Source organism: Aeromonas sp. MdU4 (genome assembly GCF_041929505.1).
GTDB lineage: Bacteria > Pseudomonadota > Gammaproteobacteria > Enterobacterales > Aeromonadaceae > Aeromonas.
In genome coordinates, this window is record NZ_JBHFMW010000001.1 from 229,480 (window position 1) to 324,374 (window position 94,895).

A 94,895-nucleotide genomic window follows, 5' to 3' on the forward strand; every position below is an offset into this window, starting at 1 on the left:
CTCTGTCTGGCGGCGACCCTGCGCGCCCACGGCCACACCCGTCAGGCGATGTATGTGACCCTCATCGTCAACCTCATCACCTTCGTCGGCAACCTGCTGCTGCTCTACGGCTGGTTCGGCCTGCCCCAGCTGGGGGTGGCTGGCGTGGCCGTCAGCACCGTTATCGGTCGGCTGGTGGGCGTGGTGCTGCTGGTATGGCTGGTGGCCCGCAAGACCGGCATTCGCCTGGTGGTGCGCGATATTGTTCACCCCAGCCGGGAGATGCTGGGCAAGGTGCTCCATATCGGCCTGCCTGCGGCGGGGGAGAACCTATCCTGGATGCTGCAGTTCATGGTGGTGACAGCTTTTGTCGGATTGCTGGGTGACAAGGCGCTGGCGACGCAGTCCTACTTCTTCCAGATCTGTCTGTTTATTCTGCTGTTTGGCCTCTCCATCGGCCTTGGCAACGAGATCATCATCGGCCATCTGGCGGGCGCCAGACAGTTCGAGCGCGCCTATCAGCAACTGCTCAAGAGCCTCAAGCTGGGGCTGGCGGTCACCTGTGTCATCGCTCTGGCGGCCGCTCTCAGCGGTCGTACCATCATCAGCCTGTTCACCGATGATGCCGACATTATCACTCAGGTGTCGCAGCTGTTTCTCATCAGCCTCATCCTCGAACCCGGCCGCACCTTCAATCTGGTGGTGATCAACGCCCTGCGGGCCACTGGGGATGCCCGTTTCCCCCTCTACATGGCGTTGCTCTCCATGTGGGGAATTGCCGTGCCACTCTCCTATTTCCTCGGTATCATGCAGGGTTATGGACTGGTCGGTATCTGGCTGGCGCTGGCCTGCGACGAGTGGGTGCGCGGTCTGGCCATGTTCTGGCGCTGGCGCAGTCGTCGCTGGCAAAACAAAATTCTTGTTGAAACAAAAGCGGAATCACAATGAAGAAGATAGGACTCTTGCTGGCTGCCATCCTGCTCAGCCCCCTGGCCATGGCGCAAACTGCCCCTGCCGCTCCCAAGGCTCAAGCCACCCAGACCTGGTACGTGGCCCCCATTGCCATCGATGAGACCAGCGAAGCCCAGAAGGCGTTGACCAAGGACTTCATGGCCCAGATGATCAAGACCATCAAGATCAACGAGTACCAGACTGGCAAGGCGGTGGGCAACACCAAAAAGCCCAAGTGGCTGATCCGCACCAAGCTGATGCCAGCCAGCACCGAACCGCTGGTCGGCAAGAAGCATGCCCAGGGTCTCACCTACGGCAAGGGCACCCCGACTCAGGAGATCGTCGGCGAGTTGCTGATGAATGGCACCCTGGTGGCCCATATCGGCCAGGGCTGGCGTGAACCTATCGTCCCGGGCACCCCGGTCGCTGACAAGCTGACCATCGCCAACTACCGCTACGCCATCGGGGATCAGGCCAAATCGGCCGATCTGGAAGAGCTGGCCGCCCAGATTGGCTTTGAAGCGGGCAAAGTGATCCATCGCGACGGCAAGCCGCTGCCCGAGAAGAAAAAGAAAAAAGAGCAGGCGGAACAGCCAAAACAGTAAGTAAATTGGCAAGATCAACGAAGGGGCCTGATGGCCCCTTTTGCATATTTTCCCTTCCCACCCCGGTATCAGCACTGTGACCTGTGGCACAGTTTGGCTCACCATTCAGATTGATAAATCACTTATCTTGTTTTTATTCAATTAGTTAAAAATATCCTCCCGAATACTCCAAATGATTGCCCCTAAATTCGATCAGGATCACATTCATCACCAGCGCGAAGGGGTAGCTTTGGTTTTACAGGCACAATCAAACGAAACCAAGGAGGCTCCATTACATGTTCCCAGAGTACAGAGAACTCATCTCGAAACTGAAGAGCAGTGATGTCCATTTCCAGAAGAAGTTTGACTTGCACAACGACCTGGATGAGGAGATTAGAAAGTTGGAAAAGCATCACGCCAGCGACTATAGCTCCGAGGTGAAGGATCTGAAAAAACAGAAACTTAAACTGAAAGAGGAGATATACGACATCCTCAAACAACATCCACAACAATAGATGCCTCAAAGATTATCAGGATAAGCAATTTATCCTCCAGCCCGGCCCAAGCGTCGGGCTTTTTGTTTTTTCAGTCAATTAGTTGTGCCTCCAGGCTATCGGCCGTAGCGGTTGTTTGTTACATTTTCCCTTGAGATTCAAGGAACAAGAGTGGTAATGACATGAGCAACAAGGGCACTTTGTATCATCTACTACTGCTCTGCCTGCTCTCTTTCAGCAAACCTCTGCAGGCGCAAGAACCGGAACTGGAGTTATGGCACTCCCAACAGGCCGGTTATGTGATCGACGACGTGATCGCCCGCTTCAATCAGGCGGGCAACCACAGGGTGCGCGTCACCCAGATTGAACCGGGCAAGATCAAGGCAGATATCCTGCTCGCCGCTCAAGCCAGGGGGTTACCCGACCTGATGCTGATCCCCTCGGATTTCGTCGGTCTCTACCACCAGATGTCCCTCGCCCCCCTTCCGCCAGAGTGGTTCTCCCCCGCACTGATGAGCAGTGCATTGCGCTACGTCACCCTCGACCACCAGCGCTGGGGCATGCCCATGATGCAGGGCAATCATCTGATGCTGTTTTACAACAAAGCGCTGGTATCGGCTCCGATAACCCGGTGGCAACAACTGGCCGCCTTCACCCCGGCCCTCAAGGCCAAAGGGGTCTACCCCGTCAGCTGGCCCTATCACGACATGTACTATTTCGCCGCCTTTCTGCACACCTTTGGCGGTGCGCCGGTGACGGAGGGGCGCATCACCCTCGACACCCCGGCCATGGCACAGGCACTGGAGGCTTACCGAACCGTCGCCAGCCAGCAGTTGATCGATCCCGACTGCGACTATGACACCGCCCTCGCCCGCTTTCATGATGGCAAGAGCGCCTATCTCATCAACGGAGATTGGGCCTTCAATGATCTGGTAAAAAACATGGGCGATCAGTTGGGGGTCGCCATGCTGCCCCAGTGGGAAACCCGGCCAATGCGCTCCATGAGCGGCGCCTATGTGATAAGTACTTCTCGCCAGGCGATGGCAGATGAGGACCGACGTGCCGTCATCCAGGCACTGATGACCTTCATCCAGCGGGATGATATCCAGCAGTTCATCTATCGCAAGGGGGCTCTGCTGCCGGTCAACCAGCAGGCCTTTACCGCTATCAGCCAGCGCCCTGCACCGCAGGCCAAAGTGTTGCTGGCACAGTTCACCCTCAGTACCCCCATGCCATCGGATAGCGCCATGTCGATTGCCTGGCAAGCGATGGATAAAGGGTTCGATCGTTTCCAGGAGGGGAGCAGTGCCACCGCTGCCGCCCGTTACATGCAACAACTGGCGGATCAGCAATATCGGCAGGTGAAGTCAAAATGAACCACCGCTCCGTTCGGCTGGGCCCGACGCTTATTATCATTCTGTTCACCATGACCCTGCTGCCCGCATTGCTGACCAGTAGCGTGCTGCTGATCCGGCAGCACCAGATCATCGCCCAGAGCGAGCAGTCACAACTGGAGCGAGCCCTCACCAGCATGACCCGCGAGGCCCGTTTTCATGGCGAGCTGCTCGGCACCGAGATCAATCAGCTCAGCAACGACAGAGTGCTCAACCAGGCACTCGACAACTTCCTCTTCTCCAGCCATGCCCGGCTGGCACTGGCCAGTTTCATCAAGGGCAGCAGCCTGCTGACATCCGCCTACCTGATCGATGACAAGGGCCAGGTGGTGGAGTACGTCAATGGCCGGGCCGCTTACCTCGAGTCGAGCCCGCTGATCCCACAGCTGATGGCATGGAGCAGAACCCGCGAGGCCAGCCAGGGTAAACACTTGCTGCTCCCCGTCGATGACCCGGTACTGATCGGTGACATGCAGAATAACCATAGTGGTGGCCTGGCGCTGGTGGCCCCCATCTATCGCAATCGCCAGCGAGCCGGGGTGATGCAGCCCCCCGCAGGCTTCGTGATGACGATCCTCCCATGGCGGCAAATTGCCCAGTTGCTGGAGCCCTATCTCAAGGGAAGCGAATATCTGGTGATTTCTCAGGGGGATAGTCGCCTCTATGAGAGTACTCACGATGCCAGCAACGTCGGCGGGGAGCACACACCGAGCAAGATGGCCCAACCTTTGATCATCGGCTGGCCACAGCTGGAAGAGGCCATCTCCCCCACGCTCACCCTCTACAGCTACAACGATGATCGCGTCAGTGAGCTCAACAAATCCCAGCGGCTGCTCACCGGCAGCATTATCGGCATGTTACTGCTGGTTGCGGTTGCCTGTATCTTGCTTACTCGCTGGCTGACCCGCCCTCTGGGTTCACTGGCGGCGCTGGTGCGCAGCTATGGCAAGGGGAATTATCAGCAACGGCAGCCACCGCTGCGCTTTGTCGAATATGACGAAGTGCGCCAACTGTTGGAGGAGATGGCACACACCATCTCGACCCAGGTGCGGGAGCTCTATCAGCAAAACGAACAGCTGCAACAGGCAAATAGCGAAAAAGAGGCGTTCAACCAGCGGCTGCTCGGCTTCAATGACGAACTGGAGCAGGAGGTAGCCGCACAGACCACCGCCCTGCGCTCGGCCCTGAGTCGGGAAGAGCGCAGCCGCCATGTGCTGCAATCCTGGCTGCAGTTCGGTCTGCACCAACAGCTGGATATGGATATCGCCGAGCTGGCCAGCTCGGCCCTGCTGCAACTCTCCCAGCTCTATCCCGGCCACCGCTGGGGGCTGGTGATCCGCCGTGACGGACAAGAACCCTATACCCTGTTGCAGGGGGTTGATGCCCCCTTGCGGGCCTCCCTGCAGGAGAAGCTGACCCAGCTGATGGATGAGGAGGTCAAACACTCCGAATGCCAGTGGCAAGATACCCTGTGGAAGATCATGACCCTGCCCGGCAGCCAGAGTGGCGTCCTGTTCGGCTATCTGATGGTCAGCGCCGAAGGGCTGGAGTCGGAAGACAGGGCCATTTTGCGGCTCTTTGCCAAGCAGCTGGCGGTGGGCATCGAAGGCCGCCTCTTTACCGACGAGTTGGCGCGGGTCGCCCGTACCGATAGTCTCACCGGATTGCCCAACCGGCAGGCGTTCGAAGAGACACTGCATCACTATCAGGCGGTGCTGGCGCGTCATCCAGAGCGTCACCTCGCTCTCTTCATGCTCGATCTAAACGGCCTCAAGCGCACCAATGACCAGTATGGTCACGAAGCAGGTGACGCCCTGCTGATCCAGATGGCTCGCCAGCTGCGCACCCTCTGCCGTCAGGATGAGAAGATCTTCCGGATCGGCGGCGATGAGTTCGTGTTGCTGGCAGAGGCCGATCACCTCGCTTGTCAGCGGTTGGCAGCCAGACTGGAGGCGAGCCAGCAGCATGCTATGGTGCAGCATCAGGAACAGAGCTTCCCGCTGCGTTTTGCCATCGGCTGGAGCTGCAGCGAAACGACCCCGCTGGCCGAACTCAGCCGGGTGGCAGATGACGCCATGTACGTCGACAAGGCACGCTTTTATCAACGTCAGCAATGATCCAGATTTGCGCAAGGCTTGGCGATGCTTTCACCAACTCCCTGATTGGCTCGCAAAAATGGCGCGCAAAGCTAGACGCCACGCGGGTCATGACTAAGATAGGGGCTCTTGATATCTCGACTTTGAAGGGAGTAGGAAATGGAGTTAGTACTTGGCCCGCTGGAAGCCCGCGTCATCGGCTGCCTGATTGAAAAAGAGATCTGCACCCCGGATCAATACCCCCTCTCCCTCAACGCCCTGGTCAACGCCTGCAACCAGAAGAGCAACCGCGAGCCGGTGCTGGATCTCTCCGAACTGGATATTCGCGCCGTGGTGGACGAGCTCATCCGCAAGCGACTGGTGGTCAATACCGCCGGTTTCAACGCCCGGGTGCCCCGCTACCAGCACAGATTCTGCAATACCGAGTTTGGCGAGCTGAAATTCAGCGCCCAGGAGCTCGGCATCGTCTGCGAGTTGCTGCTGCGCGGCCCACAGACCCCGGGCGAACTGCGTTCCCGCACCAATCGCCTCTGCAGCTTTGATGATGTCACCGAAGTGGATGCTGTGCTGACCAACCTCATCGAGCGCGGCCCCTACGTGGTCAAGCTGCCGCGTGAGCCGGGCAAACGCGAATCCCGTTACGCCCACCTGTTCAGCGGTGAAGTGGATATTCAGGCGATGATGGAGTCTGCTCCGGCAGCAGCCTACGCCTCCCCTGCCGCGGATCGCCTGAGCGAACTGGAGCAGGAGGTGAGCGAGCTCAAGAGCCGCCTCTCCGCCATGGAAGCACGCTTGACTGCACTGGATGGTCAGGGCTGATCTCTTTTACTATCGCCAATATCCAGCAGGGAGCCGGGGCTGATGTCCCCGGCTCCCTGCGTTTTTTCATCGTGAGGAGGTGCCCGTGATCACCCTGATTAAAGAGTCTGACCACCAGAAGATGCCCTGGAAAAACCAGCAGGGGTCCACCAGCCAGATCCTCATCTCCCCCAAGGGGACAAGTCTGGCCAAACTCGACTTTGACTACCGGTTAAGCTCGGCCCCCATCAAGAGTGCGGGCCCCTTCTCCCCCTTCCCAGGTTACCAGCGCATTTTGCTGCCGGTGAGCGGGGCAGGCTTTGTGCTCAACGGTCACCCCTACGCCACCTTCGAGGCGGCGCACTTTAGCGGCGATGAGGAGACCCACTGCGAGTTGCTGAAAAAAGAGGTGACCGATCTGGGCCTTATCTACCATCCTGATCGCATCAGCGCCAACGTGCGGGTATTGAACCTCCCCTTCCCCCTGACCCTCACCCTCGAGCCCGAGAAAACCTACCTCTGCCACCTGCTAAGCGGCCAGCTGACCGTGCAGGACAAAGAGGTGGCCATCAACGAGACGCTGGTAGTAAGCGGTGAAGAGAGCATTCACTTCGACTGTCAGAAGAAGAGCACCATCGCCTTCTTTACCCTGCAGGCCAAATAGCGCGGAGGTCGGCGGCGTACAGCCACGCCACAGACCTGAAAAAGCCGGGCAATCCCGGCTTTTGCTATTCAGGCAGCCGACTCGCTGCCGGCAACAGACGTAACACACTTAGTTGACCTTGAAAGTGCCCTTCATCATGGCAAAGTGACCGGGGAAGGAGCAGAAGAAAGTGAGATCCTTGCCCGCCAGACCGTCGGTCTTGAAGGTGACGCTGGTACTCTCGCCGCCGCCAATCAGTTTGGTATGAGCCAGCACCCGGGGATCATCCTTGGGCAAGTAGTTGTTTTCGGCACCGGCGCTCATCCCGGCAGTTGCTACGGTCTGATAGTCAGCGGTGCTGGCCAGCACCCAGTTATGCCCCATGCCGGTGACAGGCAGTTTGCCGGTATGATTCAGGGTGACGGTCACCTCTTTGCAAGTCGCAGGTACGCTCATCTCCTTGAGGTTGTACTGCATGGCATCATTGCCCTCGATGACCAGTGCGCACTCATCGGCCAGAACCGGGGCAGCCAGGGTGCTCAGAAACAGCAGGGTAATCGCTTTTTTCATCATCTTCTCCTTGGATTGGCAATGGTTCGAACAGCTTCACGGCTCAAATCATAGTCCCGTCCGCAAAGATGCCGTCATAATCAACTTTCATTTTACCTAATTGTCTTCAATCGGCGATGGTTTTACGACAAAGCTGCGAGTCAGGTCACCTGCAGACCCCCTCAGTCCACTCTCACCGACATCATCAATACGCAGCGCAACCGGAAACCACCTGCCCTGTTTAATTTTTCCCGCTATTTTCCCCCGAGAGAAGCTCGCTCACCACAGACCCCTTGGCTAAGCTAGCGCTCCGATAGCATATCCCTTGAGTGATACAGAGATCCTGATGATGTCGATTGCCTCCATATCGGCCCTGCGCGGCCTGCTGCTGACCCTGCTGCTGGTTCTGACTGGCTGCCAACCGGCTCCACCCGCCCAAACCCGCATTCAGGGCAAGACCATGGGCACCTACTATGTGGTGACCCTGAGCGATAGCTACCCGGGTGGGGAATCCGCCCTCAAAAGCGACGTAGAACGCCTGCTGGCCAGGATGAACAAAGAGATCTCCACCTACGATCCCGACTCCCTCATATCCCGTTTCAATCAGGGGCCAGATCACACCCCATTTGTCATTCCCCCTGCCATGGCCATCATCGTTCAGCAGGGCATTGATGCTGGCAAGCTGACCGACGGAAAACTGGATGTCACCGTTGGGCCGCTGGTCAATCTGTGGGGCTTTGGCCCGGACAAGCGTCCGGTCAAACGGCCGGATGACGCAGCTATCGCCGCCGCCCGCCAGAAAGTCGGTATCGACAAGCTGACCCTGACCCCGCAAGGGGATCACTTCCTGCTCGAGAAAGCGATCCCGGCGCTCTACCTCGATCTCTCCACCCTGGGGGAAGGTGCCGCTGCGGACGAAATCGCCGCCCTGCTCAAGCACAAGGGGATCAACAACTACCTCGTCGAAGTGGCCGGTGCGGTACGCAGCAAGGGCAACAACAGCAAGGGTTCACCATGGAGAGTGGCTATCGTCGAGCCCTCCGACCAGCCGGGGGCATTCTCCGATATTGTGATACCCAACGGCATGGCGCTCAGCACCGCGGGCAGTTATCGCAACTACTACGAACTCGATGGCCAGCGTTACTCCCATATCATCGATCCCGCCACTGGCCAGCCCATCACTCACAAGCTGGTCTCGGCCAGTATTATCACCCCCACCGCCCTGGAGGCTGATGCCCTCGATACCGCCCTAATGGTCATGGGCCCCGCACAGGCCATGGCGTTTGCGACCAGACATCAGCTGGCGGCTTACCTCATCATCAAAACGGATCAGGGCTTCAAGGCCGAATTCACCCCCCAATTTGCCCCCTATCTGGCAAAGAAAAAATCGTGAGTTCAAGGCCCTGGCAACAGGGCCTTCCGCTGTCACACCGCCCAGGCAAGCGGAGCGCAAGCTAAAACGGTTCGCAATCGACAACTTGGCCAATTGCCTCATCGTGGACTTTGGTGGCACACTTTCCCCATCAGCCCGTAGCGCCTTGGCCCAGACAGATGCAGACACCGGAAAAAGAGCCCGAAAAGAGAACCCCTGCCAAAGCCCAACGCATTCTGATGGTCAACGAGCAACGCTCGTTTCAGGTGATGATGAAGGCGATGCTGATCAATCTGGGCATCAGCAACATCACCTATTCCAACACCGCCGAGGATGCCCGCCGCCGTTGCCAGAAGGGCAGTTTTGACATCTATCTTATCGATTACGATCTGGGGATCGGCGAAAACGGGCGCCAGCTGCTGGAGAGTCTGCGCGACCAAAATCTGATCCCGCCCCAGAGCGTGGTGATCATGGTGAGCGGCGACAGCTCCCGCGCCATGGTGCTGAGCGCCTTGGAGGCCGAGCCCGACGAATACCTGATGAAGCCCTTCTCGCAGGAGCAGTTCTCGTTTCGCCTCAAACGCGCGCTGGCAAGGCACAACGCCCTCACTCCCGTGTTTACCGCACTGGCCGAAAACAATCTGGCCGCCCTTATCACCGCCTGCGCCGAGCGGGCCGATGCCGTGCCCCGCTATGCCAACTACTGCCGCTGCCTGCAGGCTGATACTCACCTCAAACTGGGTCAGGCGCAGGAGGCCCGCACCCTGATGCGCCAGCTGCTGGCCGGTCAGGAGAATAGCTGGGCCCGCCTGACGCTGGGCAAGGCATGCAATACCCTGGGACTCCATGAAGAGGCGGTCAGCCACCTGCAGGCGACCCTCAAGAATACTCCGCTAATGGTGGAGGCCCACCGCTGGCTGGCCGAGTCCCAGCTTGCCCTTGGTAATGATGAGCAGGCCCAGCAGGAGCTCAAACGCGCAGTGGATATCTCGCCACAGTCGGTCCAGCTATCGCGCCGACTGGCCGAGGTGTGCCTGCTGCGCCACGACTACGCCCAGGCCAAGGATGTGCTGCTCTCCCTCATCGATCTGTCGCGCAACTCGATTCACCGTACCCCTCACTATCTGGGGGCCTATATCCAGACCCTGACCCTCTACGCCCTCAACAGCAACGACAGCTACCACATCGCCAACCTGCAAAAACAGGTCAACTCGGCCCTGTCGCGCATCCGCGACTCGCTGATGATGTCGGAGTTCAACTACCCGGTGTTCGAACAGATCTGCCAGGCGCGAGTGCAGATTGCGCTGGGTGAGCTGCTCAAGGGCAAAAAGATGCTCTATCGCGCCAACCAGAACTGGCTCGACGAACCGGCCACCATGCCACCCACGCTGCTCGGTGAAACCATTCTCGCTCTCTACCAGCTCGGCGAATTCGAGTATGCCGAGAGCCTGCAGAGCCTGCTGGCCGAGGATGAAGACCGGCTGCTCACCACCTGTATTCAGGCCACCCGCGATGACAAGACCGTGCTCGAACGGCGTCAGCGCTACCAGCAACTCAACGAACTGGGCATCAAGGCTTACCAGTCGGGCGAGCTGGAGCAGGCGCTCGGCCACTTTCGCGAGGCACTGCGCCGTGCCCCCGCCAATACCGGTGCCGCCCTCAACAAGATCCAGGTGTTGCTGCAACTGATGCAAAAAAACCGCAAGAGCCCGGAGTTTGGTACCGAGTGCAAGGACACCCTGGACGTGCTCGACGGCATCCCCCTCAATCCGGCCCAGCAGGAGCGTTTTCGCAAGCTGCGTCAGGAGTTCAACCAGTTCAGCTGAGCGCCGCCACGCCTCCGGTTCCCCGCCTATGCTGAAACAGAACGGGTGACGGGAGGTGTAGAGCATGGCGATGTGTCGTTATCTGGTGGCCGATGGCCGCCACTGCAGTGAAGAGGCGGGTGAGCACGACCTCTGCCACTGGCATGACCCCCACAGACCCCATCAGGAAGCCCACACCGCCGAGGCGCTCGAGCAGTACGTTCGCGCTGGCGGCCTCTGCCACGGTCTGCAGTTGGCCCGCGCCAATCTGGCTGGCCTCAATCTGGTCAACAAGGAGTCCGATCAGGGATTTTTGCTAGAGCAGTGCAACCTCTATCGCGCCAACCTGCGGGGTGGCCACCTCTACGGCCTGCGCATGAAGGGCGGCAGCCTGATGAAGGCCGATCTGAGCGATGCCAACCTCCAGTGCGCCACCCTTGATGATGTCAACCTGCTCGGCATCCGCTGGCACAATACCCGGCTCGACAACATGCATACCGGCAAACGGGTGATGCAGGATCGCAAGGGACGGCGCGAGCGGGATCCCAAGCAGGCGAAGGTCTGGTTCAAGGAGGCGGAAGAGACCTACCGGGATCTGCGCAAAGCCTCCGAGGCGCAGGGGATCTTCACCATGTCCGGCAACTACATTCAGCAGGAGCTCACCATGCGCCGGCTGCAACTGCCGTTCTGGTCGAGCCAGCGCTTCACCTCCTGGGTGGTCGATCTCTTCTGCGGCTACGGCGAAGCACCGATGCGGGTGGTGCTCTTCTCCCTGCTGCTCATCTTCATCTGTAGCATCTTCTACTTCTTCTTTGGCCTGAGCTTCAACGGCAACCACCTCGCCTACCACCCGGGCGCCCCCTTCGAACAGAACGCCATCTTTCTGCTCGAGTGCCTCTACTACAGCGTGGTCACTTTCACCACCCTGGGTTATGGCGACTTCACCCCCATTGGCCTCTCGCGTCTCTTTGCCGCCTTCGAGGCCTTCACCGGCAGCTTCACGCTGGCGCTGTTTGTGGTGGTATTCGTCAAAAAGATGACCCGCTGACGCCTCTCCCTGCCAAGCGGGTCGGCCACTGGTGCTGACCCGCGCCCCGAACTTGCATCCACCGCCGATTCCTAGTCCAATAGCCACTTATAAAAATGACATGAGCATCCCGGACATGAAGATCATCTCTTTCAATATCAACGGCCTGCGCGCCCGTCTGCACCAGCTGCAAGCCATCATCGACAAGCACCAGCCCGATGTGATCGGCCTGCAGGAGATCAAGGTGCACGATGAAGCCTTCCCGCTGGCCGATGTGGAGGCCATGGGCTATCACGTAGCGTTTCACGGCCAGAAGGCCCACTACGGGGTCGCCATCATGAGCAAGCAGAAGCCGGTCAAGGTGGAGAAAGGCTTCCCCACCGATGACGAAGAGGCCCAGCGCCGGATGATCATGGCCACCTTCGAGCGCGAAGACGGCTCTCTCATCAAGGTGATGAACGGCTACTTCCCGCAGGGTGAAAGCCAGGATCACGAGACCAAGTTCCCGGCCAAGCAGAAGTTCTACGAAGATCTGCAGCACTATCTCGAAACCAACCACACCCCGGACGACCAGCTGGTGCTGATCGGGGATATGAATATCTCCCCCACCGATCTCGACATCGGCATTGGCGAAGCGAACCGCAAGCGTTGGCTGCGGGACGGCAAGTGCTCCTTCCTGCCCATCGAACGGGAGTGGATGGAACGCCTGAAAGGGTTCGGCCTGACCGACACCTTCCGCGCCGCCAACCCCACCGAGTGCGAGCGTTTCTCCTGGTTTGACTACCGCTCCAGGGGCTTTGACGAGAACCGCGGCCTGCGCATCGACCTCATCATGGCCTCTGACGCCCTCAAGGACAGCGTGACCGAGACCGGCATCGACTATGAGCTGCGCGGCATCGACAAGCCCTCCGATCACGCTCCCATCTGGGCCTGCTTTGCCTGATGATGGAACCCATCTTGTGATTGTGTGAACCGGCTCGCGGTTGCCCATATGAAAAAGGGGTAAACAGCAGCTTCAGTAAAGGTGCCTTGCGGCACCTTCTTTTTTTGCAATCAAGGAGTCCCCAACAGATGAATGGCCACCTTCCTCTCTCACCGGCTCGTTTTCTGGCGCTGCGTCTGTTGCCGGGGGAGGATCTGATTACCGGATTGCGTGCCCAGATGGCGCAGCACGGTCTGCAGGCTGCCTGGATTGCCGGGGCAGTCGGCAGCCTGACCCACGCCAACCTGCGCTATGCCGCCCAACCCGATGGCACTCTGCTGGAGGGGGCCTTCGAAGTGATCGCCCTCGGCGGCACCCTGGACCCGGAGTGCGAACACCTGCACCTCTCCATCTCCGATGAACAAGGGCAGATGCGCGGTGGTCATGTGCTGCCTGGTTGCCGGGTTCGCACCACCCTCGAGCTTGTGATAGGGGAGCTGCAAGAGTACCGTTTCACCCGCGCCCCTTGTTCCCGTTCGGGTTATGAAGAGCTACTTGTTACCCCCAGAACCTTGTGAGAAAAAATATGTTTGTTAATAAACTCTCCAGTTACAACCTGGCTTTTATGGTCATCTGCATCGCCATCAACATGGTCGCGGGACAAGCGGTCTCCATGCTCAAGCTGCCCATCTTCCTCGACTCCATCGGAACTGTGCTCTGCGCCGTGCTGGCGGGCCCCTGGATGGCGGTCGCCACCGGCTTGCTTACCAACCTGGTGTGGGGCCTGCTCACCGGCCCCATCGCCGCTGCATTTGCACCGGTCGCCATGATGATCGGCCTGAGCGCCGGACTGATGGCCCGCGCGGGCTGGTTCAACACGCTGCCCAAGGTGGCCATCAGCAGCGTAGTTATCACCCTGGCACTGACTCTGGTCGCCGTTCCCGTCCGCTCCTACCTGTTTGGCGGGGCGACCGGCAGCGGGGCTGATTTTGTCGTCGCCTACCTGCACGCCATGGGCAGCGACCTGCAAGAGTCGGTCGCCGTCACCGTGCTGGGTACCAACCTGCTGGACAAGCTGCTGACCGTGCTGATCGTCTGGGGACTGGTACGTCGTCTGCCGCAGCGCACCCTGCGCAACTTCCCGCAGATGGCTGCCGTGCGTTGATGCACCCGTTTACCTCCCTGACACTCTGGCTGTGGTTTTCGGTCACGGCCAGCGTGCTTCCGCCCCCCTGGCTCTGGGGCTGGAGTCTGTTACCACTGCTGGCCTTGATTGTGCTGCCTGGCGCACGAGCCGGGCTCAAGCTGGTGCTGGCAGTGATGCTGCCGCTGGGGTTGGGCCTCTATCTGGTACATGGCCCCTGGCTGCGGATCCTGCTCGGCAGTGCGGCACAACTCCCTGCCAGCGAGGCGTTTCCCATTCTGCCGCTCTGGTGTCGCCTGTTTGCCTGTCTGGCCAGTGCCCAGCTCTGGCTACGCACTGTCTCAACCGAGCGCTTTGTCCACGCGCTGTTTGCCAGCCGACTGCCCATCGCACTCGCCTATCTCTGCTGCGGCCCGCTGCTGCTCAAGGAGCAGCTCGGCCACCAGCTGCGCGCTATCAAGGAGGCCCAACTGGCACGCGGCGTGCCCTTTGACGGCAATCCGTTGGCCAGGCTGCGAGCCACCCTCCCCCTGCTCTCGCCGCTGGTCGGGCAGGCATTGAGCGAGCTGGCAACCCGCAGCATGGCGCTGGATCTGCGCGGCTTTCGCAGCCAGCCGACCCGCACCCGCGTGGTCGAGATCCCGCAGCGCCACTATGAACCACTGCTGCGCTATCTGCTGCTGTTGCTGGCGCTGCTGGAAATTGTCTGGAGATGGTGGCCATGATATCGCTCAATGGATTGACCATCGGCAATGCGGCCCACCCAGACCACTTTCAGCTGGGGCCCCTCAATATTGAAGTGGGCGCAGGCGAATGGCTGGCGATACTGGGTGGCAACGGCGCTGGAAAATCGCTACTGGCCCAACTGCTGGCGGGAGGCTGGTCACAATTACACCTCGATACCCTGGCGGGAAGAGGCACTATTCTCGACAGTCCCCACGACACCGGCCAGCTCAATGAACTGGCAGCCCAGCGCCAATGGGTACAGCAATCCCCCTATCTGCAATTTTCCGGCTGCTGCTTTTCGGTGACTGACGAGGTGGCATTTGGCCCGGCCAATATGGCACTGCCGCTGGCCGACCTAACCCGACGGGTCGCTGACGCTATCGCTATCTGCCACTGCGAAGCAGTTGCCATGCAACATCCCCTCTCCCTGTCAGGGGGAGAAGCGCAGCGGGTGGTGCTGGCCTGCGCCCTGGCGATGCAACCCAAGCTGCTGATCCTGGATCAAGCCTTCAGCCGTCTAACCCCGGCGGCGACTCATACCATGCTGCGCCAGATCCGCCGTTACAGCGAGCAGAGCGGCTGCAGTGTCATCTTGCTGGAGCAACGGCTTTTTCCGGCCGCTCACTATTGCGAGCAATTCCTGCTGCTCGACCATGGCCATCCGCTTGCAAGCGGTGATCTTGGCACTGTGTTGCCCCATCTGCCCGGGCGAGTGATCCTGCCAGACTCCCTGCGCGAGGCGTTGCAGATGCGCGACCCGCGCCATCACCCCTATCCTCTGGCCATTTTGCGGGAGTTTTATGCTGAGCTTTGACCACCTCTGCTTCTCATGGGCGCCGGACCATCCCTGCCTGAACGACATCTCGCTGCAGATTGCCAGCGGGGAACAGGTCGCCATCGTCGGGGATAACGGCGCAGGCAAATCGACCCTGCTGCGACTAGCGGCGGGTCTGCTGGCCCCCACCTCCGGCACGGTGAGCTGGCAACAGCAGGCGCTCAGTGCGCAGCAGGCACTGGCGCGCGCCAAGCAAATCGGCTTTCTGTTTCAGGAGTCTGAGCGCCAGCTCTTTCATAGCCGGGTCGACGAGGAAATCGCGTTTGGCCTGCGCCTGCAAAAGCGGCCGCGAGAGGAGATCCGGGCGCGGGTCGCGGCGGCTCTGGAACAGTGCGAGCTGACCCCGTGGGCGGCAACCCATCCTCTGGATCTCGACGCTGGTCAACGGCGGATGGTAGCGGTAGCCTGCCTCCATGCCATGCAACCAGTGCTGTTGCTGCTCGACGAGCCGAGCCGGGATTTCGATCCCCACTGGCTGGCCATCCTCGAACAGTGGCTGGCCAGCGAACGGCTAAAGGGCACCACCATTCTCGCCATCAGTCACGATGCCGAGTTTGTCAGACGCAACTTCACTACCCTGATCGAGCTGAAAGCGGGGCATCTGGTAGCCCATGGACCGACTGCCGAACACCTCTCCGCCCTCAATGGCTATCACCCGAAGAGCAGCACCATGTTGCTGAACACCCTCGCTCAAAGCGATCCCCCTCGCTGATCCACATCGACACCGTGGTTCAATTGGCCGTTTTTTTCGCCAACCGACAACGCCTTGCAACCTTGAGAAGGCTGGGTTCAAGGTTGCAGCCCTATCATGTCTCATTCCACTCATAAAAAAGTTGTTTTTTTAATCATGAAGTTAATGATGTGTATGGAAAAATGTGCTGAACGCAGCAACCGAAATCGATCCAACAGGAGTGTGATGATGAAGGTGCCCAATGCTGGAAGAGCGGTTTATCAACGCAGCTTGCTGACCCTGGCGCTACTTGGCGGACTGACAGCCTGTGGCGGTGAAAAGACCCAGACGGCGCAGGCTATCCCCCCCGTACCAGTGGTGGTCGCTGAAGCAACCCAAACCGATGTGCCGCTCACGACCGAGATGGTGGGTGAAACCGCCGGTTTTCGCGAGATCAACGTCCGTTCCCGGGTCAGTGGCATCCTGCTCAAGCGCACTTATGTCGAGGGTCAGCCAGTCAGCGCCGGTCAGGAGCTGTTTTTGATCGATCCCGAGCCCTATAAGGTGGCGCTGGAACAAGCCAAGGGCTCCCTGGCTCAGGAGCAGGCCCGCCTCAACAAGGCCCGCGCCGATCGGGATCGCATCATTCCGCTGTTCAAGCGTCAGGTAGTGAGCCGCAAGGACTATGACGACACCATCGCCAACTACGAAGCCGCCATCGCCAGTCATCAGGCGGCTCAGGCCAAGGTAAAAGAAGCGGAGCTCAACCTCAGCTACACCCAGGTCACCGCCCCCATCAGCGGCATGGCGAGCAAGAGCTCCCAGTCCGAGGGGAGCCTCATCTCCACCAGCGGCGACAACGGTCTGCTGACCACCATCACCCAGTTCGACCCCCTCTACGTCAACTTCTCCTACTCGGAGCAGGATCGTCTCAACTTCGAAAACTCGGTGAAAAAAGGGGTGATTCAGGCGCTGGATGCCACCACCTGGCGCACCCATATTCGTCTGGCCGATGGTTCTGTCTACCCTGAAGCGGGCAAGCTCAACTTCTCCGACAACCGGGTCGATCCCCAGACCGGCACCATCCGTGCCCGCGCTATTTTCGACAACAAGGATGGCGTACTGCTGCCCGGCCAGTTTGTCCGCATGACCATCGATCTGGGGCTGCGCAAAAACGCCATCGTGGTACCGCCCCGCGCCATCGTGCAATCACAGGCTGACCGCATGGTGATGGTGGTCGATGCCGACAACAAGGTGGTGCCCCGTCCGGTGACTCTGGGCGCGGTGGTCGACTCCGGCGTGCTGATCGAGAGCGGCCTGCAGGCAGGTGAGCGCTATATCGTCGAAGGCTTGATGAAGGCCCGTCCCGGCAGCGTCGTGAAACCTGTCTCTGCCGCCGAGATGAAGGCGATCACCGCCAAGATGGTCAGCCACGCTGCGGCCAAGTAAGGAGCTCGTATGTTTTCCAAGTTCTTCATAGAGCGCCCCATCTTTGCCAGCGTGATTTCGATCATTATCGTGCTGGGCGGATTGGCGGCGATGCGCGCGCTTCCCATCGAGCAATATCCCCAGATCACTCCGCCGGTGGTCTCGGTCACCGCTTTTTATCCGGGCGCCACTCCCGAGGTGATCTCCCAAACCGTGGCGGCACCGCTGGAGCAGCAGATCAACGGCGTGGAGCGGATGATCTACATGCAGTCGGGATCCGCCTCCAACGGCCAGATGAACCTTAACGTCTATTTCGAGATCGGCACCGATCCGGATCAGGCCACCATCAACGTCAACAACCGGGTCTCGGCCGCCATGGCCCAGCTGCCGGAAGAGGTGAAAAAACAGGGGGTCACGGTCAAGAAGAAATCGACGGCCATCCTGCAGGTGGTCACCCTGCAATCACCCAACGGCTCGTTTGATACGACTTACCTGTCGAACTACGCCCTGCTCAACATCATTGACGAGCTCAAGCGGATTCCCGGCATCGGCGATACCACCCTGTTTGGCGGTACCGACTATGCCATGCGGATCTGGCTGCGGCCGGATCGACTGGCCCAGCTTGAACTCACCCCGAGCGACGTGATTGGCGCCATTCGCGAGCAGAACACCCAGTTCGCGGCAGGCAAGATCGGTGCTCAGCCCACCACGGCCCCCATCGACTTCACCTATACGGTACAGACCAAGGGGCGTCTTGAGGATGTAAAAGAGTTCCAGAACATCATCGTCCGCTCCATGCCCGATGGCTCCAAGATCCGGGTCCGCGATGTCGCTCGGGTCGAACTCGGCGGCAAGGATTATGATCTGGTCGCCCGCGCCAACGGCAAACCGGCCATCGGTATCGCCACCTATCTGCAACCGGGCGCCAACGCCGTGGCGGTCGCCGATGCGGTGCACGCCACCATGGAGCGACTCAAGGAGCGCTTCCCGCAGGATATCGAGTACCAGATCCCCTACGACACCACCGAGTTCGTGAAGATCTCCATCGAAGAGGTGGTCCACACCCTGTTCGAGGCGATCGTGCTGGTGTTCGTGGTGGTCTACCTGTTCCTGCAGAACTTCCGCGCCACCCTGATCCCCTGTATCGCGGTGCCGGTATCCCTGATCGGTACCTTCGCCGGCATGCTGGTACTCGGTTTCTCCATCAACCTGCTGACCCTGTTCGGCATGGTGCTCGCCATCGGTATCGTGGTGGATGACGCCATCGTGGTACTGGAAAACGTCGAGCGGATCATGAGCGAGAAAAAGTGCTCGCCCAAAGAGGCGGCCATCCTCGCCATGCAGGAGGTCTCGGGCCCCGTCGTCGCCATTGTGCTGGTGCTCTGTGCCGTGTTCCTGCCGGTCGCCTTTATGGGCGGCATGACTGGGGTGATGTACAAGCAGTTTGCCATCACGGTCGCCATGTCGGTCGCCATCTCCGGTCTGGTGGCACTGACCCTGTCACCCGCGCTGTGCGCCGTGCTGCTCAAAGAGGGACACCACAAACCGGCCCGCTTCTTCGTCTGGTTCAACGACAAGTTTGACCAGCTGACCCGTGGCTATGTGCGCGGTGTCGCCTTCCTCAACCGCCGGGTAGGCGTCGCGTTCACCATCATCGCCTTCATCGTCGTCTCTATCTACGCACTGCTGATGAAGGTGCCGGGCGAACTGGTCCCCAACGAAGATCAGGGCTATCTCATCTCCGCCGTCATGCTGCCGGATGCAGCCGCCATGACCCGCACCCAGGCGGTCGCGAACAACTTCGACCAGATGGCGATGGCCAACCCCAATGTGAAAGATGTCATCACCTTCTCCGGCTTTGACATTCTCTCCAACGCCATCATCAGTAACAGCGGTCTCAGTTTCATTACCCTCAAGGATTGGAGTGAACGGCAAGGTACCGGACAGGACTCCTTCTCTTTGGCCAAGACGCTGCAAGGGATGAGCCTGATGGGGCTGGCAGATGGCTTTGTGGCCTCTTTCAACCCGCCGCCGATCCAGGGCATGTCAACCACCGGGGGGCTGGAGGGGTATCTGCAGAACCGTGGCTCCGGCAATGCCCAGGAGTTCTCGGGTGAGGTACAACGCTTCCTGGAGGCAGCCAAACAACGCCCCGAGTTTGCCAGCGTCTCCACCACCTTCCGCGCCAACGTGCCACAGGTCTACATGGATCTGGATCGCGAAAAGGCCAAGGCGCTGGGGCTGCCGATCAACGCAGTGTTTGACACCATGCAGGCCACCTTCGGTCAGGTCTATGTCAACGACTTCAATCAGTTCGGCCGCACCTACCGGGTACAGTTGCAGTCCGAGGCGGACTACCGCGCCAAGAAGAGCGACATTCGCAATGTCTACGTGCGCTCAAACAGTGGCGAGATGATCCCGCTCAGCAGTCTGGTGACGGTGCGTGATGCCACCGGTCCCGAGCTGGTGGAGCGTTTCAACATCTTCCAGGCGGCCAAGATCATGGCGCAGCCAGCCCCTGGCTACAGCTCGGGTCAAGCCATCGCTGCGCTGGAAGAGGTTGCCAATGAGGCGCTGGGCAACGATGCCAAACTGGAGTGGACCGGCTCCGCCTATCAGGAGAAAGCCTCTGCAGGCAGTGCTGGCATGGCATTCGGCTTCGGTATCGTGATGATCTTCCTCATTCTGGCAGCTCAATATGAACGCTGGAGCCTGCCGTTTGCGGTGATCACCGCCGTGCCGTTTGCCCTGTTCGGCGCACTGTTGGCCACCTGGCTGGTCGGGCTCACCAACAACGTCTACTTCCAGATTGGTCTGGTCACCCTAGTCGGTCTTGCCGCCAAGAACGCCATTCTGATCGTGGAGTTTGCGGTGATGAAACACGAGGAGGGGATGAACCTTATCGAATCGGCGCTGGAAGCGGCGCGCCTGCGTTTCCGTCCCATCGTGATGACCTCGCTCGCCTTCATCCTCGGCTGTGTGCCACTGGTGCTCTCCAGTGGTGCCGGTGCAGCCAGCCGTCATGCCCTCGGCTGGCCGGTCATCGGCGGCATGCTGGCGGCGACCTTTATCGCCATCTTCTTTATCCCGCTCTTCTTCCGGCTCATCATGCGCAGTTCGGAAAAACGGGTCTGACCTTTCTGCCCATCAAACCTGGCCCCTCCACACGGAGGGGCTTTTTTATGTCCGCCATTTACATGGCAAACAGATAGGCCTTCATCGCCTTGAGCCGCACGGTCGCCCCACCGATGATATCGATAAAGCCGAGCAGCGGATGGGGTTTGTTCGCAGAAATCCAGGCCGATCCGGTTGCGCCGATGGGCAGTACCACCTCTTCCGGCTCCAGCATGTCGAGCACCACGGTACGACCATGGCTGGACATGTTATTGCCCACATGCTGGCGCACATGCTGATCCCCCTGCATCGCATTCATCTGCGCCTCGCCGGTACCGGTACGGATCGAATGAACCCGCGCTCGAAACACCCGTCCCGGATAAGCATTCACATAAAACTCGGCAAACTGGCCCGGCGCTATGGTGCGAAAGCTTTGATCAGGAATGCGGAACTCCAGAAACTTGCGTGAAATATCGTAGAGGTGCATGTTGCCGGTACGGGAACCGTTGGCCAGATTGACCACCGACACCTGACCATCGAACGGCGCCCGGATCACCTTCTCCTCGTTACGCCGCGCCTGCAGAGCCAGCTCGGTCTCCAGATTCAGCACCTGGGATTCGATGGCCTTCACCTTGGCCTCACTGGCACTCAGTTGTGCCAGATCGCCATCAATCTGGGTCTGCAGCTGATCACGGCTCTGAATGCTGGAAAAACTGCCCAACTGGGTCAATCGCGCCAGCTCCTTGCGATTCAGGGTCAGTCGTGACTGGATCGCCCGTTGCTGGCTGAGTTCAGCGGTGATCTGGGCATGCTGGGCCGAGATCTGGTGCTCGAGTGCCTGCGCCTTGCCATCGCTCTCCCAGTTGGCGAGGGTATAGATAGGCTGACCACGCTGCACCAGCTGGTTATGCCCGACATGGATCATGTCGATCTGGTGAAACTGGCTGGTCCCCAATAGTGGGCTCAACACCGCATGAGGCGCCTTGACGGTGGCCGAATCGGTGAAATCCACCGGCGCCAGATGGCGCGAGGTGATCAGCAGCCCCAGCGCCAGCAAGGCTCCGATCGCGGTGCTCCAGAAACCGGTCTTGAGGTTCCATGGCAATACTTTCAGTTTGACCAGCAGCCAGACAATCAGGATATAGGGCAGCAGGATCTCTTTCATGATGGCTCCCCTTCATGACGGCCCCGACGAATGCCATGACCAATGATCTGGCTCATCCGTTCAGCCAGCACATCCCAGCGAGCAAAGGCAATGATCACCGCCAGCACCCACCAGGTCTTGTCGATAAACAGCCCGCACAGCGAGAGGGCAAACACCAGAGTGATATGAACCGATTCGGAGAGCTTGGCACGATGCACCGCGATCTCATGCAGTCGCCACAGCAGATAGACCAGATAGAGCACCACATAAAGGGTGACGACCGTGATCACGCCCATAAAGAGCTCTGAGTCGAGCAACGGCATGATGGCTGGCAACGGATGGCTGAACTGGGCCGCCTCCACGGGATAGATGTGGGCCCCTTGCGAGAAGATCAGCACTAACGCGACCGTCATCAGAATAAACGCCAGACGCCATAGCCAGCGAACCGGCGAGGATGTGAGTGGGGATGACATTATCGAATGCTCCTCGGGGATAGTTTTATCAAACAGACAGGCCTTGATGGCCCCCCATGTCATCGCCTGCAACGCTCTGCTGAAGAACGACATGGAGAAGCCCCCAACCTGTGGGGGCCTGCTTGAATTGAGACTCAGAACTGGTGCTGGACACCGATATTGAAGAAGTTGAGATAACTGTTGTTGTAGGTGCCAGACAAGTGAGGGCGCCCAATACCATCTTGATCCACCGACAAATCCCCCAGCCAGGCCAGGGTATAGCTGGCTTCCAGCTTGGTAGCCGGGCTCAGTTGATAGCTGGCTCCCAGCCCCCAACGCCAGCCGGAGCCGACAGGTAGCATCACGGTACGGTACTCGTCGCTCACTGCACTGCTGTCATAGCCGATACCACTGCTCAAACGCAGTGCAGGGGTGACATCAAACTGGGCCCCCAGACTGGCATGCCAGGTATCCTGGTAGTGCATATCAATGGTTCGGCTACCGAGGGCAGTCCCGACACCGATATCGCCGAAACGGGACCACTGCTGCCAGTTGGCACTGGCCAGCAAGGCCCACTGGTCGTTGAGCTGGTGATAACCACTCAGAGTGACGGTTTGCGGGATCATCATGTCGACGTCCAGGCCTGCACCACCGATACCGGGAAACAACTGATCTTCCAGCGCCCACTGCAACTCGGAGTAGTAGCTCAGACCGATACGGGAGTGCTGATCCAGCTCGTAGAGCACCCCGAAGGAGGCGCCATAGGCCCAGTCGCTATCGGAAAACTTGCGGCCATCTCCCATGCCAGGCGTCAGATCGAGTGAGGACTCCAGCGAACCATGCATGGCGATCAGGCCAAACCCGAGAGACCATTGGGGATCGATGCGATAAGCCAGGCTCGGCGCAAACGCGATGCCGGTCAGCTTGGCTGACTGCACATAGCCACGACCATCCCAACCATCACCATAATCCATGCCCAAACCATGGCTGCCGAACATACCGATACCGGCAACCCACTGCTCATTGAGCGCATGGGTCAGATAGACGCTACCCAGGGGGGCCGTCTGCAGGGCATTGCCGCCGTTGTTGCCGCCATTGTCCAGATCCAGTTCAAGATCGCCGTATACCACACCGCCATTGACCTGCAGCTGGGTACCTTCCAACCGGGTCATACCGGCCGGATTGCTGGCGATGGTATCTGCCCCCTGAGCACGGGCGGCAGCCCCTGCGTTGGCCAGCGCACTGTTGGCTGTACTGGTTTCATAAAGGGCAAGGCCGCCAGCCACTGCTGATGGACTCAGCAAAGCGGCAAGCATCAGCGACAGCAGTCGTTGCTGCATTTTGATACTCCTGAAAGTGGATAAAATTGACTCTCGACATGGGGTACACGTCAAACCCGCGACGTGACAATGTGGGGCGGTCAGTTGCCAGGAAGCCAACGGCTTTATGTTGCTCGTTTATGGCGTCACGCTATTGGTCATAGTCTGGCAAGCATGTCGTGCACGACCCATCTTCGCTGCAACCGGCATTCGGGAGCCAAATAACGGGGTGTCACTCAATAGTGGCAACTGACGGGTGCGGATCCTAAAGATATAAGAGGCCAGCTTCATTAGTGTTTGGCATACACAATAGTTAAGCACTGCTTAACTATTGTCGCTATCACCCTACGCGCTGGCGCCACCATTGACCTTCACCTCGTGGCAAGGTTTACAGTTTACCCATCTGCTCCCGAAGGATGTTCGGATTGTCACTCACCCAGCTTGCTGCAAGATTGCCCTCTGTTGCTCTGGCCCGGCTATTGCTGGCGCTGCTGCTCATCTGCAATCTGACCCTCTGCATCAGCTGGCATGGAGCAACCCCATCCCTCGACGAGTCATACCGGCAAACGGTCTCCCTCACCCACATCATGTCGATGAAAGGTGGTGAGATGATCAAACCGATAGCCATGGTGGAACACCAAAACAGTGCCGTCCCTCTCTCCTGCCATCAGGGAATGGGAGATGAGGCGACCATGAGCGGTGACTGTCAGATGCAGACGGGAGTCTCTGGCGCCGCCAGTGCCCTGCCGCTGTTTGGCATGCTGCTCTCTCTCTTGATCTTGCCGCTGTTGCTGCTCCCCTATCTGGGGGCCGCCAGCCATCGCCTCGATCACTGGCTACGGGATCCCTTCCTGCGCAGCCGTGGTTCTCACCCTCCCTCCTGGCCACGCCGGCATCTGATGCTGTCGGTGCTCCGTCACTAGAACGATCTTCTACTGCGTGCCTGCGGCAAGATTGACCTTGCCCGTGTCTGCACGCCTTGCCTGACCCTGTGATAACTGGCCCCGCCAGCAGCAGGGAGCCGTGCGTCTGCTGATTCGTCAGCAGCGCCCCGTTTGCCGCCAGTCCCTTGGGTGATGTCTTGCTCATCACCGCCCGGCGGCCTGTACAAGAGAAGACGTATCATGTCACCAGCCCACTTTTCACCGTCCAAGGTTGCTGCCTTCGCGGAAGCCTTATCCTCCTGCACGTTCTGCCTGCAGGGAGGCCAGTCATGAACAAAACCATCCTGATGTCAGCCCTGCTGCTGGCCCTCGGCGCCGGTGGCGGCTACTGGGCCGCCAAACAGACCAGTGCTGGCCCCACTGCCAAGGAGAAGACACCGCTCTACTGGGTCAACCCCATGGATCCGCGCGACAAGCGCGATGCCCCCGCCAAGGACAACATGGGGATGGACTTTATCCCCGTCTATGAGGAAAAACAGGGCGGCTCACCCGGCACCGTCACCATCAGCCCCGAGATCCAGCAGAACCTGGGGGTACGGCTCGCCAAGGTGGAAAAGCTACCCATCCACCAGCAGATCGAGACAGTGGGCTATGTCGGCTATGACGAAGACCGGCTGGAAGCGATCAACGCCCGCATGGCGGGCTGGATCCGCACCCTCGCCATCAAGAGCGAGGGGCAGCAGGTGAGCAGGGGGAGCCTGATTTACGAGCTCTACGCTCCGGATCTGGTCAATGCCCAGCACGAATACCTGCTCGCCCTCAACACCAGCAATCCGCTGCTGCTGCGCGCCGCCGAGGGCAAGCTCAAGTCGCTGCAGGTACCGGCAGATCAGATAGCGGCTCTCAAGCGCAGCCGTCAGGTGCAGGAGACGGTGCGCATCTATGCCCCGAGCAGCGGTTATGTCTCCGAGCTCAAGGTGCGCGAGGGCCAGTATGTGGAGCCCGCCGCGGCACTCTTTAACATCAGCACCCTCAAGCAGGTGTGGGTGAGCGCCGAAGTGTTTGAGCGCCAGGCGGCCCAGCTGAAGGTGGGCGATCCGGTCACCATGACCCTCGACTATGCCCCCGGCCGCAGTTGGCAAGGTAAGGTGGATTACCTCTACCCGACTCTGGATGCCGCCACCCGCACCCTCAAGGTGCGACTGCGCTTTGCCAACCCGGACGAGTTCCTGAAACCCAATATGTTCGCCAAGGTGACGATTCAGGCGGGCAAGGGAGAACCGCAATTGGTGGTGCCGAGCGAAGCGGTGATCCGCACCGGCAGTCAGGACCGGCTGGTGCTGGCGTTGGGGGATGGCAACTTCAAGTCGGTCGCCGTCACTCTCGGCCCCCAGTTTGGCGACAAGGTCGCCATCAAGGCAGGGGTAGAGGCTGGGGATAACATCGTCAGCTCGGCCCAGTTTCTGCTCGACTCGGAATCGGCCATCGATTCGGACTTCCAGCGCATGACGGCGGTGCGCCCCGCCCTAGTGTGGACCCAAGGCGAGGTTGAAAGCATCGATCTGGCCAACCGCACCCTGATGGTCTCCCACCAGCCCATCCCCGAGTGGCAGTGGCCTGCCATGGAGATGGAGTTCACCGTCGCCGACGGGGTCGATATCAGCCAACTGGCCGAGGGGCAGACCCTCCATCTGCAGGTAATGCAGGAGGGGGATGAGTACCGCATCACCACCATTCATCAGGAGCAAGCGCCAGCAACCGGCGACGCCGCCAAGCCTGCAACGGATGAGATGGAGAAGATGGAAGGCATGGACCATAGCCAGCACGATATGGGAGCCAAGTCATGATCCCGTCGAGCTCTTACCGTTTGACTAGCAACCATGTCCTGCCGTTCACGCCACGCCAAGAGGGAGGAGCCAGATCATGATCCCCTCCATCATTCGCTGGTCAGTGGGCAACCGCTTTCTGGTGCTGCTGCTGACTGTCATGCTCACCGCCTGGGGGCTCTGGTCGGTCAAACAGACCCCGGTGGACGCTCTGCCGGATCTCTCCGACGTGCAGGTGATCATCAAAACCTCCTATCCGGGCCAGGCGCCTCAGGTGGTGGAGGATCAGGTGACCTACCCGCTCACCACCGCCATGCTGGCGGTGCCGGGGGCCACCACGGTGCGCGGCTACTCCTTCTTCGGCGACTCCTTCGTCTATGTGCTGTTTGACGACAACACCGACCTCTACTGGGCCCGCGCCCGAGTGCTGGAGTATTTAAGTCAGGTGGCCCCCAATCTGCCTGCCTCTGCCCGCCCCCAGCTCGGCCCCGATGCCACCGGGGTGGGCTGGGTCTACCAGTACGCGCTGGTGGACAAAACCGGCAAGCATGATCTCAGCGAGCTCACCTCGCTGCAGAACTGGTTCCTCAAATACGAGCTGCAAACCGTCAATGGCGTCTCCGAGGTCGCCACCGTGGGCGGCATGGTGCGCCAGTATCAGGTACGGGTCGACCCGGACAAGCTGCGCGCCTACGGCATCCCGCTCTCCCTTATCGAAACCGCCATCAAGCAGGGCAATCAGGAGACCGGCGCCTCCGTCATCGAGATGGCGGAAGCGGAGTACATGGTGCGCTCCAACGGCTATCTGAAGAGCGTCAAAGACCTCAAGCAGATCCCGCTCGGCACCACTGTGCGCGGCGCCCCGCTGCTGCTGGGGGACGTGGCGGATGTGGTCACCGGACCCCAGATGCGGCGTGGCATTGCCGAGCTTAACGGTGAGGGGGAAGTGGTGGGCGGCATCATCGTGATGCGCTACGGCGAGAATGCCCAACACACCATCGACGGGGTCAAGGCGCGGCTCGCCCAGCTGAAAAGCAGCCTGCCGGAGGGGGTGGAGGTCGTCACCGTCTACGATCGCTCCGACCTTATCCAACGAGCCATCGACAACCTCTCCGGCAAGTTGCTGGAAGAGTTCGCGGTAGTGGTGCTGGTCTGTCTCGCCTTCCTGTTCCATCTGCGCTCGTCACTGGTGGTAGTCATCACCCTGCCCATCGCCATTCTGGTGGCCTTTATCGTCATGCACCTGCAGGGGATCAACGCCAACATCATGTCGCTGGGGGGCATCGCCATCGCCATCGGCGCCATGGTGGATGGCGCCATCGTGATGATCGAGAACGTCCACAAACACATGGAGCGGGAGGCGCTCACCGACAAGAACCGCTGGCGGATCATCACCGAGGCGAGCATAGAAGTGGGGCCCGCCATCTTCTTCTCCCTGCTGATCATTACCATCAGCTTCCTGCCGGTGTTCGCGCTGGAGGCGCAGGAGGGACGGATGTTCCACCCCCTCGCCTACACCAAGACCTACGCCATGGCCGCCGCGGCCGGGCTCGCCATCACGCTGGTGCCGGTGATCATGGGTTACTTCATCCGTGGCAAGGTGCTGGCGGAGCAGGCCAACCCGCTCAACCGCTGGCTGAGCCAGGGCTATGTGCCACTGCTCAAGGCCGTGCTGGCCCGTCCGAAAACCACCCTGGCCATCGCCGCCGTGGTGACGGTGGCGGGCTTCTGGCCGCTCAAGTACCTGGGCTCCGAGTTCATTCCGCCGCTCGATGAGGGGGACATCATGTACATGCCCACCACAGCGGCCAATATCTCGGTGGGCAAGGCGCGGGAGATTTTGCAGCAGACCGACAAGCTCATTCGTACCGTGCCCGAAGTGCAGAACGTGTTCGGCAAGGCGGGGCGCGCCGAATCGGCTACCGACCCCGCCGATCTGGTGATGATGGAGACCAGCATCCAGCTCAAGCCCCGGGATCAGTGGCGCCCCGGCATGACCCCGGAGAAGCTGAAAGAAGAACTCGACTCCCTCATCCGCTTCCCCGGCCTCACCAACGCCTGGGTCCCCCCCATCAAGACCCGCATCGACATGCTGGCCACCGGCATCAAGACCCCGGTCGGCATCAAGATTGCGGGGCCGGATCTCAAGGTGATCCAGCAGCTCGGCCAACAGCTTGAGCAGATTGTCGGCAAGGTGGAGGGCGCTTCATCGGTCTACGCCGAGCGGGTGGCGGGTGGCCGCTACGTCAAGGTGGATATCGACCGACTCAAGGCTGCCCGCTACGGCCTCAATATCGCCGACGTGCAAGCGGTGCTCGCCACCGCGGTGGGCGGCATGGAGGTGGGCCAGACCATCGAGGGGCGCGAGCGCTACCCCATCAACCTGCGCTACCCCCAGAGCTATCGCAACTCGGTAGCCAGTCTGGAGCTGCTGCCGCTGGTGGCCCCGAGCGGCGCGCGCATCGCGCTGGCGGACGTGGCGCGGGTCTATATCAGCGACGAGGCGCCCATGCTGCGCAGTGAAAACGCGCGCCTCAACGGCTGGGTCTACGTCGATATCCGCGGCCGCGACATCGGTTCCTTCGTCGATGAGGCCAAGGCCGAGGTGGATAAGCAGCTGGTGCTGCCAGCGGGCTACGCCCTCACCTGGTCCGGGCAATACGAATACATGGAGCGGGCCAAGGCGCGCCTCGCCTACGTGGTGCCATTGACCATCGCCATTATCGTACTGCTGCTCTATCTGGCGTTTCGCCGCTTCCAGGAGGTGCTGCTCATTCTCACCACCTTGCCGCTGGCAGTGGTGGGCGGGATCTGGACCCTCTGGCTGCTCGACTTCAACCTCTCGGTAGCGGTCGGGGTGGGCTTTATAGCTCTGGCCGGGGTGGCGGTGGAGACCGGCGTCTTGATGCTGGTCTACCTCAACCACGCCTGGGATGACCTCGTCGCCAGCGGCAAGCCGGACAAGGCGGGGCTGCACCGGGCGGTGATCCACGGCGCCGCCCTGCGCCTGCGCCCCAAGATGATGACGGTAGTGACCATCATCGCCGGCCTGTTGCCCATCATGTGGAGCCACGGTACCGGCTCCGAGGTGATGCAGCGCATCGCCGCCCCCATGATTGGCGGCATGGTGAGCGCGCTGGTACTGACCCTGCTGGTACTGCCCGCCGCCTACTACCTGTGGCGCAGTCGTTCCCTGCAACAGCTGACCACCGCGGATCAGCAGGAGTCATCACACTGATGAACAGACCATTTTCAACCAGACAAACAACAACCCCATAAGCCAAACAAGGAAACCAGGATGAACTACAAGACGCTGACACTGACCCTGCTGATGGGTCTCGCTACCCACACCAGCCTGCAGGCTGCCGAGATGATGAGCCATCAGGGCCACGACATGAGCCAGATGGGGCAAATGGAGGGCATGAACGAGATGGGCGACATGATGATGACCAAGGGGGTCATCACTCGCATCGACGCAGCCAACGGCAAGGTCGGCATCAAGCACGAGACGATCGACAACCTCAAGATGCCCGCCATGACCATGGTATTTCGAGTGGCTGATCCGGCCCTGCTCAAGGATCTGAAGGTGGGGGATGCGGTGCGTTTTCACGCCGAAAACCCGGGTGGCAAGCTCACCATCACCCAAATCGAACCGCAGTAAACACCCGGCTAGCATGGGGCCGTGCGGATAAGCAAAGAGGGAGGCATCAGCCTCCCTCTTCTCTTGGTTAACTTTTTGGTCAACCCCAGCTGTGCAATGGCAGCTCAGCTGCGGGTTGCCAGCAACTGCTCCACATCTGCAATTACCTGCAATGCCGCCTGCGGGCCGCCGCTCGAAGTCCAGAGCGACCCGTCTACAGCGCCAAAACGCTTGGCCTTGATCACCGGCAACTGCTGAAAAGCGGGGGTCTGCTCCGCCTGACGCATGGCATCCACCGCATCACCGGTGGCGCTCAGGGTACCGACCACCAGCCAGTCGGCATCCAGCAGGTTGAGGGACTCCAGACTGAGCGCTGGCGAGTGAGGAGCTCCGGTACCCTGTTGTTTGCCCGGTCGCACCAGCCCCATCGACTCTACCACGCTGCTGGCGAAAGTACCGGAGTACATAAAGCTCGGTCCCTTGGGGTTCCAGCGCACTATGCTGATGCTCTCCCCCTGATGGTTGGCCAGCTTGCTGCGCGCCTCTGCCAACCGCTCTTCATAACGCTTGAGGAAAGCCTCCCCCTCCTTGTCGCGGTTGAGGGTATAAGCGGTGCGGCGGAACATATCCTGCCACGGTTCACCCCACTTGCCGGTCACCACGGTCGGTGCAATCTCCCCCAGCAGCGTCAGCAGCCCTGTACGAGTCTGACCAGTCAGAATAAGGTCAGGCTCCAGCGCAATCAGCGACTCCAGATTGGGGCTGTCGAGATCGCCGATCACCTGAATGCCAACCCCAGCCTTGTTTAGCAAATAGCGGGGCAAGGTCGGCTGTCCACGGCCATTGACGGCACCGATGGGGGTCAACCCCAGGGTCAGGATGCTGTCGAGATCAGGCTCGCTCAGCACGACCACCCGCTGCGGTTTGACCGGCACCTGCACCTTTTGGCCAAACGCATCGGTCACTTCACGCATCTCCTGCGCCTGAACCAGCGGCGCGGCCAGCATCAGGATGGCTGCTGCCAGTGAGGCAAAACGCTTCATCATCTTACTCCTTCTCGTTGCGCGGCCCGGATAATCGGCCGCGTGGATCAATATGTGGACCTGTCGATCAGACCCGCTAACTCAGCTCGCTACACGCAGGGCGCGGCCATGCTCGTGACGGCGCGGAACGATAATGGGCGCCCCGTCACTGGGGGCATGAAGAATGTCGACACTGGTCTGGTAAAGCCGATCGATCAGAGACTTGGTCACCACCTCCCGGGCCGGGCCCATGGCGGCAATCTCGCCATTGCCGATGGCGATCAGCTCGTCGCAATAGCGGGCCGCCATCGCCAGATCATGGATCACCAGCAGCACGGTTTTGCCCTCGGCAGTGATGCGGTGGATAGCCTCCATCACCTCGGTCTGGTGACCGATATCGAGGGCACTGGTGGGCTCGTCGAGCAGCACCATGTCGCTGTCCTGCGCCAGGATCATCGCAAGCCATGCCCGCTGCGCCTGCCCACCGGAAAGGGACGCTGCGCTCTGCTGCCAGATGCTTTCAAGCTGCATCCGCTCGCAGGCACTGCGCACCATGCGGGCATCCTCCTCGCCCCACTGATTGAACCAGCCCTGATGGGGGTGGCGGCCGTACTGCACCAGTTGCTCCACCAGAATGCCGGCAGGCAGGGTGGGTCGCTGGGGCAGATAGGCGAGCTCCCGTGCCAGCCCCTTCATGGGGTAGCTGGCGAGCGACTTGCCCTTGAGCAGGATCTCGCCACGTTGGGCTTTCATCTGGCCGGAAAGCAGCTTGAGCAGGGTCGATTTGCCGCAGCCGTTGGGGCCGACGATCCCTACCAGCTTGCCCCTCGGCAAGCTGAAGGAGATGTCCCGCAGGATGGGGGTCTGCTGATAGGTGAAATGGAGGCGATTTACGGTGAGCGTCATCAGTCAGCCCTCTGGCGATCGTTAACAAGAAGAAACAGCAGCAACAGGCCGCCGAGAATGCGGGTCATGATGCCTGTCGCCACCTCGTGGGGGCTGGCCAGCACCCGGACCAGGGTATCGCTGGCAAGCAGGAGCAGGGCACCGCTAAGCGCCGCCAGCCAGAGCGGCACCACCCGGTCTTTCACCAACCAGGAGGCAAGAATGGGAGCAGCCATGGCGATAAAGACCACAGGGCCGCCGATGGCGGTGCCGAGCGCCGCCACCAGAATGGCCTGCGCCAAAATTCCCAGTTGTACCAAATCGCCGTTGACGCCAAGCCCTCTGGCCATCTCGGGGCCAAAGCGCAGCACCGCCAGCGAGCGGGAGAGATAGACAATCCAGGGGCAGATCAGCAGCAACAGGATGGCGATGGGGGTGATGGTGCTGTAACCCACGGCAATAAAGCTGCCCATGTTCCACAGATAGAGGGAACTCAGGTGCAGCAAGGCCTGGGTGGACATCACAAACTGGCCGAGCGCCTCGAACAGCTCGGAGAGGCCAATGCCGATCACCACGAACAGATAGCCCTGCTCACCCGGTTTGCGGCAGAGGGCATAGAGCACCAACGCCGCGAAGATGGCGCCGATAGGTGCCGCCCACCAGGGCCAGCTGCCCACGGTCAGGTAGAGGGAGAAGACGATGATGGCCAAGGAGGCGCCGTTGTTGACCCCCACCATGTCGGGGGTAGCCAGCCGGTTGCGCACCAGAGTCTGCACCAGACAGCCGGAGAGCCCCATGGCGGCCCCCGCCACCACCACCCCAAGGATGCGTGGCAACCGGATCTTGAACAGGGTGAGCTGCTCAAGCCGCGTCCCCTCCCCCAGCAGGGTGTTGACCACCCCGGCAAAGCCGAGCTTGCCGCCGCCAACGCTCAGGGCCAGCAGACCCAGCGCCAGCAGCGCCACGGCAAGCAGTACCAGCCAGCGCCAGCTTGGCAGATGGAGCAGCAAAGAGCGGTTGCCTGCCCGCAGACAGAGCATATCGGTAGGTGTACGCATCAACCCCTCACTTGACGGTCAGCAGGGAACGAAAGCCCCCGCGATGAACGATGGCGATCAGCACAGGCGCGCCGATCAGGGCCAGAATAACCCCGTTGGGCAGCTCGAACGGCTGGATCAGCCAGCGCGCCAGAATGTCTGCCAACAGCAGAAACAGCATGCCGAACAGGGCGGAGAAACAGACCTGCACCGACAGTTTCACCGGTTCCACCAGTCGGCCACAGTAGGCGGCCAGAAAGCCGACAAAGCCGATGGGGCCGGCGATGGCGATGGCACTGGCGGTAAACAGGGTGGCGGCCAGCAGCACGCCAATTCGCACCCGGTTGGGGCGGATCCCCAGCGCCTGGGCCTGACTGTCCCCCATCTGCATCAGGGTCAGCTGGCGACAGAGCAGCAAGGTGATGACCAACGCCGCCAGCACGAAGGGCAGCACGGCAACGATGGCATCGAGATTGGCCGCCGACAGGGAGCCGAGGTTCCAGAAGCGGTACTGCTCCAGCACCATCTTGTTGGAGAGCAGCAGAAAGCTGGAGAGACCGCCGAAGGTGGCCGAGAGCGCCACCCCGACCAGAATCAGCTTGAGGGGGTTGGAGCGGCCAATCATCATGCCGAGCCCCAGCACAATCACGTTACCCAGCAGCGCGCCGAGTCCGGCCCAGAGCAGATAACCGTAGGCGGACTCCACCCCGAACCAGGTGAGCCCCACTACTAGTGCAAAGACGGCCCCGGCGTTGACCCCGAGCAGACCGGGCTCCGCCAGCGGGTTGCGGGTCGCGCTCTGCAACAAAGAGGCAGCCAGAGATAAAGAGGCGCCGACCACCATGGCGCAGAGGGTGCGCGGCAGTCGCAAGGTATTGAGCACCATGGCGAGCTTCTCGTCGCCAGCCCAGCGGACATCTCCCATCAGGTAGCCGAGCACCTCGCGGGCACCATAGACGCCCGCACCGGTGGCGAGCGAGAGACAAAGCAGTATGAACAGGAGGAACAATCCCAGCCAGAACAGCGAGGTCTGGTCTCTAAACACCCTTTAACTCCTTATGGTGGCAATGCGCATGTTGTTGAAATACATGTGGTTGAAATAAAAGCCATCACCCGGGGTGATGCCGTGGCAACAACGGGAGCCCGCCAATGCGGGCTCCCGTTCAGTCATTACAGCTTGTAGGCCACACCGGCATAGACAGTGCGCCCGTCGAGGATCTGATCGGCCTCGGTGGCAACCCAGTCACGCTTGGTATTGGTCAGGTTGTTGAGTCCGAACTTCAGATCCAGTGCCCGGGTGGCGTTCCAGACTGCCCCGACATCCAGGGTGTGGAATCCGGCGGTGGTCTCATAGGTGGTGCCGCTCATGCGCGGAACCGGAAGGATCTGGCTGCCGGTGTAGTTCCAGCCGAGCTGGGTACTCAGGCTCTCGATGACCTGCCACTCCAGCTTGGCGTTGGCGGTATGCTCCGGCGTCCGATAGAGATCCTTGCCGCTGGTCTTGTCCTCCCCGTCGATCAGGGTGACGTTGCTGGAGAGGGTCAGGGCATCGGTGATATCAAACCAGCCGCTCAGCTCCACCCCCTTGATGCGGGCCTTGCTGACGTTCTGATAGGTCATCACCGCCGGACGCCAGGTGGCGGTCCATGCCTCGCTCTGGATCTTGTCCTTGATATCGTTGTGGAAGGCCGTAACCCCGGCGCCCCAGAACGAACCATCATAGGCGGTGCCCAGCTCGTAGCTGACGGCGGTTTCCGGTTTCAGCTCCGGGTTGCCCACCACGGCGCAGCGACCGCGACAGGCGGCTACCGCATAGTCCGGGTTGGACTGGGCAATGGTCGGTGCCTTGAATGCCTTGCCAATGCCGCCCTTGACCACCCAGTTGTCGGTCAGGCTGTAGAGGGCATAACCGCGGGGGCTGAACTCGGTGCCATAGGTCTCGTGGTGATCGACGCGGCCACTCAGGGTCAACGCCAGATCGCCAAAGCCAAACTCATCCTGCAGATAGAGCGCGCTCTGGTTGACGCTGACATCGCCCCCCTTGAGGTTGACGTTATGCTTGAGCTCCGTGATGCGGTACTCGGCACCACTGGTCAGCAAGTGGCTGCCCAGATAGCCGCTCAGCTGGCCATCGAAGGTATGGTTGGTCTGGCTCACATCGCCGCTGGTCTTGCTCAACGCCGTCATCAGTTCGGAATCATCAAACAGGTCAACCTGCTCGAAGGCATAGCCGACCCGGCTGTCGAACTGATCCCAACGGCCGACGTGGGTGGCATTGAGCCCCAATCGCTCCATCTGCTGGATATTGCGCGGCGTCTGACCGTAGTTGTTCCAGTGGGCCTCCCGATCATCTTTGGCGTAGTTCATCCCTACATCCAGATCTTGGTGATCATCGATCAACCATTTGACGCTGGAGAGCATCCCCAGCTTTTCACGCAGCTCAATGGCATCGGCATTGGGGTTGATGCTCTGCTCGCTCTGCCAGGCATCTCTGTGGTTCCCTTCCACCACCAGGTTGGCCAGCAGTTTGTTGTCGATCAGCGCCCCGCCCACATAGGCGCTCGCCTTGTTGATATCCCCGCCATGACCGTCGGTGGGGTCGCTGAAGGTATAGGTGGCCGCTGCTTCGGTCTTCTCCCCGGGTTGGCGCAAGATGACGTTGACCACCCCACCCAGCGCGTCTGCGCCGTAGAGGGAGGAGATGGGGCCGCGGATCACTTCGATACGCTCGATGGCCGCCATGGGGATGGCGGAGAGATCAAAATCATTGCCATAACCGGAGGTAAGGGCGTCGCGGGAGCTGATACGCCGGCCATTGACCAGCAACAGGGTGTAATCCCCCTCCAGCCCGCGCAACTTGATCTCGCTGCGGCCATAACTGGTAGCAGGGCTAATATTGACCCCCGGCAACTGTTTCAGGGCGCCGGTCAGATCATTGACATTGAGCTTGTCGAGCTCGGCCCGGGTCACCACAGAGACGCTGGCCGGGGCGGTCAGTTCACTGTGCCGGGTTTTACTCGCCGTCACCACCATGGTTTCATGAGCGGCGGCAGGCACAGTCCCTTGGGCCAGAACTGGCAGGGCAAAAAGGGACAACACCAGCGGATGCACTGCAAATCGTCGAGATGATGTACGCATCATCAACACTCCACATAAAACAACCAAGGCCAACACCACCGACATCCCTGTCTGACCTCGCCAGACCCGGTGCAAAGTGATGGAGTTAATTGGCATGAACTGTCTCGTCCATGCCCCATCACCCCGAACATCAGTGCATTACGGCAGGGCCTGCGTTGTGCTATGCCACTCGCAGCCATCAATAATAAAAACGCCGTGCCGACTGATATCGGGACGGCGCAATATTAAATGCAAATCATTCTCAATTGCAAGTATAAATCAGGTATTCTTTCGCATCCGCTTAATTATCCATCACATCGTGGCGAGCCTGGTGATAGCCCTCTTCACTCTTGCCCCGCCGCCAGTACGGCACAGCGTAGAGCGACTGGCGATCTACTTCGAGCACAGACCGAAAGTGGCGGCGTAGCGGCAGCACCAGCGCCTCTTCCCCACCCAGCCAGAAGAAGCCGCCATCGCGCACCAGCGGCAAAGCAATCACATGCTCCAGCAGGCCGCTGGACTCGGGCTCGCCGACAAACCAGTGACAACGCACCCCGACCGGCAGCGTCAACGGCTGAGCATCCGCCTGATCCGGTACCAGTATCGCAATTTCCCCTCTGGCATCGGCAGGCATCACCTCGCATATCGCCATGATGGCGGGCAAGGCGGTAAGATCCCCCACCAGGCAGTAATGCTCGGCCGGTTGCAGCATGGGGTTGGGGCCACCCGGTGCGGAGAGGATCACCTTATCCCCCGGCTTGGCATAGGTGGCAAAGGCGCTGGCGGGCCCACCGTCACCGTGCAGCACGAAGTCGATGTCAATTTCCTGCTCATCACGGCGAAACGCGCGGATGGTGTAGGTGCGGATCACCGGCTTGTCAGCCGGGTCACTCCAACGCGGGCCGCTCGGGGTCATGGCAGGCAGCACCGGCTCTACCTGATAGGGCTGGGCCAGCATCACCTTGATATGGGCCCCGCCGCAGGTAAAGGGGTAGTCAGCCAACTCACTGCCACCAAAGGTGATACGGCGTAAATGAGGGGAAAGTTGTAGCGCTCGCGTGACCGTCAGCAGACGGGGACGATTGGGAGACAGGCGATGAATCACGGATAAGCTCCTCTTCTAATCAACCTGTATGCTACCTTTAAATAGGAATCACTATCAAATGAGATCTATTCTCGTTTTTTTCGAAAAACTGAAACAGGATTGTCGCCCCACCCTCTTGCTCATCCGCTGAGCAAGAGGGTGGTGTTCAACCTGACACCATGATCCACGGGAGAAAGCCCTCGCATCCACCCGATAGACACAAGGGTTCCAATTGCTTATTTCGACCATAGTTTTGCGAGATCAAATTTTATTTCTCAATAAGTTTCCTATCCTTAGTGAAGCAGTTAATGTAAGCACAGGATGCCAAACAGGATTGTATGATGGATGACCAAATCCTGATTATTGATGATGACGATCGCTCTCTCCCCGACGCGCAGCAAGCTGGCTGGAAGGTGATGATTGTTGACGATGAGCCAGAAGTACATCGCATCACCAAAATCACTTTGAATAAATTCGAGTTTGACAATCGCCCCATCGACTTTCTGCACGCCTATTCCGCAGCGCAAGCCAAGGAGCTGCTGGCGAGCACGCCGGATGTCGCCCTGCTGTTGCTGGATGTGGTGATGGAGGTCGATCATGCCGGTCTCGATGTCGTCAAATATGTCCGCGAAGACCTGCAAAACAAGATGGTGCGTATCGTGCTTCGCACAGGTCAGCCTGGCCAAGCGCCGGAAGATGACGTGGTCAGCAACTACGACATCAACGACTATAAGGACAAAACCGAGCTCACCTCCCAGAAGCTGCGTACACTGCTGCGAGCCAGCCTGCGCTCCTATCGTGACATCCGCACTTTGGAGAGCAATCGGCAGGGGCTGGAAAAAGTCATCGAAGCCTCAAAAGGGATCTTTGAAAAACGGGCCCTGCGCCAGTTTGTCGAAGGAGCCCAGGAACAGTTGAGCGCCCTGCTCAATCTGGGTGAAACCCAGATCTATGATGTAAAACAGTATACCTACGAGGTGAAGGATCAACTGCTGGACCCCTTGCTGCCCGGCCATCCAGCCATGCGCCTCATGGAAGCGCCGGAGATTCTGCGCCAGGCCATGAGCAAACGCAGCAATATCTACAATCCCAGCCAGATGGTGCTTTACTGCCAGAACCCGCGCCACCACCTGCTGTTCCATATCGAGACCACGCGCCAACTCAGCCAGATCGATACCAGCCTGCTCAGCCTCTTTACCGAAAACATCATAGTGGCGCTGGAAAACATCAGGCTCAATGAGGTCATTGCCGACAACCAGCGTGAAATCATCTACCGAATTGGCGAGCTGGTCGAAACCCGCTCCAAGGAGTCGGGACTGCATGTCAAACGGGTGGCACTCTATACCGAGCAATTCTGCCACCTGATGGGTATGAGTGAAGAGCAGAGCGAGTTGATAAAACGGGCTTCGCCACTGCACGATATCGGCAAAGTCGGCATTCCCGATGCCATCCTGCACAAGCCGGGCAAACTAACTCCGGAAGAGTGGGATGTCATGAAAACCCACGCACAACTCGGCCAGGACATGCTCTCCGGCAGCGACTTGGCTCTATTCCAGATCGGTGCCACCATCGCGGGTAACCACCATGAGAAGTGGAATGGCAGCGGTTACCCCCGCGGCTTGAAAGGCACTGATATCCCGCTGGAGGGGCGTATTGTGGCACTGGCAGACGTGTTTGATGCTCTTGGTTCGGATCGCTGCTACAAAAAAGCATGGCCGCTGGACAAGGTGCTGGCACTGATTGAGGAAGAGAAGGGACAGCATTTTGATCCCCAACTTGTCGAATTGATGATGGCCAATCTCGACAAGTTCCTCGAGATACGCGAGCAGAACAAGGATGTCTATATCGGCGACCACTGATGCCCGATTTGGTATTGTGATTGGTAACAAAAGCAAAACCGCCCTGTTTTTAGGGCGGTTTTTCTATTTGGCATAACGCTGTATCAGAACACGGATCACTGTTCCGGCAGATTGAGATCCAGTTTGGAGGGCGCTTGCCCGGCTTGCTGATTTTCCGCCTGTGCCGCTGCCAGTGCCCGCTTCAAGGCTCGCCGTTTCTGAATAACCACAAACCCGACACCACCCAGCACGACCAGCAGAACGCCACCACCGGCCAGCACCCAGACCAACCAACCCATTTCCGCTGCTTTCGGTGCCTCATGGGTCGCTTCAGCACTGGATGCAGGTGCTGCTGCCGAAACCGGCTCCACGGGAGGTGGTGGCGGCGGGAAGATGTTGAACGTTTTGACCGGCAACGCAATCTTAATCTCGCGACCCAAGCGAGTCGTGCCATACAGGGTGGCATGCACCTCGTACTGCCCGGGGATCTTGATCAACGACAGGTCGATATCCAGCTTGGGCTCGGTGGCCATCTCGCTAAAGGAGGCACTGCCCCCCGCCTTGTTGCGTACAACGCCCTTGATAACGACAGAGGCGGGATCCAGCTCATCACGGTCGACCAGCAGAGATAACTTGGCACCCAGTTCATCCGAGGGGGGCGCCAAGTTATAGCTAAACGGATAAGGATAAAGGAGCACATCCTGATAACGGGCGCGGGTGAACACCTGATTGCCAGTACTAAACTCGGCGCGGTATTTGCCAGCAGGAATATCCTGCAGCGTCGCCTCTGCCGTCATGACCCCGTCGCCAGGTACCTCATCGAGCCCCTTGCCATCATCGAGATAATGGCCAAGCTCCTGATCCAGGACCACTTTCTGTTGACTGGCATCGGCGAATGACTGCAACTTGACGGTCATCCCCAGATCGGAAAGGTAATATTTGTCGTTGGGCGACTGGCCATCAATCTGCAACCACGCCTTAAGCTTGATCACTTCCCCTTGGTAGATCTGCATCGGCAAAGCAGCAATATCCAACCGGATATCAGAAAGAATACGTACCCGGTTGTCATGATCTACCTCACCAATCGCCTGCCAGGGACCGGGCATAGGGTTACGCAAGGTAATCAAGTCATGCTCCGGCAGCGCCAGCCAACCCACATCAGCTGGCTTGACCTTGCCCACGTAGAGCTTGCTGCCATCAGGGCGCACCAGGATCACCGACGGGGTGCCCGGCTTGCGCTTGATGATGAAGGTGATCTCCTTCACCCCGTAATCAATGCGAAAGCGATTATCCAGCATCGGAATGTCAGAGGGGGCAAACACTTCGTTGGCCGTTGCCCCCAGCGAGAGTAACAGCAGCAGGCATGCCCACCACTTGCTCATTGCCGCCACAGACAGCTTCCTCCCTTCTTCTGCACCAGATCGAGTCTCGCTTCATGAAGCGCCTGAACCTCGGCACTGGCGCGCACCACCTTGAGGGTGGGTCGGTTGCTCTCCAATCTGCGAATGCTGGTATCCTGATTGCTTTCGTTCTCACTGCTTTCGGTAGCCAGATTGAGTTTGGTCTGGCCACCGGTCATCAGCAGGTAGACGTCCGCCAGGATCTCCGCATCGAGCAAAGCCCCGTGCAAGGTTCGGTGCGAGTTATCGATGCCGTAGCGATCGCAGAGCACGTCGAGGTTGTTGCGCTTGCCGGGGAAGAGATCCCGCGCCATCGCCAGGGTATCGGTGATAGTGCAAATATCCGCCGTCTTGAAACCGAGGCCGAGCTTGCTGAACTCGTAGTCCATGAAGCTCACGTCAAACGGCGCGTTGTGGGCGATCAGTTCGGCCCCCCGGATAAACTCGAGGAACTCGTCGGCAATCTGGCTAAACGACGGTTTGTCACGCAGGAACTCGTCGGTGATACCGTGCACCTGAATCGCTTCCGGGTCGACCAGACGGTCCGGCTTGATGTAGACGTGATAGTGATTACCGGTCAGCTTGCGGTTGATCACCTCCACACAGCCGATTTCGATAATACGGTGACCCAGATAGACAGGGCCACCCGCCGTATTCATACCAGTGGTTTCAGTATCCAGAATGATCTGGCGATTCAGTTGGGGTGTGTTCATGATCCAATCTATGTCAAACTTCGGCTTTACTTACTCGCTAGTTTACCCCAAGCCTCATGTTAAAACAGATTGATTACTCATGTTAAAACAGATTGATGTCTATACCGATGGCTCCTGCCTCGGCAATCCGGGCCCGGGTGGTTACGGAGCAGTGATGGTCTACGGCACCCACCGCAAAGAGATTTCCGCCGGCTTCAAGTTGACCACCAATAACCGGATGGAGCTGATGGCCGCCATCATGGGCCTGCGCACCCTCAACGAACCCTGCAAGGTTCGCCTCACTACCGACAGCCAGTATGTCCGTCAGGGGATCACCCAGTGGATCATCGGCTGGAAAAAGAAGGGGTGGCTGACCGCCAACCGTCAGCCGGTTAAAAACGTCGATCTCTGGAAAGAGCTGGATGCCGAGGTCAGTCGTCACCAGATCGAGTGGCTCTGGGTCAAAGGACACTCTGGCCATCCGGAGAACGAACGCTGTGACGAGCTGGCTCGCGAGGCCGCCTGCGGCAAGGATCTGGCCGAGGATACCGGCTACCAGCCCTGACGGGCCATACCCGGTGTGGCGAGCGACTTTGGCAACTGCCAGCGCCGCCGCACCGGGATAAGTGGAAAGCGCCGTTTACGGGCAGCAATCACATAGACCGAAGCAAACGCCCGGCAATAGTCCCGCCCCAGGCTCTCCTGCCACCAACTGTGCCAGCTCTGTTTGCCCATAAACGAGTAACCGAAGCGCTCGTCAAACATCACCTCGCACCCTAATAGATGGAGCCAGTCGGTGACCCTTCCCGGAGTAAACATCCGCGCCGACCAGGGCATTCTGCGCCGCAAGAACGGCACACAGTGGCCGATCCCGACCAGACTCATGGGATTGTAGCCACTGATAATCAACCAGCCATCGTCGGTCAATACCCTTTCGGCTTCACGCAACACCTGATGGGGATCGGCAGAGAAATCGAGGCAGTGGGCCAGCAAGCAGGCATCGACGCTGCCGGTACGAACCGGCAGATCGAGGGGATCGCCATACATGTCGAGCAGGCGCCCCTCAGGGGCGACTCCGACCTGATGACGAATGGATGAGCGCTTGCAGGAGAGTTCGGCGCTCAGGGCACCAATTTTTAGCAAGTGATAGCCAAACAGATTGGGACACCAGCAGTCGAGTCGCTCCTGGATCTCGGCGGCGACCCAATCACCCATAGGCAACGCGGACCAGCTGGTCGGGATCTCGATTTGTTGTTCGGTACGTGCCACCTGCATAATAGGGCTCAACTCGCGGTTTCGAACGCCATCCTGTTATATAAGATACCCTCCCTAAAGAGAAGCAGACTGATGTATCCAGTGATCACAGTTCCAGCCTTTAACGACAACTACATCTGGTTGATCCGCCACGAAAATCACTGCCTGGTGGTCGACCCGGGTGACGCGGCCCCCGTGCTGGAGCGACTTGAGGTATTGGGGCTGGTACTCGATGCCATCCTCCTTACCCATCACCACCACGACCATGTGGGCGGGGTCGGCGAACTGCTCGACCAGTTCCCCCACGCCCGGCTCTATGGTCCCAAACTTGACCCGATGCCTGATCACCATGGTCAGTGGCTGGAAGATGGCGATCAGATCAACTGGCACGGCCTCGCCCTCGAGGTGATCCATGTGCCCGGTCATACCCGCGGCCATATTGCCTACCATGGTAGCGGCATGCTCTTTTGCGGCGACACCCTCTTCTCGGCCGGTTGTGGCCGTCTCTTCGAAGGGACGCCGGAACAGATGTATCACTCGCTGCAGCGCCTCGCCGCCCTGCCCGATGAGACCCTCATCTATTGTGCCCACGAATACACCCTGTCAAACCTGCGCTTCGCCTACGCGGTCGAGCCGGACAACCCGGCGATCCGTGATCAGATCGGGCTGATCAGCAAACTGCGGCAACAAGGGCTGCCAAGCCTGCCGACCCGGCTGGGGGATGAGCGCAGGTTTAATGTTTTTCTGCGCTGCGAACTCGATTCAGTGAAATTTTCTGCTGAAAAGCAGGGGCTAAAATGCGTGGAAAATCCGGTAGATACCTTCACGATCCTGCGCCAATGGAAGGATGTTTTTTGAACAAACCTTGATCAGGGGGGGATTGCCCCTTATGATGCGGGCTGTTTTTCTAAAAAATGACCGGAACGAGATGAAGGTACGAACGGCCTTATTGGCAGCGCTGTTGCTCAGCGGCTGCCAAAACCTGAGCCATCAGGATGACCGGGCGCTAACGGCAATCGAGCCGATCAAGTCCCCCCAGGTCAATAAAAAAGCGCATAAAAAACACTCTTCACGATTTCTGTTTGGCGATGAACAGCTGGACGAAATGGAAGATACGGACAATCTGTGGGTGCGTATCAGCGATGATATGCAACTGGAAACTCCGGACAATGCGCGCATCCGCCAACAACGTGAGTGGCTGTTGCGCAATGATAAGCATCTGGCGACCATTGCCAGCCGGGCTGAACCCTACCTCTATCTGATGGTAGAGGAGATTGAACGGCGTGAGCTGCCAATGGAGCTTATTACTGTCCCGATGATCGAGAGCATGTTTGATCCGCATGCCCGATCCCGCAGCAATGCCGTCGGTTTGTGGCAATTTGTGCCCGCCACCGGCAAGAACTTCGGCCTGCGCCACGACAACTGGTATGACGGACGGCGCGATGTGCTGGCCTCGACCAACGCGGCGCTCGACTATCTGGAGTACCTGAACCGCTTCTTTGATGGTGACTGGCTGCAAACGCTGGCCGCCTACAATGCCGGTGAAGGTCGGGTGCGCAACGCCATCCAGCGTAACCAGCGTGCCGGCAAGCCGACCGATTACTGGTCGCTCGATCTGCCGCGCGAAACCCGGATGTATGTGCCCAAAATCCTGGCCATGGCTGACATGATCAGCAATGCCGACAAGTACAACGTCCAGCTGCCGGTGCTCGCCAACGAGCCGAAGCTGCGAGTGGTGGAAACCGGTAGCCAGATCGACCTGAACGTGGCGGCCCAGCTGGCTGGCCTGCGCACCTCGCAGCTCAAGGAGGTCAATCCTGCCTTGAACCGTGGTGTGATGTCACCGCGCGGCCCCTACCGCCTGCTGGTACCGGTTGAATATGCCGATACTCTGGAGCTGGCACTGGCCGACCTGCCCAAGAGCGAGCGTATCCGTACCCGTTCCTATCAGGTTACCAGTGGCGACACCCTGTCACGCATCGCCCAGAATCATGGCGTCAGCGTCAGCGAGCTGAAGCTGGCCAACAACCTGCGCAGCAACAACCTGCGCCGCGGTCAGCATCTGGTCATTCCGACCAGTGGCCATGCCGTCAGCAGCAAAGCCAGTTCTGCTCCGCAGCAGCTGGCCAGCCGTGGCACCAGTCAGAAAGGCAAGGTGAGCTACAAGGTGCGCTCGGGTGATAACCTGTGGAGTATCAGCCAGGCCCACGGCGTCTCCCACGAGGAGCTCGCCAAGTGGAACGGCCTGAACACCAAGTCGGCCCTGAAACCGGGCATGCAGCTGGTGGTCTACCCCAAGGGTGGCAAAAGCAGCAAGTCGATGGTCTATCAGGTTCGCCGTGGTGACTCCATCTCCTCCATCGCCGCGCGCTTCCAGGTCGCCATCAACGATGTGATGCGCTGGAACCAGCTCGATAAAGGGGATTACCTGAAGCCGGGCCAGGAGATTACCCTGTTTGTGAAGAACAACAGCTGATCCCCCGCCAACAACATTAAAAAACGGAGCCAGTCAGATGACTGGCTCCGTTTTTTTTATTCCCTCCACTCGCCATGACACCGTTCGCGCTCTTCATCCCGATAGGGCCGGACAACGTTGACCAATCGCTGCCATCACCATCAGATCGGCCACCTCCTTGAACGGCCTTGCTGGCGTGTTCTGCGCCCCTCCCGGAGAGCAGTCTGGTCACTATAAGCTGGATTTATGGCATTTCCCAAAATGTCCCAACTTTTGCTTATACCGCACATCTCATCCCATGGCATGACCAAATCGGCCGAAAGAGAGCGGAAAATACCCTTCACCCGATCGTCTGCACACGATTCACGCCCGCAACCAAGGAGCTATTGCATGGCTTATTCCCAGAGCCGGGTCGGCACCACCAGCAACACGGTACGCTGGCCAATCGCCACGTTGGCATTGGGAAAGACCACCGCCTCGCGCGGCTGCTCGACGGTGTAACGCAGCTCGCCATCCTCGGCCAGCACGAACCCTTGCGGGAACTCGGTGAAGTTGTCGACATCGCTGGCAAACAGGAAGCGAAATTGCTCCGATCTCTTGGTGATCACCCGATCGATGGCAAACAGGGTGAAATCATCCGCCCGCCACGGCTCCAGCGCCACTTCATCTTGCGTGACCAGCTCCTGCAGCGCCTGCCGGGTCTCGATAAAGCGGGTCATGTCGTTCTCGCCAAATGGCCGCACCTTGCCCAGCTCCACCGTGAAGGCGTGGGCTCCGTGCTGGTGGGAGCTGTAGTAGCTGAAGGTGGTGGTCGGGCTGGCGGAGAGCAGTATGGTGCGCACCCCGCAGGCGCCGAGGAACTGCACCTGTTCGCGGCAGTGGGGCCGCTCGTGGGGGAAGGGGTAGACGGCAAACTTCTCGTGGCGCGAACCGCGAATGGCGGTGTGCAGGTCGTAGTGGTAGCGGGGACGGGCCGGATCGGCAAAGAAGCGGCTCACATACTGCTCAAGGCGCATGGAGCGGATCCGCTCCCGGTTGCAGAGCCCCTCCCCCTTGCTGTGGGCACCGGAGAAGAGGCGGTTCATGTTCTCCTCCACCTCCCGCAGCCCCAGATTCATCGCCGCCGGATTGCCAAACAGGAACAGCACCCTATGGCGGGCTGTCAGTTCTCCTGAAAGCAGACGGCTCAGCAGTTGGTTGCAGATCTCGATGGGGGCGGTCTCGTTGCCGTGAATGCCGCAGGAGAGGACGATATCCTTGCGCCCTCCGGGCTGGCCGCCCGCTCCGTTCACCGGTTCCAGACAGAGCACGCCAGTATCCCAGACACTCACCCGAGTGCCGTCCGGCAAGGCAAAATCAAAGGGCTCAAGCTGCCACTCATGGCTGCGGGTCATGGCCAAAAAATCGTGCTGGGGAATCATCCGTCTCACCCTCTTGCGCTGGAACACCATGCCCGGATTATACGCAAGGCGTTGCGGCTTAAAACCAATTTTTAAACAAATTCAAACATTAAGGATACAAACAGCGGCGAGGTAAAACGGCAGCTACGGGCGGATCAACAACGGAATATAAAAGAGGGGAAGAGAGGGCTGTACGGGGGAAACAACAGCAAAACTGACGGGGTGACCTGATGTCACCCGGCAGTCAGCATACAAGGTCAGCAGATAGACGAGGCATCCATGCCCGGCTGATCAACCACGCCAGAACGGCTTGGTGGTCTCTTGATAACGGTCAGCTTCGTTCAGGCCGATGTCTTTGAGCAAGTACTCGGGCAGCTCGGAGAGCTGGCGACGGCTGCGGCTGCGCTCCAGCCAGGTCAGAACGGTCATTTTAACGCGAGCAACCAGATTCAATTGGCTGGAATGCTGGTAACCGGTTTCGGTATAAGTCATGTTGGCCATGATGTGGCTCCTCTGAATATTTGTTTACGCACTGGGCTTTATTTGATGCGCAAAGCTTAGTCAGGGAGCAGGGCCGACTCAATTGACGAATTTTGATACGTTACATTAGTAAATCTAATGTCTAAAAGTGGCAGGATTTAATTTTAACCATTTGATTTTAAATGAATAATTATCTTCATGGTTGGCCAGCAGAGTCGCACAGCATATTGTGCTGCATGGCACCCATCTATATATGCATTTTACTGCTTTACATATGCAGGGATGGACAAGGTGCGAACAGCTGGCAACAGTGAAGCTACATGAAGTTGTTAATTTAATGATCTCGTGGAGATCTTTATTTAACACAATGAAACATAAATAAAACCAGCACCGCATCCCCATTCAGAGGCGCACATTGCCCCCTAATCAAAGTGTCTCTTGGCACTCCAGCCGCATGCTGGTATGTTTATTTATACAGTAGTTTTACTGCCCGCAGGTGATGCCATACCTGATGTCGTCAACAGCGGGTCAGACCACAGGATCATCGATGGATACCTTTACCCCGACCGCCACCCTGCGTCAACAAATGGCTGCCATTGAGGCCTCCCTCAACCAGCTAGCCGATCTGCTTGGCCAGCTCGATCTGCAAGAGGCCCATGTCTATCCCCTGCCCCCGGTGCCCCAAGGGGAGGAGCACGACCCGATCGCGCAGATTGAGGTGGGTTATCTCAACGGTGAAGCCGCGCTGGCGGCCACCCTCGCCGCCTATCGGGATCACAGCGCCCGTCCCGGCTGCTCCACCAAGGCGACTCACCGGCTGCCCGGCTGGTTACGCTTTCCTGCGGCAGCAGCCCCCTTGCTGCAACCGCTGATCGACCAAATCAACCAGCACAAGCTCGATTTCAAAACGCTGGTGCAGCAAGCTGGCGGACGGGACGAGAAGTTCGAGCTGGTACATACCGCCCTGCCCGGGGTGATCACCTTGCAGGTCTATCGTAAGCTGACCCTGCTGGCCGGGGAGCTGCAATCCCTCGGCTTTACCTGGGCCGACAAGCAGACCATCAATCGCCTCAGTCGCGAGCAGGTGCTGGAGATGCTGGAGCGCAGCCGCCGCTACATACCGGCCCTCTCCAACAACGAGGAGTGGAGCAAGATGGTGGATCAGGAGGTGTACGATATTCGCCGCCTGCCCGCCGATGCCGAGCTGCGGATCCGCCGCCCGGTCAAGACCCACCCGATGATCAACCTACTCTGGCTGGAGCGTACCCCGCGCAAACAGCAGATCAAGGCGAGCCTGCCGCTGCTGCTCTGCTCCGATAACCCACCTGCGGTCACCCATCTGGGCAACTATCCCCCCAAGAGCCGCCAAGCGCGGCGGGATCGCAAGATTGGCGGCGAGCCCATCATTGAGCGGCTGCACCTCTATCTCTATCAAGGGTGACTGGATCAGGGGTAGCTGGGCCGCCTTACCGCGATAAACGGCGCATCCCGCATCAGCCCCCCAAATAAGAAAGGGGAGAACATCTCTGGATGTTCTCCCCTTTTCTGTATCGGTAGTCGGTGTGGAAGGCGGTGCCGTCAATCAGCCCATCAGCAGGGCCCGCAGGCTCTCCACATCCAGCCCGCGCACCTCGGACTGGCCGCTCAGCAGGCCATCGGCCAACGCCCGCTTCTCGTCGTGCAGGGCGACGATCTTCTCCTCCACCGTCTGCTCGCACACCAGTCGGTACACGGTCACCGGCTGGGTCTGCCCCATCCGGTGCGCCCGATCGCTCGCCTGATCTTCCACCGCCGGGTTCCACCAGGGATCGAGGTGCAGCACGGTATCGGCCTGGGTCAAGTTGAGGCCGGTGCCCCCCGCCTTGAGGCTGATGAGGAACAGCGGCACCGCTTCATGACGAAACCGCAGGATGGAGTCCTGACGGGACTTGGCGGAGCAGCCACCATCCAGATAGCAGTAATCCCAGGATTTCTGTTCGATGCGGGCGCGCAGCAGGCTCAGCAAGTCGACGAACTGACTGAACACCAGCACCCGATGACCACCGTCGATCGCCTCTTCCAGCAGCGCCATCGCCTCGTCCAGCTTGCTGCTGGTCTGCGACCACTCGGGCATCACCAGCTCCGGCGAACAGCAGAGACGGCGCAGCCGGGTCAGGCCGCTCAGCACATGCATCAGGGCGCGACCATCAGCGCTTTGCACCTGCTGCACCACTTCGCGCCGAGTCGCCTCGTAGAGCTGACGCTCTTCGGGGGAGAGGCTGATGTGGTGGATGATCTCGGTCTTGTCCGGCAGCTCGGTCAGCACCTGCTGCTTGAGGCGACGCAGGATGAAGGGGCTGATCACCGCCCGCAGCAGCGCCATGTGCTGAGGATCCTTGACCGCCTTGCCAAAGCGGCGCTTGAACTCGCCAAGGCTGCCAAGCAGCCCCGGGTTGATAAAGGTAAACAGGCTCCACAACTCACCCAGATGGTTCTCGATGGGGGTACCGGAGAGAGCGAGACGAAAATCGCCGTCCAGCTGGAACAGCAGCTTGGCGCGCTGGGTGCCGGCGTTTTTGATCTGCTGCGCCTCATCGAGCACCATGGAGGACCAGCGGCGCGCCTTGAGCGCCTCCGCCAGACTGCCCAGCATGCCGTAGTTGATGAGGATCACCTGACCGGCCTTGGCCTCGCGAATGATCCCCTCCCGCTCGGCGGGGTTCTCGAACACCACCACATCCAGCTCGGGGGCGAAACGGGCGACCTCCTCCTGCCAGTTGGTGACCACTGACTTGGGCACCACGACCAGCGCCGGGCCAAGGTGCTGGCGCATCCGCAGCACGATGAGCGCCTGCAGCGTCTTGCCCAGACCCATGTCATCGGCCAGACAGGCGCCAAAACCGTGATGGGCCAGGGTTGCCAGCCAGCGCACCCCCTCTTTCTGATAGTCACGCAGCGAGGTGAGCAGCTCGTCCGGGCACTCGACCTCCTGCTGCCACTCCTGCTGCAACGATTGCCACGCCGCATCCCCTTCGGTGGTAATGACCGAGAGCAGACGGGTGAGCGGATAGGCCAGCTTGTTGTTAATGCGCTGCTCTTCATCGAGCATGGCCCCCAGCATGGTGAGTCGCTCCACCAGCTTGTCGCTCAGCATCAGGCTGGTCTTCTCGTCGAGCTGCACGGTGCGCTGGCCCGGGGTCATCTGGCGCAAAATCAGGCGCAGGTCGAGGATCTGGTGCTCATCGAGCGCCAGCGCCCCTTCGACCTGGAACCAGTCCTGGCGCCGCTCGATGCGCAGACTCAGGGCCGCTTCATCAAGGCTCTTGAGGCGAGCGCTGTCCTGATGCCAGTGAATGACCACGCCGGCATCCACCAGCTCGGGCAGGGCATTGACCAGCGCCAGCGCCTGCTCCCCCTGCAGCAGCCACTCGCTGCCGGGCAGGCCGATGGGCAATTGATTGCGCAGCAACTGTGCCTGCAGCTTCTCGGCGGCGAGATCCCGTTGCCAGTAGTGGTACGCCTTGATCCCCTGCCGCACGATGGGCTCCCCCTTGCCAAGGGGCTGGGGCGGCAAATCGTCAAAGCGGGTCACCAGCTTGACCGACAGCTGACTATCCTGCCAATCCAGTTGCACCGAAGGAATACCAGGCCAGGGAGCCAGTTCGGCGTTGCCCCTAAGCCCCTCGACCTGACTGTGCCAGGGCAGCTCGGGAATGGCGTCCAGCGTGCGTTGCAGCTCAGCCAGCCCTTCGGCGGGCAGCAGCGGAATGGATTCGAGCGCAGGCAAACGGTCGAGCAGCGGCTGCGGAGTGAGGATCAGCTGCCACAGATCCTGCGCCAGCGGCATGATATGGGCCCCGCGGGCGGCCGCATCGGGGCAGAGCTGCGCACTCATCCCCTGTTCGGTGGCGACCACCTGCAGCAGAGGGGCGCTGATGGCCAGTTGCAGCTTTTGCCCCTTGGCGTTGAACAAGCGGGGGTGATCGGCCAGCGGCGCCCAGACATCCCGCGGCAACCGCCCCATCACCCGTGGCAGGGTGCGGACCAGCGCCCAGTCATGCTCATCGAGCATGGCGGCATACTGGGTGGAGAGCAGGGCCGGATCGACCCGACGACCGGCGGTCCACTCCCCCTTGGTGCTGAGCTTCTGGATCTTGCACTCCAGCTCGGGGCCATCGGCATGGAGCAGCCACACCAGCCGCTCCTGCGGCTTGCGTACGCCGCTGGAGCGTCCCAATCCCTGCAACCAGTTGAGCCAGCTGGCCGAGGCTGCGGTTTTATCCTCGTCCCCTTCATCATCCTGCTCGTCACTGCTCTCTTGCGCACTCTCCTCACTGCCGCGCAGCTGGCAAAGGGGTGCCCCTTTGGCCGCCTCACCCAACAAGATGCGCAGCAGATCCTGACAAAACGCCATCAGGCGATGATGGGGCTCGGCATCGAGCAGATGGGTGAGATCCCACTTGTGCAGCATGGCCACCTGCGGGCTCTGGGCACCGTGACGGGCCAGCGCGCAGAGGTCAAGCCAGAGGTAGCCCCAGTGGAGTTCCTCCACCGGCAGTTGCAGGGTATCGAACAGGCCGACCGCCTGACCGTGGCGATCGCCCGCCCACTGACTGAGCAAGTCGGCAAGCAGGGGGAACTGGCCAGTCAGGCTGCGCTGCCACTTCTTGCGCTGTTCGCTGGCAATGACGGGATCGGCCTGCTGCAACCAGCCAAGCCAGAGCAGGGCGCTGAATGTACGGGGCCACTGGCCCGCCTCGCCCTCATCGGCCGCCTGCCACTGGCCCAGCGCGGTGAGCAGTCGCTCGCCGAGCGGGCCGCTCTGGCGCTGCTGGGCCAGCGCCTGTAGGGCTGGCCAGCCGGGCACGGTGTCGTTACCCTCACCGGTTGGCGATGTGCTCTCACCATCCCCGCAGAGCCAGCGCCACTCCGCCGCGAAATCTTTGGCCCGGGCCTGCACCTCGGGGGCGCAGCGCACCAGCGCATTGGCCAACGGCCAGCGCTCTTCATAGGGGGCATCAAGCAAGAGTTGCAGCGAGAAGTGCTCCAGCAGCAGTTGCTGCCAGGCGGGGCTGGAGCCCGCCAGCAGCTGGTGAGCATCCGGGGTGTCGAGCAGGGTCAGCAGATCGCTGGCCGAGAAATAGGTCGGGATCTCCCCCGCCTTACCGCGGCAGAGCTCGCGCACTACCGCATGGGTGAGATCCTGCCCGGTCAACGAGGGCACCCGGCTCCAGTCCGGCGCAGGGCACAGACCGGCACGCACCCCCAGGATCAGCGCCAGCGTCCCCTCGGCGGTCAGGCTCCACTGCTGCTCCCCGCGCAATCTGACCAGCCCCGCATCCTGCAGTCGGGTCAGTTTATCGATCAGGGCATGGCCCATAGCCAGTTGTTCTTGCAGCAAACGGGTACTGGCGACACGCTGCAATTGCAAGGTGGCGAGCAGGGCATAACTATCCGAAGAGAGGGTGGATGCAGACATCAAGACTCACGGGCAAGTGCAAAAGCGGAATTTTAACGGTAAAGCGCCAGCGGCTCGACCCTTTACCGTGAAATAACTCAAAAAAAAACGGCCATCCATGATGACCGTCGAAAGTAACGAAGGAAATAGCCGGATAATCCGGTTACCTCCCACAGCGGGAAAATCGGGAGCGCTAGCCCCTAATTCGTGGAGCCAATGCTAGAGGTTGATGCCCGAAAAAGCTTTGAAGCGGATCACAGTTGAAAAGGATTTCTGAAAACGCTTTCAACTTCCCGCTGCAAAAATGGCCAAAAGTGCGCCAAATGGACGCGTTTCCGCCACACATTGCCCCATCTTGCTCATCAGCGATGCCATATCGCTACGACCCATCACTGCCTGACAGCACCACACCCGCACTACAATCTGAATCAAAACGATCTTCTGTCACCAGACGCGCCCCATTGACCCACAATCCCTGTAACCCGCTGGCATATGATCCGGGTGATTCAATCGTTGCATGGTCACGAAAATCATGACCAAACAGGGCCAGATCCGCAGCATATCCGGGGCGTATCAGCCCCCGCCCCTTAATACCGAATGTTTCAGCACTCAACCCGGTCATCTTGCGGATCGCCTGAGGCAACGTTAACAAACGCTCCTTTTGCACAAATTGATGAATAATCCGGGCGAAACTGCCGCATACCCGAGGATGAAGCCGTCCCCCCAACAGGGTGTCACTGCCTACCATTCCCTGTGGATGGGCGAGTATGGCGCCAACCAGTGCCTCATCCATGTAATAGTCGATAAACCGCACCTGACCTTGCTGGGCAATCAGCAGATCCACCATGAAATCCACTGGATGCTGCTGCTCCAACTCGGCACATTGCGCCAGACTCAACCCCAGATATCGTTCGGCAGACACATCGGCCACCGCAGTGATCAGGATATTGTGCCACCCCACCAGCGCGGGCAAATTATCCCAGGCACTTTGAGGACCAGGACGAATATGCTCTTGATACCACAGGCGAAGTTCACTACGTGTTGAGGGTTGATCGAGTTTTGCGAACAAACTTTGCCGTGTTTCACCAACCAGCAGTTCGGGAGGCAACAAGGACATCAGGGTCGTGCTGCCGTAATGATACGGATAACTGTCAAAGCTCAGCTGATGACGCTCAATTCGCTTTAACAGCTCGGCAAGATGAGTTGCATTGCGCTGACCAATGAGTTTCAGGTGGGAGATATGCAGTCGACACTGGCAAGCCTCACATAGGTCGATCAGCTCCTGCAGTGCCTGCAAGATTTCATCGCTTTCACTGCGCAGATGCACCACCAGTGGCCGCCCGTATGCACTGGCGCGTGCCGCCAATACTTTCAGCTCATCCATTCGACTAAACAGCGCCGGATAGTAAATAAGCCCGAGACTGATAGCCAGTGCCCCCACATCCAGCGCCTCATCCGCCAGTGCTGCCAGTTGTTTGAGCTGCATGCCGTTCATCGGCTGCTGGCTCTCCTGACAGAGTTGATAGCGCAGCACCCCATGGGGTAGCAGCGGCCCCAGATTCAATGCCAGCCCTTTCTCCCGTAGCCTGCAGCAATACTCTGCATAACTCTGCCAGGGCCAAAGCTCCTGTTTGCCACCGATGATGTAGTGATTTTGCCATCCCCGATGCAAATCTCTCGATAAAGGCGCGACCCCCAGGCCACAGACACCGCAGAGTTCACTGCTCACCCCCTGACGCGCTTTTGGCAAAAAGCCATCGTCGATAAATGGCGCCAGATCCGTATGGCTGTGAACGTCGATAAACCCTGGGGTCAAATAAGCACCCGCGGCCTCAACCCGCTCAACGTTGGGCGCTTCGATACCCTGGGCTATCGCCTCAATACGCCCATTCACAATCAACACATCGGCCAAATAGGGGGCGGCACCCGACCCATCAACCACATTGGCGCCGCAGATCAACGTTGTCGTCATCACTTGGCCACCGACTCTGGGGATACGACCACGGCCATCTGCTCATCATTGTCCTGCTGATATGCAGCAATGGCAGGGGGGGCCGCCGGGCGTCCCAAGCGGCGTTCAATGATAGAGATGGTAAAAAAGGAGAGCACTGAAAGTCCGGCACCAAAGATGATCGACATCACCCCGTAAGGCTCACCCGCCAGCTGCCATCCCATTCCGGCGACGGAACCAATCACGATCGACCAAAGCCCACCATTAACCGTCGCATTACGGTAAAACAGCCCTATCACAAATGCCGCAAAAGGACCGGCAGAGCGCAGAGTAAACGCAGAGATCATCAGACCAATAATGGAAAAACCGCCCAATGCGATGGCCATGCCACATACGCCCAGACACACAATGACCACCTTGCTCAACCGTAATTTGGCTTGATCGGGCGCATTTGGATTTACATAAGTGAGATAAACATCCTGCATCACCATAGTGCCCACCGCTATCATATTGCCCGATGCCGAAGACATGGTCGCAGCCACCACGCCCGCCATCACCAATCCGGCCAACAGGGTCGGAGCAAATGCTTGTGCAGCAGTCGGCATCGCCGTATTTGGCTCAATCCCGGGGAAATGAGCCAACGCAACCAGACCAATCATCGCAGGAATAAACCCGTAGCAAGCCATCAGCAACGCACACATAAATGAGCCTTTTCTGGCAGTGCGACTATCTTTGGCGGCAAAATAACGCTGGACGGCCTCTTGCCCGGTCGAAAAGGTCATGAAATAGAGCAGAGTCAAACCGATAATATTGCTCCAGCCAATATTGGTCATCGACATCTGCTGGGCAGGAAGGCTCTCAACAATAAAATCCCACCCTCCGGCATTATGCACAATAACGGGTAAAGCAATTGCCATCCCCACCGTGATCACCAAAATATGCACAATATCGGTAAATGCAATCGCCATCAGGCCACCCAGCATGGTATAGGCTGTCACCACACACGCCACCATAATGACTGTTGTCGCAGCATCCAAACCGGTGGCGACCTGAATAACACTGGCACATGCGGTAATCTGGGCTGCAGTGGCCAGAAATAATGCACCAATCGATAGGGCACTGCTAATGATATGGGTCGGGCGCCCATAACGACGTCGGAGAATTTCAGGAACCGTAGTGGCCATCGCCGCTCGAAGTCGTGGTGCAATAAAAGAAACACTAAACACACCAATCCCTGCACACACCACATACCAACCCGCTGATAGCCCCCATTCGCCATAGGCTTTTGCGGCCACACCGAGAGTACTTCCGCCCCCGATCTCAGTAGCAGCCAGCGTGCCTGCCATCATCCATGGTCCCAGGGAGCGGCCAGCCAGCAAAAAATCCTTGCTGTTCTTTACTTTTCGCCGTGATACCGTCGCACCGATCAGGATCATCACCCCCATGTAGATCACGATGATATAAAAACTTGCAGACATTACGCCTCCCGAATGAATATCCCATTATTTTCAAACTGCAAATAATGGGCCATTCCCCACAAACAACGTTCTGCATGCAATGGCGTAATGTTTATGAAAACTGATACAGCGCAAACAACTCACTCTGATACGATTTTACCAAAGTGATATTATTTTTCGCGCAGCGATCTCTGAACACATGAGTCATGTCACCAGGCTCATGATGGATAACTCCTGAAAATATATGCAGCTGTATTGAGTCAGGGATATGTTATCTCGCCTGAAGCACACTCTGATATCCCTGCCAATAACCCTGCAGGTAACCGGCTTCGAGCTTGGCCGGATCCTTGGTGAAACGAGATACCGCAAAGCCGCCGGGGGGTGCTATCACCTCAATCTTGCAATCAGCAGGAGGATTGGCGATGAAGTCGAGGGCTCGGTTATAGTGATACGCTCGCCTCAACATGGCGTTGGCTAGCGCGGGCTGAGTCTTTAGCAAGGATCTCACCATCCAGCAGAAGCGCGCTGGCTTCTTTCTATATCCCCATGGCTCGGACAGGATGACCATCAGCTGGCGGGCTCCGCGGCGATAGGCTTCGATCACCGGGATGGAGTCGCTGAGGCCGCCATCCGCCATGGGGCGACCTTCGACACAGGGGGTTTCATGCTGCACCACGGGCAAGGCGCAAGTGGCCGTCAGCACCTCACCCATATTATCGTGACGTACCGGCAAGTAGGCAGCACAGCCCGTCTCTACATCGGTGGTCACCGCATAGAAGGGGATCGCGCGCTCACGGAAGGTATCTACATCGAGCGGGAAACGGTGGCAACTGGTACGCCACAACCAGTTGATATCCACCAGATCGCCGCCCTTGACGAAGCGCAACGGGTCGAGGAAATGAGAGCTGCAGGCAAGCTCGGTAATAATGTGGTGACTACGACGGGTCTGCCCGCTCAGGTAGGAGAGCAGGGCTGTCGCGCCGGCCGAGACACCGATGGCAAAATCAAAAGGGAAATAACCACTCTCGATGAAGGCATCGAGAACACCACATGCAAAGATGCCTCGCATGGCCCCGCCCTCGACGATGAGAGCTGACCGGGCGTCGTCGGTCATCGCAGACTCCCGGGATGCTCCTCCTGGCTGGATATAAGAAACTGAACGAGTCGGGGTCGCTTGTTGCCATCTTTCTGGGTAGGTCATTGATATTATCCGTCGGTAGATTTGCTATTTTAAGCGGCTGGCCATGCGAGGTTCATATTGTGGAGGCGAGCGATTTACATATGGCCTGTATCGGGTGATTATTCTAATAATCGAATCCTCGTTATCAGGGGATTCAGGCCCCGTAGCTCACTTCCTTAGTGCTCAGCATGATTTTCCTTAACTGAATATGCCTTGCAAAAAAGCCGTCACGCATTCAAGTAATAACAGCGCATCAAATAACACTGTTTACTGTTCTTTCTTTTAGATATGACCTACTGCCAATGGGATGCTTCAGCCACACCATCAAATTACGTTAATAATCTTCTCCAACATCATGCTGTTTCACCACGATGAATCTCCACTAAGAGCCTATCCCAATAGGGTTTTGTTCCACACAATAATGCCGCAAGCGAAATGCAGCATCGCTTCATAATTCTCGACTTTCTTCTCCCAGCGAGTCAGCACACGATGGAAGCGATTCATCCAACTGTGAGTTCTCTCTACCACCCAACAGTGCGCTTTAAAATCTGTGTTTTTCATGGCTTCAGATTCTTCGTAGCTATCTCTTAACATTGTCTGAGTTATCACAGAGCCAACTGCAGCACCAAAAGCAGATATAACTCTCGCCAGCAACAAAGTTCAAAATCATTAACTAATAATGCAAAAAGAGAATCTGATGCCTAGGTTAAAAGACCACATAGCATTGCAGGTCTACGACTTATCTTGTCGCACACTCGCCCCCCAAATACCCCCCACAGCAAACGCCAAGAAATATACTGACAAAGTTTGAGAGGCTTGTCCCTCACTGACCTCAAACTGGCTTGAAATATGAGTTAACACGGGGCTATATAGTCTCCACAATCTGAGGCAACATCATTAATCCGACAACTAGCCATAGCGGCGGTGACTTGTAATTCATTGGTGCAATACCCCCATAAATTATTTTTTATATTGTAGAGCAAGCGTCAATCCCTTGTTGTAATAAGTAGGACAATAAATATCAAAAAAAGGACAGAAAGGCTTTTCGTATGGCACTAATTCGACCCAATACACCTTTTGACCCTGACCAACTACCTGTTTTGGTATTAAGTCGATTGTCCGTCAAACGAACGTTATCTGGCCAAGCCAGAAATTGTCACACAACATTATTTTTATCTGACAACTCCTTTTGGGATAGGTTCTAAGTTTTTAAACCCGTAAAATAGAGGGTGACACGCAATTAGGAATGATTTCTTAGACATGGGGCAGCATTCATTTCTATCCTGTTGGAACCTCTAGCATTAAATAAAATCAATTCATTATCGGCACCTCAAAATATGCAGCGTGTTTTTTGGTCAGGTGTATTTGAACACATCGAATTATACGATGCGGTTAAACAGTGCATTCCGAGTTTCGTTCAAAATTGTCTTGCTGGCTAATTGCCACAGGCAGGCCTGCATAGTGGTCTTTCGCCAGCACCTGCTGTTCTACCGACTCGAACTCCACGGCCCCGCAGCGAATGTCCAGCAATCACCCGCTAAAACATAGCGCCTTGGTGCCGACAATCCTATTAAGACAAACAGATTCTCAGCCCAATTATCAGCAAGACTCGCCATCCACACGTGGGCGGCATCAATCCTGTTTGGCAATACAAAACCCTGTTATTGGTTCTATAAAAACAAGGTGATCATGGATATCACCATTGCCAGTCACCTCTTCTATCAGCGTAATCAAGGCAGCTCTTATATTTTCATCCCAAATAACGCCATCGATATCTACCACACCATTATTGACAGTGATCCTGATATTGCTCTTGGGTGCCCATGGCTGACTTTGTACACGCTCAATAATTTCATTTTTTATAGATTCATCATCGATCTTTTTTTTATCTGCACTTTCGTTATCGCGGTCGCGTACCCAGATAGTGTGGAGCGCCTTTAAAATATCGACTCGGGTGACAATGCCTACTAACTGATCGGCCTTCACGACGGGCAACCGCTTGATATTATGGTTTTCCATCAAGCTGATGACCTCATCCAGTGGCGCCTCCGGGCTGACCGTTAACGGATTCGCAGTCATAATCTCCCCGGCATAACTGGCATGGCTTTGGACGTAGTCCCTGGCAAGCCTGCCAGGACTGAACAAGAGCTCTTTCCAGTACGGTCGTTTTATTTCTGTTCCCAGCTCACGTCGACGCAGCAGATCGCCCTCAGTGACAATACCGACCATTGTCCCGTCACTGTCGAGTACAGGTAATCCACTTATTTTCAAATTGAGAATCAAGTCCACAACCTCAAAAACAGGGGTATTTTCATTGACGGTAACGGGTGAAGTAGTCATCACATTCGCGGCTATCATGGTTATCTCCTGACGTTAGGGGGTCGACCGTTTAATTATCTGTTTCTCATTAAGTTCTGACAGGGAGTGGCTGTGCGTCGCAGGCCATGCCCCCCTGCCAGCAAGACACCGAAGGCTGGCCTTATGGCAACAATCGTGGGTTAACGCCCAACCAATCCGCTCACCGCTACTATTTTGCTCACAAAACCGGGGCTACCTTTAGTTGCTCACCACGCTTCGGCCGCGCCAACCAATAGCCCAACAGCGCCAACGGTGCGGTCGCCAACATCACGATCGCGGTGATCAGTAGCGGCTGTTCAAGCATTGACGATACCAGCAGACTGCTCAGAAAGCACAGCCCCAATTGCAGCGCATTTTGCAACGCAGCCGCCTTGCCAGAGTTTTCCACAAATGGCATCAGCGCATTCGTCATCACGATCGGATACATGGCGGCATTGATCAGCGCAATCAGGCTGAACGGGATCAGCAAGCTAAAGAGAGTTGGCTCGGTGAACGTGGCAACAACATACAACGCCACCATACAGAGGCAATACGCCAGCAATAACCAAGGCAACATGGTCTTGCCATGAAAATGTTGCAAGGCGCTACGGCAACTGAAGCCACCGACTAAAAATGCGATTGTAGGCGGCACATAGCTCAAACCAATATCACTGGGGCTATAACCCATATCGCCAAGGATAAAAGGCGATGCGGTCAGCCAAGCGAAGAAACCAGCAGAGCTTGCAGCATAAATCATCACGTTACCGGTGAATACCCGCGAGGTCAGCAAATGCCCATAACTCAACCGGGATGGTGCTTTGTCAGTGCCCAGGCGTTTTGACGGCGATTTAAGACCGAATGTCAGTAACAGCAATAACAGCGAAATACCCAGCAACACCGCGAAGATTGCCCGCCACCCCCACAGCTCCGATACGTGGGCACCGAGTAATGGCGCCAACGCAGGTGATAGAGACATCAGGGGGATGATACCGGCAAACACCCGATGGGCCTTATCTGCCGCATAACGGTCGATCACCAGCGCTTGCCAACTGACGGCAGCGGAACAGACGCCAATCGCCTGGATAAACCGCAGCGCCCATAACTGAGGTGCACTCTGGACCCAAAACATGCCCAGACAACCGAGCACAAACAAACTCAAGCCGATGAGCAGAACGGGCTTGCGTCCAATGCGATCCGAGAGCGGTCCCCATAGCAACTGACCCACGGCAAAGCCTGCAAGGAAAATGCTCAAGCTGATGCCGACGGCGCCAGCCGAAATCTGCAACTGCTGACCCATGACCCCAAACGCAGGCAAGTACATATCCATGCCCAGATAGCCGAGCATACTCAATCCAATCAGGTAGCCGGTGAAGCCAAAGGTTTTATTCATTCAACACTCCAATAAAAACAAATATTTTGTTAGCGGCAGCCATTATATTTATTGATTTATTTGTGTGAAGCGGTAATAAATGAAGGCATGTATCAATTTTTTTGAATTCAAAAATGTGGTCTGAATATTCATTGGATGTCGTCAGCTCCGTGGCTCGGCATGGCAGTTTCAGTGCTGCCGCTCAGGAACTGCACCGTGTGCCTTCGGCGGTCAGCTACACAGTGCGACAACTGGAACAGTGGCTGGCAGTACCACTGTTCATCCGGCGTCATCGCGACGTGGAGTTAACCCCCGCTGGCAAGCTGTTCATTGAGCAAACGCGGGAAGTGATGAAAAATATGCTCAACACCCGCCACCTCTGTCAGCAAGTCGCCAACGGCTGGAGCGGGCAGTTAAAAGTGACGGTCAGCTCCATCGTCAAACAAAAACGCTGCCAGCAACTGGTGTTGGACTTCTATCGGCAGTTCACCGATGTGGAGTTGCTGCTTGGCTATGAAGAGTTCAGCAGTGTGTGGGAAGCAATTGCCGATGAGAGCGCCGACATGGTGATCGGAGTCAATAGTGCCGTGCCGATAGCCAGTCGCTACAGTTTCCGCGACATGGGCCAGCTGAACTGGTTGTGTGTCGTCAGCCCCCGGCACCCGCTAGCCTCGTTGAACAGTCCGCTCAATGACGACCAACTGCGGTGCTACCCGTCATTGTGCATACACGACTCCTCGCGCAATGTTCCCGCTCACGAAACATGGGCCCTGGACAACCAGCGTCGATTGGTGGTGCCTAACTGGGCCTCGGCCCTGGATTGTTTGCGCGAAAGCTTATGCGTGGGGATGGCGCCGACACATCTGGTACAGCCACTGATCCAACAAGGCGAGCTGGTTGCCCTGAATCTACAACGACAATTCATCTCCAGCCCATCCTACGTCGCCTGGAACCAGGACAAACATTCCCTTGCCATGGCCTGGGTACTCGATTATCTGGGAGATACCGAGACGATGAATCAGGAGTGGTTAAATGACGAGGTCGCCGTTTAACACGCAGGTCCAAGGGCGCCTCGTGTTCGTTCTGTTCACCTCACAGGCTAAATCGATCGCCAGTTGAGCTCAAAGGGGGGCTAACGGAACGTATCGGGGGCCGTTCATCTGAATACCATGTCAGCCAAGACTTAATGACACCCTGGATGGGATGTCAGGAAATAACACAAACAAAAAAGCCCAACCTGTTCAACAGGTTGGGCTCGGTATGTGGCGGAGAGACAGACCGCCTGAATTAAGTCCAGCCAAAACCAGTCACATCCTACATATCTAATTACAATCAGCATCTTACAGACAAATTAGACCAACATCGTCCGACTGCAAATGACTCTATCCCGTACTAAATGGCACAATGGATGGCATAGTCCATGGCATGCCACATTCTCAAGGAATCTTCCCTATGGCACTTCTTACCGATACCAAAGCGCGTAATCTCAAGCCAGGTGACAAAGTAATTCCACATGGTGGCGTAACAGGCCTTGCACTACATCCGTCAACAGCAAAAGGCCGTGGCAACTGGGTGCTTCGCTATGTTAGCCCAGTGACCGGAAAACGCAGAAATGCGGGATTAGGCTCTTACCCAGAGATATCCATCGCCGATGCCACCAAGCAAGGACAGAAGATGCGAGAGCAACTCGCCAATGGCCTTGACCCACTCGAACTCAAACGTGCGGAAGAGAGCAAACCCTCCATCCCAACTTTCGAGGCTGCTGCCAGGGAAGTTCATTCCAAACTGCTACCTGGATGGAAAAATCCCAAACACGGCAAACAGTGGATCTCGACGCTCGAGCAGTATGCATTCCCCATGATTGGCCAGTACTCAATCTCTGCCATCACTCCTGCGCAGATCGCTGAGGTCTTAATGCCGATCTGGTTGGCGATCCCTGAAACTGCCAGCCGTGTGAAACAGCGGTTGCATGCGGTCATGGCTTGGGGCTGGGCGCACGGTCACTGCCAAGCAAATCCAGTTGATGTGGTGAATCACTTGCTTCCACTACAACCCAGTAAAGCCGTGCGTACAGAGCATCAACCTGCCATGCCCTGGCGTGACATTCCCGCCTTTGTTCAGCAGCACTTGAGGACCGCACAACGTTATGATGTCACCCGCTTAATGCTGGAGTTCTTGATCCTGACGGCTTGCCGCTCAGGTGAAGTGCGAGCAATGAAATGGTCAGAGGTAGATCTGGAAGCAAAGATCTGGACCTTGCCAGCAGAACGAATGAAGGCCAAACAAATGCATCGCGTCCCGTTATCTCTTCGAGCGGTCGAGATCCTGATGGAATTGCAGGGGTTGCATGATGAATTGGTCTTCCCTTCACCACGAGATCAAGTCCCACTATCAGATATGGTGCTGACAACATTTTTGCGACGGATAAACGCTGCAAGTTCTACCCCTGGTCGTCTGGCAACGGCTCACGGCTTTCGTTCCAGCTTTAGGGACTGGTGTAGCGAAAATGGGTATGTACGGGATCTCGCAGAACGAGCATTAGCGCACACCGTGAAAAATAAGGTAGAGGCTGCATACCACAGGACTGACTTGCTGGACCAGCGGCATCCGATGATGGATGCTTGGGCTGAGTTTGTGACTGGTAATTTACCAACGGGATAAGAAGGAAACGGCCATCTGGCCGCTTCCTACATTAATTTTTAGCCTTTCCGTACTGATAAAGCAATATTTCTTGACCACGACAAAAATAGTTTGCGTGCTGTTCATTGGGCTCCATGTTAGAGATGTATTGCCAGATCAATACCAATAGTTGTGGCCTTCATGGTGGTTGACTCTCCCATCAGTAATAAGAACTTGCATTCGCCACTTTGACACTTCAGATGCCATTTTTGGGAGGGGCGACCATCCCATTAGCAACGCCCTGCTAATGATGAAAGTGCGATCAACTTGTTCATACCTTCCCTAATTAAGCTGCAGCCCAGTCATGTTGCAAGCAGCACCGTTTAAATCCCTCCAACAGCAATAATGCTGCCTGTGTGAGCGGCCTCTTTCTGGGGTAAATGAGTGCGTAATTTCCATTTGGTAATAGAGTATCGGTTAGGGGTAAAGGGGTCAGCACCTCGCAAAAGCGGGATTCATTTAGCCTGGCCTTTGTTAATATTGTTATATAGTCGCAGTTCAGCACTAGATTTATTATGCATACCATAGAGTCAGTCATAACTGGTGCAAAGGGATTATCTGGATGGTTGAAAGGAATATATTTCCTGATGTAGTGATAATATCCCATGTCTGTTTCTGGGAATAACCACTTGGCATGAGACAACTCCTGCAAAGATTTACACTCTAATAATGGGTGCCCTTTTCTTGCAACTATACAAAATGGCGCTTCAAATAATGGCTCAATGATAAAATCCCCTAATGGCATCCTTTCAGTTACTGTACCCAATGCGAACTCAAGACGTCCATCACGCAAACAAGGTAAGAGAGTTGATAGCTGAGCCTCCTTGATATTAATCAGCGTCTCTGGGTGCTGTGTTTTAAAGTCATGTATTACTGAGCATAGTATCGTATCTCCAAACAGTGCAGAAATACCAAACGTCACACTATTATAAGCATTCTCATTTATTTTTTTAATTTCCCAGACCGCTCTTTGTAACTCATCCACGATCAAGCTTGTTCGAATAGAAAATGCTTTTCCTGCTTCCGTTAGAGTGACTCCTTCATTGCTTCTTACTAACAATGTTGCCCCCATCTGATGCTCAAGCTCTTTCAATGCACGAGTTAGTGCTGGTTGTGATAAATTAATTTCTTTTGCTGCAGCCCGAATACTCCCACAACGAATTACTTCATTGAATATCTTTATTTGTTGTAATTTTGGTAAGTTTTTCATGTTTTTTTAACCATATAAAAATTCCTTATCATGGTAAGGATAATAACATCCCCCCTTGAGATAACTTTGTGCGTCAAGTCAAAAAACACAAACGTGAAATCAGCAACACTGTTGAAAATAACATTATCTCACTAGGGAGATTGCCCCATGTTGATTACCATACTGGGGGTTGTAGTTCTTATAGCTACAATTGCCTTATTAGTTAGAGGGTGTGATACTAGAACAACACTGATTGGTGCTGGCATTATATTATGTATCATTTCTTTATCTCCAATGAGTGCGTTCAGTGCTTTTTCTGAACGAATGACAACCTCTGGATTGATTGAGTCCATCTGTTCCAGTATGGGCTTTGCCTTTGTTATGAAATACACTCGTTGTGATCTGGCATTGGTTCATTTATTAACACGTAGTTTATCTAGCTTAGGTTTCCTATTAATTCCAGCAGCAGTCGTGATCACATTTTTAGTGTGCATAGCAATACCTTCTGCTGCTGGAGTTTCAGCAGCAGTAGGTGCAACATTGATCCCACTACTTGTTGCCGCCAGAATACATCCTGCAATCGCGGGTGGTGCTGTTCTTTCTGGCACACTAGGGGCCTACTTGAATCCCGGGGTTGCTCACAATGCATTCATTTCCAAGATATCAAACACCCCATTAATGGAGTTCGTATTTTACCATGCCCCTATTACTGTTATCTGCATGGTGATTTGTGCCATATGTTTAACAATAGTAGCCGTTGTATCAAAAGAACTAAACTATCATCAAGATGAATGTGCTACTACCAATACAGAACGTAATGGCATTATTCAAGAAAAAAATGGCCTACAGTTCTATTTGAAGGCAATCGCACCTTTTATACCAGTTTTATTACTCATTGCTGCTGGACTCGGGTGGTTTGGTGAAATAAAAATGAATGTCCCTGCAGCAATGATTATTGGTGTTATTTATACTCTATTTGTCACCCGAGAAAAACCAAGTGCAATGACAAAGAGCTTCTTTGATGGCATGGGCTCATCGTATGCAGATATCTTAGGTATTATCATTGCGGCAGCGGTGTTTATTGAGGGGTTAAATGCAACAGGTGTTATTAGTGAATTCATCCATCTTCTCACTAATTACCCCGAATTCGCACGTTGGGGCGGTACATTAGGACCTTTCTTGATGGGACTCATCACTGGTACTGGTGACGCAACCGCATTTGCATTTAACGAAGCAGTGACGCCACATGCTGAAAGCTTTGGTTATGAAATCAATAATCTCGGTGCAGGAGTCATGCTTGCTTCAGCGCTGGGCCGTAATATGTCACCTTTGGCTGGCGCCGCTATTGTATGTGCGGGATTGGCTGGGGTTAATCCCATCGAAATTGCCAAGCGTACTGCGCCAGGAGCCATTACTGCGGTATTATTCATTGCACTATTTTTCTTATAACAGGACACTTACCCATGAACGAATTAAATCTAGAACAATTAAAGCTATGGCGTCGGCAATTTCATAAAATGCCTGAAATTGGTTGGTCTGAATTTGTAACCACTGCAACTTTAATTAGCACACTACGTGAAATGGGTTATCAGGTTCTATCTGGTAAGAAGTTTCTTAAAACTGATAACATACTTGGAAGAAGTCAGAAAGAAGTTGATATCGGGTTAGCACGTGCAGCATCTAAAGGGATAACTCCCGAGTTGATGGAAGAAATGGATGGGCTGACTGGTTGTGTTGCTGTTTTAGATACCGGTATTGCCGGACCAACAGTTGGTATGCGTTTTGATATTGACTGTGTTGCCGTCAATGAGAGTCAGGATCTGAGCCACTATCCATTTGCACAAGGATTTTCCTCACAGAACCCTGGGTATATGCATGCCTGTGGGCATGATGGTCATATGGCTATAGGATTGGGGGTCGCTCTATGGATCGTAACGCACAAGACTGCACTCACAGGACGTTTCAAACTAATATTTCAACCTGCTGAAGAAGGTGTTCGTGGTGCAAAGCCCATCGCTGAAGGGGATGTACTGGATGATATTGATTACTTCTTTTCTGCACATTTAGGTATGGGATGCTCAAGTGGAGAGATAATGATTAACCCTTTGGGTTTTTTATGTACAACAAAGTTAGACTTTAGATTTTATGGTGCGCCAGCACATGCAGGAATTAACCCACATGGAGGCGCAAATGCTCTGGCAGGGGCATGCCATTGTGTTACCCAACTAATGGCCATACCTCGTCATGGAGAAGGTATGACCAGAATTAATGTTGGTACGTTACTAGCTGGTGAAGGACGCAATGTGATCCCGGCAACTGCGTCGTTGCAATTAGAAGTAAGAGGAGGCAACCAGCAAATTAACAGCTTCATGACTCAACAGGCATTAAGAACTGGCGAAGGTATAGCCTTGGGGTTTGGTCTTCGTTTTGAGCATGAGCTTATGGGAGAAGCCGTTGATCTGTATAACGATGAAAAATTAATAAATTTGGTTACCCAGATAGCTGTTAAGGAGATGGGTTTGTCCCCGCAAGAAGGACTATTTGGCGGTAGTGAGGACGCTACGGTGTTAATTAAACGGGTACAGGAACATGGAGGTCAAGCAATCTACTTCGTGCTGGGTTCAACAATTAAAGCGGGCCATCATGAAGCATGCTTTGATTTTGATGAGATATCTTTATTATACGGTGTCAAAATCTTTACTAATTGTATCGATTATCTTTGCCAGGAACACCAATGAGAAAATAATATATTCCTGTTTGGACTTTCGCGTATTCACCTAGTTTTGATATTTTTAACCCGATTTAAAAAACAGTTAAATTGATGGACCGTAATAATTTCATCCCTAGCGCATATACAGAATTTTTTAGTAGTTCACCACTGACTGTGCAACCTTAAATCTCGACTTGACTAGATGGTAGAATCTTTTATATTTTTACATTTCTGAATTAAGGGTAAGGCAATGACTTTCATTTTCGTTTACGAATCTTTCTTAATAAGCCACGATGGAACAGACAGTTATGTTGAACTCATTGCAGGTCTAAAAAAATGTTGATTATCGACAAAGAACATGCCGCCATATATTTCACTCTACTTTGTTTTGCGCATAGTTATGTGCAACTTTATTCAGATCAACCTGTGGAACCTAATTTTGCACGTAGAGCAAAGCTTGAATTGCAAAATCACATGGATATGGCTTTACCTATTTTCACTGGTCGTTGCCAAGAAGAAAATAAATGGGAAATTCTCAACAAGATTGTTTTAAACTACCAAAAAGGTAAAAAGTTTTTTTAGTTTTTGGGGTATAAACAGGCGTTGAGCAGCACTTGTTTGCCGACACTGGAATGCTGGCAAGGAATTACGCCAGGCTGCAAGTTGTCTGCCATTCTTAAAACTTTTTGCGTTTCCAACGGTGGCGATCAAGGCACTCTCGGTGATCGGGCCGCTCCCCGGGATCTGCGCCAGCTTCTTGCTGGCGATGTTCTCACGATGCCAGCTCTGGAGTTAGCCCTCCAGTTCCTGAACCTGCCGGTCGAGCGCCTTGAGATGATCCCCCAGACGCTCAAGCAATTGCCGAAACGTCCCTGGCAACCCGTTCTCGCACTCCTCTAGGATTTCGGGCAGACGCTTGCCAATGTGGGTAATGCCTTTAGGAATGATGATCCCGTGTTCTGCCAGCAGACCGCGTAGCTGGTTGGCCTGTGCGGTCCTCGCCTTAACAAAACCTTGCCGGGCGCGGTGCAGCGCCAGGACGGCTAACTGTTCACTACTCTTCATTGGCACAAACCGCATGTTCGGCCGGCTCACCGCTTCGCAGATCGCCTCAGCATCCGCCGCATCGTTCTTGTTGGTCTTCACGTAGGGTTTAACAAACTTCGGGGCCATCAGTTTGACGGTATGTCCTAGCCCTTGCAGTTTGTTGGCCCAATAGTGGGCGCTGCTACAGGCCTCCATGCCAATCAGACAGGGTGGCAGATTGGCAAAAAAGCTGATCATTTGTGCCCGCTTGAGCGGCTTGTTAAACAGGCACTTGCCGTGTTCGTTCACACCGTGTATCTGGAAAATCGCTTTCGCCAAATCGATCCCGATAGTTTTAACGTTCATGTTGATCGCTCCACTCACATTGATGAATGTATCGTCCCACACGTTGGGACAGGTGTTGTCGGTTTAGGAGGGGCGACCATCCCATTAACAACACCGCTCTGGGGGCGATTCACTGGCTGATTTGGACATACACCGCGCATAGCCTGGCGGGCATCGATAGCAATGAGCGATTAGATATCCCTGACACTGTATATTGCGATATAATAATTACTCTTTTCGCCCGGCACGCACGGTTAGCCCAAAGAGTACGCAAAATGGAAATAAAGCTGCACCAGAACGCAACCACCACGCCCCGGACCCGCAAATATATCCAGACTTCCACCAAATCAGATGCAGCCCTTGCCGAAGAGCTGAACATCTCGATTGATACGGTAAAACGCTGGCGCAATCGGGATGATTGCTATGACAAATCTCATCGACCGCGCACAATCCATCGCAAGCTGCAGCCTGAGCAAGAGTGGCTGGTGTTATTTCTACGCCATCGGCTCCACCTTTCTCTTGATGAACTGCTGGAGGTCACGCGGTTACTGATCCGTGCCGATGTCTCACGGGCAGGCCTGAGCCGTTGTCTGCAAAAACACCGGCAAGAGCGGTTGAAAAAGCCAGACCCTGTATCAGGGGTGGGCAAAATATGGCTGGATGCCTTCCATCTTCCGGCTGCGCTGACTGCCAGTCAGCCCCTGCTGCTGATGGTCACGGAGCAATTCACCGGTCATATATCGTTTGCCCTCTGTGCTCAGGAGGAAAAAGAGCAGACATTAAATGGCTTTGCCAACTATCTGCGGGAAGAGCTGCCCTACAGGATCACAAGCATTGAGCTCACCGGTCAAATTCCCGAGGTACAGGCGATGGCAAGCCAGATCTGTCAACAGGTCACACCTACTCTACTGCCAGTCTCGGTTGATGGGGTTTGCTCAACCACTTTTTCCAAATCACTGGCAGACATAGTGGCAGGAGAGCGTTTTGATAAGCGCCTTAGCCTAGGTGCGGTATTGCTCGAGTATGAAGATATTCTCAACCATAGGGTATTACGCAATCGCTTGAAAAGCCTGACGCCTAGCGCCTATATCCGCCAGTTACTACATGGCTCCCCAAGGTTTGATATCAAATAAAAATAAGAAAGGGAGGCATCAGCCTCCCTTTCTGCTCTTTTGCATGACGACAGAAACATCTCAATAGTGCATGCTTGATAATTGGCTACAGCTTGTTGCGACAGGAGGTAAGCGGCGATGAATCGCAATCATCTCTTGAGTCAGATCCATCAACAAAACCGCATTCATTACATGATCCTGGGCATGAACCATCACTATTTGGACCGGCAGTTTTCCCTCGCCAGCATCAGCCTCAATCAGCTGTGTTTGTACTGCATGAGCAGCATGAAGTGCATTGCGAGCCTGCTCGACCAACTGCTCTGCCTGCTCAAAATCGCCACTACGAGAATATCTCATAGCCTCCATCAACATACTGCGACAACTACCGGCACTGACAATTAGCGTCATGACCTGCTCTTCTAGCTCCATCATTACTCCTTATATCAGGGTCAGAGCATGGTCGAGGATCTTTTCTCCATCCAGCATGCCATAGTGCATCATATTAATTGATTCTACCTTTTTACCATATTGAGCGGCTTGTTCCTTACAAGCTGCCAGCTTGTAGCTAATTTGCGGCCCCAGTAGTGCACAGTCAAAAGATTGAATGGCCTCTTTAAACTCCTGCATACCTTTCGCCTGAATATCTATCTCGAGTTGACGACGTGCAGCAACATCCTGCATTTTTTTCACAACCAGACTGGTAGACATCCCCATATCACATACCAATAGGATCTTTTTCATTTTTAACTCCTTCTGCTCACCCATTCATAACAGGTGAGATTTGCTGGATCAGAAATTCCGTCAACAGAGGAATGGGGCGACCACTGGCCTGGGTATAGTCACCACGACGCAACGCTGTACCGCTTACATCCAGATGAGCCCATGGACGGTCACCACAGAATTTACTCAGGAAATAGCCCGCAGAGACAGCGATTGCTGCATTATTAGGGGGGGTATTGGTAAAATCTGCTATATGGCTCTTAATTTGCGGTTCAAAACTGTCATCAAATGGCAGCGTCCATAGTCGATCCCGACTGGATTCTGCTGCCCGAGTCAGAGCAGAACAGAGTTCACGATCATTGCTCATCAGACCACTAATGTCATAACCCAGTGCCTTGACTACTGCACCAGTCAGCGTTGCCACATCAACGATGCAACGAGGAGATAGTTGTCGGTCGGCAAATGCAATCCCGTCTGCCAATACCAGCCGCCCCTCGGCATCTGTGTTGATGATTTCAACCGTGTGACCGGCATAGGTAGTAATGACATCTCCTGGCCGCATAGCTCGATCGGTCGGCATGTTTTCAGCCAATACCAACACAACATCCAGATTGAGTGGCAATTGCAACCGGCGCACGGTATCAATTAATCCGAATCCCACAGCAGCACCACACATATCGTACTTCATGGTGCGCATACCCTCGCCCTCTTTGAGCCAGAGACCACCGCTATCAAAAGTGATCCCCTTGCCTACTACCGCATACGGCTGGGTATCACCAGCGCCTCGATAACGCAGCAAGACCAGCCGGGGAGGATTCAAACTCCCCTTGCCAACAGCATGCAGAGCCCCCAACCCCAAGGTTTGAATAGCCTCGTCATCAAATATCTCGCAACTGATCTCATGGTGCTGCATGGCATAGCGCGCCAGCTCATCGGCCACCAACTCCGGCGTGCAATCCTGGCTTGGTCGATCTGCCATACGTCGAGCAAGTCGCATCCCACTGCTAATAGCACAAGACTCCTGCAACAATTTATCTGCCAATAGATATTGCTCCTGCGATGCCAATAAGCGCAGTGCGGGCTCCATACCACCGGGAGATGAGCGATAGCCGAGTTGCGGCAGTTGGTAGAACTGGTTTTGCAACGTCACAATACTGTGGCGCAACACCGCCCACTGTTGTGGGTCTTCCAGAGCAAAGGGGGTCATGTCCAGGAAAACACTCTCAGAACCATCACCGGGTACTGCCCGGATCAATGCGTCGGTGATCTCGCGCAAACCTGCTGGCGCCAACATCTTCTGGCGATCCGCCGCTAGCCAAGTGAGGCGCTTGCACAGCCCAGCCAGTCCGACATCCAGCGTCATACTCTGATGGCCGTTTAGTTCTGCCAAAAGTTGCGCTACTGGAAGTAAGGCCGGTTGCTCCCGATAGCTTTCTGCACCTCCCTGCCATAGCAGTAAATGTGCAGCAGCAGGAATCGGTGTTGACCAGAGTATTACTGATGCATCAAGCATGATGATGTTCCTCAACGGGGGCACTAATACGGGCAAGATAGGCATTCAACCACGCTTCATCCGCTTCACTGTAGAAGGTATGGTTATCTTCACGTCGAGCCAGAAAAACCGTCGGAGAGATAGCATGGTTAGCTACCACGAAAGAGAAACTATCAATATTGGTCGCAGCACCAAACTCGCCTTCGCAGTTCATGCATACGACCGAAAGATCCCCTGCACGTCCATAGCGGGCAAGTAGACGAGATTCCAGCTCATAAACAGCTGACTCGGCAGCAGCCTGCGGCGTCATACCTCGCCCCATGCGCTGAACAATCTCGTAGCTGATGCACCCCTTCATCAGGTCTTCACCCAACCCTGTTGCCGTTGCCGCCCCCATGGAACTGTCAGCATAAAAGCCACTGCCAGAGACCGGGGAATCGCCCACACGACCAGGACGCTTCATGAAGAGACCGCTGGTTGAGGTCGCAACACAGATTTTGCTACTTTGATCGAGAGTAATGACCCCAACGGTATCATGCCCGGTATAGGGATTAAGACCGCGAGCAAGTGTCTCTCGACAGCGCTTGCGATAGTGCTGCATCGCCCGCTCAGTCAGCATTTTCTTTTGTTCGAAACCCGCGTTAACGGCCCACTGCTCAGCACCGCTCCCGACCATGAAACTGTTGAATCGCTCTTCGCTCAGCGCAGCAGCAATCAGAACCGGGTTAGCCAAATTACGCACCCCCGCCACTGCGCCCATGGCCAATGAATCGCCATCCATGAAAGCAGCATCCAGCTCAACTTCACCATCCTGATTTGGCAAGCCTCCATACCCGACAGACTTGTAAAGTGGGTAATCCTCGACCTGTTTAACTGCGTGTAATACCGCTGAGCGGGCATCCCCTTTGTCCGCGAGTAACTTGGCACTTGCACTCAAACCTTCGTAAGCCATCCGCCAAGTGGCAATAATGCCCCATTGATGATTAACCATTGCTTACCTTCTTTTGTGATTGTACTGAATGTGACGACTCCCCATGACTCTCGGCAGGGTTTTCTGTGGCCTGATATTGACGATCAAGAACCTTCATAAAGGGCAGATAAATCATGGCCCCAATAAACAGATTGAATAACTGAATAAGGGCTCCGCTCAGATGACCTGTGACGATAAAACCACTGATGACTGGCGGCAAAGTCCAGGGGATATAGACCCCGGTTGTGGTTGCAACCAAACCCGATGCCATTGCGATGTACTGAATTGTCACCAGCACCACAGGAACCAGGTTGAACGGGATCAGCATGATGGGGTTCATGATGACAGGAAGGCCAAACAGGATGGGTTCATTGATATTGAAGATGGAGGAACCAGCGGCCAGCCGAGTCATTTTCTTGATGTGTTGGCTACGGGCAAAAATCAGCATAGCCAAGACCAACGACAGGGTTGCGCCTGATCCCCCCATCCAGATCATGTCGTAAAATTGCTCTGTAACAACATGTGGTGGCAGTAAACCCGCATGAGTTGCTGCCAAGTTTTCGGCCTGGTTATCCATCCAGAATGGGCGGAGGATACCGTTAATCATTGAACCGGAATTAATCCCAACTGACCAGAGGGAGCTAATACTAAGTACTGTCAATATGGCACCAAAATAGGACGTGCCAAAATGACGAACCGGCATTGCAATAACAGAATAGATAAATTCATGAATGGTATGGTAGGAGGTGGATGCAAAGAGGATCCGGATTGCCAGAGCCATAGAAAGGATGAGCAGGGCCGGGATCAGCGCAGCGAATGACTTTTGCACCGCAGGGGGAACACCCTCTGGCATCTTGATCACGATATTACGACGCAAAAACAGAGTGAATATCTCGGTCCAGACAATTGCCCCCAACATGGCAACAAACAGCCCCTTGGAGCCGATCCACTCCATCGGAATAACAGCTGCCCCCTGTGCATTCACGCTAAAGGGAGTCAGGATCAGAAAACAAGACAACGACAAGATGCCAGCTGAACTCTTGTCAATATCATTTCGTTCAGCCAGACGATAAGCCACTAAATAAGAGATAAACAGCGCCATAGTCGAAAAGATGGCATTAAAGGGGATCTCTATCGTTGCTCCCCACTGCTCACCAAAAATGGATGCCATAAAGGCTTTGTAGCTGTCGCTGGGGAACGATGAAATGACCAACAAGATCGAACCAACGATAATGAACGGCATAAACGAGATATAACCATCTCGAATGGCCCCCAGATGGCGTTGCTGAGCAAGGCGCCCTGCTAACGGCATCAATTTTCTTTCTATCAATTCGACCACGCTTTTCATCTGCGATTCCCTTCCCTCTTTAAAAGTAAATATTCAATCAACTGATACAAAAAGCATCAACCACCATAATGTAATCGATTGCGATAAGTGCAAAGGTGATAATAATCACATTAAAAGAATTCAGTATCACAAGATTACATAAACTGAACCACCATAAAAATGTTGATTTAAACTGCGAAAAGCTCCCCTCGAGACCACCCAATCCGCCTAAAAGCCGTTAACAAAACCGTTTAACAAAGCGCAGGGAAATTGGACTGACTCCGCCCCAGTAGACGATCCTGCCCTAGAGTTTGAGCGTAGGAGGAGCGTATGGGCACACCACGATTTACACCTGAATTTAAAGAGGAAGCAGTGCGTCAGATCACTGAGCGTGGTTATTCAGTGGCAGAGGTGTCTGACCGGCTGGGGGTTTCTGCTCACAGTCTCTATAAATGGCTGAGGGCCATCAAACTGGATAATCGCGAGCAGCATGCCCGCGATTTACTGGAAGCAAAAAGTGAGATCCTGAAGCTATGGGTGCAGTTAAAACGCACCGAAGAAGAGCGGGATATTCTGAAAAAGGCCGCGCGGTACTTTGCAAGGGAGCCCGACTGAAGTACCGCTTTATCAATGAGCACCGTTCTGTATGGGGGGTCGTGACAATGTATCGGGTACTGAATATCGCCCGGGCCGGATTTTATGCATGGCTGCATAATCCGGTCTGTGCACGTGATAAAGACAACCAGCGTCTGCTGACACTCATCCGCGATTCATATGCTCTGAGCGTTGGCGTGTATGGCGATCGCCGGGTTCATGGTGACCTGAATGAGATCGGCGAAACCTGCGGTAAAAATCGGGTGGGACGGCTTATGCAACTAAACCGGATCAAAGCCATACGCGGCTATAAAGCGCCACGCAGGATGTCTGGTAGACCTTCCGTCGTAGCGCCTAATCGTATACAGCGACAATTTGACAATTTACTGTTATACGGGCCAATCAGGTTTGGGTGACCGATATCACTTATAGTGCGCCCGGAGTACAGGGTGAGTGCAGACACTCAAATGAACCACTAGCCTATCTGGAATGTTGAAAGGCTAACTCATGACGAGAAATCTGACACCCCCACCGAGTGTGACGGTGGTGAGCCTGAGTGGCAGTGACCTGTGGTATGCCCGCAGGGTGATGTAACCCACTGACAACGGGGGGTGAGGCGAGATCACTAAACCAAGATGCCCCTCAAGGCTGAATGTTGAAAAGCTGAAGAACATGACCCCATTAATCCGTCTCTGAGGGTTGAAATGTCACCACGGCCTACGTGATCTGACAGGCTGTGCAGAAAGCATCAACGGCAACAGGTATGTGCCTTTGATCGAAGGTGATCTGACATGTAAGCAGAAAACCGGGAAAGCAGGCTCCATCACATCCGGACTGCTGATTTCTGCCAACTTGCGGCAAGCAAGGATAAAGAGTGCGATGGGCAGCTTCCTCAATATGTTTGAGTCCAGACAGGTGAACCGGGGAAGGTCAATAACGGATGTTAAGGGGGCATGACCTCAATGACGCACTGACTGGCGGAGCTTCCGTAGTAGTCCACGATGGGGAAAGCCCATTACATGGCAAAGGGAAGCAGTTTAAATGTGTTTGTTGAGCAAACTACCTGACCCAATGAGGTGAAAACCTTTGATAATCAGCGAAATGCAACGCAAGCTTGCTACATGGGCAACAACCGATCCATCCCGAAGGATTGAACGGCTGCTGCGTCTGATAACACAGCCAGAATGGCTGGCGGAAGCCGCACGGATCACGCTCTCATCAAAAGGGGCTCATACACCCGGTGTTGATGGCGTGAATAAAACCATGCTACAGGCCAGACTGGCTGCTGAACTACAAAAACTCAGGGATGAACTACCTTCAGGTCACTACTAGCCGTTGCCTGCCAGACAGGTTTACATCCCCAAAAGCAATGGCAAACAACGACCACTGGGTATCCCCACACTGCGGGATCGTATTGTTCATCGGTTAATGCTGATGGCAATGGAGCCTGTCTGGGAGAGTGATTTTCATACGCTCTCGTACGGCTTCCGGCCTGAACGCAGTGTCCACCACGCGATCCGTACCGTGAAATTACAACTCACCGACTGTGGAGAAACCAGAGGCCGCAGGGTGATTGAAGGTGACCTGTCCCGTTACTTTAACACAGTGCATCATCGCCTACTGATAAAGGCCGTACGCCGCAGGATCAGGGACCTAGCTCGGCGTGTCGGCCTCTACATTGATACACGTTACTTCCGCTGTAGAACCGCGACAAGAAAACGGTGGTGCGTTTTTGCCCCACTTGGAAGACTTAGCTGCGGGAGAGTTCATTCAACCATTCACCGGCAAAGCCGGTGGATAGTTACTCAACTCCGCCCCTTCTATACCAGGGCAGGAGAAAGCATCGGCTCCTGATAGTTCGCAACCCGAGGAATACGGCACTGCAATACGCATCGTCGTATGCACAGGATGCCCAGTTTCGACCGATACCCCGTCGTATTCACAACGAAGCATTAATCCTTCAGGGCCAGCAAGCCCCTGAATCTGAGCATACGTAAAGCGCATATTATTCAGACTTTGCTGGAGAGCCTCTATCGATTCCGGTGGTTTTTTTGCGTTGTAATAATATGTAGATGCGTAACTCCTTACACCTTCCTGCGGAGGCCACTTATCGCCCCATGGCGAAGGCCCTTGTACAGAGCACCAACCACCTAACTCTTCGCAACGCAACGATTCTCCCGGGTTAATTTCTAATGGGGATGGACAGGTGAAAGTGGTTGCCATCACATTCGCTGAAAACATTGCGAACAGCATTGATAGAAACTTTTTCATAAATCACCTACTAGGAAGTTATAAATAAATATGGCAATCCCTCCGTTTTTTCCTGAGAACTCGTGAGAGCCTGCTTGCGTGTTGTAAATACGGCGGGATGGTGAGAGCCATCGGCTTATTCGGTAAGGTAATAGTTGCTAAGACAATTATCTTGAATGGAGTAAACTGATGGCTGATCACAGCATGTCATTTCAGGCCCCCTCGCGCAATTGGGCGGTGAGGATTTCCTGCGCGATCTCACCGAATTCATGCTAAACCTCATCATGTGCATATTCCGGCCAGTCATTAACACCAATTTCCGGCGTTTTTCAAGATAATTGTCGTTTTTTTATGCTGCTCGGCGTTCATTCTCCGGATTGATAGCCACCATACTTACTGGTGTCCAGTTCCTTGTTTTCCCAGACCAGCGTTCAGACGGCTTCAACCTGGCAGACGCCTCTGCACGACACTCGGTGAATAATCCTCTCTTGATTTCATTGAATACCCCCGATTGACTCATCGTAACAATCGGGACTGTCTGTGAAAATCAGGATACCTCAAACAGCGCCCCTCTGATGTTTAAGCGCACTCGCAGCTATGTTGAGGTAATCTGCTGCCGCTGATTTTTAACCCAACGCCCAGGCTCACTCCAAACTCTCGCTCGAACGCCCGACTGAACGCGACACTACCACTGTATCCTGCCCCCAGCGCAACCTGAGTAATCGACTCCCCCATCAACAACTGCCGGCATGCCAACAATATCCGCCACTGAGTCAGGTAGCCCAAAGGGAACAACCCAACTCTAGGGCAGGATCATCAACCGTGGCGGAGTCAGTCCAATATTCATGGCCAAACGAACAGGATTTGTGATTGATATCCTGTTCGTTCAATCACATTTTATTTGATCTTTGTTAAAAGTACCGAGAAAACGTGACCTATATCGATAAGTTCAAGGTGTTTAGTCCCTAGCTTAGTCTTGAGTGTAACTGAGGGACATTGTTTCCTTTCCTTGTAAATAGAGAGCGATTTATGAACTGGACAAAGCAGATTTTAAAAACCGACAAACCGATCATCGCCATGTGTCACATCCGTGCCTTGCCGGGCGATCCGGGGTATGACAAAGCGGCAGGAATGAAATGGGTAATTGAAAAGGCCCGTGAAGATTTGCATGCCCTGCAAGCCGGTGGCGTCGATTCGGTCATGTTCTCCAATGAATTTTCATTACCCTATCTTACGAAAGTAAAAACTGAAACGGTGGCGGCGATGGCGTACATTATTGGTGAATTAATGCCAGAAATCGATGTGCCTTTTGGCGTCAATGTGCTGTGGGACCCTGTGGCTTCTATGGACTTGGCTCAGGCAACAGGGGCGAAATTTGTACGCGAAATCTTTACCGGCGTATATGCCAGTGATTTCGGAATATGGGATACCAATTGTGGTGAGACGATTCGTCACCAATACCGGATTGGTGCGGATGAAGTGAAAACCTTATTCAATATTGTTCCTGAAGCAGCACAGTACCTCGCGCATCGTGATATCGCTAGCATAGCTAAGACCACCGTCTTTAACTGTAAGCCGGACGCGGTTTGTGTTTCAGGCATGACGGCAGGGGCGGCGACCGACACCAATATGCTGACTCAGGTCAAGCAAGCCATTCCTAATACGCTGGTGTTTGCAAACACTGGGGTGCGAGTGAATACCGTGCGAGAGCAGTTATCCATTGCGGATGGCGCGGTGGTAGGCACTACATTTAAACAAGATGGAGACTTCAATAAATTTGTTGATGAACAACGAGTGAGAGAATTTATGTCAGAAGTGAAGCGTTTACGTAACCAATAAACGCCACTTGATAAGTCCGGCCGAATAACGAAAACCAAGTGTTCGAGCTAATTAACGAAAGGATTTACAGGGAGTAAGGGTATGAAACTGTCTACAACAAAAGTGCTGGCGGCATCGTTGCTTGCCGGATGCATTTCCAGTGTAGCGAACGCTGCCGACAAAGAATTTGCAACCGTGCCAAAAGCGGTTGGACTCAACTGGTTTAACCGAATGGAAGAAGGGGTTGTGCGCTTTGGTGCGGACAATCCAGGGATTGCTACTTTCCAACAAGGTCCATCCAAGTTTGATGCGGCGTTGCAGATACAGGTTATTGAAGATCTGATCGCGCGCAAAGTCGATGCGATCAATGTGGTGCCATTTCAAGCTGAGTCGCTTGAGCCAGTACTGAAGAAGGCTCGTTCGCAAGGCATTGTGGTGGTCGCGCATGAAGCATCCAACCTCACCAATATCGACTATGACGTGGAGGCGTTTGACAATCAGGCGTATGGCCGCTTCTTAATGGATCAATTGGCGCAAGGGATGAATCAAGAAGGCCAATATGCAGTCTTTGTCGGAAGTTTAACATCCACCACTCACATGACTTGGGTCAATGCAGCGATTGAATATCAAAAAGCCACTTACCCCAAAATGGAGTTGGTGGGAGGCATTAACGAAAGCAGTGATGACATCAAAAATGCTTACGCGAAAACCCGAGAATTATTGAGAACCTATCCGAAACTAAAAGGTATCCAAGGATCCTCTGCATTGGATGTTGTGGGTGCAGGTCAAGCCATTGAAGAAGCAGGGCTGGAAGATAAAGTCACTGTAGTTGGAACCAGTATCGTCTCTTATGCCGGTGATCTGCTGAAAACGGGAGCAATCGATGTGATCACCGCTTGGGATCCCGCCGTTACAGGTTACGCAATGAATAAAGTCGCCAGCATGGTGATCAATGGAGAATCGATAACTGACGGTATGGATCTTGGTGTTGAGGGTTACAACAAAATCACCTTGGATGGCAAAGTGATTTATGGCTCAGCGTGGATCCGTGTCACCAAAGACAACATGTCTGACTATAACTTCTAGGTTAGGGGGACGCGTCAATGCAAGGCCTACCACTCGTTCAAGTGAAAAATGTCAGTAAAAGCTTTGCCGGTGTGCGGGCCTTAAATGACGTCTCATTCAGTATTTATCCGGGTGAGCGTCTGACTCTAGTCGGGGAAAATGGTTCAGGGAAATCCACCATCATTAAAATCATCGCGGGAGTCCAACCGTATGATGAAGGAGAGATTCTGATTGCAGGGCATGATTACCCAAAGCTAACGCCAAAAGAAGCGATTAGCGCAGGCATTCAAGTGATTTACCAAGACTTCTCGCTTTTCCCCAATCTTACCGTGGCGGAAAACCTTGCGTTTAATGCCCATGTTGCATCGGGTGATTGGCGGATGGATTGGCAACAAACTGAGCAGATTGCCAAGCAAGCCTTGGCGCGGATTGGGGTAGAAATCCCGCTCGATGAACTGGCGGGTAATCTTTCCGCTGCGGACCGCCAATTGATTGCAATCGCCAAAGCTCTGCTTAAAAACACGTCGCTGATCATTATGGATGAACCCACCACCGCACTGACCAAGAAAGAGGTGAAAAACCTACTGTGGATTATTGATGAACTGAAGGCGCAAGGCATCGCCATCGTATTTGTCAGCCACAAAATGGAAGAAGTATTGACCGTCTCTGATCGCGTCGTGGTACTGCGTAACGGGGAACTGATCATGGAACAGCCGATCGAAACGTTAGATCGCCAAGCGATTGTCGAGGCCATGTCAGGGGTTCGACTTGAAGAGACCAAAGCGCAAGCCACACCGAGAACGGGTCAGCCACTACTCACAGTACAAGGCTTGGCATTGCCTCCCGCGTTAGTCGATGCCAGTTTTGATCTCTACCCCGGGCAAGTGTTGGGAATCACGGGCTTACTTGGTTCAGGCCGTGCCGAATTGGCGCGCGCTTTAATGGGGATTGTCCCTGCAAGTTCGGGTGTTTTGTGCATTGATGGACACCCCGTCACCATCAGCAATGTTGCAAATGCTTTGCGGCATCGTATCGCTTTAGTGCCGGAAGATCGCTTGTCTGAAGGGTTATTCATCGATAACTCCATCGGTTTTAACATGATGTGTCGGGTTCTGCACGAATTTGAATCAGAGCTGAAGTTATTGAATTGGGCTGCACTTAAGCAGAAAGCCCAAGAGTGGGTCGAAGCCTTAAAAGTCAAAACCAATGACTGTCGGCTGCCGGTCAGTTCACTCTCTGGTGGTAACCAGCAAAAAGTGGTGTTAGCCAAATGGCTGGCCTTTAACCCACGAATTTTGATTCTGGTTGGCCCGACCGTGGGGGTAGATATTCGAGCCAAAATGGAAATCATCGACAAAATTCATCAGCTGGCTGAACAAGGGCTGAGTGTCATTGTGATTACCGATGATATTCCCGAGCTACTGCAAGTTTCCAATGCCGTGATGGTCATGACCAAAGGCCGCTCATCGGAGGTGATATCGATTGATGAAGTGGATGAGCAATGGGTCATCCGACAGCTGGCTTTTGAGGGAGAAGAGGCATGAAAGCATTTTTAAGATCACACGAGTTCATTATTTTGTCTGCCATCGTGTTGTATGGCGCGACCGTTGCGGTGATCAACCCTGAAGCCTTTTTTACCCTCTCAACCTTATTCGATCTTTTAAAAGGGGCTTCGATTCACGGCATTTTAGCGCTTGGAGTACTATTGGTGATTTTGACTGGTGGGGTCGATCTCTCTTTTCCGGCTGTCGGTGCATTTTCGAGTTATGTAGCGATCTTGCTTTTTAAATCAATGGGGTGGTCATCACTAGTCGGAATTTTTGCTGTGGCGACAGTGATAGGGATTGTGCTCGGCATGTTCAATGGCTTTTTGGTACATAAGCTGCGAGCTCCTGCCATGATTTTGACTCTGGGGACTTCAAACGTGCTTTACGGCACCTTGCTGTTTGTCTTTGGTAGTACTGTGATCTTCTCACTGCCTGTTGCGTTGCGGAAATTTTCAAATGCCGCCGTTGTATCGGCGGAATCCGTTGCGGGTACCACCTCACTGCATCCCATTGTACTGATTTGGTTAGCTCTGGCGGCGCTGTGCTTTTTCTTTCTCACTTACACGTTACGTGGACGGTTTTTGTATGCCGCAGGGGGCAACTACAGCGTATGTGAGCGTGCGGGCATTCACATGCTTGGGCTGCAAATGATGGTCTTCTCTGTAGTAGGAGCTTTGTCTGCGATTGCTGCGGTGTCCTTCAGTGGTTTGTATAGGATGGCATCGCCGATCACCTTTTTAGGAGAAGAGTTGGATGTGATTGCCGCTGTGGTTTTAGGGGGAACCTCAATCATGGGGGGACGCGGAACCGTATTAGGCACTCTACTTGGGGTCTTGCTGATCACCTTGATGAAAAACAGCTTAATTTTGATTGGTATCCCCTCTGAGTGGCAAAAGTTTATGGTGGGTGTGCTGTTACTGATTGGCGTGACAGGCCCAATACTCCATCAACGCTATAAACAGAAACGCGCGGTGAAAGCTCGTGCTAAAACTCCCCTGACTCTTCATATGGAGAAAAGATAATGTTTGGTCGATTTTCATCGGATCACGGCATGCTGAGTCGCCCGCAAGAGCGCTTACATGTGCGTGTACTCGCTATCGCGATGGCGATGGCGATTGTGGTTTTACTTGCGGTACAAGGCAGCCAATTTTTATCGGTCACCAACTTCCAGTCGATGGCATTTCAAAGTGCGGAGTTAGGGCTGCTGACATTAGCCATGGCCTTGGCTATTTTGTTAGCTGGGATAGATCTGTCCATACTGGCTATCGCTAACCTCTCAGCCATCGCGGTGGCCAGCTACTTGAAAAGTGTGGATGGCGCGGCGTTTGGGCTGTTCGATGTTGGCATTGCAGCCATGATTGCCATTGTGATTGGGGTAGTGTGTGGCGCAATCAATGGCTTGTTGATCGGTTTCCTCTCTGTTCCGGCGATTTTGGCGACATTAGCCACCATGACGTTATATGGCGGGTTTGCCATCGGGTTTACTGGTGGCTCAGCAATTTCAGCCATGCCAGAGGGATTTGCTGTGCTCGGTAATGGGACTCTCTTCGGGATGCCCGTCCCTCTATTGATTTTCTTGCTGTTTGGTCTTGGGTTATGGCTGATTTTGGAAAAAACCATTTTAGGTACAGAGATGTATTGCGTCGGCAGTAACCCGAAGGCTTCACTCTATAGTGGCATCGATATCCGTTGGGTTTATTTTAAAACCCATACCCTCATCGGTGTTATCGCCGCGATTACTGGGTTAGTCATCCTATCGCGCACCAATTCCGCGAATCCCGATTATGGTTCTTCTTACATCTTGAGCACCATCTTGATTGTGGCACTCGGCGGCATCTCCGTCTTAGGGGGAAAAGGCAAGATTTCAGGGGTGATACTTGCCATAGCACTACTACAGCTCTTTTCTACAGGCCTGAACATGATGCTGTACAAAACCAGCGGCAGTAATTTTCTTAAAGACGTGATTTGGGGGCTGTTACTGCTCTTCGTCATCGCCGTCATGCACTTTTTCCAACAACAAGGACGAAAATAATGAAAGATAAAAGAATCCATGAATTAGCAGAATTGCTGGTTCACCACTCCTTGGCGATTCAACCCGGCGAGAAGGTGATGATCGCCGCGATGGAAGAGTGCAGCATTCCGTTTGCAAAAGCATTGAATCGCGAAATTGTGAAAGTGGGAGGGAACGTGCAAGTGCAGTTTCTCAGTGAGGAGATGCGCCATGATCTGATGAAATACGGCTCTGCGGAGCAGATGGCTTGGATCCCTGAGATTGAGCGTTACGGGATGGAGTGGGCTGATGTATACATCGCACTTCGCGGTGCTTCAAACCTCTATATGCATTGGGATATCTCCCCAGAACATAAAGCGATTAGCCAAAAAACGCAGGGGATTATCTCGACCGATCGCTGGATGAAAACCCGCTGGTGCTTGCTGCGTATTCCTAATCTCAACATGGCACACCAAGCCAAAATGGATGAAGAAACCTTCACTGAGCAGTTCTTTAACGCCTGTTTGCTCGACTGGGACAGCTATACAGCAGATTGGCAGAAGTTGTGCGATCAGCTAGAGCAAGGCAGCGAAATTCGCATCGTCGCGAAAGGGACAGATTTGAGCTTCTCAACCAAGGGGCGCAAGTGGGTAGTGTTTGATGGCCGCGCCAATATGCCGGATGGCGAAATTGCTACTGCACCGCTCACCGAAACCATTAATGGTTACATGTCGTTTGAAACACCGGGAGTGTTAGGCGGACAACTGATCGAAAACATCTATCTTGAGTGGGCTGATGGCGAGTTGGTAAAAGCGGATGCCACCTCGAACCTTGATTATCTACAGAAGATCCTTGCGACCGATGAAGGTGCGGGCTTGATTGGCGAATTTGCTTTCGGACTCAACCCAGAAATGAAGTTTTTTACCAATGACATTCTGATCGATGAAAAGATTGGTGGCAGCTTACATATCGCTCTGGGTCGAGCCTATCCGCAATGCGGTGGAACCAATATGTCCTCAATTCACTGGGATATCATTAAAGATACTCGTGAAGAGGGAGAAGTGTATTTGGATGGCAAATTGATCTTTAAAGCCGGACAGTTCTTGTTCTAAACCACAGAGGTCATTATGGGTGCGTATTACTTAGGGATCGACATCGGTACATACTCCAGCAAAGGCGTGATCGTGGATGAACAAGGCAAAGTGGTGGTCTCCCATGGCATTCCCCATTCATTGAGCATTCCTCACAATGGATGGGCAGAGCACGATGCGAAGCAGGTTTGGTGGTGTGATTTTATCGAAATTTGCCAAACTTTATTGCGCAAATCAGGTATCACACCAGCACAAATCAAAGCGGTAGGTCATAGTGCGATGTCTCCCTGTATCTTGTGTGCTGATGAACAAGGTGAGCCATTACACAACGCGATTTTGTATGGCATAGATACCCGAGCGGTAGAGCAGCAGCGCAGCATTGAACAACAGATTGGTCAGGCGGCTATCTATCAACTCAGTGGCGTGACTCTCTCTGCGCAATCTGTCACCCCGAAGCTGCGTTGGATTCAAGAGCTCTTGCCGCAGGTGTGGAAAAAGGCTCACTTTCTGTTCTCTGCTTCCGGTTATCTTACTTATCAATTAACCGGACAATATTGTCTGAATTATTACGATGCGATTGGTTATCCCTGTTTGTATGATGTACAAAACCGCACGTGGTCAGAACAATTTCGTAGCACATTAATCGGAGATAAAGCGCTACCTCATTTGCTTTGGGCGAGTGAATTCGCTGGGCAGATCACTGCGCAAGCCGCTAAGTTAACAGGCTTAAAAGAAGGTACGCCGGTATTGCCAGGTTGTGCCGATGCGGCTTCTGAAGCGTTGGCGGCAGGGGTAAAAGCCGTTGGCGATACTATGATGATGTACGGCAGTTCCACCTTCTTCATCAGCCGAACCGAGCGCTTGCCCCGTTCACCGATTTTTTGGGGTAACCACTTTTTAGAGCCTGAAACCTATGTGATTTCAGGCGGAACGGCAACTTGTGGCAGCTTGATCACATGGTATCTCAAACAATTTGGTGCAGAAGCATACAGCATTGCGGCTGAAACTCAGCAAAATCCCTATGCCGTTTTGATGCAAGAGTTTTCGATGTCCACGCCGGGAGCGAATGGGCTCATCTGCCTACCGTACTTTTCGGGTGAGCGTACTCCAGTATTGGATAACCGAGCAAAAGGAATGCTGATGGGGCTATCGCTTCATCATACCCATGCGGATGTCTATCGCTCAGTCCTGGAAGGGATTGCAATGAGTCTTAGGCACAATCTGGAGGTGTTGTCGGAAGAGGGATATGCCGTTTTACAACTTTTTTCGGTGGGAGGAGGGACGAACAATCCATATTTAATACAATCGGTTAGCGACATTTCGCAAAAAGAACAGCGAATTCCGCAAGTGGATTTGGGTGCATGTTACGGGGACTGCTTGATGGCTGCAAAAGCTTCAGGGCAATTTAACTCATTAGATGAGGCGGTCAGAGTATGGGTCAATCACGAACGACAGTATACGCCGCAGGAGCTAACTAAAATCTACGATCCTTTATATGCGCTATTCCTAAAGCTTTACTCGCACACAAAACCACTCATGCAACAACTTCACCAGCTAAAGGTATGAACTATGCTGGCAACTCAACGGCGGCAACAAATCCTGTGTTATGTTTGGCAGCACGGAGAAATGCTTACCAATCAAGCCATTGAACTATTTGGTTTTTCTGCGCCCACCGTGCGACGGGATTTTCTCAAACTAGTCCAATCGCACCCGTCTATCCACAGAACTCATGGCGGTATTCGATTTAATAAGCAAAAAGCCGATTTGGAGTTTGAATTTGATATAAAACAGCAGCTTCAAACTACGGCGAAACAGGAGATTGCAGCTAAGGCTGTTCAACACGTCGCTCCCAATGATTGTATTTTTTTAGATTCAGGTACGACGTGTTACGAATTAGCTAAGTGTCTAAAAGAAAAAGAAGTGACAGTCATTACGACTGATTTAAAAATTGCCAGTTTATTGGCGGAAAGCTCCAAAGTGGAGGTTTACATAGTAGGTGGAAAAGTCAGAAACGGTTTCTTTTCGATTGGAGATAATACAGCAGTCGAATTTCTTAGCCAGTTTTCTGCACCCAAAGCATTTATGTCTTGTGATGCAATTTCGCTAAATACAGGAATCACGAACTCATCCATGTTTGAAGTCGGAGTAAAGAAGAAAGTCATACAGCAGTGTCAGACCGTGTATTTGCTAGCGGATGACAGCAAATTTGAGCGGACGAAGCCTTATGCGCTGGCTACGCTGTCTGTGATTACATATCTCATCACAAATCGAGACTTAGATGATGTGATTGTGCAGGCTTATCGGGCCCGAGGTATAAAAATGCTTCATATATAGAATCTTTAGCTACAACCGATAGAAATAGATATTAAAAAGGCTTCGCTTGTGATCTGATCTTATCGCCAAACAAAACCGCCACGCACGAAGCAATGACTATTATGGCACCATTGTCAGGTCTTTGGTGCTCAAATTATGGAACTATCTGCAACCTAAATAGCTGTTCCTAATAGTGGCATTGTTTCCCAAATCAATATCACCACCACCTTTAAGTCTGCATCATTGGCTCGTCGCTTCACCCCATCACCAGCGAGCCTTGACACAACAAAGTCTTTGATTAACACAACACCCGCTTGCGCCGCACCTGCAAGGCGCAGCGCAACGACAACCACCGCAAAGCACAAGAAGGGGCACACAAGCGAACCGCAAGCCCTCCCCGGCTGGGATTCTGACTACCTCCCATCCGCAGCCCTACCTTACCCCCGAAACCCGGGCCAGTTCACTAAACGCCACAAACAGATGATAAAACGTGCTGGCTGGCGCATGAGAAGTCAGCGGCTTCCCCTCACTATCCACTTGATCAATCCACTGTCCGGACTGAGCAGGCAAAAGGTAGTAGTGGAAGATCCGCGCAACCACCTCGCTGATCTGGCAGGCGGTTCCCTCATTCCCCTGTTGCTCATAGGCAGCCAAGAGTGCTTTCAAATGTTCGGTCTGGCACCAGAGTCGGCTGGTATCGCGATAGGGTTGCCCATCATCGGTCAGCTCATCGATCACCAGCCCGGTTTGCCCGTGACCGTGGCAGATGGCAACGCGGGTCAATATCCCGATCGCCTCATCAATCTCGGTGCTGGTTGGCCCGATTTCCCAGCTGCTGGCAAGAGTCCGGTAGCGCGCCAGCAGCCAGCACCACTCGTAGTGATGGCCGGGGTCGATAAGACGGGAGTCGGCATGACGCGCCAGCAGCGCATCGTCGAAAAACTCGCGCAGTAAACCGGGTTCCAGAAAACGCTGGCGAAACAACCGATACAGTGCGGTTGCCCGCTGCTGCCATATCACATCATCAATGCTGTCTGCCGCCACCAACAACGCTTCGAACAAATGCATATGGGGATTTTGGCTGCGCAGTAGGCCAGATGGCCAACTGGAGTGAAATCCGCCGTGCAGCGGGTCCGCAAAGAGTTGCTCAATGGCCTGATAGCGCGACTCAGCCTGTTGCTGCCAGCGTGGATCGCCACTCTGACGATAGAGCCAGCACTCAGCCAGCAGGGCAAACGCGTATTCATAGCTACAGACTGATGCGTCAGCAATCGAACCATCCCGGTTAATGGAGAACACACCATGCCCGGCTCCATCGTCAAAATGACCCATACCGACCAGCGCAGAACGCTCGGCAAGGGTGCGTCCGTCATACCACCCCAACAGGGTGGCATGGCTGAACACATAGATCTGGCGGCTCTGTACCCGAAAGCGGGTCGGCTGCCACAAAGGCTGGCCAACACTATCCAATCCCTCGGCAAACAATCCACGCTCGGGATCAAAACCCTGCGATCCCCAATGAGGCAGCGCCTCGGATACCAGCCAGCGATGGCAGCGCTGCGCGGCCTCAATCACCTCGATATGCATAAATTACCTCTCGCAACGGCGATAAAAAGGGAGAACCAGGCTCTCCCATTGTTGCCAAATCGCAGTTACCTCATCAAAACAGGCCAATAGCGACCCCGGCAAAAGCCACTACCAGCAGACCCAACATCGCCTTGACCGGCGAGACATTGCGTCTGGCCATCAGATACCAGGTGCCAAGCACCACCAGCAGCGGCATCAGTTTGGGGAAGATACCATCCAGCATGGCCTGTACCTGGATATTGACCCCGTCCGAGGTGACAAAATCGAGCCCGGTGGAGAGGTTGACATAACTGGCGGCCACCCCGCCCATCACAAAGACCCCGAGCAGGGAGAGCGCCTCGCGCAGTTTGACCGACTCCGAACTCACCAGCGTCTCCACCGAGCCGGTTCCCATCCGGTAGCCCTTCATGAACAGCATGTAGGAGCCGGTGATGACGATGGCGTTGAAGCTGATGATGTAAAAGAGCGGTCCCAGCACACTGCCGCCGGCGGCCAGCGCCATGCCGATGCTAAGCAGAATGGGCACCAGCATGCCCGGGATCATGGAGTCCCCGATCCCGGCGATGGGGCCCATCAAACCGACTTTCAGGGTGTTGATGGTCTCGCCATCGATCCGCTCGCCGTTAGCCCGCTTCTCCTCCAACCCCACCGCCAGCCCGTTGATGATGGCGCCGATCTGGGGCTCGGTGTTGTAGAAGGAGGCATGGCGTTTCATCGCCTCCATCCTCTCCGCCTTGCCGGGATAGAGCTTCTTGAGTGCCGGCATCATGCCAAGGCAAAAGCCGAACGATTCGAGACGCTCGAAGCTCATGGAGGAGAGGTTGTACATCATCCACGAACGCCAGCAGGCACGCAGATCCTTGGGAGTGAGAGCCACCGGCGCATTGTTCACCGGCTGGCTCGCTTGCAGCTTCGCGTCCATCAGAATTCATCCTCATCGTCGGTTTGGGTGGCAGCACGGGCAGCCGGTACAGGGCGTGGTTCCGGCTTGTAGTTGTAGTGGATGAGCGCAAGCAGGGCACCGATCATCACCAGCCCCACCATGTTGAGCTTGAGAAAGACGATGCCGACAAAGCCCACCAGAAAATAGATCAGCATGCTGCTCTGCTTGATGATCTGCTTGAGCAGGATGGCAATGCCGACCGCCGGCAGAATGCCGCCCACCACCGTCATGGTGCGGATCACCAGCTCAGGCAGGCTGTTCATGAAGCCTTCGATGTACTGGTTGCCAAAATAGACGGCGATAAAGGTGGGCACGAAGCGCAGTACGAAGTTGCTGACCTGCGGGAAGATGGCGCTGTTGAGATAAACCCCTTTTTCATCCCCCTGATCCAGCGCCACGTCGGCTCTGTGGTTCCAGTAGGAGTTGAAGACCATCATGAAGTTGAAGAGGATGGTACCGGCAATACCGATGGTGGCGGCAATGGCCACGGCAACTGACGGCTCCTTGCCCGACATGACGCCGAGGGCGATGGCCGGAAAGGCGACGAAGTTGAGATCTGCCGGCATGGAACCGCCCGGTGTCACCATGGCGATATAGACCGCCTGCACCGCCACCCCGATAAGGATCCCGGTCTGGATATCACCGAGGATCGCCCCCACCAGCATGCCCGAAACCAGCGGACGGGTAATGGTGTACCAGCCCCCGGTCAATCCCAGCAGCCAAGGGCTGCTGAGGGCACCGAGATAACAGAGTATCCCGATGAGAGTTGCTTCCAGAAACATGATGTTTGCTCCCTATTTCAGCTTTTTCTGGGCATCCGCCCAGCTGTAGTGGCTGGCGTCCGGCACTAGCCGAAAGTCAATCTCGTGGCCAAGGCTGGCCAGATAGTCAAAAGCGGCGATCTCCTGCGCCGTCACCGACTGGTTGGGGCCTATGGTGGTGGTCTGCTCGCGGGCACTCATGGGCCCCACGTTGATCTTGCCGTTGTGGTTCTCAAGAGAGATGCCGGCGGCGCAGAGCCGCTGCAGGGTGACCGGCGACTTGCCAATCACGAAGTAGCGCTTGTCACTGGCGATCACCTTGGGCAGCTTGGCAATGGCCGTCGCCACGTCGAACAGCCACACCTTGGTGTCCGGCACAGCGCCGATCATCACCTGGGAGAGCAGCGGATCGGCCGCCACCTCGTCATCAATCGCGACGATGCCGTCACAGGGCAGCTCTCTGGCCCAGCGCGTCACCAGCTGGCCATGGATCACCCGATCGTCAATGCGTACAAATGAAATCGCCATCTCGCTCTCCTAGAAGTTGTCATCTTGCTGGTGCGCCGCCGGGGCCGCGATCACCATGGATTCCAGTGCTTGGGCCAGCAACTGGCGGGCAGCCTCGTGCACATCGGTCGCCGCCAGCCAGTCGGCACTCATCAGCAGCATGGGAAAGTTCACCCCGGTCACCACGGCTACCGGCTGCGGCCATTCGGGGTCAAACGCAAAGCGGCATGCCACGTTGTAGGGGGTGCCACACTCCATGTCGCACAGCACCAGCACCCCGTCAGCCCCCGCGCCATGACGGCGCAGGGTCTGTTCAAACTCGGTGCGAAACGCCTCTATTCCCCCCTCTTCGGTGAGCGAGACGGTCGCCACCGCGGGCAGCTCGCCGTAGACCATGCTGGCGCTGGCCAGCAGGGCCGGCGCCAGTGAACCATGGGTTGCGATAAGGATCCTCAGCATCTTGGTTACCCCCTCACATAGGCTTTGATGGTGGCGATGGTCGCCCCTTCACTCTCGCCACTCGGACGGATGCGATAGCGCCCTACCGACGCCGGTACGATAAAGGTCTCGGCGTAGTGCACCACAAACGGCGCGAACGCATTGTCGGGACTCTCCACCGTCGCCTCTCGTCCCTCAATCAGATTGAGCACCTGCACCGTGCCGCCGGTGTCGTGCTCCACCGGCACACTGAACCAGTGGCGACGGGTCTCGATAAATTCCCGCTCATGCAGTCCGGTACGCTCCTCGCGCCAGCCCGGCCCTTCGGCGATGAGCTCGATGCGATTGACCAGATGTTCACGGGTCCAGTCGGTGTCGCGCTCCCACTGGATCACCTTGCTGCCATGCTCCAGATGGATGGGGCGCGGGATGCCGTCGAGCCCGACCCGACCCCAGTCCCACAGCTTGAAGGTGAAGATGTAGGGGGTGGCGCTGATCTCGAGCACCATGGCCCCCTCTCCCGAGCAGTGGACGGTTCCAGCCGGGATCAGGAAGTGATCGTGCTCACGGGCCGGGAAGCGGTTGATGAAACGCTCGTCATCGAAAGGCTTCTCGCCGCGCTGGGCGGCAGCCAGATCCGCCAGCATCTCCTGCGGGTCGATACCGTTGCGCGTGCCGAGGTAGACGCAGGCGTCCGGCTTGGTATCGAGCAGGTAGTAGCTCTCGTCCTGGGTGTAGTGCATGCCGAACTCCTGCTGGATGTATTCGGTCAGCGGATGCACCTGGAGACTGAGCGGCTGCCCCCCCACCGTATCGAGAAAATCGAACCGGATCGGGAACTCGGCGCCAAAGCGGGCGTGTACCCGATCCCCCAGCAGGGCTTTTGGCTGGCACAGCACCAGGTTTTGCGACGGGATCTCTACCCTCACCTCGCCAAAGCGCAGATAGAGGCTGTTCTCCTCGGGTACGCAGTCAAAGCACCAGGCGTAGTTGGGTTGGGCCGGGTCCAGATCACACACCTGCTTCATCCACTGCCCGCCCCAGACTCCCGGGTCGAAGAAGGGAACAACCCGGAACGGCTGGCGTGCCGCCTGATGCAACCCTTGTTGCAGTGCCACCCCCGATACCATGGTCGGCTTGCCCCTGGTGTTGGTGTCGAGCAGAAAATCGATGGTGGGCAGCTGGGTCAATTTATGGCGATCAAACACCCGCCACTCGATGAAGAAGGCGCGCTTGTAGCGGCGCAGTATGTCCTCTTCGGTGTTATCAGCGCCCCAGTTGCCAATCTCTTTACGGCGCAGACGCTGCTGGATCTCCCAGCGGGCGAGATCGGCATAGACCCGCACATCCCCTTGCGCCACCAGCGAAGCGCCGCTGCCCATCACCACCACCAGACCTTCGGCCATCTCTGCGACCTGCTGTTGCAGGCGCGCCAAGGCGACCGGGTCAAAAAACTCCACCATCTTGTGGGGTGCCAGCACGCCAAAAACCCTGTCATCGGTGATGAAGCGATCCAGCATCGCCAGCACTTTGGGTTCGGGCAGGCGCGCCTGTTCCACATCGATGAGCGTGTGGGTGCCCAGCCTCGCCAGCAGCTGGGTGCGCAGCTCGGCTTGATCCACGCCATGGTAGCAGTCGATCACCAGCACCACTTTCGCCCTCTCCTGCCCGTTCACTTTGGCCAGCAGCTGATGGGCAATCGTGTCCCATCCCGCGCAGGCGGCCTGTTCATATCCGACAACGGTTACTTCTGGATATTTGTCGTAGTTGGAGACGTAACTCGAATGAATCATTGGCTTGCTCTCTCGTTGACACCTACGACAGAGATAAATCGATTAACCCATTAACCACAACCTGATAAACACGATTAACCTCAAACATTGGGATATATCATCGGTATTGTCGGTCAAATTCGTGATCAACCGCTCACTTGCAACCTTCTCTCATCCGGCATGAAGGTTAATCGATATATCTTGATGGCACGATCATGACTGGACCCACACCATGAGCAATGTGACTGTTGCCGATATTGCCCGCCATCTGGGCGTTTCCACCGCCACCGTCTCCATGACCTTGCGCAACAAGGGACGCATCTCCGACCACACCCGCCAGCGGGTACTCAAAGCCATCGACGAGCTCGGCTATGTCTACAACCAGACTGCCGCCAACCTGCGCAACAAGAGCAGCAATCAGGTCGGTTTGTTGCTGCACGACATTACCAACCCCTTCTATGCAGAGATGACAGCGGGACTGAGTCGGGAGATGGAGCATCACGATCTGATGCTGTTTCTTGCCAACAGCGAGGAGTCGGCGGCAAGGCAGCAGCAGTTTATGGATTCGCTGCAACGCAACAGCGCCGCCGGCATGGTGATCTGCGCTGCCCAACCTACGCCCCACAGCTTTTTCGAGAGCCTGCAGCGGCGCCATATGCCTACCATTCTGGTGGTGCGACCGGTGCCGGATGTGGCGATCGACTTTGTTGGCACCGACAACTTTCTCGGTTGCCAGCTGGCGACCGAGCACCTACTGAAACTCGGCCACCGTCATATCGCCTTTGTCGGGGGCTCCCCCACCTCCATCAGCCGCTCCCAGCGCCTCGGTGGCTACATGAGCAAACTGCTCGAACACGGCATCTCGCCCAAACCGGAGTGGATCATCAGCTGCGGCGCCAGCAGGGTGGAAGGTACCCTCGCGATGACAACACTGCTGGAGCAGCATCCGGAGGTCACCGCCGCCGTCTGTTATCAAGACATAGTGGCACTGGGCGCCATGCTGGCGTTGCGCAAACAGGAGCGGCGAATTGGTCAGGATTTTGCGCTGGTCGGGTTTGATGATATTCCGGAAACCGCTCTGGTAGAGCCCGCTCTGACGACGGTGTCGGTGGCGGCGCGCGAGATTGGCCGCAAGGCGGGTGAACAGCTGCTCGAGCGGATTGCCGGCAATGACGAACCGGCCAAAAGCATCATCCTGCCCCCCTCCCTGGTAGTACGCCAATCCTGCGGCAGCTGCTAACGGGGTCGCTCACGACCCCTGCAGGCTGATGGTTAGGTGATTGAGACACTCACCTCTCTACTCACCACACAAGGCTCCCCCTCCTTCCCTGCGACCACCCGAAGTCCAACCCCCTGCTCTGCCATCAGCCGGTAATCATGACCGGCAATGGCAGGCCAGACCGCCAGCGCAGAGAGCCGGCTCTCGCCGGTATTGATCAGCCGGTGGGCCACATGGCCCGGGATATGATGAACGCTACCGGGAAAAACCTGTTCAAGCCGACAGACGCCAGCCATATCCTGCAACAGCAGCAAGCCGGTCCCGCACAACCCAAAGTAGTACTCCGCCTGCTCGGCCCTGGCATGAATATGACCGCGGGTCATAAAAAACTCATTCCCTATCCTGCCAGCCTCAAGATGAGTGACGCCCATGTTGAGATCCCCCTCCACACCACTGCTGGGCAACATCGCCACGCGATAGAGCACAGTTTGCGGGTCAACCCCCGCTTCAGCAGCTGGATCAGCAAACAAGCCATGCAGGTCAGCCAACCTTGTACTCTTTTCCACCAGTTCAGCACCGGACAAACTGCCGGTAACAAAATCCACCATGGGCGGGATTATCGGCTTCATCATCATTGACTCCTCAGTGACGCTTTATCAGATGGCACATCTGCGCCTCGCCAGAACACGCTAAAGGGTTAATCCATTAACCACAAGCGTCATCGCTGATACCCCATCACTATTCGGACCACCAGATCGCCGAGAGACTGGGGCCGACGAGTCTGGTATCGCTGGTGATGAAAAGACGGGTCGCGCTGAGTGTGAAAAGTGAGGTGTTATATTGACATCGTCAAAGAGCAGTCCGACATGCTAGACAGCCTCAATTAAAGACCGCTATTCACAGCGCCCTGTCAGAAATAAAGGGAAGAGTAGAATAGGACGCCGAATACTTGGCAAAGAATGCCTGCCGAACTATGCAGCGAAATCAGATACAGGCCAGAATCAGGAAATGCGTTAAAAATGGACTCGACATTTAAGGTTATTTACGGCGTTGTTTCCCAAATCAGCCAGCAAGTCATGACTTCCCCAGTCCTAGGTGACCGCTACACTTGGGGCTTTCTGACAGGTAGACCAAGCGTGTTCAGTTTGTTTATCGCTCTCACATACGCCATCACCTCTCCCACTTGGCCGTTGTAATTACGCAGACTGATTTTCCCCGCCAGCAACTGCTTGAACCGAT

The 94,895-nt window shown here is 55.7% G+C and carries 78 protein-coding genes and 6 pseudogenes (1 of these 84 running past the window's edge); 44 read left to right on the forward strand and 40 right to left on the reverse strand.

Annotated features, from left to right (window positions below):
• From ACE1BR_RS01035 to ACE1BR_RS01065, 7 genes are all read left to right on the forward strand, one after another.
• Positions 1-927: the 3' portion of an MATE family efflux transporter gene (locus ACE1BR_RS01035; RefSeq protein ID WP_374866798.1), read on the forward strand. Its footprint begins 435 nt before the window's first position; the window shows 927 of its 1,362 coding nt (coding positions 436-1,362); its start codon lies off the left edge, out of view; the stop codon is at positions 925-927.
• Positions 924-1,535: a hypothetical protein gene (locus ACE1BR_RS01040; protein WP_374866800.1), complete on the forward strand. Its 612-nt coding sequence runs from the start codon at positions 924-926 to the stop codon at positions 1,533-1,535. Before ACE1BR_RS01035 ends, ACE1BR_RS01040 begins: the two co-directional genes overlap by 4 nt.
• A gap of 275 nt (positions 1,536-1,810) precedes the next feature.
• Positions 1,811-2,029: a YdcH family protein gene (locus ACE1BR_RS01045; protein ID WP_374866802.1), complete on the forward strand. Its 219-nt coding sequence runs from the start codon at positions 1,811-1,813 to the stop codon at positions 2,027-2,029.
• 161 nt (positions 2,030-2,190) lie between these two features.
• On the forward strand, positions 2,191-3,384 hold the full coding sequence (locus tag ACE1BR_RS01050) for an extracellular solute-binding protein (RefSeq protein WP_374866804.1): 1,194 nt from the start codon (positions 2,191-2,193) through the stop codon (positions 3,382-3,384).
• On the forward strand, positions 3,381-5,519 hold the full coding sequence (locus ACE1BR_RS01055; protein ID WP_374866805.1) for a diguanylate cyclase domain-containing protein: 2,139 nt from the start codon (positions 3,381-3,383) through the stop codon (positions 5,517-5,519). Before ACE1BR_RS01050 ends, ACE1BR_RS01055 begins: the two co-directional genes overlap by 4 nt.
• A 138-nt stretch (positions 5,520-5,657) precedes the next feature.
• Positions 5,658-6,317 (forward strand): YceH family protein, encoded by a 660-nt coding sequence (locus ACE1BR_RS01060; protein ID WP_374866807.1) that lies wholly within the window; start codon positions 5,658-5,660, stop codon positions 6,315-6,317.
• 85 nt (positions 6,318-6,402) lie between these two features.
• Complete coding sequence (locus ACE1BR_RS01065; RefSeq protein WP_374866809.1) at positions 6,403-6,960, forward strand: HutD family protein; 558 nt, start codon at positions 6,403-6,405, stop codon at positions 6,958-6,960.
• Positions 6,961-7,068: 108 nt separating this feature from the next.
• Here ACE1BR_RS01065 and azu read toward each other — a convergent pair whose 3' ends face one another.
• Positions 7,069-7,509: an azurin gene (azu, locus tag ACE1BR_RS01070; RefSeq protein WP_374866811.1), complete on the reverse strand. Its 441-nt coding sequence runs from the start codon at positions 7,507-7,509 to the stop codon at positions 7,069-7,071.
• Positions 7,510-7,837: 328 nt separating this feature from the next.
• Between azu and ACE1BR_RS01075 the strand changes: the two genes are divergently transcribed.
• The 11 genes from ACE1BR_RS01075 (at position 7,838) to ACE1BR_RS01125 (ending at position 20,552) form a co-directional block, all read left to right on the forward strand.
• Positions 7,838-8,881: an FAD:protein FMN transferase gene (locus ACE1BR_RS01075; RefSeq protein WP_374866949.1), complete on the forward strand. Its 1,044-nt coding sequence runs from the start codon at positions 7,838-7,840 to the stop codon at positions 8,879-8,881.
• Positions 8,882-9,039: 158 nt separating this feature from the next.
• A complete protein-coding gene (locus ACE1BR_RS01080; protein WP_374866813.1) occupies positions 9,040-10,686 on the forward strand; it encodes a tetratricopeptide repeat protein in 1,647 nt (548 codons plus the stop codon).
• 64 nt (positions 10,687-10,750) lie between these two features.
• Positions 10,751-11,713 carry an ion channel gene (locus ACE1BR_RS01085; RefSeq protein WP_374866815.1) on the forward strand — a complete coding sequence of 321 codons (963 nt, stop codon included), beginning with the start codon at positions 10,751-10,753 and terminating at the stop codon, positions 11,711-11,713.
• A 115-nt stretch (positions 11,714-11,828) separates the two neighbouring features.
• Positions 11,829-12,635: an exodeoxyribonuclease III gene (gene xthA / locus ACE1BR_RS01090; protein ID WP_374866817.1), complete on the forward strand. Its 807-nt coding sequence runs from the start codon at positions 11,829-11,831 to the stop codon at positions 12,633-12,635.
• Between the two features lie 128 nt (positions 12,636-12,763).
• The gene (locus ACE1BR_RS01095; RefSeq protein ID WP_374866819.1) at positions 12,764-13,192 is read left to right on the forward strand and encodes a PPC domain-containing DNA-binding protein; all 429 of its coding nucleotides are present in this window, start codon (positions 12,764-12,766) and stop codon (positions 13,190-13,192) included.
• 8 nt (positions 13,193-13,200) lie between these two features.
• Complete coding sequence (locus tag ACE1BR_RS01100) at positions 13,201-13,779, forward strand: ECF transporter S component (protein WP_374866821.1); 579 nt, start codon at positions 13,201-13,203, stop codon at positions 13,777-13,779.
• Entirely contained in the window at positions 13,779-14,483 is a 705-nt protein-coding gene (locus ACE1BR_RS01105; protein ID WP_374866823.1) for an energy-coupling factor transporter transmembrane component T, read from the forward strand. Before ACE1BR_RS01100 ends, ACE1BR_RS01105 begins: the two co-directional genes overlap by 1 nt.
• The gene (locus tag ACE1BR_RS01110; RefSeq protein WP_374866825.1) at positions 14,480-15,298 is read left to right on the forward strand and encodes an energy-coupling factor ABC transporter ATP-binding protein; all 819 of its coding nucleotides are present in this window, start codon (positions 14,480-14,482) and stop codon (positions 15,296-15,298) included. Before ACE1BR_RS01105 ends, ACE1BR_RS01110 begins: the two co-directional genes overlap by 4 nt.
• Positions 15,285-16,031 (forward strand): energy-coupling factor ABC transporter ATP-binding protein, encoded by a 747-nt coding sequence (locus ACE1BR_RS01115; protein WP_374866827.1) that lies wholly within the window; start codon positions 15,285-15,287, stop codon positions 16,029-16,031. The genes ACE1BR_RS01110 and ACE1BR_RS01115 overlap by 14 nt, the downstream gene beginning before the upstream one ends.
• 207 nt (positions 16,032-16,238) lie before the next feature.
• Positions 16,239-17,438 (forward strand): efflux RND transporter periplasmic adaptor subunit, encoded by a 1,200-nt coding sequence (locus ACE1BR_RS01120; protein WP_374866829.1) that lies wholly within the window; start codon positions 16,239-16,241, stop codon positions 17,436-17,438.
• 9 nt (positions 17,439-17,447) lie between these two features.
• Positions 17,448-20,552 (forward strand): efflux RND transporter permease subunit, encoded by a 3,105-nt coding sequence (locus tag ACE1BR_RS01125; RefSeq protein ID WP_374866831.1) that lies wholly within the window; start codon positions 17,448-17,450, stop codon positions 20,550-20,552.
• Positions 20,553-20,610: 58 nt separating this feature from the next.
• On the opposite strand, the gene ACE1BR_RS01130 is transcribed toward ACE1BR_RS01125, so the two are convergent.
• The 3 genes from ACE1BR_RS01130 to ACE1BR_RS01140 all read right to left on the reverse strand — a co-directional run bounded on the left by ACE1BR_RS01130 (position 20,611) and on the right by ACE1BR_RS01140 (position 23,467).
• Complete coding sequence (locus ACE1BR_RS01130; RefSeq protein WP_374866833.1) at positions 20,611-21,696, reverse strand: HlyD family secretion protein; 1,086 nt, start codon at positions 21,694-21,696, stop codon at positions 20,611-20,613.
• Positions 21,693-22,148, reverse strand: a complete 456-nt coding sequence (locus ACE1BR_RS01135; RefSeq protein WP_374866835.1) for a hypothetical protein — start codon at positions 22,146-22,148, stop codon at positions 21,693-21,695. Before ACE1BR_RS01135 ends, ACE1BR_RS01130 begins: the two co-directional genes overlap by 4 nt.
• A 134-nt stretch (positions 22,149-22,282) precedes the next feature.
• The gene (locus ACE1BR_RS01140; protein WP_374866837.1) at positions 22,283-23,467 is read right to left on the reverse strand and encodes an OmpP1/FadL family transporter; all 1,185 of its coding nucleotides are present in this window, start codon (positions 23,465-23,467) and stop codon (positions 22,283-22,285) included.
• A 404-nt stretch (positions 23,468-23,871) separates the two neighbouring features.
• On the opposite strand from ACE1BR_RS01140, the gene ACE1BR_RS01145 reads away from it, so the two are divergent.
• The 4 genes from ACE1BR_RS01145 (at position 23,872) to ACE1BR_RS01160 (ending at position 29,817) form a co-directional block, all read left to right on the forward strand.
• Entirely contained in the window at positions 23,872-24,369 is a 498-nt protein-coding gene (locus tag ACE1BR_RS01145) for a hypothetical protein (protein ID WP_374866839.1), read from the forward strand.
• A gap of 290 nt (positions 24,370-24,659) precedes the next feature.
• Entirely contained in the window at positions 24,660-26,177 is a 1,518-nt protein-coding gene (locus ACE1BR_RS01150; RefSeq protein ID WP_374866841.1) for an efflux RND transporter periplasmic adaptor subunit, read from the forward strand.
• Between the two features lie 76 nt (positions 26,178-26,253).
• On the forward strand, positions 26,254-29,394 hold the full coding sequence (locus ACE1BR_RS01155; RefSeq protein ID WP_374866843.1) for an efflux RND transporter permease subunit: 3,141 nt from the start codon (positions 26,254-26,256) through the stop codon (positions 29,392-29,394).
• A 60-nt stretch (positions 29,395-29,454) separates the two neighbouring features.
• Positions 29,455-29,817 (forward strand): copper-binding protein, encoded by a 363-nt coding sequence (locus ACE1BR_RS01160; protein ID WP_374866845.1) that lies wholly within the window; start codon positions 29,455-29,457, stop codon positions 29,815-29,817.
• 104 nt (positions 29,818-29,921) lie between these two features.
• Here ACE1BR_RS01160 and ACE1BR_RS01165 read toward each other — a convergent pair whose 3' ends face one another.
• The 6 genes from ACE1BR_RS01165 to ACE1BR_RS01190 all read right to left on the reverse strand — a co-directional run bounded on the left by ACE1BR_RS01165 (position 29,922) and on the right by ACE1BR_RS01190 (position 36,962).
• A complete protein-coding gene (locus ACE1BR_RS01165; RefSeq protein ID WP_374866847.1) occupies positions 29,922-30,839 on the reverse strand; it encodes an ABC transporter substrate-binding protein in 918 nt (305 codons plus the stop codon).
• An 81-nt stretch (positions 30,840-30,920) separates the two neighbouring features.
• Entirely contained in the window at positions 30,921-31,724 is an 804-nt protein-coding gene (locus tag ACE1BR_RS01170) for an ABC transporter ATP-binding protein (RefSeq protein ID WP_374866849.1), read from the reverse strand.
• A complete protein-coding gene (locus tag ACE1BR_RS01175; RefSeq protein WP_374866851.1) occupies positions 31,724-32,761 on the reverse strand; it encodes a FecCD family ABC transporter permease in 1,038 nt (345 codons plus the stop codon). The genes ACE1BR_RS01170 and ACE1BR_RS01175 overlap by 1 nt, the downstream gene beginning before the upstream one ends.
• A gap of 7 nt (positions 32,762-32,768) precedes the next feature.
• Complete coding sequence (locus ACE1BR_RS01180) at positions 32,769-33,785, reverse strand: FecCD family ABC transporter permease (RefSeq protein WP_374866853.1); 1,017 nt, start codon at positions 33,783-33,785, stop codon at positions 32,769-32,771.
• Between the two features lie 125 nt (positions 33,786-33,910).
• On the reverse strand, positions 33,911-35,878 hold the full coding sequence (locus ACE1BR_RS01185) for a TonB-dependent receptor domain-containing protein (protein ID WP_374866855.1): 1,968 nt from the start codon (positions 35,876-35,878) through the stop codon (positions 33,911-33,913).
• A 280-nt stretch (positions 35,879-36,158) separates the two neighbouring features.
• A complete protein-coding gene (locus ACE1BR_RS01190; protein WP_374866857.1) occupies positions 36,159-36,962 on the reverse strand; it encodes a siderophore-interacting protein in 804 nt (267 codons plus the stop codon).
• A 320-nt stretch (positions 36,963-37,282) separates the two neighbouring features.
• Between ACE1BR_RS01190 and ACE1BR_RS01195 the strand changes: the two genes are divergently transcribed.
• Complete coding sequence (locus tag ACE1BR_RS01195) at positions 37,283-38,800, forward strand: HD domain-containing phosphohydrolase (RefSeq protein ID WP_374866859.1); 1,518 nt, start codon at positions 37,283-37,285, stop codon at positions 38,798-38,800.
• A 95-nt stretch (positions 38,801-38,895) separates the two neighbouring features.
• On the opposite strand, the gene ACE1BR_RS01200 is transcribed toward ACE1BR_RS01195, so the two are convergent.
• Positions 38,896-40,161, reverse strand: a complete 1,266-nt coding sequence (locus ACE1BR_RS01200; protein ID WP_374866861.1) for a TIGR03503 family protein — start codon at positions 40,159-40,161, stop codon at positions 38,896-38,898.
• Complete coding sequence (gene dnaQ, locus ACE1BR_RS01205; protein WP_374866862.1) at positions 40,158-40,892, reverse strand: DNA polymerase III subunit epsilon; 735 nt, start codon at positions 40,890-40,892, stop codon at positions 40,158-40,160. Before dnaQ ends, ACE1BR_RS01200 begins: the two co-directional genes overlap by 4 nt.
• Positions 40,893-40,971: 79 nt before the next feature.
• Between dnaQ and rnhA the strand changes: the two genes are divergently transcribed.
• Positions 40,972-41,436 (forward strand): ribonuclease HI, encoded by a 465-nt coding sequence (gene rnhA, locus ACE1BR_RS01210; protein WP_374866863.1) that lies wholly within the window; start codon positions 40,972-40,974, stop codon positions 41,434-41,436.
• Here the strand turns inward: rnhA and ACE1BR_RS01215 are convergent.
• Positions 41,424-42,146 carry a methyltransferase domain-containing protein gene (locus ACE1BR_RS01215; RefSeq protein WP_374866865.1) on the reverse strand — a complete coding sequence of 241 codons (723 nt, stop codon included), beginning with the start codon at positions 42,144-42,146 and terminating at the stop codon, positions 41,424-41,426. The genes rnhA and ACE1BR_RS01215 overlap by 13 nt on opposite strands.
• Before the next feature lie 72 nt (positions 42,147-42,218).
• On the opposite strand from ACE1BR_RS01215, the gene gloB reads away from it, so the two are divergent.
• Both gloB and ACE1BR_RS01225 read left to right on the forward strand, forming a co-directional pair.
• Positions 42,219-42,983 (forward strand): hydroxyacylglutathione hydrolase, encoded by a 765-nt coding sequence (gene gloB / locus ACE1BR_RS01220; RefSeq protein ID WP_374866866.1) that lies wholly within the window; start codon positions 42,219-42,221, stop codon positions 42,981-42,983.
• 70 nt (positions 42,984-43,053) lie between these two features.
• Positions 43,054-44,601 (forward strand): LysM peptidoglycan-binding domain-containing protein, encoded by a 1,548-nt coding sequence (locus ACE1BR_RS01225; RefSeq protein ID WP_374866868.1) that lies wholly within the window; start codon positions 43,054-43,056, stop codon positions 44,599-44,601.
• 374 nt (positions 44,602-44,975) lie between these two features.
• On the opposite strand, the gene astE is transcribed toward ACE1BR_RS01225, so the two are convergent.
• Complete coding sequence (gene astE, locus ACE1BR_RS01230) at positions 44,976-46,001, reverse strand: succinylglutamate desuccinylase (RefSeq protein ID WP_374866870.1); 1,026 nt, start codon at positions 45,999-46,001, stop codon at positions 44,976-44,978.
• A 270-nt stretch (positions 46,002-46,271) separates the two neighbouring features.
• Positions 46,272-46,481: a DUF1127 domain-containing protein gene (locus ACE1BR_RS01235; protein ID WP_005337823.1), complete on the reverse strand. Its 210-nt coding sequence runs from the start codon at positions 46,479-46,481 to the stop codon at positions 46,272-46,274.
• A gap of 526 nt (positions 46,482-47,007) precedes the next feature.
• Between ACE1BR_RS01235 and ACE1BR_RS01240 the strand changes: the two genes are divergently transcribed.
• Positions 47,008-47,901: a DNA replication terminus site-binding protein gene (locus tag ACE1BR_RS01240; protein WP_374866872.1), complete on the forward strand. Its 894-nt coding sequence runs from the start codon at positions 47,008-47,010 to the stop codon at positions 47,899-47,901.
• Positions 47,902-48,042: 141 nt separating this feature from the next.
• On the opposite strand, the gene ACE1BR_RS01245 is transcribed toward ACE1BR_RS01240, so the two are convergent.
• From ACE1BR_RS01245 to punC, 8 genes and pseudogenes are all read right to left on the reverse strand, one after another.
• On the reverse strand, positions 48,043-51,918 hold the full coding sequence (locus tag ACE1BR_RS01245; RefSeq protein ID WP_374866874.1) for an SNF2-related protein: 3,876 nt from the start codon (positions 51,916-51,918) through the stop codon (positions 48,043-48,045).
• A gap of 358 nt (positions 51,919-52,276) precedes the next feature.
• Positions 52,277-53,869: an amidohydrolase family protein gene (locus tag ACE1BR_RS01250; RefSeq protein WP_374866876.1), complete on the reverse strand. Its 1,593-nt coding sequence runs from the start codon at positions 53,867-53,869 to the stop codon at positions 52,277-52,279.
• A complete protein-coding gene (locus ACE1BR_RS01255) occupies positions 53,869-55,326 on the reverse strand; it encodes a sodium:solute symporter (RefSeq protein WP_374866878.1) in 1,458 nt (485 codons plus the stop codon). The genes ACE1BR_RS01250 and ACE1BR_RS01255 overlap by 1 nt, the downstream gene beginning before the upstream one ends.
• A 250-nt stretch (positions 55,327-55,576) precedes the next feature.
• Positions 55,577-56,419: a patatin family protein gene (locus ACE1BR_RS01260; RefSeq protein ID WP_374866880.1), complete on the reverse strand. Its 843-nt coding sequence runs from the start codon at positions 56,417-56,419 to the stop codon at positions 55,577-55,579.
• 456 nt (positions 56,420-56,875) lie between these two features.
• A pseudogene (locus ACE1BR_RS01265) lies at positions 56,876-57,037 on the reverse strand (IS5/IS1182 family transposase); the annotation flags it as partial.
• 12 nt (positions 57,038-57,049) lie between these two features.
• A pseudogene (locus ACE1BR_RS01270) lies at positions 57,050-57,425 on the reverse strand (MFS transporter); the annotation flags it as partial.
• Positions 57,426-58,117: 692 nt separating this feature from the next.
• Complete coding sequence (locus ACE1BR_RS01275) at positions 58,118-58,843, reverse strand: CBS domain-containing protein (protein WP_374866882.1); 726 nt, start codon at positions 58,841-58,843, stop codon at positions 58,118-58,120.
• A 178-nt stretch (positions 58,844-59,021) separates the two neighbouring features.
• Positions 59,022-60,212 (reverse strand): purine nucleoside transporter PunC, encoded by a 1,191-nt coding sequence (gene punC / locus ACE1BR_RS01280; protein ID WP_374866884.1) that lies wholly within the window; start codon positions 60,210-60,212, stop codon positions 59,022-59,024.
• Between the two features lie 113 nt (positions 60,213-60,325).
• Between punC and punR the strand changes: the two genes are divergently transcribed.
• The gene (punR, locus tag ACE1BR_RS01285; protein WP_374866886.1) at positions 60,326-61,243 is read left to right on the forward strand and encodes a DNA-binding transcriptional activator PunR; all 918 of its coding nucleotides are present in this window, start codon (positions 60,326-60,328) and stop codon (positions 61,241-61,243) included.
• A 400-nt stretch (positions 61,244-61,643) separates the two neighbouring features.
• On the forward strand, positions 61,644-62,852 hold the full coding sequence (locus ACE1BR_RS01290; protein WP_374866888.1) for a tyrosine-type recombinase/integrase: 1,209 nt from the start codon (positions 61,644-61,646) through the stop codon (positions 62,850-62,852).
• A gap of 304 nt (positions 62,853-63,156) precedes the next feature.
• Here the strand turns inward: ACE1BR_RS01290 and ACE1BR_RS01295 are convergent, their stop codons facing one another.
• The gene (locus ACE1BR_RS01295; RefSeq protein WP_374866890.1) at positions 63,157-64,080 is read right to left on the reverse strand and encodes a LysR substrate-binding domain-containing protein; all 924 of its coding nucleotides are present in this window, start codon (positions 64,078-64,080) and stop codon (positions 63,157-63,159) included.
• Between the two features lie 147 nt (positions 64,081-64,227).
• Here ACE1BR_RS01295 and dcuC point away from each other — a divergent pair, with 147 nt between their 5' ends.
• The 3 genes from dcuC to ACE1BR_RS01310 all read left to right on the forward strand — a co-directional run bounded on the left by dcuC (position 64,228) and on the right by ACE1BR_RS01310 (position 67,351).
• Positions 64,228-65,508, forward strand: a complete 1,281-nt coding sequence (dcuC, locus tag ACE1BR_RS01300) for a C4-dicarboxylate transporter DcuC (RefSeq protein ID WP_374866892.1) — start codon at positions 64,228-64,230, stop codon at positions 65,506-65,508.
• 14 nt (positions 65,509-65,522) lie between these two features.
• Entirely contained in the window at positions 65,523-66,797 is a 1,275-nt protein-coding gene (locus ACE1BR_RS01305; RefSeq protein WP_374866894.1) for an amidohydrolase, read from the forward strand.
• Positions 66,798-67,105: 308 nt separating this feature from the next.
• Positions 67,106-67,351 (forward strand): hypothetical protein, encoded by a 246-nt coding sequence (locus ACE1BR_RS01310; RefSeq protein ID WP_374866896.1) that lies wholly within the window; start codon positions 67,106-67,108, stop codon positions 67,349-67,351.
• Positions 67,352-67,374: 23 nt separating this feature from the next.
• Here ACE1BR_RS01310 and ACE1BR_RS01315 read toward each other — a convergent pair.
• Positions 67,375-68,161: pseudogene (locus tag ACE1BR_RS01315) on the reverse strand (IS110 family transposase); the annotation flags it as partial.
• 254 nt (positions 68,162-68,415) lie between these two features.
• On the opposite strand from ACE1BR_RS01315, the gene ACE1BR_RS01320 reads away from it, so the two are divergent.
• Positions 68,416-69,273, forward strand: coding sequence for a hypothetical protein (locus ACE1BR_RS01320; RefSeq protein WP_374866898.1), 858 nt, complete (start codon positions 68,416-68,418; stop codon positions 69,271-69,273).
• Positions 69,274-69,333: 60 nt separating this feature from the next.
• Here ACE1BR_RS01320 and ACE1BR_RS01325 read toward each other — a convergent pair whose 3' ends face one another.
• Genes ACE1BR_RS01325 through ACE1BR_RS01345 form a run of 5 tightly spaced genes read right to left on the reverse strand, consistent with a single transcriptional unit; the run spans position 69,334 to position 73,782 of the window.
• A complete protein-coding gene (locus ACE1BR_RS01325; RefSeq protein WP_374866900.1) occupies positions 69,334-69,681 on the reverse strand; it encodes a PTS lactose/cellobiose transporter subunit IIA in 348 nt (115 codons plus the stop codon).
• 9 nt (positions 69,682-69,690) lie between these two features.
• Complete coding sequence (locus ACE1BR_RS01330) at positions 69,691-69,993, reverse strand: PTS sugar transporter subunit IIB (RefSeq protein ID WP_075113450.1); 303 nt, start codon at positions 69,991-69,993, stop codon at positions 69,691-69,693.
• 16 nt (positions 69,994-70,009) lie between these two features.
• Positions 70,010-71,485, reverse strand: a complete 1,476-nt coding sequence (locus ACE1BR_RS01335) for a M17 family metallopeptidase (protein WP_374866902.1) — start codon at positions 71,483-71,485, stop codon at positions 70,010-70,012.
• Positions 71,478-72,455: a N(4)-(beta-N-acetylglucosaminyl)-L-asparaginase gene (locus ACE1BR_RS01340; protein WP_374866904.1), complete on the reverse strand. Its 978-nt coding sequence runs from the start codon at positions 72,453-72,455 to the stop codon at positions 71,478-71,480. Before ACE1BR_RS01340 ends, ACE1BR_RS01335 begins: the two co-directional genes overlap by 8 nt.
• Positions 72,448-73,782, reverse strand: coding sequence for a PTS sugar transporter subunit IIC (locus ACE1BR_RS01345; RefSeq protein ID WP_374866906.1), 1,335 nt, complete (start codon positions 73,780-73,782; stop codon positions 72,448-72,450). Before ACE1BR_RS01345 ends, ACE1BR_RS01340 begins: the two co-directional genes overlap by 8 nt.
• A gap of 309 nt (positions 73,783-74,091) precedes the next feature.
• Here ACE1BR_RS01345 and ACE1BR_RS01350 point away from each other — a divergent pair.
• Both ACE1BR_RS01350 and ACE1BR_RS01355 read left to right on the forward strand, forming a co-directional pair.
• Positions 74,092-74,785 (forward strand): annotated as a pseudogene (locus ACE1BR_RS01350) (IS3 family transposase); the annotation flags it as partial.
• A gap of 656 nt (positions 74,786-75,441) precedes the next feature.
• Positions 75,442-76,008: pseudogene (locus tag ACE1BR_RS01355) on the forward strand (reverse transcriptase domain-containing protein); the annotation flags it as partial.
• A gap of 117 nt (positions 76,009-76,125) precedes the next feature.
• On the opposite strand, the gene ACE1BR_RS01360 reads toward ACE1BR_RS01355, so the two are convergent.
• Both ACE1BR_RS01360 and ACE1BR_RS01365 read right to left on the reverse strand, forming a co-directional pair.
• Positions 76,126-76,626 carry a hypothetical protein gene (locus tag ACE1BR_RS01360; protein WP_374866953.1) on the reverse strand — a complete coding sequence of 167 codons (501 nt, stop codon included), beginning with the start codon at positions 76,624-76,626 and terminating at the stop codon, positions 76,126-76,128.
• A 558-nt stretch (positions 76,627-77,184) separates the two neighbouring features.
• Positions 77,185-77,400, reverse strand: coding sequence for a helix-turn-helix domain-containing protein (locus ACE1BR_RS01365; RefSeq protein ID WP_374866908.1), 216 nt, complete (start codon positions 77,398-77,400; stop codon positions 77,185-77,187).
• Positions 77,401-77,634: 234 nt separating this feature from the next.
• Between ACE1BR_RS01365 and ACE1BR_RS01370 the strand changes: the two genes are divergently transcribed.
• The 8 genes from ACE1BR_RS01370 (at position 77,635) to ACE1BR_RS01405 (ending at position 86,450) form a co-directional block, all read left to right on the forward strand.
• Entirely contained in the window at positions 77,635-78,444 is an 810-nt protein-coding gene (locus ACE1BR_RS01370) for a BtpA/SgcQ family protein (protein WP_374866910.1), read from the forward strand.
• Positions 78,445-78,525: 81 nt separating this feature from the next.
• On the forward strand, positions 78,526-79,509 hold the full coding sequence (locus ACE1BR_RS01375; RefSeq protein WP_374866912.1) for an autoinducer 2 ABC transporter substrate-binding protein: 984 nt from the start codon (positions 78,526-78,528) through the stop codon (positions 79,507-79,509).
• Between the two features lie 17 nt (positions 79,510-79,526).
• Positions 79,527-81,032 (forward strand): sugar ABC transporter ATP-binding protein, encoded by a 1,506-nt coding sequence (locus ACE1BR_RS01380; protein ID WP_374866914.1) that lies wholly within the window; start codon positions 79,527-79,529, stop codon positions 81,030-81,032.
• On the forward strand, positions 81,029-82,057 hold the full coding sequence (locus ACE1BR_RS01385) for an ABC transporter permease (RefSeq protein WP_374866916.1): 1,029 nt from the start codon (positions 81,029-81,031) through the stop codon (positions 82,055-82,057). The genes ACE1BR_RS01380 and ACE1BR_RS01385 overlap by 4 nt, the downstream gene beginning before the upstream one ends.
• Positions 82,057-83,067 carry an ABC transporter permease gene (locus ACE1BR_RS01390; RefSeq protein ID WP_374866918.1) on the forward strand — a complete coding sequence of 337 codons (1,011 nt, stop codon included), beginning with the start codon at positions 82,057-82,059 and terminating at the stop codon, positions 83,065-83,067. The genes ACE1BR_RS01385 and ACE1BR_RS01390 overlap by 1 nt, the downstream gene beginning before the upstream one ends.
• Positions 83,067-84,137: an aminopeptidase gene (locus ACE1BR_RS01395; protein ID WP_374866920.1), complete on the forward strand. Its 1,071-nt coding sequence runs from the start codon at positions 83,067-83,069 to the stop codon at positions 84,135-84,137. The genes ACE1BR_RS01390 and ACE1BR_RS01395 overlap by 1 nt, the downstream gene beginning before the upstream one ends.
• Positions 84,138-84,152: 15 nt before the next feature.
• Positions 84,153-85,682 (forward strand): FGGY-family carbohydrate kinase, encoded by a 1,530-nt coding sequence (locus ACE1BR_RS01400; RefSeq protein ID WP_374866922.1) that lies wholly within the window; start codon positions 84,153-84,155, stop codon positions 85,680-85,682.
• Between the two features lie 3 nt (positions 85,683-85,685).
• A complete protein-coding gene (locus ACE1BR_RS01405) occupies positions 85,686-86,450 on the forward strand; it encodes a DeoR/GlpR family DNA-binding transcription regulator (protein ID WP_374866924.1) in 765 nt (254 codons plus the stop codon).
• Positions 86,451-86,861: 411 nt separating this feature from the next.
• Here the strand turns inward: ACE1BR_RS01405 and ACE1BR_RS01410 are convergent, their stop codons facing one another.
• The 6 genes from ACE1BR_RS01410 to ACE1BR_RS01435 form a co-directional block, all read right to left on the reverse strand.
• Positions 86,862-88,016 carry an AGE family epimerase/isomerase gene (locus ACE1BR_RS01410; RefSeq protein ID WP_374866926.1) on the reverse strand — a complete coding sequence of 385 codons (1,155 nt, stop codon included), beginning with the start codon at positions 88,014-88,016 and terminating at the stop codon, positions 86,862-86,864.
• Positions 88,017-88,089: 73 nt separating this feature from the next.
• The gene (locus ACE1BR_RS01415) at positions 88,090-88,938 is read right to left on the reverse strand and encodes a PTS system mannose/fructose/sorbose family transporter subunit IID (protein ID WP_374866928.1); all 849 of its coding nucleotides are present in this window, start codon (positions 88,936-88,938) and stop codon (positions 88,090-88,092) included.
• Positions 88,938-89,741, reverse strand: a complete 804-nt coding sequence (locus ACE1BR_RS01420; RefSeq protein WP_374866930.1) for a PTS mannose/fructose/sorbose/N-acetylgalactosamine transporter subunit IIC — start codon at positions 89,739-89,741, stop codon at positions 88,938-88,940. Before ACE1BR_RS01420 ends, ACE1BR_RS01415 begins: the two co-directional genes overlap by 1 nt.
• Before the next feature lie 12 nt (positions 89,742-89,753).
• Complete coding sequence (locus tag ACE1BR_RS01425; protein WP_041207847.1) at positions 89,754-90,248, reverse strand: PTS sugar transporter subunit IIB; 495 nt, start codon at positions 90,246-90,248, stop codon at positions 89,754-89,756.
• A gap of 9 nt (positions 90,249-90,257) precedes the next feature.
• On the reverse strand, positions 90,258-90,686 hold the full coding sequence (locus ACE1BR_RS01430; RefSeq protein ID WP_201931244.1) for a PTS sugar transporter subunit IIA: 429 nt from the start codon (positions 90,684-90,686) through the stop codon (positions 90,258-90,260).
• 5 nt (positions 90,687-90,691) lie between these two features.
• The gene (locus ACE1BR_RS01435; RefSeq protein WP_374866933.1) at positions 90,692-92,458 is read right to left on the reverse strand and encodes a class I mannose-6-phosphate isomerase; all 1,767 of its coding nucleotides are present in this window, start codon (positions 92,456-92,458) and stop codon (positions 90,692-90,694) included.
• A 211-nt stretch (positions 92,459-92,669) separates the two neighbouring features.
• On the opposite strand from ACE1BR_RS01435, the gene ACE1BR_RS01440 reads away from it, so the two are divergent.
• The gene (locus ACE1BR_RS01440; RefSeq protein ID WP_374866935.1) at positions 92,670-93,677 is read left to right on the forward strand and encodes a LacI family DNA-binding transcriptional regulator; all 1,008 of its coding nucleotides are present in this window, start codon (positions 92,670-92,672) and stop codon (positions 93,675-93,677) included.
• 32 nt (positions 93,678-93,709) lie between these two features.
• On the opposite strand, the gene ACE1BR_RS01445 is transcribed toward ACE1BR_RS01440, so the two are convergent.
• Both ACE1BR_RS01445 and ACE1BR_RS01450 read right to left on the reverse strand, forming a co-directional pair.
• Complete coding sequence (locus tag ACE1BR_RS01445; RefSeq protein WP_374866937.1) at positions 93,710-94,288, reverse strand: glucose-6-phosphate isomerase family protein; 579 nt, start codon at positions 94,286-94,288, stop codon at positions 93,710-93,712.
• 470 nt (positions 94,289-94,758) lie between these two features.
• Positions 94,759-94,895: pseudogene (locus tag ACE1BR_RS01450) on the reverse strand (IS5/IS1182 family transposase); the annotation flags it as partial.

What these genes read in the sequence shown, in the direction of transcription:
- ACE1BR_RS01425 (WP_041207847.1), bottom strand. Translation starts at nt 90,248, where the DNA reads ATGGCGATTTCATTTGTACGCATTGACGATCGGGTGATCCATGGCCAG.
- ACE1BR_RS01110 (WP_374866825.1), top strand. Translation starts at nt 14,480, where the DNA reads ATGATATCGCTCAATGGATTGACCATCGGCAATGCGGCCCACCCAGAC.
- ACE1BR_RS01185 (WP_374866855.1), bottom strand. Translation starts at nt 35,878, where the DNA reads ATGCGTACATCATCTCGACGATTTGCAGTGCATCCGCTGGTGTTGTCC.
- ACE1BR_RS01120 (WP_374866829.1), top strand. Translation starts at nt 16,239, where the DNA reads ATGAAGGTGCCCAATGCTGGAAGAGCGGTTTATCAACGCAGCTTGCTG.
- ACE1BR_RS01100 (WP_374866821.1), top strand. Translation starts at nt 13,201, where the DNA reads ATGTTTGTTAATAAACTCTCCAGTTACAACCTGGCTTTTATGGTCATC.
- ACE1BR_RS01380 (WP_374866914.1), top strand. Translation starts at nt 79,527, where the DNA reads ATGCAAGGCCTACCACTCGTTCAAGTGAAAAATGTCAGTAAAAGCTTT.
- ACE1BR_RS01200 (WP_374866861.1), bottom strand. Translation starts at nt 40,161, where the DNA reads ATGAGCAAGTGGTGGGCATGCCTGCTGCTGTTACTCTCGCTGGGGGCA.
- ACE1BR_RS01235 (WP_005337823.1), bottom strand. Translation starts at nt 46,481, where the DNA reads ATGGCCAACATGACTTATACCGAAACCGGTTACCAGCATTCCAGCCAA.
- ACE1BR_RS01340 (WP_374866904.1), bottom strand. Translation starts at nt 72,455, where the DNA reads ATGGTTAATCATCAATGGGGCATTATTGCCACTTGGCGGATGGCTTAC.
- ACE1BR_RS01095 (WP_374866819.1), top strand. Translation starts at nt 12,764, where the DNA reads ATGAATGGCCACCTTCCTCTCTCACCGGCTCGTTTTCTGGCGCTGCGT.
- ACE1BR_RS01255 (WP_374866878.1), bottom strand. Translation starts at nt 55,326, where the DNA reads ATGTCTGCAAGTTTTTATATCATCGTGATCTACATGGGGGTGATGATC.
- ACE1BR_RS01050 (WP_374866804.1), top strand. Translation starts at nt 2,191, where the DNA reads ATGAGCAACAAGGGCACTTTGTATCATCTACTACTGCTCTGCCTGCTC.
- ACE1BR_RS01045 (WP_374866802.1), top strand. Translation starts at nt 1,811, where the DNA reads ATGTTCCCAGAGTACAGAGAACTCATCTCGAAACTGAAGAGCAGTGAT.
- ACE1BR_RS01055 (WP_374866805.1), top strand. Translation starts at nt 3,381, where the DNA reads ATGAACCACCGCTCCGTTCGGCTGGGCCCGACGCTTATTATCATTCTG.
- ACE1BR_RS01245 (WP_374866874.1), bottom strand. Translation starts at nt 51,918, where the DNA reads ATGTCTGCATCCACCCTCTCTTCGGATAGTTATGCCCTGCTCGCCACC.
- ACE1BR_RS01310 (WP_374866896.1), top strand. Translation starts at nt 67,106, where the DNA reads ATGTTGATTATCGACAAAGAACATGCCGCCATATATTTCACTCTACTT.
- ACE1BR_RS01375 (WP_374866912.1), top strand. Translation starts at nt 78,526, where the DNA reads ATGAAACTGTCTACAACAAAAGTGCTGGCGGCATCGTTGCTTGCCGGA.
- ACE1BR_RS01430 (WP_201931244.1), bottom strand. Translation starts at nt 90,686, where the DNA reads ATGCTGAGGATCCTTATCGCAACCCATGGTTCACTGGCGCCGGCCCTG.
- ACE1BR_RS01215 (WP_374866865.1), bottom strand. Translation starts at nt 42,146, where the DNA reads ATGCAGGTGGCACGTACCGAACAACAAATCGAGATCCCGACCAGCTGG.
- ACE1BR_RS01195 (WP_374866859.1), top strand. Translation starts at nt 37,283, where the DNA reads ATGGATGACCAAATCCTGATTATTGATGATGACGATCGCTCTCTCCCC.
- ACE1BR_RS01150 (WP_374866841.1), top strand. Translation starts at nt 24,660, where the DNA reads ATGAACAAAACCATCCTGATGTCAGCCCTGCTGCTGGCCCTCGGCGCC.
- ACE1BR_RS01125 (WP_374866831.1), top strand. Translation starts at nt 17,448, where the DNA reads ATGTTTTCCAAGTTCTTCATAGAGCGCCCCATCTTTGCCAGCGTGATT.
- ACE1BR_RS01240 (WP_374866872.1), top strand. Translation starts at nt 47,008, where the DNA reads ATGGATACCTTTACCCCGACCGCCACCCTGCGTCAACAAATGGCTGCC.
- ACE1BR_RS01320 (WP_374866898.1), top strand. Translation starts at nt 68,416, where the DNA reads ATGGAAATAAAGCTGCACCAGAACGCAACCACCACGCCCCGGACCCGC.
- ACE1BR_RS01135 (WP_374866835.1), bottom strand. Translation starts at nt 22,148, where the DNA reads ATGTCATCCCCACTCACATCCTCGCCGGTTCGCTGGCTATGGCGTCTG.
- xthA (WP_374866817.1), top strand. Translation starts at nt 11,829, where the DNA reads ATGAAGATCATCTCTTTCAATATCAACGGCCTGCGCGCCCGTCTGCAC.
- ACE1BR_RS01400 (WP_374866922.1), top strand. Translation starts at nt 84,153, where the DNA reads ATGGGTGCGTATTACTTAGGGATCGACATCGGTACATACTCCAGCAAA.
- ACE1BR_RS01345 (WP_374866906.1), bottom strand. Translation starts at nt 73,782, where the DNA reads ATGAAAAGCGTGGTCGAATTGATAGAAAGAAAATTGATGCCGTTAGCA.
- ACE1BR_RS01080 (WP_374866813.1), top strand. Translation starts at nt 9,040, where the DNA reads ATGCAGACACCGGAAAAAGAGCCCGAAAAGAGAACCCCTGCCAAAGCC.
- ACE1BR_RS01395 (WP_374866920.1), top strand. Translation starts at nt 83,067, where the DNA reads ATGAAAGATAAAAGAATCCATGAATTAGCAGAATTGCTGGTTCACCAC.
- ACE1BR_RS01435 (WP_374866933.1), bottom strand. Translation starts at nt 92,458, where the DNA reads ATGATTCATTCGAGTTACGTCTCCAACTACGACAAATATCCAGAAGTA.
- punR (WP_374866886.1), top strand. Translation starts at nt 60,326, where the DNA reads ATGTGGTCTGAATATTCATTGGATGTCGTCAGCTCCGTGGCTCGGCAT.
- ACE1BR_RS01040 (WP_374866800.1), top strand. Translation starts at nt 924, where the DNA reads ATGAAGAAGATAGGACTCTTGCTGGCTGCCATCCTGCTCAGCCCCCTG.
- ACE1BR_RS01160 (WP_374866845.1), top strand. Translation starts at nt 29,455, where the DNA reads ATGAACTACAAGACGCTGACACTGACCCTGCTGATGGGTCTCGCTACC.
- ACE1BR_RS01290 (WP_374866888.1), top strand. Translation starts at nt 61,644, where the DNA reads ATGGCACTTCTTACCGATACCAAAGCGCGTAATCTCAAGCCAGGTGAC.
- ACE1BR_RS01415 (WP_374866928.1), bottom strand. Translation starts at nt 88,938, where the DNA reads ATGGACGCGAAGCTGCAAGCGAGCCAGCCGGTGAACAATGCGCCGGTG.
- ACE1BR_RS01165 (WP_374866847.1), bottom strand. Translation starts at nt 30,839, where the DNA reads ATGAAGCGTTTTGCCTCACTGGCAGCAGCCATCCTGATGCTGGCCGCG.
- dcuC (WP_374866892.1), top strand. Translation starts at nt 64,228, where the DNA reads ATGTTGATTACCATACTGGGGGTTGTAGTTCTTATAGCTACAATTGCC.
- ACE1BR_RS01445 (WP_374866937.1), bottom strand. Translation starts at nt 94,288, where the DNA reads ATGATGAAGCCGATAATCCCGCCCATGGTGGATTTTGTTACCGGCAGT.
- astE (WP_374866870.1), bottom strand. Translation starts at nt 46,001, where the DNA reads ATGATTCCCCAGCACGATTTTTTGGCCATGACCCGCAGCCATGAGTGG.
- ACE1BR_RS01295 (WP_374866890.1), bottom strand. Translation starts at nt 64,080, where the DNA reads ATGAAAAACTTACCAAAATTACAACAAATAAAGATATTCAATGAAGTA.
- dnaQ (WP_374866862.1), bottom strand. Translation starts at nt 40,892, where the DNA reads ATGAACACACCCCAACTGAATCGCCAGATCATTCTGGATACTGAAACC.
- ACE1BR_RS01170 (WP_374866849.1), bottom strand. Translation starts at nt 31,724, where the DNA reads ATGACGCTCACCGTAAATCGCCTCCATTTCACCTATCAGCAGACCCCC.
- ACE1BR_RS01360 (WP_374866953.1), bottom strand. Translation starts at nt 76,626, where the DNA reads ATGAAAAAGTTTCTATCAATGCTGTTCGCAATGTTTTCAGCGAATGTG.
- ACE1BR_RS01105 (WP_374866823.1), top strand. Translation starts at nt 13,779, where the DNA reads ATGCACCCGTTTACCTCCCTGACACTCTGGCTGTGGTTTTCGGTCACG.
- ACE1BR_RS01130 (WP_374866833.1), bottom strand. Translation starts at nt 21,696, where the DNA reads ATGAAAGAGATCCTGCTGCCCTATATCCTGATTGTCTGGCTGCTGGTC.
- ACE1BR_RS01260 (WP_374866880.1), bottom strand. Translation starts at nt 56,419, where the DNA reads ATGACCGACGACGCCCGGTCAGCTCTCATCGTCGAGGGCGGGGCCATG.
- ACE1BR_RS01405 (WP_374866924.1), top strand. Translation starts at nt 85,686, where the DNA reads ATGCTGGCAACTCAACGGCGGCAACAAATCCTGTGTTATGTTTGGCAG.
- ACE1BR_RS01330 (WP_075113450.1), bottom strand. Translation starts at nt 69,993, where the DNA reads ATGAAAAAGATCCTATTGGTATGTGATATGGGGATGTCTACCAGTCTG.
- ACE1BR_RS01060 (WP_374866807.1), top strand. Translation starts at nt 5,658, where the DNA reads ATGGAGTTAGTACTTGGCCCGCTGGAAGCCCGCGTCATCGGCTGCCTG.
- punC (WP_374866884.1), bottom strand. Translation starts at nt 60,212, where the DNA reads ATGAATAAAACCTTTGGCTTCACCGGCTACCTGATTGGATTGAGTATG.
- ACE1BR_RS01325 (WP_374866900.1), bottom strand. Translation starts at nt 69,681, where the DNA reads ATGGAGCTAGAAGAGCAGGTCATGACGCTAATTGTCAGTGCCGGTAGT.
- ACE1BR_RS01075 (WP_374866949.1), top strand. Translation starts at nt 7,838, where the DNA reads ATGTCGATTGCCTCCATATCGGCCCTGCGCGGCCTGCTGCTGACCCTG.
- azu (WP_374866811.1), bottom strand. Translation starts at nt 7,509, where the DNA reads ATGAAAAAAGCGATTACCCTGCTGTTTCTGAGCACCCTGGCTGCCCCG.
- ACE1BR_RS01390 (WP_374866918.1), top strand. Translation starts at nt 82,057, where the DNA reads ATGTTTGGTCGATTTTCATCGGATCACGGCATGCTGAGTCGCCCGCAA.
- ACE1BR_RS01370 (WP_374866910.1), top strand. Translation starts at nt 77,635, where the DNA reads ATGAACTGGACAAAGCAGATTTTAAAAACCGACAAACCGATCATCGCC.
- ACE1BR_RS01305 (WP_374866894.1), top strand. Translation starts at nt 65,523, where the DNA reads ATGAACGAATTAAATCTAGAACAATTAAAGCTATGGCGTCGGCAATTT.
- ACE1BR_RS01275 (WP_374866882.1), bottom strand. Translation starts at nt 58,843, where the DNA reads ATGATAGCCGCGAATGTGATGACTACTTCACCCGTTACCGTCAATGAA.
- ACE1BR_RS01335 (WP_374866902.1), bottom strand. Translation starts at nt 71,485, where the DNA reads ATGCTTGATGCATCAGTAATACTCTGGTCAACACCGATTCCTGCTGCT.
- ACE1BR_RS01175 (WP_374866851.1), bottom strand. Translation starts at nt 32,761, where the DNA reads ATGCGTACACCTACCGATATGCTCTGTCTGCGGGCAGGCAACCGCTCT.
- ACE1BR_RS01410 (WP_374866926.1), bottom strand. Translation starts at nt 88,016, where the DNA reads ATGCATATCGAGGTGATTGAGGCCGCGCAGCGCTGCCATCGCTGGCTG.
- rnhA (WP_374866863.1), top strand. Translation starts at nt 40,972, where the DNA reads ATGTTAAAACAGATTGATGTCTATACCGATGGCTCCTGCCTCGGCAAT.
- gloB (WP_374866866.1), top strand. Translation starts at nt 42,219, where the DNA reads ATGTATCCAGTGATCACAGTTCCAGCCTTTAACGACAACTACATCTGG.
- ACE1BR_RS01115 (WP_374866827.1), top strand. Translation starts at nt 15,285, where the DNA reads ATGCTGAGCTTTGACCACCTCTGCTTCTCATGGGCGCCGGACCATCCC.
- ACE1BR_RS01225 (WP_374866868.1), top strand. Translation starts at nt 43,054, where the DNA reads ATGAAGGTACGAACGGCCTTATTGGCAGCGCTGTTGCTCAGCGGCTGC.
- ACE1BR_RS01385 (WP_374866916.1), top strand. Translation starts at nt 81,029, where the DNA reads ATGAAAGCATTTTTAAGATCACACGAGTTCATTATTTTGTCTGCCATC.
- ACE1BR_RS01440 (WP_374866935.1), top strand. Translation starts at nt 92,670, where the DNA reads ATGAGCAATGTGACTGTTGCCGATATTGCCCGCCATCTGGGCGTTTCC.
- ACE1BR_RS01250 (WP_374866876.1), bottom strand. Translation starts at nt 53,869, where the DNA reads ATGACGACAACGTTGATCTGCGGCGCCAATGTGGTTGATGGGTCGGGT.
- ACE1BR_RS01140 (WP_374866837.1), bottom strand. Translation starts at nt 23,467, where the DNA reads ATGCAGCAACGACTGCTGTCGCTGATGCTTGCCGCTTTGCTGAGTCCA.
- ACE1BR_RS01155 (WP_374866843.1), top strand. Translation starts at nt 26,254, where the DNA reads ATGATCCCCTCCATCATTCGCTGGTCAGTGGGCAACCGCTTTCTGGTG.
- ACE1BR_RS01420 (WP_374866930.1), bottom strand. Translation starts at nt 89,741, where the DNA reads ATGTTTCTGGAAGCAACTCTCATCGGGATACTCTGTTATCTCGGTGCC.
- ACE1BR_RS01085 (WP_374866815.1), top strand. Translation starts at nt 10,751, where the DNA reads ATGGCGATGTGTCGTTATCTGGTGGCCGATGGCCGCCACTGCAGTGAA.